Genomic DNA, 106,106 nt, shown 5'->3' on the forward strand with positions numbered 1-106,106 from the left:
CGTCGAGTCCACAGTGGAGGAGGGGGCGCGGGCGCTGGTGCTTTCCGGCGGTGGCAGCACTTTCTGCGCCGGTGCCGACCTGGACGGGGTCTACGGCGAGACCTTCCGCGACGCGCTCTACGCCGCGCTGCAAGCGATCGTGCGGGCGCCGGTGCCGGTGATCGCCGCGGTGAACGGCCCGGCCGTGGGCGCGGGAACCCAGCTCGCGCTCGCGAGCGATCTGCGCGTGGCAGCGCCGGAGGCGTTCTTCTCGGTGCCGACGGCCAAGAACGGTCTCGCGGTGGATCCCTGGACGATCCGGCGGCTCGCGCTGCTGGCCGGTGGCGGACCGGCGCGTTCGATGCTGCTCGGTGCCGACCGGCTCGATGCGGCCACCGCGCACCAGCGCGGGATGGTGGACCGGCTCGGCGACCTCGACACGGCGCTGGCCTGGTCGGACGAGGTCGGCGCGATGGCTCCGCTGAGCCTGCGCTACGCCAAGGCGGTGCTCAACGACGGCCCGGACGCCGAGGCCCTGTACGACGCGTGCTGGTCCAGCGCGGACGCCGCGGAGGCAAGGCGCGCGCGGGAGCAGCGCCGCACTCCCGAATTCCGCGGCGAGTAGCCGCTCACCAGGACAGATAGCCCCCGTCCACCGGCACGTAGGCACCGGTCAGGAACGACGCGCCGGGGGAGAGCACGAACAGCACGGCCTGCGCGATCTCGTCCGGCGTGCCCAGCCGCCCGACGGGATGCGCGGTGGCGATCCGCTCGTAGGCGTCGCCGTTGTGCGCGGACAGCAGGGGAGTGTCGATGAAGCCCGGCCCGATCGCGTTCACCCGCACGCCCTGCTCGGCGTACTCCAGGGCCGCGGACTTGGTCAGCCCCACCACGCCGTGCTTGGCCGCGACGTAGGGCGAAGCGCCGCGCACGGCGACCGAACCGAGCACGCTGGCGATGTTCACGATCGAACCGCCGCGTTCGAGCATCGGCGGGATTTCCGCGCGCATGCTCAGGAAGACGCCGTCGAGGTTGACCGAGGTGACCTGCCGCCAGGCGGCCAGCCCGACTTCGGCGACCGGGGAGTCGTCCGGCACGCCGACGCCTGCGCTGTTGACCGCCAGGTCCAGCCTGCCGAAGTGCTCGACGGCGGCGCGGACCATCGCCTCGGCGCCTTCCTCGGAGCCCACGTCGGCGGCGGTGGCCAGGGCGCGTTCGCCGAGTTCGTCCGCCAGCGCCGCTGCGGCCTCCGCGGACCGATCCGCGATCACCACGCGGGCTCCGGCCGCCGACAGTGCACGGGCGCAGGCCGCGCCGATGCCGGAGGCGCCGCCGGTGACCAGGGCTACCTCGTCGGTGAGTTCCGGCGCCATCGCCGCTCCCTTCGACCCGGGCAATGATTATCATCATTAGTCGGCGATGGGGAGGTGTCAAGGTCGTCCGGCGGGCCGCTCGGCGCCGTGCCGCGAGGGGCTCGTGCATCCCGCGGGAAAATCACGGTGCGTGATCACACGAGTTCAAGATCACCCGTTCAACTGGTCCAGCGTCGAATCGCCGAAGTGGACCACGCGGCAGCCGTGGCCGCGCCTACCGTCGGGTGCATGACGAACTCCGCCCAGGACCGCGTGCCGGAACACGAGCCCCGCCTCAACATCAGGAAACTGGCGCCCGAGGTCTACCGCAGCGTCGCGCAACTGGAAGCCGCGGTCAGCAAGGGCGTCGACCCGACCGTGCTCGAGCTGGTCCGGATCCGCGCATCGCAGCTGAACCACTGCGCGTTCTGCCTGGACATGCACACCAAGGACGCGCTCGCCGCGGGCGAGTCGGTGCAGCGCATCGTGCAGCTGTCCGCGTGGGAGGAGTCCAAGCACTTCTACACGCCCAAGGAGATCGCCGCGATCGAGCTGACCGAGGCGGTCACCGTGCTCACCGAAGGCTTCGTCCCGGACGAGGTCTACGAGCGCGCGGCCGAGCACTACGACGAGACCGAGCTGGCGCACCTGATCGCGGCCATCGCCTCGATCAACGTCTGGAACCGGCTCAGCGTGACGGCGCGCAACGTGCCCGGGCACTACCATTCAGGTGGCAAATGACCGTTACCTGTCGCGGCGTTCGGGTCCGTGCCTTGGTGCCCGAGTTGTACCGCCACACCTCCGGGCGACGCGATCACCGCTGCACCGGCGGCAGTATCGTGCAGCGGAAAGCGCCGGGAACGTGAGGAGAAGGCGATGCTGTGGACCATCCTCGGATGGATCGTGTTCGGCCTGATCGCGGGCTTCATCGCCCGCGCGGTCGTGCCGGGCAAGGACGACATCGGGCTGCTGATGACCATCGTCCTGGGTGTGGTCGGCTCGGTGGTGGGCGGCTTCCTCGCCGGACTGCTCACCGTGGGCCTGCGTGGTTTCGAGCCGACGGGCTGGATCGGGTCGATCATCGGCGCGATCGTCGTGCTGGTGATCTACAACCAGGTGACCGGCCGCAAGCGCCGCGCGCGCGACTGATCATCGGCGGGGCGTGCGCGGGTGCTCCGCGCACGCCCCGCGCAATCGTCGAAGGAGTGTTCCGACATGGGTGAGCTCGCACCCTCGCACTGGCTGGTCGTCCTGGTCGTGGTCGCGCTGCTGTTCGGCTCGGCGAAGCTGCCGGAGATCGCGCGATCCCTGGGCCGTTCCGCCCGCATCCTCAAGGCCGAATCCCGCGGACTGCGCGAGGACGAGAACGCCGCGCAGCAGGACTCACCCGGCGCGCAGCAGACGTCCTGATCAGGACCGGCACCGGGCAGCGGTGCGCGGATCGGTGCGCACCCCGGATTTCCGGAGTGAACGGCCCGCTCGACGCCGGCCGAAAGTCCCGTCATCTCCGAATGAATCGGCGTGTCGGCACCGGGCCAGCCCCGCCGAACTTTCCGAGTGAACGGAACTTTGGTCCCACTAGATCGGGCGAAGAGGCCGTTCGCTCGGAGCCTTCGTCCCCGCCTCGGGTGGCGCTCGGGCGTGTCGGCCGATTCGGGAGCGAGATCTCAGAAATTCGTCGCGAGCGCGCGGATGTCCGCGGGGCTCCAATGCCCGAGAGCGCCGGGACACCCGGCGAGGTAGCCGGCGGCCGTGTCCGCGTCCCAGCCCTGTCCGTCGCGTAGTCCGGCCAGCAGCATCCGCAGGTAAGCCGCCGACGGTGCCACCGGCGTCACCTCGGCGCTGGAGAACGGCGCGGTGAACGTCAGCACCGGATGACCGTCCAGGTCACCGACGCGCAGCAGCGTTTCGTAGCGGCCGGGCCCGAGCCTGCTGACGCCGGTGCGCAGCACTTCCCGCAGGTCGAGGTCGTCGCCCGGCTCGCGGTACATCTCCTGCGCCACCAGGTCGGCGAACTGCTCGCCGCTGACCAGGTACGCCCGCAGCGCGGCCGAGCCGGGCAGGGCTCGGTCGAGAAAAGCACGCCCGCCACCCCAGACCTGCGACTCGGTCGCGAAGTGGATCCCGCCCGGCACCTGATGGCCGGTGGTGCGCCGCGGCGGGCGCGGATCGCGGCAACCGGGGCAGCTGCGCCGTCCGCCGGGCGGCGTGCCGCCTTCGAGGTAGCAGCGCAGGCGTCCCGCGTCCATGTTCGAGCCGTAGCTGGCGTACCAAACCAGCTCGGGCTGCTCGCCGCGCATCGCCTCGGTGGTCCCGTGCATCCCTTGATGATCACAGCCCGGCGTGCCGCGCGGAAACCTCGCCGATCAGCACTGCTGCACCAGGTTCTGCAGCGCGCTGCGGGCGAACGGCATGTACGGCATGATCAAGAACGCCGGCCCGCGCGCGTTGAGCCAGGTCGTCGAGCCCTCTCCGGCCGCTTCCACACCGTGGTCCAGGTGCAACGTCAGCAGCCCGAAGCGCACGCTCCACGACCACTTCCGGTGCTGCTCGTCGACGTCGGTGACGGTGAAGTCCAGGCGGACCCCGCCGGCGGCGAACAGCCTGCCATCGGCGCCGGGCGCGATGCGGACCGCGTCGGTGTGGACCTCGGTGATCTGCGGTGACCAGCCCGGCCAGCGGGCGGGATCGGCGTAGCGCTCCCACACCTCGTCCGGCGTCGCCGGGCCGGACGCTTCCGCGGTGGTCTCCATCGGCCCATCGTCGGCGACGGCGCGGGGCGCGGCTCGGCGGCTTCCGGTGAGCGCTTCCGGCCGGTTCCGCGAAAGACCTGGTCGGAGGTGCCGCGAAGCGCAGTGCGCGTCGTGCGCGGGACAGCCGGTCCGCCTGCGGTTCATCGCCGAGCGTATTGACTCCGCAGCTGACCCGCTCGTACCTTCATGCCGTCACAAGGTGGTCGTGCCGTGAAACGGCACAGAACGGCGGGCGACGATGATGTTGGCGCTGGAGAACCTGACGGTCCTGGACCTCACGCAGGTCATGGCCGGTCCCTACTGCTGCCAGTTGCTCGGCGACCTCGGCGCCGACGTGCTCAAGGTCGAGCCGATCGGCGCGGGCGACGCCACCCGCCAAGCCACCGGGCACCGGCTGCCGAACGGCGAGAGCGCGGCGTTCCTGGCGGTGAACCGGAACAAGCGCAGCATCGCGCTGGACCTCAAGAGCGACGCGGGCAGGCAGGCCTTCCACGATCTGGCCCGCGACGCCGACGTCGTGGTGGAGAGCTTCCGGCCGGGCGTGGCGGCGCGGCTCGGCGTGGACTACGAGACGCTGAGCGGGCTCAACGATCAGCTCGTCTACGCCTCCGTGTCCGGTTTCGGCCAGACCGGCCCGTACGCGCAGCGCGCGGGCTACGACCTGATCGCGCAAGCCATGTCCGGGATCATGAGCGTCACCGGGGATCCGGACGGCCCGCCGGTGAAGGCCGGGGTGCCGGTCGCCGACCTGTCCGCCGGATTGTTTTGCGCGGTCGGCATCCTCAGCGCGTGCCTGTCCCGCGCGACGACCGGCCGCGGCCAAGCGGTGGACACTTCGCTCTACGACGCGGCACTGGCACTGTCCATTTGGGAGACATCGGAGCTTTGGGCCACCGGCGAGCCACCCGGCCGCCTCGGTTCCGCGCACCGCGTGAACGCGCCCTATCAGGCGCTTCCGGCTCGTGACGGCTACTTGACGATCGGCGCGAACAACGAGCGGCTGTGGCAGCGGTTGTGCAAGGTGCTGGGCCGCCTCGACCTGCTCGCCGACGAGCGGTTCACCACCAATACCGATCGCGTGCGCCGCCGCGACGAACTCGCCGGAGAACTCGGCCGCACGCTGCGCGAACGGGACCGGGACGAGTGGGTGCAGCTGCTGCTGGACGCGGGTGTGCCGGTCGGTCCGATTCGCGACTACGCCGAGTCCTGCGCCGATCCGCACACCGCGGCCCGCGAGATGGTCGTCGAGCTGGATCATCCGGCGGAGGGCCGGGTCCGCTCGCTCGGCGTCCCGGTGAAACTCACCGGCACACCGGCGGAAATCCGCCGCGTCGCGCCCGATCTGGGGCAGCACACCGACGAAGTTCTGCGATCGCTCGGCCGCACCGACGCCGAGATCGCCCGGATGCGCGCCGAAGGAGCCGCCGGATGACCGATCAGTTGCGCACCGAGTTCAACGGTGCCGTCGCCACCGCCACGTTCAACCGCCCGGCTGCGCGCAACGCCGTGACGTGGGAGATGTACGACGGGCTCGCCGATTTCTGCGAGCGGGTCAACGCCGACGAGGCGGTCCGGGTGGTCGTTTTCCGCGGCGCGGGCGGGAAAGCGTTCGTGGCGGGCACGGACATCGCCCAGTTCCAGGACTTTCGCGGCGCCGCGGACGGACATGCCTACGAGCAGCGCATCGACGGCGTCCTGGACCGGGTCGAAGGGATCCGGGTGCCCACGATCGCCGCGGTCGACGGTTATGCGACCGGCGGCGGGTTGACCATCGCGGCTTGCTGCGACCTGCGGATCTGCTCGCCCGCGGCGAAGTTCGGGCTGCCGATCGCGCGCACGGTGGGCAACTGCCTGTCCATGCGGAACTACGCGCGGCTGGTGCAGCTGATCGGAGCGGGACGCGCCATGCACCTGATCTGCACCGCCGGGTTCGTCGAGGCCGAGCAGGCCGAACGCATCGGGCTCGCGTCCGAAGTGGTGTCCGAGTCCGAACTAGACGGTCGGATCGATGCGCTGTGCGAGCAGATCGCCGCGCAGGCTCCGCTGACGATGCGGGCGAGCAAGCTGGCGATGCGGCGGCTGCGCGAGCATTCCTTGCCACCGGGCGATGATCTGATCGAGCTCTGCTACGGCAGTGAAGATTTCCGGGAAGGGGTGGGCGCTTTCGTGGAAAAGCGCCGCCCGCAGTGGCGCGGCCGGTGATCGGCGATGAGCGGGTCAGCGAGGTCGCACCGGGCGCCGGTAGCCGAGCGTGGCGCTGACCCGCTGTGTCGCTTCGATGACCAGCGGACCGTAACGATCCCGCGCCTGCTCGGACATCCGGCCCGCCGGTGCGGACACGGACAGGCTCGCCACCGGTTCGCCGCTGGAGTCCAGGATGGCCGCGGCGACCGCGGCGATGTCCGCGCGCCATTCCCCGAAGTTCGAGGCGAAACCGCGCTGGGTCACGCCGTCGAGTTCGGCGAAGAACTCGTCCCAGTCCACAATGGTGCTCCCGGTGTAGCGCTGGAGCCGTTCCCCGATGATCGGCTGCACCTTCTCCCGCGGCATGGCCGCGAGGATCGCCTTGCCGTTCGAGGAGCCGTGCAGCGGGACGGTGCTGCCCAGCGGCAGCACCGCGCGGACCGGGTGGTCGGTCTCGACCCGCTCGATCAGCACGGCGTGCTCGCCTTCGCGGACCATGAGGTGCGCTGTTTCGCCGGTTTCGCGCCGCAGCTCGTGCAGGACCGCTGCTGCGGCGTCGCGCACGCTGATGTCCGAAATGGCGTGCTGGCCGACCTGGAACGCGCGGGTGGTCAGCACCCAGCGGGTCACGTCCGCGCCGTCCGGGCAGATCCAGCCCGCCGTCCACAGTGTCCGGAGAGCGCGTTGCACGGTGCTCTTGGGCAGCCCGAGCCTGCGGGCGAGTTCGCCGACGCCGGCCGGTTGGGTGTGCGCGACCTCTTCCAGCACGCGGAAAGCCGACAGCACGGTGCGCATTCCTTCGCTCACATCCTCAGCTTAGTGGCCGCCGGTGGCCCGGTCCGAAACCGGCGGACCGGGCCGGGCGCACGACCAGCACGGCGTGCCTCACAACCATCCGGGCAGGACGAACAGCGCGCAGGCCACCACCGGGGCGATGACGATCATGCTCATGCCCCAGGTCATCAGCTTCCGGAACACGTTGTCGCGCATCTCGGCCGGGCTGCTGGCGACGACCAGCGCGCCGCTGGTGGAAAACGGCGAGGAGTCCACCACCGACGAGGCCACCGTCAACGCGATGATCATCCCGATCGCGCCGACCTGGCCGGTGTGCAGGAACGGCACCGCCAGCGGGATGAGCGCGCCGAGGATGCCGGTGGTCGAGGCGAAGGCGGACACCGCCGCGCCGATCAGGCAGATTACGAACGCCGCCAGCAGCGGAACGCCGATGCCTGCGACGCCGTCGCCGAGGAACTCGATGGTGCCGATCTCCTCCATCATGCTCACGTAGGTCACCACGCCGCAGATCAGCAGCACGGTCGGCCACGCGACCTCGCCGATGCACGCCTTGGTCGTCTGCGGCGAGATGATGCACAGCACGGTGGCGATGCTCAGCGACAGCAGGCCGACGTCGAATTCCAGCGCGAGGGCGCCGACGGCCAGCAGCACCAGGCCGGTGAGCGTGAGCGCGCGATTCGCGTTGAGCGTGGTGACTTGTGCGAGCGTACTGGTGGCCGGTTCGGCCGCGGTCGCCGTGGTAGTGCCGCCGGATCCTCCGCTGGTCTCGGGTCCAGCCATTTCTCCGGAGTTTTCTGGAGGTTCGGTGTCGACCTTCCGCCGCAGCAGTTCTCGGCCGCCGAACAGGAAGAAGACGAGCACGCTGAGCAACAGGTTGAAAACGAATTGGCTGCCCCACAGCAACGCCGGGTTGCTGGGCAGTCCGCTGCGTTCCACCACGCCGTTCGTGATGCTGCCGAAAATGCTGATCGGCGAGAAGCCGCCCGCGGTGGCGCCGTTGATGATCAGCAGGCCCATCAGCATCGGGTTGATCCGGTAGCGGGCGGCGAAGTTCAGCCCGATCGGCGCCATGATCGCGACCGCGCCCGGCACGACCGCGCCCACCATCGTCAGCAGGCTCGTCACCAGGAACATCACCCACGGGACCAGCGCGATCCGGCCGCGCACGGCGCGGACTCCGACGTGGATGAGCCAGTCGACGGTGCCGTTGCTCTTGGCGATGGCGAACAGCAGCGTGACCCCGACCAGCACGGTGAACAGGTCGCCGGGGAATCCGGCGAACAGGTCGTCGGCGCTTTCCCGCACCACGAAAGTGCCGATGAGGAATGCGCCCAGAAAAGCTACTGCGCCCATGTTCACCGAGCGCAGCGTGGCGATCAGGAAAATGAGTACCAGGCCGATGATGGAGACTACTTGTACGGACATGTGGCTCCTCGGTGCGAGGCAGTCGTCGGCTCGGGGACGGGAGCGGGAACTGAATTCATGAGGCGAAGCCGTGGTCTCGTGCCGAGGAAGTATGACCCCGGCCACATTTGACGTCAAGAGTTGCAGAACTGAATGAGGAGAATCCGATGGCGCAGCCGATCGGCAATCACTTCCTGCAAATTCCAGGCCCGACGAACGTTCCGGAGCGGGTGTTGCGCGCGATGTCCGCGCCCACCATCGATCACCGCGGCCCGGAGTTCGCCGAGCTGACCGGAGAGGTGCTGCAAGCGGTGCGGCCGGTCTTCGGCACCACCGGCCCGGTCGTGATCTACCCTTCGTCGGGGACCGGTGCGTGGGAGGCGGCGCTGGTCAACACGCTCAGCCCCGGAGACCGGGTGCTGGCGTTCGAGACCGGGCACTTCGCGGTGCTGTGGCGGGAGATGGCCGAGAAGTTGGGCCTGCGGGTGGATTTCGTGCCCGGCGATTGGCGGCATGGCGTCGATCCGGCCGTGGTCGCCGAACGGCTCGCCGGGGACTCCGCGCACGAGATCAAGGCGGTCTGCGCGGTGCACAACGAGACCTCCACCGGCGTGACCAGCCGGATCGCCGAGGTGCGGCGGGCGATGGACGAGGCAGCTCACCCGGCGCTGCTGCTGGTGGACACGATCTCCTCGCTCGGCTCGGTCGACTACCGGCACGACGAGTGGGGTGTGGACGTCACGATCTCCTGCTCGCAGAAGGGCCTGATGCTGCCGCCGGGCCTCGGTTTCAACGCGGTGAGCGAGAAGGCGTTGCGGGCCGGCGAGAAGGCCGGTCTGCCGAGGTCCTATTGGGACTGGCAGCCGGTGTTGCAGGCGAATCGGCGGGGTTTCTTCCACAGCACACCGGCGACGAATCTCCTGTTCGGACTGCGGGAGGCGCTGCGGATGCTCGACGACGAGGGCTTGCCGCAGGTCTTCGAGCGCCACCGGCTGCACTCCGCGGCCACGCGCGCCGCCGTGCGCGCGTGGGGTCTGGAGACGTTGTGCTCGGACGAGCGCGAGCATTCACCGGCGCTGACGGCTGTTTTGCTACCCGATGGCCATGATGCGGACAAGGTTCGCGAGCTGATCCTGCACCGGTTCAACATGTCGCTCGGCGCGGGCCTGGGCAAGGTCGCGGGCAAGGTCTTCCGCATCGGGCACTTGGGCCACTTCAACGATGTATCGCTGGCCGGGACGCTCGCGGGTGTCCAGATGGGACTCGAGCTGGCCGGTGTTCCGATCGATCAGGGCGGTGTCGAGGAAGCCCTGCGAGTGCTGAAGGCGGCGTGATGAGCGATCTGGAAAGCAAGCTGCGGCGCGAAATCTCCGGCGAGGTCGCCTTCGACGACTACACCCGGCACCTGTTCTCGCGCGACGCGAGCATGTACACGATCACGCCGCTGGGCGTGGTGTTCCCGCGGGACGCCGACGATGCGGCCGCCGCTGTCGTCGTCGCCCGCGAGCACGAAGTGCCGGTGGTGCCCCGCGGAGCGGGCACGAGCCTCGCCGGGCAGACCGTCGGTCCGGGCCTGGTGCTGGACTTTTCCCGGCACATGAACAAGATCCTGGATCTCGACCCGGATTCGCGGACGGCTCGCGTGCAGATGGGCGTGGTGCAGGACCAGCTCAACCGGGCCGCCGCGCCACACGGGCTGATGTTCGGCCCGGACACTTCGACCAGCAATCGCGCCACGCTGGGCGGGATGATCGGCAACAACTCCGCGGGCAGCGGGTCTGTGCGCTACGGCATGACGATCGACCACGTGCGCGAGCTGAGCGTGGTGCTCGCGGATGCCAGCAGGGCGCGTCTCGGCCCGGTGGACGAAGCCGAGCGGCAACGACGTGCAGCGGCCGGGACGCTGGAAGGCGCGCTGTACCGGGAACTTCCGCGGATCGTCGCGGAGAACAAGGAGGCGATCACCGGCGGCTACCCGGAGTTCTGGCGCCGCTCGGGCGGTTACCGGCTCGACCGGATATCCGCCGAACCGTTCGACCTCGCCGAGTTCGTCGTCGGCTCGGAGGGAACGCTGGTCGTGGCCACCGAGGCACTGGTGGACCTGGTACCGAAACCGAAGCACACGGTGATCGCGGTCGGGCACTTCACCTCCACCCAAGCGGCGATCGAGGCGACCGAGGACGCGCTGAGCTTCGATCCGTCCGGTGTGGAGCTGATGGACCGTACGATCCTGGACCTGTCCCGGGAACGCATCGAGTACGCCTCGCTGGGCACGATCCTGGAAGGTGACCCGGATGCGCTGCTTTTCGTCAGCTTCACCGGTGACGACAAGGACGAGCTGACCGGACGGCTGCAACGGCTGAGTTCGTTGTGGCGCAAGCACGAGCACGGCTACCACACCCTTGAGGCGGTGACTCCGCAGCAGCAGTCGGCGTTGCTGAAGGTGCGCAAGGCCGGTCTCGGATTGCTGATGGCCGCCGGTTCCGGAACCCGCCGCCCGCTGGCGTTCGTGGAGGACACCGCGGTCGATCCCAAGCACCTCGCCGAGTACACCGCCAAGTTCGCGGAGATCTTGGACCGTTACGAGATGCAGGCCGGTTTCTACGGCCACTGCTCGGTGGGATGCCTGCACATCCGCCCGTTCGTCGACCTTGCGGAGCCGGGCGAGACGGAGAAGATGCGCGCCGTGGCCGAAGAGGTGAAATCGCTGGTGACGGCCTACGGCGGGGTGAACTCCAGCGAGCACGGCGACGGCCTGGCGCGCAGCGAGTTCAACCGCGAGATTTTCGGCGACGAGCTGTACGAGGCGATGTGCCGGGTCAAGCACCTCTTCGATCCGGCGGGAACGCTGAATCCCGGCAAGATCGTCGAGGCGCCGTCGATGACCGACAACCTGCGCGACGCGGCACTGCCGGAGCCCGGTCCATTGCGGACCCGACTGTCGTTCGAGGTGGTCGGCGGAATGCGCGGCTCGGCGGATCGGTGCATGAACATCGGGGTGTGCCGGAAGAGCACCAGCGGTGCGATGTGTCCGTCCTACATGGCCACCACGCGCGAAGAAGACTCGACGCGGGGGCGCGCCAACGCCCTGGTCAAGGCGCTGTCGGAGCCCGACCCGAAGGCGGCGTTGGGAGATGAGCGGCTGCACGAGGTGCTGGACCTGTGCCTGATGTGCAAGGCGTGCAAGAGCGAGTGCCCGCTGGGTGTGGACATGGCGAAGCTCAAGAGCGAAACGCTGTCGCACTACCACGACGAGCACGGGGTGCCGTTGCGTTCTCGCGTGTTCGGGTCGATCCGCGCGCTGAACAGGCTGGGATCGGCGACGGCTCCGCTGTCGAACCTGCCCGGCCGGATTCCGTTGCTGCGCAGGGCGATGCAGCGGCTGCTCGGCATCACGGCGAACCGGCCGCTGCCTCGGTTCGAGCGCCGCAACCTCGGCTCCTGGTTCCGCAAACGCGCGCGGCCCGAGTCCGCTCCCCGCGGCCCGATCCTGTTCCTGGCGGACTCGTTCACCACCTACACCGAACCGGACATCGGCAAGGCCGCTGTCGACCTGCTGGAGCGAGCCGGTTACGAGGTCCGGCTGGTCACCGAGGGCTGCTGCGGCAGGTCGAGCCTGTCGAAAGGTCTCGTCGACGATGCGCAGCGCAAGGCGCAAGACCTGGTGTCGCGACTGTCCGATTCGGACGCGCCGCTCGTCGGTTGCGAGCCTTCCTGCGTGCTGACCTTGCGGGACGAAACGCTGTCCATGCTGCCGGACTCCGGCGCGGCACGGGATGTTGCGGGCCGGGTGCGACAGCTCGAAGAAGTGCTGTCCGAAGCCATCGACGCCGGAGACCTGGAGCTGTCGGCGGATTCCTGGCCCGCGGCGAGGAAAGTCGTCTTCCACGGGCACTGCCACCAGAAAGCTGAGGTTGGCACCTTGGCGACCGTCGAACTGCTGCGACGTATCCCCGGGGCCGAGGTGGTGGAGCTAGATGCCGGATGTTGCGGCATGGCGGGCTCTTTCGGTTTCGAGGCGGAGCACTACGAGCTGTCGATGACCGTGGGGTCCGACCGGTTGTTCCCGGCTGTCACGGCCGAACCTGCCACCACGATCGTCGCCGCCACCGGTGTCTCGTGCCGCCAGCAGATCGCGCACGGGACTCCGCGCGAGGCCCATCATCCGATCGAACTGCTGAGGGCCGCGTTGCGGGACTGAGTCCCTGTCGCTGCGTGTGCAGTCCGGCGTGCGGTCTTGCGGACTCGTGCCGCGGCGGGACTGTGCGGTCCCGGCTCGTGGGCGGGCCGGGACCGGCGACCGGAGGCTCAGCGCGTCGCGTCGGTTTCGACTCGGCCCCTTCCGGCGAAGGCGGGTCCGGCGAGGAACCAGATTGCGGTCACGATCCCCAGCACCGACATCATGCTCCAATATGGATGTTGCGAGGCCTCCGCGGCCGACCCGGGCACGATGGAGCCGTCGATCGCCAACATCACCAGCAGCAGCGCGCAGGCGATCGCGGAGGCCAGCAGCACGCGCAGCCATTCCCGCCACAGCGCCAGAACTTCCGCCCGTGACCCCTTCGCGGGCTTGTCCGGCTTCGGGCCGCGGTTGAACCAGTACCGGAACCTGGCGTCGGCCCAGGAAATGGTGGCGTGACCGAAGGCAACGGTGAATCCCAAGTAGACGGCCGCGAGGGCGTGCGCCTGCGTTGGTTCCGCACCGCGGGCCAGGTCGACGGCGACCAGTGCGACCAGCACGACGTCCACCAGCGGGACGCAGCGCAGCAACCAGCTGCTCAGCCGTTCCTGCCGCGCGAGGTAGCGGGCGGCGAGACCGGCCACCAGGAACACCCAGAACGCCGCCTCAGCGGCGAAAATGGCTGCGATCATTGCGATTACTCCCCAGTTGTAGGTGTTCAGCGAGCGGCGCCGAACAGGTAGTGCTCCAGCAACTCGACGGCCTGCTGCCGGGTGAGCAGCGCCGGAGCGGTCAGCAGCTCGAAGGTCAGCCCGTCCACGAAGGCGTTGAGCCCGGCCGCCGCGTGTTCGTAGTCGGCATCGGGCGTGAGCTGGCCGAGTTCTCCCAAACCCCGCACGACGTGCCGCAGGAACTCGCGCACCTCGGCGGCTTGCTCCGCCACGACGGCCGCGAGGGCCGGGTCGAACCGGGCGCGATGCACGAACTCCAGCCAAATGCTCAGCTCCCGGGCGGTGTCGTCGCGCAGCGGCATCAGTTCGCCGAGCATCGCGAGCACCCGTTGCCGCACGTCCGGCTCCTCGGCCGCCTGGCGCACCCGCTCGCTGACCCGGTCCGAGAGCGAGCGCAGCGCGAACTCGTGCAGTTCGGCCTGAGTGCCGAAGAAGTGCCGGACCGATCCGGTGGCCAGCCCCGATTCGGCCGCCACCTTCCGCACCGATGCCTCTTCCAGCCCACCGCGGTCCAACGTCCGCCACACCGCGTCGACGATGACCCGCCGCCGCGCCTCCTGATCGATCGTGCGCACCACCGCACCAAACTAACACACCTGTGTTAGCAACAGTGGCACGCCCAACTTCGCCACAGTCGCGCGGGTCCTGTCCGAGTGAACGGACTGTTGGTCCCAATAGATTGGTCAAACGGTCCGTTCGCTCAAGGTCGGGGGCGGGGCGGCGCCGGTGGGGGAGGGGAGCCGGCGCCGCCCCGGTTCAGGCGGCCGTCCTGGGAGGGGTGGTCGGCCACCGGATCTCGCCCGGTTGGGCCGGGCGTTCGGGGGAGGGTGGTTTCCGCGCCATGTCGGGGGATTCTTCAGCGGCGCGGACGCAGGCTCGGCATCGGGACTCGGTGGCGGGCGGGTTCTCGGCCAGCCGCCGATGCACCGGGCCGGTGACGAAATGCCCGCATGCGCAAGGTGCTCGGAACGTCTCGAACCGCTCCGGGACGAGGTGCCATGCCGACTCCAGCACCGAAGTCATCCACGTCCATCCGCGCGAAGTCATCGGGAATCCGCGCCTTCGTGGAACTTCTCGCACCGCGTGGCGTCTTCCGGCCCGAGGTACACCTGCGAGCAGTGGAAGCAGGTTCGCAATTTCCGTTGCACGAGCGTCCATTCGGCCATGACGTCTTCGGTGGCGCGGCGGTCCGCGAGCTGTTCCGGCACCTGGTATCGCTGCAATTCCTGATCACCCGCTCGGTCGTTTTTCCTTGCTGTGGCGCGATAGTCACGTGGTAGAAGTGAGCGACGTGGTCGCTGCCGTTTCCCTGGCAGCAGTGATCTTCTTGGAAGCCCGAGGCCCGCAACAACGATGTTGCCGTGCGCGCAGCAGGTGAACATCGATGTCGAGCGGTCGCCGACGAACAGCGAGGAGCAACACTTGGCCGCGACCCCCAAAGCCCGCGCGCTCGGCCTGGCGGTGCGCAAGGAACGCAACGACCGCAGCACGAGCCTGCGTGAACTGGCAGGCCGGATCGGCCGCCACTCCGGCGAAATCTCCCGCTGGGAGAACGGAGAGCGCCCGCTGACGCCCGAACGCACCGCGCAGATCCTCAGCGCCCTCGGCGTCAGCGGCGATCGTTTCGACGAGATCATGTCCCTGGCGTACGAGGCGAAGAACCCGCCGTGGGTGGCGACGACGCTGCCGGAGCGGGAGCGGCAGCTATCGGCTCTGATCGACTTCGAGGAGTTGGCGAGCCAAGTTACCGAGGTAGCTCCGCTGCTGGTTCCTGGACTATTGCAGGTACCCAGCTACATCCGCGGGATCATGACCGGCGGTGGCGGCGTTCCTGCCAGCGAGGTTTCGGCGCGGGTGGCACTCCGGCTCGGCCATCAGAAGATCTTGAGCCGCACCGACCCCGTGAGCCTGGTGGTGTACCTCGGCGAAGCCGTCCTGCACCAGACTGTTGGTGATCGGGCGGTCATGGCGGAGCAACTGCGGAACCTGATCGCAACGCGTGAGCGCTCGAACGTCGCCTTGCGGGTAATCCCGTATCGGAGCGGTTGGAACCCTGCCTTGGACGGCGCATTCACGCTGGTCGAATCTGAGACCTCGGATCCCGTTGTTCAGCTGGAGAACCGCCGGTCAACGTTGCTCCTACACGAGGATGAAGATATCGAGGTTTACCGTCACGCTATTGATCAGCTAGACAAGGTGTCGTTTGACACTGACGAGTCCATGCGAGCGATCGCGGAGACCGCTAAGCGATGGGAGCGAACACGGTGAACAACTGCCAACGCTGGGTGAAGTCCAGTCGCAGCCAAGCTGGTTCCAACTGCGTCGAGCTGTCCGACGACCTGCGCTACCTGCGCGACTCGAAGGACCCGGACGGCGCCACCTTGCGAGTCGACGTCGGAGCCTTCGTGGCCGCGGTGAAGCGCGGCCGCTTCGACCGGAAGTAGTCGGTTCGCTGGCGAGCCGGCATCCGGGCGTCAGAGCGTGCTTCGCTGTCATACCTTGCTGACACCCTGCCGCCGACGGAACACCGTCGGCGGCAGGGGGCAACGGTCATGAGCAGCGCGGTTGTCGCCGAACTTCTCGAAGAAGGCGGCGTGGAAGTTTCGGCGATCGACGACCGGGCCGCGATCGTCGAGGCGTTGCAGCGGGCCCACCGGGACCAGCCGAAGCAGGCCTGGGCTTTCTTCGTGAACATCAGCGAGCGGCGCGCGCCGAAGTTGTCGGTCGGGCTCGACGGCGACCGCGGTGTGCTGACGTACTGGGACGGCCGCACTTCGTACCGGCCTGCCAACGGCTCCAACACCGAGCCGGTGGACTACTGGCGCGGCGGTCACCACGCTCAACTCGCCGAGTACAAGGAGATCTCGGCCGACCAGGTGCTGAGCGCCCTCGATGAGTTCCTGGCCAGCCGGCGTCAGCCGACTTGTGTCGAGTGGGTCGCGGATTGACCGACCGATTGAACAGGATCGGAAGCGACCGTATCGGTGTGCGGTACTCGCTGGGCACGGAGCAGCTCTCGAAGTTGCGTTGCAGGTGATCCCATACCGCAGCAGGTGGCATTGCGGGCGCGTCGGCCGGCGGCTGACGGTGTTCCGTAGGCGATTTGCCAGCAGTCTGCTGTTGCCAACGCGCCCATCCGGGGCGGGCGCAACCACGAGCAGCGCGCCGGTGGCGACCGCGGCGCTGGCGCCGTTCGTAGCGTTCGAGTTCCTGCGCGCGTTGAACACGCACTCGATAACCCTGGTCGTACTCGACGTGCTGATCGTCGTGCTCGTGCTGCGCGAGTACTTCACCCTGCGCGCTCAGCGGTGATCGGCGGAGTGAGCGGCGGGGCAGGTCATCGGACCGCCCGCGGATGGTGATATCCATGCGCGGCGGAAATGCCACCGCCGTTCGCCGTGCGGGCCGATGGTGGTGCGCCAGGGAGGTTCTGATGGTTCGGGAGGCGGTCGCACCGGCGGCCGATCCGCGGGATGCGGACGCGGTGCGCAGCAGCTCCGGATGGCACGCCCGGGTACCGCGGGCGGCGGCGGGTGCGCTGCTGCTGATCGCGCTGCTCAGCGTCGCCTCCGCGGTGGGGCTGGCGGTCACCGGCGGCATCCAGCCGGTCCGCCGGATCGTGGACGACTTCGTGTTCCCCGCACCGCCCAACCTCGCGTACGCCGCTTTCCTCGTGGTGCTCGCCGCGGCGCTGGAACGGCGCAAGCACGTCGCCTACCGCCTCCTGCTGCTCATCCTGGTGCTGCAAACGCTGGCCGATGCGCTCGTGGTCTTCCTGTGGAGCACCGATCAGGAATTGCTGGCCGAAGAAGTCGGCCGATATCGGGCGCCGGAGTGGGGCGGGTGGGTCTTCGCGGTCAACCTCGCCATCAGCGTGGCCGTGTTCGCGGTGCTGCTGCTGGCGCGCGACGAGTTCTACGGCCGGACCAAGCGCGGCGGTGTGCGCCAGGGCCTATCGGTGTTCGCCCTGCTCGTCACCACGTCGGTCGGCCTGGGATTCGTGCTGGCGTGGCTGGCGCCCGGATCGCTGGAGAACCCGTGGGAGTGGCTGACCTGGACCGCCGAGCGGGTGCTGGGCGGGGCGGTGACCTTCGACATCGCCCGGGACGGGCACGCTCCCGCATGGGTGAACCTGCTGCTCGGCCTGTTCGGCGCGGCCGCGCTGTTCACGGCGCTGTTGCTGATGCTGCGGGCCCAGCGGGTCGCCTCGGCGCTGAGCGAGGACGACGAGCGGCGGATCCGGACGCTGCTGGCGGAAAGCGGCGAACGCGACTCCCTCGGCTACTTCGCCACCCGCCGCGACAAGGCCGCGTTGTTCTCGCCCAGCGGCAAGGCCGCCATCACCTACCGCGAAGTCGCCGGGGTCTGCCTGGCCAGCGGTGACCCGCTGGGCGAACCGGAAGCGTGGCGCCCGGCCATCGACCGCTGGCTGGCGATGTGCCGCGAATACACCTGGGTACCGGCCGTGCTCGGCGTCAGCGAAGCGGGCGCCGCCGCCTACGCCCGCGCCGGGCTCAAGATCCTCCAGCTCGGCGACGAGGCGATCCTGCACACCGCGGAATTCAACCTCGACGGGCGGGACATGCGACCGGTGCGCCAGGCGGTCAACCGGGTGCGCCGCGCCGGGTACACCGCACGCATCCGCAGGCACTCCGACGTGCCGCAGCGGGAAATGGCCGAGGCGATGCGGCTCGCCCGCGAATGGCGCCACACCGACACCGAACGCGGCTTCTCGATGGCGCTCGGCCGCCTCGGCGACCCGGCCGACGGGGAATGCGTGCTGGTGGAAGCGCTGGACGCGGACCAGCGCCCGGTCGGCCTGTTGTCGCTGACCCCGTGGGGACGGCACGGGTTGTCGCTGGACCTGATGCGCCGCGAAGGCGGTTCGGACAACGGCGTCGTGGAGCTGATGGTCTGTTCGCTGATGCAGCAGGCGTGGTGGTTCGGCGTGGAGCGGGTGTCGCTGAACTTCGCGGTGTTCCGCTCGGCGTTCGACGAAGGCGCCCGGCTCGGCGCGGGACCGGTGTTGCAGGCTTGGCGCGGCCTGCTGCTGTTCTTCTCCCGCTGGTGGCAGCTCGAATCGCTGTACCGCGCGAACGTCAAGTACCAGCCGCGCTGGTCGCCTCGGTTCGTCGGCTTCTGCGAACGCCGCGAGCTGGCGCGGATCGGAGTCGCGTCGGTGATCGCGGAAGGTTTCCTGTCCGTGCCGGGTGCCGCACCCGTCGCCGCGCCCGAGGAGCCGTCCGGCGAGCATCGCCGCGTTCCGGCGCTTTCCGAACCGCGCCCGGATTCCGGGGACGTTCCGGAACAATCCCGGATGCGGCTGGACAAGGCCGACGACCTGCGCGCCCGGGGAATCGACCCGTACCCGGCCGGGATCACCCGAGCGGAATCCTGCCGCAGCCTGCTGGACCGCCACGGTGGCCTGGCCGCCGACAGCACCACCGGCGACCGGACTTCGTTGGCAGGGCGCGTGATGCTGCTGCGCGACCACGGCGGGGTGTGCTTCGCGAGCCTGCGGGACTTTTCCGGCGACGTGCAGGTGATGCTCACGGCCTCGGGCAGCGGCGACGCCTTGCGGACCTGGCGGGAGCAGGTGGACATCGGCGACCAGGTGTCGGTGACCGGTGACGTCGTGGCCTCCGCGCACGGCGAAGTGTCCCTGCTGGCAACGGAATGGACGATGGCCGGGAAGTGCCTGCACCCGCTGCCGAGCAAGCACCGGGGGCTCACCGACCAGGACGCCCGGGTTCGGCAGCGCTACCTCGACCTGGTCATGCGGCCGCAAGCGCGGGAAGCGCTGCACGCGCGCAGCGCCACGCTGCACGCGGTGCGGGGCGCGCTCGTCGGCGATGGCTTTCTCGAAGTGGAGACGCCGGTGCTGCAACCCGTGCACGGCGGCGCGAACGCGCGGCCGTTCAGCACCCGCAGCAATGCCTACGACATGCCGCTGTACCTGCGGATCGCGCCGGAGCTCTACCTCAAACGGCTCTGCGTCGGCGGCGTGGACAAGCTCTTCGAGATCGGCCGCGTGTTCCGCAACGAAGGGGTTTCCTACCGGCACAATCCCGAATTCACGGTGCTGGAAGCTTATGCGGCGTTCGCCGACTACGGGACCGTGCGGGAGCTGTGCCGCCGGCTGGTGCAGGCCGCCGCGGAGGCGGTCAACGGTGCCCAGATCGCTCGCCGCGACGGGGACGTGGACCTCAGCGGGGAATGGCCCGTCATCACCGTCAACGAGGCGATCTCGAAGGCGCTCGGCGAAGAGATCACCACCGGCACACCGCTGGAGGATCTGCACCGGGCTTGTGCGGCGGCCGGTGTTCCCCACGACCCCGAATGGGACCGCGGAACCGTTGTGCACGAGGTTTACGAGCGGCTGGTGGAGCCCAGCACGCAGGAACCCACCTTCTACACGGATTTCCCCGCGGAGGTCGCGCCGCTGGCGCGCCCGCACCGCGCGGATCCGCGGCTGGCCGAGCGGTGGGACCTCGTCGCGTTCGGCGTCGAGCTGGGAACCGGGTATTCGGAGCTGACCGATCCCGTCGAGCAGCGCCGCAGGCTCACCGAGCAGTCCCGGCTCGCCGCGGGCGGGGACGCGGAGGCGATGGAGCTGGACGAGGACTTCCTGACCGCGCTGGAATACGCCATGCCGCCCACCGGTGGACTCGGACTCGGCATCGACCGGTTGATCATGCTGCTGACCGGGCGTTCCATCCGGGACACGCTGGCGTTCCCGCTGGCCAAACCCGTCGGGAGCTGAGCGCAGGCGGACGGGACCGCCGGTGGCCGTCGTTCGCTTCCGCGTGCGACGCCGCGCCGAGGACGTTCGGCTCCGCCGGTTCGTCCGGTCGCCTCGACCGGCCGTCCATTGAGGACTCGGCGGCGCGGTGGCGTGCTTTCTCCTTCAGCCCGGGATGGCTCGCGCTCAAGGCGCCGCAACGGGCAGGAGCCGTGGAAGGGCCGACAAGGGATTCCCCGGTGCTCGTTGCGCTCAGCAGCGCTCGTGCGGCCGAAGCGGGCATGATGCGCGAAATCGATCGAACGAGGAGCCGCGGGGATGGACACACCCGGATTCCCCTCCGGAACGCTGGACGAAGACGGGTACCCGATCTGGTTGTCCGAAATGGCCGAAGAGGAGCCGAACGCGATTCTGCACCTGGTGCGGGACATGAGCCCGGACGAGGTTCTGCGGGGGTTGGAAGCCGATCCTTCCGCGGCGGTGCCGTGCACGTTGCCTGCGGAACGGCCGAAGGGCGTTTCGATGGCCAAGGCCGCTTTCGGCTCGGACTCCCGGGCGATGAGCGTGCTGCTGGCAGGCCGGATCGGCGGCTGGACGTTCGTGTACGACGACGCCGGGGCGACCGTCGCGATCGGCGGGCTGCCGATCCTCCGGCGCATCCTCGGAGCGGCCGCCCCCACGGAGGTGCCGGAGTCGGCCCCCGAAGGCGGCTGGGACGCCACCAGCGATCCCGCCGAGGTGCTCTCGGCCGCAGGCGGTCCGGCGATCACGCTGCACGAGTGCATCAACGGCTTGACCAGCCTCACCTACGCGGTGAACGGGCGGGCGGTGTTCCGCACCAATTCGGACGAAGTGGACGGACCGTTCGAGGACGAGCTGCCCGCAGAAGTCCGAGCGGCCGACGATGCCGCCGGAACCATCGCGGAACTCGCCTTCGAGCCCGGTGAACGCGACCCGAGCGCGGTCGCCCGCTTCGCCTGCGCCCTGGCGGGTGCGAGCTGGACCATGGCCGACCTGCGCGCCGCGCCGCTGCGGGTGGTCGAACTCCACTGAAGCCGCGCGAGGGGTGCCGGATCGGACAGGCTGCTCCGCCGCCCCGGTCAGGCGAGCTGGACGCGGGCTCGGGCGTGCAAGGTGTCCTGGCCGGTGAGCACGGTGAGATCGGCTGCGTTGTCGTCGGGGTGCCCGGTGACCAGCACCGGATCACCGGCGAACACGGGACGTTTCAACCGGTAGTCCACTGAGGACACGCCGTGGCCGGTGCGGCGCCGAGCCATCTCGGTCATCAGCAGCACCAGCAGCGGCCCGTGCACGACCAGCCCGGGATACGACTCGACCTCCCGCGCGTAAGGCGCGTCGTAGTGGATGCGGTGCGAATTCGCCGTCAGCGCGCTGAAGCGGAACAACCGGACGGGGTCGCCGGTGAACGGTTCCTGCCACGGCGCATCGGACTCGGCGGGCGAAACGTGGTGCTCCTGCGGGCTTTTCCCGCCGCTCTCGCCGGAACGGTAGACGTAGTCCTGCTCCTCGACCAGCCGCAGCGCACCGTCCTGCCGATACTCGTTGCGCACGGTCACGAACGCCATCTCGCCGGAGCGCCCCTGCTTCACCGCGACGTTGTCCAAAGAGGATGTTCGTTGCGCGGGGCGGCCGAGCACCAGCGGAGTCGACAGGGTCAGCCGCCCGCCCGCGAACATCCTCCTGCGGTCCGGAATCGGCGGCAGGAAGTGCCCTTCGAGCGGATGCCCGTCCGGGCCGAGTTCGCCGTGCCGCGCCCACTCCAGGAAGTAGATCCAGTGCCACAGCGCGGGAAGCTCGGACTTGTCGCCGAACTCGTCCGGCGTCTCCAGCACGGCCGCGAGCGCCCGCGCGGGTTCCGGCGGCATCGGATCCGATTCCGTCAGCGCCTCCGGGGACCAGCCCGTCAAGTGTTGCTCAAGCACCGATGCTCCTCTCGTCCGGCGCCATCCTGCCCTCGTGCAGCTGTTCCAGCGACGTGCGCTTGGTCTCGACGCCGAACAGCGCCAGCGTCGCCGTCGCCACCAGCCAGCAACCCGAGATGAACACGAAAACCGCCGCATAGCCCAGCGACGGGGTCGTGTAGATCGTGGCGATCACCAGCGGTGCCACCACGTTCCCGATCCGGCCGAGCCCGTTGCCGAGCCCGGCACCGGCCGTGCGCAGGTGGGTGGGAAACACCTCGGGCGTGTAGGAGTACAGCACCGCGATGTAGGTCTGCGTCAACGCGGCGACCAGGACTCCGAACACCACGATCAGCGCGCTGTTGTCCGCGAGTCCGTAGCCCACGCCGAGCGCGGTCACGATCAGGCCGAGCACGGTCGCCATCTTCTTGCGCGAGAAGCGGTCGATGAACGGCCACGCCAGGAACGCGCCGGGCACGGCGCCGACCGTGGTCAACGCCGACATGGTGAGGCTCTTGGCGAAGTCCTGCCCGTGATCGGCCAGCAGCGTCGGGATCCACGACTGGAAACCGTAGAAGCCGACCAGCGCGAACAGCCACACCACCATCAGCGCGATCGTGTTGCGGCGCATCCCCGGGGCGAACAGGTCGGCCATCCTGGCTCGCGGTGGCTCTTCGGCGGGCTGTTGCTCGTTTCCGGTGTGCTCGGGCGCGAATCGGCGCACGATCGCCGCCGCCTCCTCGTAGCGGCCGCGGGTCAGCAGCCAGCGCGGCGATTCGGGCAGCCGCAGCAGCATCGGGATCAGCAGGAAACCCAAGGCGCCGAACAGGAACAGCAGCCGCCACGACTCGGGATGCGTGCCGGTCAGGCCGCGCGCGAGGAACGCGACGACCGGGATGCCGATCAGGCCGGTGCCCAGCGCGATCGACTGGAAACGTCCGCGCTTCTCGGCGGGGGTGACCTCGGAGAGGTAGGTGATCGCCACGGTCGTCAGCGCGCCGAGCCCGATCCCGGTGGCGAACCGCGCCACCGCCATCAGCCCGACGCCGGTGATCAGCGCGTTCATCAGCGAACCCGCGGAGAACAGGACCACCGACCACAACATCCCGGCGCGGCGCCCGAGCAGGTCGGTGAGCCTGCCGCCGAGGATCGCGCCGAGGGCCATTCCGGCGAACCCGACACCGGTCACCCACGCCACGTCGTGCACCGAGAAGTCGTGCGCGCGGCGGATCGCCGGGGCGGCGAACGCGAAGCTGTTCAGGTCGGCCAGATCGAAGAAGAACATCACGCTCACGGTCAGCAGCACCCGCCGGTGCAGCCTGCCGACGCGCGCACCGCTGAGCGCGGCGAGCAGGGGTGAACCGCTCATGGACACAGACCTCCATCAGGGAGCCCGCAAGAGGGGAAGAGCCGGGGCGGACGCCGCGGCGGAACGGCCGGATCGGATTTAGCCGTACAAAACGTTGCGTCAGTTTGTGATCGGGGTCGCCGGGTGTCAACCCATCGGGCCGGTTCGCCCGCTCCGGCGCCATCGACGTCGAGTGAACGGACTGTTGGCCCCAATAGATTGGTCAAACGGTCCGTTCGCTCCTGGAGTGGAGGGGTACGAGCGGTCCGCTCGCCGGGTCGCGGTGCGGCGTCGACCGCGCGGCATTGCACGGGCGGCGTTGACCTGGCGGCGCAATTGGCCGTACAAATGTGCTGTCGGGTTTCCCGGAGGCCGCCGCGGGTGGTCAGGATGGACGGCGAACATGACCAGCACCGCTGCAACCCTCGCCCGCTGGGCCGCGGAGTTCACCCCGGGCCCGGACGACCTCGAACTGGCGCGGCGTTCGCTGCTGGACACCGCCGCGGTCGCCCTCGCCGCCCGCGAGCATCCGCTGACCGGGATCGCGGCCGGCTTGCCGGACGCCGCGCGGTGGGCCGCGATCGGGCACGTGCTCGACTTCGACGACCTGCACATCGAGTCGACCACGCACATCAGCGTCGTCGTGGTGCCGGCCGTGCTGGCCGCGGGCGGGGGAGCGGACGCCTACCTCGCCGGGGCCGGAGTGATGGCGCGGCTCGGCGAACGGCTCGGGTGGCAGCACTACTCGGCCGGATGGCACGCGACCTGCACCGCCGGAGCGCCTGCCGCTGCGGTAGCGGCGGGCAGAGCGATGGGGTTGGACGCCGAGCGGTTGGCCACGGCGATGGCGCTGGCCGTTCCCGCGGCCGGTGGTGTGCAGAAAGCCTTTGGCACGCATGGGAAATCCCTGCAGGTCGGGTTCGCAGCGGAGGCCGGGGTCCGGGCGGCTGGGCTCGCCCGTGCGGGCGCGAGCGCGGACCCGGCTGCGCTGGACGACTGGCTCCGGCTCGTGGGCGGGCAACCCGGTGACCTCGCGTTGAACGGCCCGGCGGTGCCGGGTGGGCTGGCGATCAAGGTGTTCCCGTGCTGCTACGCGATGCAGCGCCCGATCGCCGCGCTGCGCGAGGTGCGCGGCGACATCCGGGGCGAAGTGCGGCGCGTGCGGGTGCGGACTCCGGAAGGGACCGTGCAGCCGCTGATCCACGACCGGCCGGGCACGGGGCTGCAAGGCAAGTTCAGCATGCAGTACGCGGTGGCGACGGCGTTGCTCGACGACTACCCGGATTTCGTGTCGTTCAGCGACGAAGCGGTCGCGCGCCCAGAGGCGCAGAAGTTGTTGCGGCGCGTGGAAACCGCCTACCCGCCGGGTGCGGACGGGTTGCTGGCCGGCGCGGTCGACATCGAGGTCGAGCACGACGGCGAGCCGCTGCGCACCGAGCTGGTACACCCGCCGGGATCGCCGTCCCGGCCGCCGAATTCGGCTGAACTGGCGGAAAAGCTCAGCGCCTGCGGAGCCGCGGGCCTGCTCGACGGCGGGAACTGGAAGTCGGTGCGTGACCTGCTGGACCGGACGTTCCCGCGCCAAGGGGGGATCGACTGATGCGGCCGTTGGACGGCATCACCGTCGTGAGCATCGAGCAGGCGGTGGCCGCGCCGTTCGCCACCCGCCAGCTCGCCGACCTCGGCGCCCGCGTGATCAAGATCGAGCGGCCGGGCGGCGGGGATTTCGCCCGCCGCTACGACGAATCCGTCGACGGGCAGGCCAGCTACTTCGTGTGGCTGAACCGGTCGAAGGAGTCGCTGGCGCTGGACCTCAAGGACCAGCGCGGACGCGCGGTGCTGGACGAACTGCTGGCCGAAGCGGACGTGTTCGTGCAGAACCTCGCTCCCGGCGCGGCCGCGCGGATGGGCCTGGACGCGGAAAGCCTGGACAACGGCAAGCTGATCGTCTGCGACGTCTCCGGGTTCGGCTCCAGCGGGTCCTGGTCGCAGCGCAAGGCCTACGACCTGCTGGTGCAGTGCCAGACCGGTCTGGTGTCGCTGACCGGCGGGGAGGAACCGGCGAAGGTCGGAGTGTCCATTGCGGACATTTCGGCGGGGATGTACGCGTACTCCGGGATTCTGAGCGCGCTGTACCTGCGGGCCACGACGGGCGAGGCCCGCTCGGTCGAGGTGTCGCTGTTCGACTCGCTCGCGGAGTGGGTGAGCCAGCCCGCGCACTTCACCCGGCACACCGGCACCCAGCCCCAGCGCGCCGGGGCCAGCCACCCGACGATCGCGCCGTACGGGCCGTTCACCGCGGCCGACGGCAAGCAGGTGCTGCTGGCGGTGCAGAACGATCGCGAGTGGGCGGCGCTGTGCGGGCGGTTTCTTGGTGACACGGGGTTGACCGGCGACGAACGGTTCGCGACGAACTCCGCGCGGGTCCGGCATCGCGATGAGCTCGACGGCATCATCGCGGACCGGTTCGCCTGCCTCGACTCCGAAGAAGCCGGCAAGCTGCTCGACGAGATCGGCATCGCCAACGCCGGGCTGAACTCGGTCGCAGAGTTCCTGCAGCACCCGGCGCTGACCGAACGCGGCCGCTGGCGCGACATCGGCATCCCCGGCTCGGTCGTGCCCTCGCTGCTGCCACCGGCCATCCTGTCCGGAGTGGACCCGCGCATGGACCCCGTGCCGGACGTCGGTGACCACAGCGGCACGATCCTCGCCGAACTCGGCCGGAACCAAGAAGAGATCGGCGAACTCCGCGCGCAAGGCGTCATCTGAGAGGAAGCACCAAGTGAGCACTGTGGACATCCTGGACCGCGACGAGCAGCTGATCGTCGAAACCGTGCGCGAGTTCGTGGACAGGGACGTCAAGCCGGTCGTGCAAGAGCTGGAGCACGCCAACACCTATCCCGAGGCGCTCATCGAGCGGATGAAGGAACTGGGCATCTTCGGCCTCGCCATCCCGGAGGAACACGGCGGCAACCCGGTGTCCACGCCGTGCTACGTGCTCATCACCGAGGAGCTGGCGCGCGGCTGGATGAGCCTGGCCGGTGCGATGGGCGGGCACACCGTGGTCTCCAAGCTGCTGCTGCACTTCGGCACAGAAGAGCAGAAAGCCGAGTACCTGCCGAAGATGGCCACCGGTGAGACCCGCGCGGCGATGGCGCTGACCGAGCCCGGCGGCGGTTCCGATCTTCAGGCCATGACCACCCATGCCCGCCGCGAAGGCGACGAGTACGTGGTCGACGGCGCCAAGACGTGGATCACGAACTCCCGGCGTTCCGGCCTGATCGCCTTGCTGTGCAAGACCGATCCGGCCGCTGAGCCCGCGCACAGGGGAATCTCCATCCTGCTGGCCGAGCACGGTCCCGGCCTGGAGGTTTCCCGCGACCTGCCCAAGCTCGGCTACAAGGGCGTGGAGAGCTGCGAACTGTCCTTCGTGGACTACCGCGCTCCGGCGGATGCGCTGCTCGGCGGGGTCGAAGGAAAAGGCTTCGGGCAGATGATGAAGGGCTTGGAAACCGGCCGCATCCAGGTCGCGTCGCGGGCGCTCGGCGTCGGCCGGGCCGCGCTCGAGGACGCGCTGCACTACGCGCAGGAACGGGAAAGCTTCGGCAAACCCATCTGGAAGCACCAGTCCGTCGGCAACATGCTGGCCGACATGGCCACCAAACTCACCGCGGCGAGGCAGCTCACGCTGCACGCGGCCCGCGAGTCCGATGCGGACCGCCGGGTCGACATGGAAGCCGGGATGGCCAAGCTCTACGCCTCGGAGGCGGCGATGGAGATCGCCCTGAACGCGGTGCGGGTGCACGGCGGCTACGGCTACTCCACCGAGTTCGACGTGGAGCGCTACTTCCGCGACGCACCGCTGATGATCGTCGGCGAAGGCACCAACGAGATCCAGCGCAACGTGATCGCCTCCCAACTGGTCTCCCGCGGCGGCCTGGACGCCTGAACGCTCGCCGTCCCGGACCCCGCCCGCCGGGCGTCGGCTACGGTCGGGACCTCAGCGGAAATGAGGTGCGGACGTGGGTGAGGCCAAGCAGAGCGCCTACGCGAAGCTCGCGCGAGAGCTTCGCGCGGCGATCCTGCGCCACGACTACCCGGACGGCGTGCGGCTGCCCACCGAGGCCGAGCTCGCCGAGAACCACCGGGTCAGCAGGCAGACCGTGCGCCGCGCCTTCCAGGACCTGGTCTCGGAAGGGATGGTGTACCGGGTTCCGGGGCGGGGCACCTTCGCCGCTCCGCGCGAAGAGCAGTACCTGCGCCAGTTCGGGTCGGTCGACGACCTCATGGGACTGTCGATCGACACCACGATGGAACTCGTCGCACCGCTGCGCAAAGAAGTCGCGCTGGACGCAGCGGGCAGGCTCCAGCTGCACACCGACCGGGTGCACACCCTCGCGTTCCTGCGGCTGCACGAGAACATCCCGTTCTGCCTGTCCACCGTCTACCTGCCGCCTGCGGTGGGCAGGCTGCTGGCGGACGTGCCGGAGCTGACCGAGGTGGGCGCGCGCAGCCGGTTCACCATCATCGGGCTGCTGGACGAGCGGATGAGCGATCCCATCGCGGAGGCCGAGCAGAGCATCACCGTCGGGCAGGCGTCCGCGGGCGCGGCGGAGCACCTCGGCTGCGAACCGGACCGCTCGCTGCTGCGCATCGACCGGATCTACCAGTCCACCGCAGGCCAGCCGGTGGAGCTGGCGGTGAGCTACTTCCTGCCGGAGCACTACTCGTACCGGGTGCGGTTGCGTCGCACGCTGCGCTGAACCGGGCGTTACCCTGGCGCCCATGGCTGATCACGTGCAGGTCGTGACGACGACGGACTCCGAGCAGGCCGCTGCCGAGCTGGCCCGCAGCATCGTGGACGCCCGCGTGGGGGCGTGCGTGCAGGTCGCGCAGATCCGCAGCTTCTACCGCTGGGACGACGCGGTGCAGGACGACCCGGAGTGGCAGCTGCAGGTCAAGACCTCCGCGGAACGGCTGGAGGCGCTGATCGAGCACATCCGGGCGAACCACTCCTACGACGTGCCGGAGGTCATCGCCACGCCGATCATCGGCGGCAACCGCGGTTACCTGACCTGGGTGGAGTCGGAAACCATGCAGTGAGCCGGAAATCGGCGAGGTCCTGCGGGCGCCTCGGCGCGGGGTGACATCATGGCGCGGTGAGCAGCCATGCAGAGCAGCCCGGCACCGAGCTCGACTCCGCCGCCTCGCCGACACCGCTGACGCTGTACCTGGTCAAACGCCTGGAGCTGGTGATCCGGGCACTGATGGACGATGTGCTGCGCCCGCTCGGGCTCACCACGTTGCAGTACACGGCGCTGACCGTGCTGGAGTCCAAGGGCGCGTTGTCGTCGGCGCAACTGGCCCGCCGTTCTTTCCTGCGGCCGCAGACGATGCACGAAATGGTGCTGGCGCTGGAGAAGCGCGGGCTGATCGCGCGCAGGCCGGACGAGAACAACCGGCGCGTGCTGCTGGCCACGCTCACCGACGACGGGCGCGAGCTGCTGACTCGCTGCGCGCCCGCCGTGCTGGAGCTGGAGAACGAACTGCTGGCCGGATTGGACCAGCGCCAGCGCGACGAGTTCCGCGAGACGCTGCGGCACGGCGTGGACACGCTCGGCGCGCTGTCCGAGGCCCGCCGCTGAGCCGCGCTCAACTGCTCGGAAGTTTCGAGTGAACGGCCTGTTGGTCCGACTAGATTGGGCGAACGGTCCGTTCACTCTGGGAGAAACGGCTCGGGCGTGCCGCGGAGATTGGCGCCCGACAGGCGCGTGAATCGCCGGATCGGCGCAACGCGACCGATGAGGGCGCTGCGGGGTCAGTCGCCGAAGCGGTCGCGCACCTCGGACTTGCTGATCTTGCCGGAGCCGGTGCGGGGCAACGCCTCGGCGAACCGCACCGACTTCGGCACCTTGTAGCCGGCCAGCCGCCCGCGCAGGTGCGCCAGCAGCGCCGTGGCGTCGAAGTCCGCGCCCGGTGCGCGAACCACCACGGCGCGCACGGCTTCGCCCCACTTCTCGTCCGGAACACCGATCACCGCGCAGGATTCCACGCCGGGAAAATCGTGGACCTCGTTCTCCACCTCGGCCGGGTAGATGTTCTCCCCGCCGGAAATGATCAGGTCTTTGATGCGGTCGACGATGTAGACGTAACCGTCCTCGTCGACCTCGGCGACATCGCCGGAGTGGAATTCGCCGTCGCGCAACGCGATCGCGGTCTCTTCCGGCCGGTTCCAGTAGCCGCGCATCACGTTCGGCCCGCTGACCACCACTTCACCGCGCTCACCGGGCGCCACGTCGCGTCCGGCGGCGTCGACGACGCGGACGCCGGTGAAGAACGACGGCACCCCGGCTGATCCGATCTTGCTGGTGGTGTGCTCGCGGTCCAGGAACAGCGCGCCCGGCGCCGCCTCGGTCATGCCGTAGCCCTGCGAGAAGCTCAAACCCCTTGCGAGGTAACGCTGAATCGTCGCGGTCGGCACCGGCGCACCGCCGCACAGTAGATGCCGCAGACTCGACAGGTCGGTCCCGGCCCATTCCTCGTGCGCCGCAAGGGCGTCGTACATCGCGGGCACGCCGAACATCAGCGTCACGCGGTCCCGCTCGATCGCCTCGAGCACCGCACCGGCGTCGAACGACGGGTGCAGCAGCACTTCGCCGCCTTTGAGCAGCGTCGGGAGGCAGACCATGCCCAGCGCGGCCGCGTGGAACAGCGGCGCGACGATCAGCGTGCGCTCGTCGGCGGTCAGGTCGTTCTCGACCAGCACGTTGTAGCTGTTCCAGGTCAGGTTTCCGTGCGTGAGCACCACACCCTTGGGGCGGCCGGTGCTGCCCGAGGTGTACATGATCAAACAGGGATCGTCGAGCGTGACCGGAAGGTCCGGCGGCTCGGCCGCGTCCGCGGACGGCGTCGGCTCGTCGACCGGCATCGTGCGCAGCCGCTCGATGCCGAGCTGGGCCGCGGTTTCGGCTCGATCGGCGGTGTGGATCAGCGCCGAACAACCGGAATCCCGCACCACGTGGTCCACTTCGGACGCCGTGAAGCGGGAATTCACCGGCACGAACACCGCGCCGAGCCGTCCGCAAGCGAACAACGTCGTCAGGAAGGCCGGATGGTTCGGGCCGAGGAAGGCCACCCGATCGCCGCTGCGCACACCTTGTTCGTGCAACCCGCGCGCGAGGTCGGCCACGCGTGCAGCGAACTCGGCATAGGTCAGGCGGAGATCACCGTAGCGGACGGCGATCCGGTGCGGAGTCATCCGAGCCCGCCGCGCGGGCCAGGAGCCGAGCCCTTGGTTGCGCAACCGCCTCACCTTCCGCCGAGTATCCTGAGTGGACGGTGGCCCCGCGGGTCCGGGCGCGCAGGGCGCCGCCGAGTCACTGCTGCGGGTCGAAAGAACTCAGACCCGGACGGTAGCTCTTGTCGTCCAGGAACTGCGACATGCCTTTGGCGCGGGCGCCTGCGCCGTCGGCGAACTGCGACTGGTCCAGTTTGGCGTAGAGGTAGTCCTCCGCCTGCTCCCACGGCATTTCGGCGCCGACCTTGAACCCGACCTTCGCCGCGTGCAGCACCACCTGGTTCATCCCGGCGAGCTTCAGCGCCAGCTCGCGGGTGCGCTCGCGCAGCCGCCCGGCCGGGACCGCCTCGTTGACCAGGCGCATCCGGGACGCCTCGCGTCCGTCGAAGGTTTCGCCGGTCATGATGTGGTACAGCGCGTCCCGCTGGCTGACGGTGGCGGCCAGCGCGCGGCTGACCACTCCGCCCGGCGGGATTCCCCAGTTCACCTCGGAAAGCCCGAACGTCGCGGCCTCGTCGGCGATCGCGAGGTCGCAGGCCACCAGCGGGGTGAACGCGCCGCCGAAGCACCAGCCGTTGACCATCGCGATGGTCGGTTTCGCCCAGTGCGCCAGGCGTTTCCACTGCCATTCCGCGCTGGCCCTGCGCACCCGCGCCTGCACCGCGACGCTGCCGGTCTCGTCGACCTCGCGGAAGTACTCCTTGAGGTCCATGCCCGCGGAGAACGACTCGCCGGCGCCGGTCAGCACGAGCACCTTGCAGCGCTCGTCGCCTTCCAGGGCGTCGAGCACGCGGATCATCTCGTCGTTGAGCGCCGGGTTCATCGCGTTGCGCTTGTCCGGGCGGTTCAGCGAGACCCAGGCGATCCCCTCGTCGAACTCGACCAGGACCGACTCGCCCCACGGCTGTTGCTCGTCCACCGGTGCCGCCACCTCAATTCGATCAGGGTTCCTGATGGCAGAGTGCCAAGGTGGGGGCGCACGGTCAACCCGGGGGAGGTTCAGATGTAGCGCTCGTCGCTGGCGCGCGGGCGGTTGCGGTAGCGGATCCACCGGCCGAGCACGGCGAGGACCAGGGCGATCGCGAGCAGCACCATCGCCACTATGAACAGGACGCCCATCGGTCCCGAACTCGCGCCGAGCGGTGCGGCCTGGGTGAGCGGCTGCGCGGTCTCGAGCGGAAGGTGCCACGGCATGATGTCGATCATGCACTAGGAGCTGTTCAGGGCTCGGTTCGGGTGGCTGAGTCCCCGGGCGCCCGCAAGCAAGCAGAACCCAGCCCTCCGGGGCGGGCCGCTTGCCGGTTCGGATCCGGTGGGCAGCGCGGCGCGGATCCGCTCCGGGTAGTAGTCGCTGCGGCGTTCGCAGGAATTTCCGCGGCGAACGGCTGGATCCAGGTGTGCAAGGCGTCCGGTCCGTTGACGGTCCCGCTGTTATCGCTAACACTGCACTGCTACGCGACGAGGGGAGTCGATGTGGTGCAGCGATCCGGAGGTCCCGCCCGCCGGTCCGGCCACCAGCCGGTGCTGCACGACGTCGCCGAACTCGCCGGCGTCTCGCAGATGACGGTTTCGCGCGTGCTCAACGACACCGGCCCGGTCAAGCCCGATACCCGCAAGCGGGTGCTGGAAAGCGTGCAGCAGCTCGGGTATCGCCCGAACGCGCTCGCGCGGGGACTGGCCACCGGCCGCTCCCGCACGTTGGGGGTGGTGGCCCTGGACTCCGTGTTGCACGGACCGGCCAGCACGCTGCTGGGTGTGGAGAACGCCGCGCGCGAGGCCGGTTACGGGGTTTCGATCTCCAGCGTCAGCGATCCGGAGGACTCCGGCCGGGCCATCGATGTCCTTCGTGGACAGTGCGTGGCGGGGATCGTGGTGATCGCCCCGCACGTGCGGACCGCTCAGGCGCTGGCGGATGTTCCCGGTGATGTTCCGGTGGTCGCGGTCGCCGACACCGACCAGGCGCCGGTCCCGGTGGTCGCGGTGGATCAGCGCAGCGGAGCGCGGCTCGCGACCGAGCACCTCCTCGCGCTGGGACACCGCCCGGTCTGGCACGTCGCGGGCCCGGAAGGGTGGCTGGAAACCGAGGCTCGCGAGCAGTCCTGGCGTGACGCGCTGCGCGTGCGTGGAGTGCCGGAACCGCCGGTGCTGCGCGGAGACTGGAGCCCGCGCTCCGGTTACGAAGCTGGGCGGGAACTGGTCGCGCACGGCGGGGTCGACGCGGTGTTCGTCGCCAACGACCAGATGGCTCTGGGAGTTCTGCGCGCGATGGCCGAGGCGGGGCTTTCGGTTCCGCACGACGTGCGGGTGGTCGGGTTCGACGACGTTCCGGAAGCGGCCTACTTCTGCCCGCCGTTGACCACGGTGCGGCAGGATTTCCTCGCACTCGGGCGGAAAACCTTCGAGCAGATGTTGCTGCGGATGGAAGGCGGCCGGCCGGTGCGGCGTTCGATCGTGCCCGCCGAGCTGATCGTGCGCGACAGCACCGGACCCGGGAGGTGTTGAGCGGCACCGGATCCGCCAGGGGACAGACTTCGTCAACGACGCCGAGGGAAAACCGATGCACTTGCCCGAACCACCTACCATGGAAGTGTCCACGATGGCCGCCGACAGCCTGCGGCTGTCCATGAACTGGCTCGACAACCTCATCCTGGTCAGCTATTTCGCCGTGGTGCTGGGAATCGCCCTGGCCGCGCGGCGAAGTGTCCGCAACAGCCTGGACTTCTTCCTGTCCGGCCGGTCACTGCCCGCGTGGGTGACCGGCCTGGCTTTCGTGTCGGCGAACCTCGGGGCGACCGAAATCCTCGGGATGGCCGCGAACGGCGCGCAGTACGGCGCTTACACGATCCACTGGTACCTGATCGGCGCGATCCCGGCGATGGTCTTCCTCGGCCTGGTGATGATGCCGTTCTACTACAACACGAAAGTCCGCAGCGTCCCGGAATTCCTGCTGCGCCGGTTCAGCTCGTCCTCGCACCTGCTGAGCGCGTCGCTGTTCGCCGTGGCGTCGGTGCTGATCGCCGGGGTGAACCTCTACGCGCTGGCGATCGTGCTGCGTGCGCTGCTCGGCTGGCCGCTGACGGTGTCCATTTTCACCGCGGGCCTGTTCGTGCTCGCCTACATCGTCATCGGCGGGCTGTCCTCGGCGATCTACAACGAGGTGCTGCAGTTCTTCGTCATCGTCGCCGCGCTGGTGCCGCTGACCGTGCTGGGCTTGGTGCGCATCGGCGGGGTCGGTGGACTGATCGAACGCGTCCAATCCGGTCCTGGGCCGGAATTCCTGACCGCGTGGGGCGGAACCGGATTCGGACAGGACAACCCGCTGGGCGCGAACTGGCTGACGATCACGATCGGGCTCGGCTTCGCGGTCTCGTTCGGCTACTGGACGACGAACTTCGCCGAGGTGCAGCGGTCGCTGTCGGCGCGCAACCTCTCGGCGGCGCGGCGGACTCCGCTGATCGCGGCGTTCCCGAAGATGTTCATCCCGCTGATCGTCGTGCTGCCCGGCATCATCGCGCTGCTGATCCACCCGCAGATCGGGCAGACCGGCGGGCACGACTACAACGACGCGATCCCGTTGCTGATGCGGGATTTGCTGCCGAATGGTGTGCTCGGACTCGCGGTCACCGGGCTGATGGCCTCGTTCATGGCAGGCATGGCCGCGAACGTTTCGAGCTTCAACACCGTGTTCACCACCGACATCTGGCGGCCCTACCTGAAACCCGGGATGCCGGACGCGCACTACCTGCGGGTCGGTCGCGTGATCACCGCGGTCGGCGTGCTGGCCGGGATGGGCACTGCGTTCATCGCCGCGTCGTTCAGCAACATCATGAACTACCTGCAAACCCTGTTCTCGTTCTTCAACGTTCCGTTGTTCGCGACGTTCATCCTGGCGCTGTTCTGGAAGCGGATGACCGCCAAAGCGGGGTTCTGGGGCTTGCTCGCCGGAACCGTCGCACCGATCGCGTTCTACGTCGCGTACAAGACCGGTTTCGTGGCGATCAGCACCGACCAGGGCGCGAACATGATCTCTTCGATCATCGCCTTCGCCGTGGACGTCGCGGTGAGCGTGCCGGTCGCGCTGGCCACCCGCCCGAAGCCGGCGTCCGAATTGGAGGGGCTGGTCTACACCCGCGAGGCCGCGCGCGACACCGGCGTCGCCGCACCCGGTGACGCCGCCTGGTACCGCCGTCCGGCGCTGCTGGGCTGGGGCGCGATCGTGCTCGCCGCGGCTTGTTACATCCCGTTCTCCTTGTGACCCGAGGGAAAGGCGGAACTCATGCAGGACCAGGACGATCCCGTCGAGGACGTCGCGGAACTGGAGCGGCGCTCCGGCACGGCCTCCCGGTTGTTCGACGTGCGCATGGTGATCGGCGGGCTTTTCGTGTTCTACGGTGCGCTGATCGGCGGCGCCGGGTTGTTCGCCGACGGTGCCGACATCAGCAAGGCGCAAGGCATCAACATCAACCTCTGGACCGGTGCGGCGATGCTGGCGTGCGGGCTGTTGTTCCTGCTGTGGCTGCGGTTGCGCCCCTTGCGGCTCGACGGCTGACCGGCGAGGACGACATGCGGAACACTTCGGACACCGTCCCCGAGGGGGCCTCGTGAGCGGCCGGGCGGTCGTCATCGACCGGCCGGGCGCGCTCCGCGTCGGTCGTGCCGAGCGGGTCGAGCCGGGGCCGGCAGAGGCCCTGATCCAGGTCGCCTACAGCGGAATCTGCGGTTCCGACCGCGAACTGTTCACCGGCGGAAGGCCGGACGGCCTGGTCCGGTACCCGGTGATTCCCGGCCACGAGTGGTCCGGCACCGTGCTGGCGGCCGGGTCCGAAGTGGACCCGAGCTATGTCGATCGGCGGGTGGTGGGCGAGGGGTTCCGCGGCTGCGGCGTGTGCGACGCCTGCCGTCGCGGCGAGAACAACCTCTGCGGCGACGGCTACGACGAGACGGGCTTCACGCGCCCCGGCGGGTGGGCGGACCAGCTGGTGCTGCCCGCGCGGCTGCTGCACCTGCTGCCTGCGGACGCTGACCTGCGCGCGGCGGCGGTGCTGGAGCCCTCGGCTTGTGCAGCGGAAGCGTGCCTCCGGCTGGGCGCGGCCACGGGGGAGCGGGTGGCGGTGGTGGGCGGCGGCAGCCTCGGGCTACTGGCGACGCAGTTGCTGTCGTGCTCGGGACCTGCCGAACTCGTTGTGGTTGAGCCGAAATCGTCTCGCGCCGAACTCGCGGTCGAGTGCGGTGCCACGAGCGTCATCACTCCGCGAGACGCACTGCAACGCGTCGGCCGCTTCGACGCCGTGCTGGAGGCCGCCGATGGCGCAGGAGCAGCGGACCTCGCCACTCGTCTCGCCCGGCGCGGTGGCCGCGTTGCGCTGACCGGTGTTCCGTCCGCCGACGACTCGGTATCCTCGGCTCATCTGGTGACCTCGCAGATCACCGTCCACACGGTTTTCGGAGCTCCTTCGCGCGCGTGGACGCACGCGGTGCGCATGTTCTCCTGTGGACGCCTGGATCCGGGGTTGATCGTCAGCCACGAGTTCCCGCTCAACGAGGCCGCGACCGCACTGTCGGCGCTTCGCAACCCGCACTCCGATGTCGTGAAAGTACTGCTGAAACCCTGAAGTCCGCGTCGTAGGGGGCTGCGAGATGACACGCGTCGAGCAGGTGACCGAACCGTGCGCGCAACACGGCGAAGGCCCGGTGTGGCACCCCGCATGGCGCGGTCTGCGGTGGGTGGACATGCTCGCAGGCGACGTGCTCACGCTGCGCCGCGACGGTTCCGTGCAACGCGCGCACGTCGGTTCCGTCGTCGCAGCGCTCCGGCCGAGGCGCAGCGGAGGCGCGGTTTTGGCGCTGGAACGGGGTTTCGCGCTGGCCGATGACTCGCTCACCGCGGTCGTGCCCATGGAAGACCTCTGGAGCGACACCGGTGTGCGGATGAACGACGGCGGCTGCGACCCGCAGGGCCGCTTCTACTGCGGCTCCATGGCCTACGACGAAGCCACCGGCCGCGGCCGACTGTACAGATTGGACACGTCCCGGAACGTGACGGTCGTGCTCTCCGGCGTCACCATCTCCAACGGACTCGCCTGGAGCCCGGACGGCAGAACCGCGTACTACGTGGACACTCCCACCCAACGCATCGACGCGATCGAGCACACCGCAGGGGATTTCTCCCGCCGCCGGACCTTGACCCACATCGACCCCGCGCTCGGCGCCCCGGACGGCCTCACGGTCGACGCGGGCGGCGACGTGTGGGTCGCCCTCTGGGGCGGCGGCGCCGTGCACCGCTACTCACCCCGCGGCGAACTCCTCGACGTCCTCAACATCCCGGCACCCCGCGTCACTTCCTGCACCTTCGGCGGCCCGTCCTGCACGGACCTCTACGTCACCACGTCCAGGCAGGCGACGGACCTCACCGCCCACCCGGAATCCGGCGCCCTTTTCGTCGCCCGCGGTGCCGGGCGGGGTTTGCCCGCACTGACCTTCGACGGGTAACACGCCTGCACTGCAGTGCGCGTTGGAAGCGCAAGAGCCGGTAACACCAGCGTGTGGCCGTACTGCGAAGCGACCGGCGATCAGACGCCGCAATGGGGACCGGCTCGAAGAGCCGGTGACAGCCTTGGTGGTGGGCGACGGGTCGACGGGCAGGGCCTACGCCGCAATGGGGACCGGCTCGAAGAGCCGGTGACCAGACGCGATCTCGTCCCACTTGTGCACGATCTTCCACAGGCCGCAATGGGGACCGGCTCGAAGAGCCGGTGACAGTGTTCGCGTGTGACCCGGAAGGTGCTGGGCTGGTCGCCGCAATGGGGACCGGCTCGACGAGCCGGTGACAGCTGGACGGGATCGAGTCGATCCCTGGCGTCAGCGCCGTGGCCGTAATGGGGACCGGCTCGAAGAGCCGGTGACAGCCTGCAAGCTGGCGTACCCGCCTGCTCGGCTGGGGCCGGTGGCCGCAATGGGGACCGGCTCGAAGAGCCGGTGACAGTGGAAAGGCGCCCTCGGCGCCGTCTTCCTCGAGCTGCCGCAATGGGGACCGGCTCGAAGAGCCGGTGACAGGCCGGCTACACGCTCGGACAAGCCGACAGCCTGCGAGCCGCAATGGGGACCGGCTCGAAGAGCCGGTGACAGAGGTCAGAAGTGAGGATCGATCTGGACTGGTTGCAAGCCGCAATGGGGACCGGCTCGAAGAGCCGGTGACAGAAGCAGCTTCGCGGCGCGCTGGAGGAGCTGGATGCCAAGGTCGCCGCAATGAGGACCGGCTCGAAGAGCCGGTGACAGCCGAGCAGGTGCCCCGCAGCGTGACGGTGCGGCTGGTCGCGCCGCAATGAGGACCGGCTCGAAGAGCCGGTGACAGCTGGTTGCCAAAGTCAGCCCGGAGGAGCACCGGCCGGTGGCCGCAATGAGGACCGGCTCGAAGAGCCGGTGACAGGCGGCACCCCTGGCACAAGCAACTCGCCCAACGGCGGCAAGCCGCAATGAGGACCGGCTCGAAGAGCCGGTGACAGGTTGCCGAACATGTCGACCATCAAGAACCCGTTTCCCGCCGGCCGCAATGAGGACCGGCTCGAAGAGCCGGTGACAGACGTCGCGCCTTCGCGGTGCTTGGCCAGGATCAGATCGGCGCCGCAATGAGGACCGGCTCGAAGAGCCGGTGACAGGACTCGGGGCGGATGCCGGCGAAGCAGAAGGCCCGGCCGCAATGAGGACCGGCTCGAAGAGCCGGTGACAGTCGTTTTTCGCGATGTGGTGATTCTGCGCTGTCGCGCGGGCCGCAATGAGGACCGGCTCGAAGAGCCGGTGACAGCCGACACCTACTGGTCGACCAACACCTACACCGCACAGCCGCAATGAGGACCGGCTCGAAGAGCCGGTGACAGGCGATGCGCTGGATGCGCGCCAGCTCCGACGTCGAGGCCGCAATGAGGACCGGCTCGAAGAGCCGGTGACAGGGCAGCCGGAATTTGGGGCCGTTGCGCTGGGTTTTCAAAGATCATCGCGAGCGGGTCGCGTTGGAGATCGCATCGGAACGTTTCATTCGATCAGTTGATCGGGCGTATGGCGTTGACCTGCAAAGACGCAGCGCGAGCGGCTCGGCGTGCGGAGGTCGGAGCCGGACCGCTCGCAGGCGCTCAGCTGCGGGTCGCCGTCGTGGCGGTTTCGCCGATGAAGATCGCCGTGGTTTGTCGCAGTGGCACCAGCTGGAGCATGTCGTCGCGTCCGCGCACGCCCGGCGCTCCTTGGTACTGCCGCACCTCCCGTTCGTTTTCGCCCCAGTTGCAGAACTCCGTAATGGTCGGCGGGTCGATCGGCTCAGGGTTTTCCCACAGCTGCGCGGAATTCCCCTCGGTAAGCAGCGCCGCCCACCAGTGGTCGTGATCGATGCGCACCCGCAACCACCATCGGTCAGCCCACGCCCACAAGTGCGTCGTCGCGGGCAGTTCGGCAGACAACCCCTCCTGATGGAATCCGAGGTGGTCGGCCCAGGACGCGGTGCACGCGCCGGCGTGCTCCCGCAACTCGGCCCACTGCTGGCGGGTTTTTCTTCCGGAACCGTGCAGGTACCAGGTCTCGCTCATGCGCTGCTCCCTGACAGGTTCGCGGCCAGGTCGGTCAATGCGAACTCGGACGGTTTCGCGCCGGAGTCCGCCCGAACGGTTCCGTAGCCGGCGGTGGTCCGTGCGCCGATACCCAGGTATCCCTCGTGCAAGTCGTCCAGCACTGCGTGCAGCAGTCGTCGTTCGGCCGGTGTCACGTCGTTGAGTTCCCACAACCGCAACGTGAAGGTCCCGGAAGCGACGACTTCGTCGTTGTAGAGCGCCTCATTGCGTGCGCCGCCGGTGAACCGGTCGATCGCCACGTGCGGGCGCCAACTCGTCATCGGATCACTGATCGGCGCGTCATCCACGGCGATCTTCCCGCGCTTGGCGCTCTTGTCGCCCGCGAAGCCGAAAAGTCCACATGGGACACAAGTGCCGCAACGTTGCTCGGCGCAAGCCTCGGCACCGACGACCCGGCAGATGTATTCGGCGCGGGAACGCAGCACACCCTTCAACGAAGATCCGGGAATCGTGGGAACGTCGTCGATCTTGTGCGTCGGGATCTCGTTGTCCGCCAAGCCCCGCTCGACTCGCTGCGATGGGTCGGCGCCGCAGTGCACGGCATCCACGATGGACATGTCCACTTCAAGCAGCGGATCGCCCGAGTCATCCGAAGCCGGTTCCTTCAACGGTTCCGGATACGAGGCGATCCCGGTGTCGCGAATCCAGGACAGCAATCCGAGCTCGGTGTTCAAGTCGTAGTCGGCCACGTCCCAGCCGACCAGCCGGCAGCGCCCGGCGCCGCGCGTGACGCCGCGCCCCAGTCGTGGCCGCCATCGCTGCAATGCGCGCAGGAACCGTTCGCGCAAGTTCTGATCGGCTTCGTCCCACCGCAGCACGACATCGAACTCGGCGCCCGGACGCAGCATCTGGATCCGGTGGAAGTGATGCGTGCGGGCGGCCCCGCGCGCTCGATCCGCGGAGTTTCGGGTGTGGTGCACCAGCTTGTCGTTGGTGCGCGGAACGGTCCCGAGGACCTGGATCGTCGAAGGGTTCGCCTTGGACTGGTCTTGCTCGTGTTTGCGTTTGAGTTCCTCCGGCGCATCGCCGAACAACGCCTCGAGTTCGGAGTCGAAGGCGTAGTGCGCGCGGAGATTCCCGGCGACCGTAGTTCCGGGCAGCTGAGCCCTTCCCGCCGCGTCCGTGCGCAACCGGAGCACGTAGCCGCTGTCTTCGCGCGTTTCGGTCGCGGTGACGCCACCGGCCGTTTCGAAGCGCAGCCGGGCGGTGATGAGCGTGACGATCATGTGCGTGACTCCATCAAAGTACATCCAGCGCGTCCGAGAACAACTGCGGATCGACCACCCGAAGAAGTGCCCGCAGGCCGGTCGAATACCGATCGTCGACCGCGAGGCGCTCGGCAAACCGGCTGTCGTCGACCAGCCCGTGCCGCATGTCGTCGACCCGTTGGCGCAGCAGCGGGCGATCTTCGGCCAACCGCGAATCCCCGCGCATCGCGGCGGCGCGGTTGGCGACGCGATACGCCGTGACCGGGGCCTGCCCAACGGAGTACAACGCCCCGAAACCTTCGCGGCGGCGCAACCCGATCCCGCGCGCCATTAGTCGGCGCCGAGCGTCCTCATCGGCCGGTTCGGCCAGTTTGATCCGGTAGGTCGACCCGGCCTGCACGGCGCGTTCAGTCGGTTTCGGCAGGCCACTGGCTACGTGCCAGCCGCCGATCTCGCACCAGCGCGTCCACGGCCGCTTGATGCTTCGCGCTTCAACACCGAGCACTTCGGACAGTTCATCCAGATCCGGCTCGCTCGACGGGAATCCGAATCGGTCGACAAACACACCCGGCCCGAGCAACCGAAGAACCAGCTCGTTGCCGTGTTGTTCCACAGGATCGGGAACCGACTGGTCGTCGAGTTCGATCTTCGCGGTGCCCTGCAACTTCGTGCGCCCGCCCAGGAAAACCTCGTCGATCGGTTGCTCGGCGAGCCGCAATGCACGCAACGCCGGACCGTGCAGCCAGCCCGCGAACCGAGTTCCGCGTGCGACGCTGTTCTGCGTGAACAACTGGCTTTCCGCGGCGACGCCCTGCGTTGTCAGCGCGGTGCGGGTGCGCCGCTGGCGGGGCACGGTGCCGGTGGCCGCGCCTTTGCTGAATTCCAGCGGATCCCCGCACGCGGTGCAGTGCTGCTGCTCGTCGCCGGTAGCGGCGTCCCACCAGAGTGTCGTGCACGTTGGGCCAGGGCCGTACTTGTGCACCTTGACGCTCAACGGGGCGGGAACGCTCGCCTCGGAATGCAGCGGTGCGAATGACCCGGAACCCTCGAAAACTTCCAGGAAATCCCGACTTTTCGTCACCTCCACGCCGTGCTCGGCGATCCACCTCGCCGCCAGCGCGCCCCGCAACACCGTTCCGGGCACGTGATCGTAGGTGTCCTGCACGAAATCGGTGCGCAGCCGTTTGCCTGCCGCGACCGGTTCGGTAAGGGTGACGATGATCCGGGCGGTGTCGCTCATCGCTTCAACTCCAGGAACCTCCGCACGGTCTGCTCATCGGGTTCGTCGGTGCATCGGATGCCGACCCAGCCGAGACCGCGCCGCCGCCACGCGCCGAGCGAACGGGTCGCCTGCGCGGCGACGATCAGCACTGCCTTGTGGGTGTCGACCCGTTCGGCGGGGACATGGCGGAACCGCCGGACGCTGAACGTGGCGGCTTCGGCGCCGGTTTGCTCGGCCAGCACGAGCATGTCTTCTTGTGCCGCACCGGTTGCCTCGTCGATCCGGACACGCGCGGCCGGGTTCGCGTGGTGCCATGCGCCGCATGGCCGTGCCGGTGTCCACCGCCACGGCGAAGGCTGCGCGGACGAGCCGAAAACCTCGTCCAATACCGGATTTTTCTCGCCCAACAGGCTCGCTGCGGTGGCACGCACGACACCCGCCAAACTGGACGCCGGCAGCCGGTCCGCCTCCACAGTGTCGTGTGCACCCTCGCCGCCCTGCCCGCTGGCCACGCGGAACGGCGAGTGGAACGTAATCTCGAAATCAAGCCGGGTCATGCCACCACCAGGTCATCCCGAGCGCGTCGGCCAGTGTGAGTTGCTCGCCGAACGGTTCCAGCACCTCCGTGGAGCCAACTCGCGCCGCGTGTGCGGCCACCTCTGCGGAATTCCCGCCGTGCGTGCGGGTCAGGTCGGCGAGCCGCTGACGCGCGGACTGTTTCAGCGCTGCCAAGTCGCTCAGCGCTGTCCGGTAAGTCTGGAAGGTCTGCAGCGTGATCGCGTCACGATCGATTGGTTCGCGTCCATCGCGGGTCGTGTCGTGCCACGCGAGCGACGCGGCTTTGCCGGAGGTTCGGACTTTGGCCCGTCGCAGCAACGATTTCGCGAGCTCGTTGACCTGGAACAGCGGGACCGCGTAGTGGTGGAAAACGATCCCGGCTGACAAGGTCGGAAGGCCCTGGATGCCGGTGGCGCCGGTGTTGACCCCGAGCCGGTCGTGGAACTCGCCGAGCAGCGCTTCAGCGAACTGCCACGCACGGTGCGCGGGCACGCTGACCAGCACGTCGTCGCCGCCGACTAGGTGCGGGACGATCGGCAGCGAAGTGTCGCCGTCACGGCGGATCATGCGGACCGCGGAGGTCAGCGCGTGCCAGGTGGAGTCGTCGATCGCCGCGGGGTAGTCGGTCTTGTCCTTGCGGCGCTTGAGTTTTTGACGCTCGGTAATGAACCTTCCGATCGCGTTTCCGTCCGCATAGACCAGCGCCAGATGGGTCTCGCTACCGTCCAGTCCGGCCAGTTTCGGGAACTCGTCCGGTACTGCGGCGCCAGGATGACCGAGCCGTGCCAACAGTTCCGCCTCGGCGAACGGAACTCGCTCCTTGCGCTCGGCACGCCCGGCCGCCTCATCGCGAGCCGCGCATTCCACGCACAACGCAGCGTCGTGATCCCGTCTTCCCGATGTGGCGGGCAATGTGCTGCACCATCCGCACGGACGAGCCGCAGGCCAATCAGCGGCGGGCGCGGGCCATTCCTCGTCGTGCACGGGATCTTGTGCGCGCGCCCGCGTGTAGGTATCGCCGCGGAAACCTTTCACCGACAGCGACGCGGCCGGCATCCAGTCCCGCAGGTGCTGAACGACGCGCTGTTCCACCGGTTCTCGATTCCCGTGCAATATCAGGGAAACCACGCCGTCGATCCGTCCGGCGGACTCGTTGATCTCGGCGGCGCCGTCCAGTCCGTCGAGGACTTTGCGGACCTCATCAGGCGCGGTAGCTTGGCTGATCAGCGTCGATCCGCCACGGCGGCCGCGCAGCTTCGGAGTGCGGGTGAGCCACGACTGGATCTGCACCACGCCGATGTCCAGGTAGTCCGTCACGAGCGGTCCTCGCCCTTCTTGACGATGGGTATCGACTGGTCGGCTTCCTCGGCGAACGGCAGAGTCCGCAGTGGACGGCCGTTGCGTTGTTTACCGGCGTCGCGGTCGCGATCGGGCGTGGTCTCGGCGCCGGAGGTCTGCTGCCAGAACTCGAATCCGTCGTCGAAGTCCTTGGTTCCGCGCTGGGACCAATCCGCTCCCGGCGGATACCAGACCTGTTCGGGGTCGTCCTGCGGGCGCAGGACCCGTGCCAGGGCGTTCCAGACATCCCGCACCGCGGGCTCGACGGACTCGCGGAAAGTTTTGAGCAGTAACGACTTTTCCTCGATGATATCCCGTTCCGGTGCGGAAAGTCCGTAGCGCGCACCGGAAAAGTGCACTTCGCTGGCCTTCGGGTCGATCGCCACGCGGCAGGCACCGTAGCCGAGGGGTTTGCCGCCGCCGAGGTGAGTGCGCAGCTGCTCATCTTCGAGTAGGGCGGAAGGTTCCAGCGCAGCGATCAGCCCACCGAGCTGCTGCTCATCGATGTCGACGAAAGTGATCGTCGCGGATAATTCCGTGTCCGCGGGAAACGCCTCCGCGGACGAAATGAGTTTCTCGTTCGTCTGGTGCTGGCGTGCGGCTTCCCGGCCGTTGAGGCGGTCGGTGTGCCAATAGTGCTTGCGGCCACGCAGCTTCCGTGGTGTCGGTTCGTCCGGGCTGGCTCCCCACTCGCGCAGCGGGGTGTCTTCATACCTGCCGATGTTGGCCGGGTCATTGGTCAGATAGAACTGTCCCGCGCCCGGACTCGGTGCTCCCATCGGTGGTAAGGAAAGAGATTTCGGCACGACGTCGTGCTTGGCCACGGCATCACCGAACCGCACATGCCCGCGGTAGGCGCGTTGCGCCGCCCGCTCGTCCTCCTCGGTGCCGGTCGGGTCGATCGAGCCGAACAAGCGGCAACTCGGGCACAGCTGGTCCGGCCGGTCGCAGGGCAGAAAGCCTGCGGCGCGCTCGCCGGCGGAGTGTCCGCCGAGGTTGCGCCAGTTCATCGCCAGCCCTACGTGCTCGATCCGGCCGCGATCGTCCAGGTCGACCCAAACCGGCTGGCCCTGCTGGAGATCTGGCCTCGCCAGGTGCCGTTCGCCGACGGCGTACTGTCGTCCCGGCTCGTTCTTGTCCGGTTTGTGGGTGTACACGATTGGTTCGGTGCGCTGCCCGTCGGTCTTGTTGAGCTGCGCGGTCCGTTGGTCGTCCGTGTCCTGGACGACCCGCAGGAACTCCGACCACACGTGCTCCGGAACATCGCGCTTTTGATCCCGGGCCAGTTTCCGGACATGTGCCCGGTACGGGTGCCGGGGGTCGCGGGCACCCGGATCGCTGAGGAACACGACCCATTCCCCGTCGTCGTCCCGTGTCGCCTGGTCCGGGCGACCGCTTTTGCTGTTCCAGCGCGGGATCTGGAGCCGTTGTCCGGAACGCAGCCCACCGGCGAGGTGGAGATGCTCGAGCAGTTCCTGGTCCAGCCGGAACTTCTGCGGATCGCCCGGCTCGCACAGACACACCGCGGGTGGTGCGTCGCCCGCGGGCGGCTGGGCGACGACGGCCATGCGGCGGTGTCTGCGCGACGCGACCACATCTCGGTAGCTCGGCAGGAAGTCGGCGTCGAAAACCCGAAGGCAACTGCCGGTCAGCGTCTCGTGCAGCGACCGGACCGCGCCCTTCAGCGACGAGCCGGGCACGAACGCGGTGCCGTCCGGGCGCCGTGGCAGCTCGTTGCTCGGCTCGCCATCGGCGTTCTTCGTGCCGTATCCCCTGATCAGCAGCGGCGTCCCGGCAGTGATCGTGATGGTTAGTTTTCCGCTCAACAATCGCGGATTTCCCAGGTGCCCGTGCGGCTCTGCCCGCATCGGCGGCTTCTCCGGAAACGGTACGAACGTGTAGGGATTGATGAAACGGTCGGTCAAGCAATGCCTCCTGGGTTCCCCTGCCCGCGACGTGAGGTGAGCGCTCGATCGTGCGGTAGACTACACGCCGGTTTGAAGCGATCACGGAGAGTCATGCGTAAGGCATTATCGTCGCTGGTCACGGCGCCGAAAAGGGTGGCACTCGCGGATTCTGCCACTGCGATTGCGGTGGCGTTGGTGACGGCTTCGCTCGCATTGCTGGTGGAAGACCTACTCCCGAAGCCGGGGGAGCGGTACGAGCCGTCCTGGCCACGGGTGTCCTTCTTCGCGGTCGTGCTGGTGCTCGTTGTCGTCGGTCGGTACGTCCGTCGTAAGGCGCGTGAGGCGGCTGGAACTTTGGTGAGCATCCAGGTTCTCGACGAAGGCATGGCTGATCGGACCCGGGGCGAGAACTCTCGGACGGCCGCCCAGAAACGCACCATGTCCATCCGCACGGTCCATCGGTGGCCCGATCTGGCCGCGAGTACCGTGGACGGGGTGATCGACGTTGCCGCATTATGCGCGGAAGTGGGCAGGACTGCCGAGTTGCTCATCAACACCGCGCAAGACAACGAGCGGATCGCGGTAGCGCCGAATCTGCTGTGGCCGATGGCGCTCGGCGTCGGCGGCTACCTCCCACTTGCGGAGTTCGACACCTGTTTCGTCGAACTGTCCACTCAGGACCGACGTGAATCCGAGGAGTTCGTCCCAGGCCGCAGCACCCTTGAAGGCCTCTCCGATATCGACCTGGCGCCCAGTGAACTGGCGGAGCCGACGGGCAACCGAATCGGCGTCGCGGTGACCTTGACTCAGGACGTGCACGCCGGAACGAGCGAAGCCAGACTTCGAGATTTCGGCGTCCGCACGGTCCATCACATCGTCCGCCCGGCCGGGGTCGGAACCGCGGAGATGGTCAACGGTCGCCCGCAAATCCACTTCTCCGGAGCGGAGCTGCACGTTCTCGCCAGTGTTGTGGCCGCGGGACTTGCGAAGATCAAACAATCATGTGGTGAGCGGGAACTGGTCGTTACCGCGCAGATGCCGAAGACGGTCGCGCTCGCAGCCGGTTGGTACTTGGCGCAACTGGGCCTGAACTTCTACCGGGGGACTTACCTGTTGCACTACACACCGCAGGACGACGTGAGTAGCCCGATGCGTGTCAAGGAGTCGCACGACCCGCGCCCGTTGAACTCCGAGTCGTCGTGAGGTCTTGTGTCCGACATCGCGGGCTCCGGCTGCCGACTGCTGACGTTGGCGCTGCCCGAAGGAATCAGGATCGCGCCACGCCGCGCGGGCATGGTGGCTGCTCTGCTGCGTAAGGCCGTGATGAGCCGGGTTGGCGACCCGCTGCCGCCGGAGATTTCCGGGCATGGAGCGCAGGATTCGCCGCACGTGGCCTACTTGCCGATGCTGGACGCGGGGCGCGCGGGCGCGAGCGGACAGGTCACCGGAGTCGGAGTGCTGAGCCCGCCCGGTCGTGCTGACATCGCGGAGTCGATTCGCGATGCGCTGCTGATCGACCAACCGTTCACATTGGACTTTCGCGGCACGCGGCTGCGATTCCGTTTCCCAGCACCGGCCGAGATTTCTCTCGAATCGTCTACTTGGTGCGCATCCGCCCGAGTCTGGACGACCGTGACGCCCATCGTGTTGAACCGTTTCCCCGGGCGAGGCAAGGTAGCCGCCGAGCTGGCACGCACGTGTGTCCGCATGGGACTCGGCGAACCAGCCGCGATCACGGTCGATCGCGACCCACTAACGGAAGGCGGAGTCGCCCTCGGCCCGGCGGACCTGCCCCGGCGCGAGCGCACTCCGCGCCCCTTCTCCCACGCGACCATCGAATTCCCGGACCCCATCGAGGGCCCACTAATCCTCGGAGCACAACGCTACCTCGGCATGGGCCTATGCCTTCCGGTCAAGCAGTGACGCGGCACTGCTGAACCGAAGCCGAACGCTTGAGATGGGCTGGTCAGGTTCGGCATGTGGCGCCATTCGCGAACGACCGACTCGAGGAGCCGGTGACAGGCGCTGACAGTCGCTAAAGAAGATCCATCAGAGCTGCCGCAGTGAGGGCCGGCTCGAAGAGCCGGTGACAGGCCGTCGCGTACGCCATGGGCAAGCTCGACGCGCGGCCGCAATGAGGACCGGCTCGAAGAGCCGGTGACAGCGGGCTCAACCGCATCCGCTGACCACATCAGCCACCAAGCAGCCGCAATGAGGACCGGCTCGAAGAGCCGGTGACAGACTCCTGGATGACTACGACCTGGTGTTGGTGGATACGCCGCAATGAGGACCGGCTCGAAGAGCCGGTGACAGCGGCGAGACGACGTTGAAGAACGCCGGTCGGGACGTGAGCCGCAATGAGGACCGGCTCGAAGAGCCGGTGACAGCCGGTGGTGTGCGAGATCGAAACGGAAGCCCTGCTCGCCGCAATGAGGACCGGCTCGAAGAGCCGGTGACAGGGCCGGGGCGCCACTCACGTCGCGGGAGGATTCCGCGCCGCAATGAGGACCGGCTCGAAGAGCCGGTGACAGCGGCCGCGAGCGGAATGCCCGCGTTGAGCAGGAACACCGAGCCGCAATGAGGACCGGCTCGAAGAGCCGGTGACAGCAGGCCGAAGAACCTCCGGGGCTGACGCTTCCGCAGTGGAAGCCGCAATGAGGACCGGCTCGAAGAGCCGGTGACAGCCGTCGTGCAGCTTCGGCTGGTCGGTATCCACGGACTGGCCGCAATGAGGACCGGCTCGAAGAGCCGGTGACAGGGCAGCCCGGAAAAGGGGCCCATGACCTGCGTTTTCAAAGATCATCGCGAGCGGCGGCCGATGGAGATCGCGCCGCCCGGCAGCATCGATCTTACCTCACGCCAACACCCGCCCCGACCTGCGCAAACGGTCCGCGAGCGGCTACGCCTGAAAGTCTCGGAACCGGACCGCTCGCACGAACCGGGTGCGATCCCGAAGAGGGGCGCACCCGATTCGTGGTCGGCGTCAGCTCAAGCCGCTCTTGGCGGGTAGTGCCGATAGCCGACCGCCACGCGAGGCGCATACGCCACGGGCAGGTGCACCCGTTCGCAGAGTCCGCTCACGGCAGCCAGCTCTTCGGCGTCCACTTTGTACTGGTCTTCTTCTAGTGGAGTGACCGAGTTCAGCCATGGAGGTCCGAGTCCGAGGAACTCGAAGCGCGGAGTTCGCGGCATCCCTGCGGCCGGCTCCGGTCCGGTCGGCAGTTCGCCGTCATCCTCGTCCGCGGCCGGGGCTGCGTCGGCCAGCGCTTGCCGGAATGCTTCCTGCAACGCCGGATGGTCCGGCACGAGGATTGCGGCGGGCAGCACGGTGGCACGTGCACGTTCAGTTCCGGTGATCCGCATCGCGCGGGCGGTGACCTGCGAGATGAACAGGGGAGCGGTCACGTTCGCCGCATAAGCGATCGTGGAGACGTGCGCGCAATCGAACCCTTCGGTGACCATCCGGACCGCGACGATCCCGCATGAGTTCGGTTCCGCCGCGGCAGACCGGAGTGTTCGCAAGGCTTCTGGTTCGTCGGAGGTGACCAGCCGAGCGAAGTTCCGTCCGGTGACGCGGTTCAGTGCGAGCGCGGCACGCCGTGCGACCTGTTGCGTCGGAGCGACGAACAGCAGCTTCAGTGGTTCCGCGTACTCGATCGCGGCCAACTGGTTCTCCAGCAGCCGGACCGCTTCGGCGACGAAACCGCGCAGCCACTCGTCCGAGGTGCACGCCTGTAGCAGCACCATGTTGCTTTGCGGATCGTCCAGATCTGCGATCTGGGCCCGAGTTTCCCGCTGGTGGTTGACGTCGACGAACCGCGCCCATCCTGTGTAGGCGAAGAGATCGACCGGACGCAGCAACTTCTTGTCGATCAGGTCGCGCGAGGAGACCGAGCAGTCGGCCACTGCCTGCAACTTCGGCCTACCGTCGACGAGCACCCGTTCGTAGCGCACGGTGGAGATGCGACGCTTGGGGCTGGAGCGGAACAACGTCCCGGTCATGTTCAGCACAGCGGCAGCGTGGATGTCCTTGTCCACCACGTTGCCGATCATGGTTTGCACTGCGGATCCCCAGGACGCATCGGTCGCGACATGATGTACCTCGTCCAGCACCACCAGCGTCCGCTTGCGCCGCAAGCGCACCGAGTGGGCTCCGGCCGAGTTCTGCACCGACTGGTAGGTCACGATGATTCCGGGCCGGGAGCGTGTCTCGATGATCCCTCCCGCAGGGTTGCTGTCCAGATCAATCCTCAGTTCGGCCAGGGCGCGGCGCCATTGCTCGACGAGCGCGGTGTTCGGCACGATCACGACCATCCGCTCGGCATATCCGGCCTCGCGGAGCGACTTGAACACGGATGCCGCGAACACCGTCTTCCCGGCGGCTCCGGCGGCTTGCAACGTGGCAGAGCCTTCGTAGAAGATCCGCTCCAAAATCACGGGAAGGGCCTGGGCTTGCCACTCCCGCAAGCGTAGCCCGTCGAACGGTTCGGCATCGCGTCCACCGAGCCGGAGGTTGCAGCGGGCGCACCACGCTTGCATGTTCTCAAGTTCGGTTGGTCCGCCGTTGCACGTGGCGACCAAGTGTGCGGCGTGCCAGTCGGGTCCGAGGTCGGCGCCGCAGCGCTGGCACCGCCCGTCCGCCCGTTCGTACAGAAGTCGACGTTCGCGCAGAGACACGCGCCGTTGCGGTGGCTTGTCGCCATGTTCGTCCATGGCCTTTCTTCTTTCGCTGCGAGCGGGTCCCCCGTCGTCACGGAGGACCCTGGGTGTTACTGATCTTCGGAGCCCTCATCGGGTCCGGAAGCTTCTTCGTCTGCGTGCTTCGCCTGGTAGTCACGCAGCGCGTCGCTGATGCCGAAGACGAAGGCTCTGTCCTCATCGGACATGTGGAGGAAGTCCGCTTCCAGGGTCACGGCGATGCGCCCGACACCCGATGCAAGCTTGACCTCCAGCACCGATTTGTTCTCCGCGCTCTGCGATTTCGCGCGAGTGGCGGACTTGGCGGCAGGGCGGCTGCGCCGGCGCTGCCTGGGCGCGGCAGCAGCTGGGGTGGGCATCCCTTTGGTCCATTCGGGACTGAGCGGGATACCTGCCAGCTCCGCTGCTTGCAAGAAGAAGTTGATCGCTCGGTTGCGGGTGTCCCCTTCTTGCCCGTAGATTTCACGCCAGGTGCTGTTCAGCTGCCCTGTGGTGGCGTGCATCTTCCCCATTTCCACGATGGGCTCATAGTGCTCGTGCAGCTGTTCTCCGATGATCCGTGGCCGGGAGTCCGGGTCGTAGACGAGTTCGCGCAGTCGTCCGGTAGGTCGGTCTTGATCATCGACGAGATCGAACTGCCGCAGCATTCCCAAGAAGCTCGTCTGCGTGGTGCCGGACATCCACTTCAGGTAGCTGCGATCGATCACCGCTGGCAGTGTGTCCTGGCTGGCCATGTGCTCCCAAGCACCGGTAAAGCTGCGCCAGGACAAGTATGGAGGGATGAACGATTCCGCCTTGGTCATGGCAGTACCTCCTGTTCCAGAGTTGTCGACGTGTTTCGCTCTGCGGCGCGATCGATGGAGACGGCCGTAAGAGCTGGACGTGGTAGTCGAAGAGCAGCGGATGCTCGCTCGCCCGACCGTCCGTTGGCGCCTGGGGAGGAGTCGTCAACGTAGCCACGTCTCGTGGTGCGGCCCAGACGAGGCAGCGTCCGGGACGCGGTCAGTCGCCGGCGCGGAGGCGTGTCACGAGAGAACGGTGCCATCGGGATATCTCCGCCTCAAACGACGTGCGGCCCGGACCGCGGCCACGGACGTTGCTGGCCGAGGATGTTGATCGGCACCGTGCTTTCCGGTCGCCCGAGGTCGACGAACAGCACTCGATCCTGACCGGTATCGATGACCTGCTGCAGCTCTACCCGCAAATCTGCTAGGTCCGCTTTGGACAGTTCGCAGCAGAACACCGAGAACTGGATTCGATCGCCATACCGCTCCACGATCTTCGCGACGCGCGGTAGCCGGTGTTCGTCGCGGATGTCGTAGGCCACCAGGTAACGATGCCGTGGCATTCGGAATCACCGGCTGGTGAAGGGTGTGTACTGCGGAATCTCGCCGAGCAGGTACGCGGCGAACAAGCGTGCCTGCACCTCCAGCGCTCGCCGATAGGTGATCCGGTAGCCGAAGATCGGATGCCGCACCTGCGTGGCGAGCCGTCGCTCGTAAGCACCGATGACCTTGCGTCGTCCCGGTTTGGTCAGTGCCACGGCGGTCGGCGTCACCTCGAAAACCGTCGCATCGGCCTGCCGGTTGTTGATCAAAGTTAGCGCGGTCGAATCCCCGATCAATGGCCGGAATTCTTCAGCCAGGTCGAGTGCCAGGGCAGGACGCCCATAACGGGGCCGGTGGTAGAGACCGAAATACGGGTCGAGCCCGAGGGCGTAACAAGCCACGGTCAAGTCTTTGATCAGCAGGGTGTACAAGTACGACAGCAGGCAGCTCACCGGGTCGCGGGGCGGCCGCCGAGTACGGCCCGTCTGATCGAATGACGGGCCAGGCAGGCGGTGATCACAACGGAATGCGGTGGGGAGCGCCCCGAAATAGGTCTGCCCGGCGGCGCCCTCGATGCCGAGCAGCGTGTCGATGCCGTCCGCCTTGCCTGCTTGACGAACCGCCTCGCCCAGCCGCGCCCGAGCATTCTCCGCAGGCGGGGCGTTGCGGCGCAGCATGGTTCGGCAGTTGCGGATCTTGCCCAGCACAACGTTTCGTGCGCACGACAAAGCCTGGTCCGGCGAGGCCGTGTACTGGCGCCGCCGAACCTCCACATGCTTGCCGGCGCCCGGCACGCCGACGGCTTTCAGCCATCCACCGGTCGAGGTCCACACCACGGGGCTGCTTTGCTCGGCCAGCGCATGGATCGCCTGGGTCGTGACTTGGACCGGTCCGGACGCCACCAGATGGAGCACATCGCGCAGGCGCATCGACAACAGCTCGGTACTGTCATGGGTCACCACGAGGTGACCATTACGGATCCCGACAGAGCTTCCCGGTTCGGTGGCATACAGCGGAAAACGGTCCGGATCGCGCGCCAGTAGACGTCGTGGCGCAGTATTGTCGCGCGCGGAGAGTTCGTTGATCTCGTCCGGCATGCAGACCTGCAGCAGTGCGCAGCGCGGGCAGCGGTCGCTGTGTCGCAGCGGTGGCGGCGGTTCGGATTGATCGGCAACTGTCTGCGCGGCTCGCAAAGCAGCTCGGAGCTCATGTTCGGCCGCAGAAGTCCATTGCACCCGTTTACGACGACGCGCCCGGTCGTACCAGATCCAGCCGTGATCGCAGTTGTATCCATGCCGGCGTAGCAACGAAATCTGCAGCAGAACCTGGGTCCGGTCGGTCGCCCACGGGTTGCCGTCAGGGGCCGGTGCGCCCAGCCGGAACTCCACCGGGCAGGTCTCGGATGCGCCGTGCTCCACGACATCGCACACGGCGGTCACCCCGAGATCTGCCGACGAGAGCCGAACCGAACGGGCGCGCCAATCTGTCGATCGAATGGTGTCCGCGGTGGGCATGGCCGATCCGGGACGGTCGACGACGCGGTGCACGTGACGGCCGAGGCGGGTGTCGTCGGAATCTTGCCAGTGGCCTTGAACCTGCTCGAGATGGAACAGCCTGGGGCAGTACACGAACTTGCTCAACGCGCGAGCTGGAATGAAAGACTCGGGTTCCATGGTGCTTTCCCCGACGTGATTGCTCTTGTGCCCTCCCAGCATCGCGCGGACGGCATGCCCCTGGGGTTCGCACTTTCGGGTGGATCGGACCGCTGCGCTTGCGTGACGCGGATTCCTGCGTCTTGCGTGGCGGGTGAGCTGGAAGTGGTCCCGCGAGCGGTCCGGTTCCGATGTCCGCAGGCGTAACCGCTCGCATAAAGTCTGTGCAGGTCAACCGGTCAGCGGGATAAGCTAAGATCGACACGGTCGGCTGGAGCGATCTCCATCGGCCGCCGCTCGCGATGATCTTTGAAAACCCAGGTCAGAGGCCTCGTCTTCGGGATGCCCTGTCACCGGCTCCTCGAGCCGGTCCCCATTGCGGCCGCGATCGCTCCAACAACCTCGGCATCGTCGCGATCCTGTCACCGGCTCCTCGAGCCGGTCCCCATTGCGGCCAGCCGCGCTCGCAGGTGTGCCGGACCGCGGCCGCGGCTGTCACCGGCTCCTCGAGCCGGTCCCCATTGCGGCACTGCGGCGCGGGACACCGTCTGCTCAGCGCCGTCGACTGTCACCGGCTCCTCGAGCCGGTCCCCATTGCGGCGGGCGCGGGTCGTCGCCGGGGTTGAGCTGGTCTCGGTAGCGGCTGTCACCGGCTCCTCGATCCGGTCCCCATTGCGGCTGCACGATGTTGACCACACCGACCAGCCCGGCCACTGTCACCGGCTCCTCGAGTCGGTCCTCATTTCGGCACGGCGACACTGGCCACGAACAGCACGGTGGACAGCGGCCGGCCGGTTCTCCGGGCGGGTGGCTGTTCGTATCCGACGATGTCTCCATCGTCGGATACCGGGCGGTGGAAAGCTGTTGCGCGGCAAGCGTTCAAGCGCGTGCGGGCACCGTGGTCCGCACCTCAACCCCGCACTTCTCCGCCGCCCGAAGTTCCTTGCGCGACACCGCGTCATCGGTGATCAGGGTCTGATATCCGCTCAGATCCCCATGCGCGTACGTAGCCGTGCGGCCGAACTTGCCGCCGTCGACGGCCAGGATCGAGCGGCCGGCGGCGGCCACGAAGCCTTCCTTGTTCTCCGCGTACTCCCGCACCGGGTGGGACAACCCGCCATTGTGGACACACGTGGCGGTCAGGAATGCGACGTCCACGCGGAAGCGGTCGAGCTGGCGCAGTACCTCGGGTCCCGCGCAGGACTCGAATTCCGGGTGGACGCGGTCGCCGAGCAGCGTGACGGTCGCGGACTCGGACAGCAGGTAGCTCACCCGCAGCGAGTTCGTGACGACCTGCAGCTGCTCCACTTCGGACAGTGCCCGGACGAACGGGAAAAGCGTGCTGCCGCAGTCGATGAGCACGGTGTCGCCGGGTGCGACGAGGTCGAGCAGCGGCTCGGCGATGGCCGCCTTGAACTCCGCGTTGACGTGTTCGCGCAGGCGCAGCGAACTCTCCCGCTGCACGGTGCTGAACGCCGCCGCCACCCCGCGCCGCTTCTGCAGCAGGTTGCGGGACTGGAGGTCGTCGAGGTCGCGGTGCGCCGTCATCACGCTGACCCCGAGGCGGTGCGCGAGTTGGTCGATGCGGACCTCCCCGGCGCCGGTGACCAGGCGCAACGCCTCCTGTCGACGCTGCTCGACCTCGGCGGCCGACTTCCGGACCGGCATCGCGACCTCCCGACTGTGGAAACCACCAGAGTATCCCACAATTTGTGTGAAGATCTTGCTCAGATCTCGGGTCTTGTTGCAGGTTGTCCGTCACGAACCGGCCGCCGCCGGCGCGGGAACTCGCCGTCGCCGTGGTGACCAGCGGAAACCTGCTACGACCCGGGCGCCGCTGCCCGTCAGGAGGTCCACGAACGTGGTGTCAACCGGCCACGAGCCGCCCGCGAACTTCTTCGACCGGATAGGCATCCCGCGCACCCTGCTGTGGGGCTACGTCGGGATGTTGCTGTTCATGATCGGTGACGGGGTGGAGACCAGCTACCTCTCCACCTACTTCAAAACCGAGTTCGGCTTCACCGAAGCCAGCGTGGGCGTCATCTTCACCACCTACGGCATCGCCGCCGCCGTGGGCGCGTTCCTGTCCGGCGGGCTCTCCGACCGGTGGGGGCCGCGCAAGGTCATGATGGCCGGCACCGCGATCTGGGCCGTCTGCCACGCGGTGCTGCTGGCGGTGGCCGTGCCGACCGGGAGCTACGCGCTGATCCTGATCACCTACGGGATCCGCGGCCTCGGCTACCCGCTGTTCGCCTACGGCTTCCTGGTGTGGGTCATGGCGGGAGCGCCGAAGCAGCAGATCAGCAAGGCGCTCGGCTGGTACTGGTTCTCGTTCACCATGGGATATCCGGTGCTGGGTTCCGGCGCGGTCTCGGTGCTGAAGCCGACCATCGGCTACTACCCGACGCTGTGGGTGTCGCTGCTGCTGATCCTGGTGGGCTCGGCGATCGTGTTCACGATGCTCAAGGAGCGTTCCGGCTACGGAGGACTCAGCCAAGGCGCCGAACGCGCGAGCGTCGTGCAGACCCTCGTCGGCTGCGTCACGATCATGTTCGAGAAGCCGAAGGTCGGCATGGGCGCGCTGATGCGCCTGATCAACACCACTTCGCAGTTCGGCGTGTGGGTGTTCGTGCCGCTGTACCTGATCCAGGAAGTCGGGTTCGGCTCCGAGGAGTGGTCCACGCTCCTGATGATCATGATGGGCTCGAACCTGGTCGGCGTGGTCGTGCTCGGCGCGGTCGGCGACCGGTGGAGCGGGAGCCAGACCATCGTCTGGTTCGGCGGTGTGCTCGCCGCGGTCGCCTGCCTCGGGCTGTACTACGTGCCGGCCACGTTCGGCCACAACTACGCGCTGGTCGCGGTCGCGTGCGCGATCTTCGGGGTCGGCATGGCCGGGTACGTCCCGCTGCCGCCGCTGATGACCATGCACGCGCCGAACCGCACCGGACAGGTCATGTCCACCTACACGCTCGGCGCGGGCGCCAGCCAGGCGCTCGGGCCGGCCATCGGCACGGCGTTCATCGGCATCCTCGGCATCCAGGGCGTGCTGTGGATCTACGCGGTGCTGCACCTGATCAGCGCCGGACTGGCGCTGGTCATCCGCACTTCCAGCGCCACTGAAGAGGAAATCGCCGCGGCGCCCAAGGACGCGGTCCCGGCGCACTGACGCCCGCGGGGGCCTGCCGCGCGCAGACCCCCGTCAAGCCTTCTTCGCGGACACGCGCATCGAGATGTCGGCGGTGACGACGGCGTCGCCCGCGGCGTCCAGAATCCGCACCGGCACGACCCACTCCGCGGGCTCGTCGGAGAGTTCCGGGAGCTCCAGCTCGGCGACGCCGCGCAGGTCCGTTTTCGCTTTCGCGAGGTAGCGGACGGTCATTCCCGTGGGAATCCAGCGGTGCGAGCCGGGCAGGCTCGCCTCCATCAGCATCCCGGCCGCGACCTCGGCGAGATTGCACGCGGCGATCGCGTGGAACGTTCCGAGGTGGTTGTGCACCCGGCGGCGGTTGGTCGCGCGCACCTCGCAACGGCCCGGACGCATCTCGGTGATGTGCGGGCGGATCGTGCGGAAGTACGGCGCCCGCAGGCACACCGCCCAGGAGAACAACCGGGTTCCCAGCGGCTTCGGCTCCAGCTTCCGCCACATCTGCATGGTCGAGGACATCACGGACTCCTTGGGACACCGGTCATTACCGGCGGGTAACTTATTCTGCAAGGTGGCCGCCGGTCAACCGGTCGCCGTCCGGAGCGGGCCGATCGCTCTGGGCGGGCGCGAGCAACGTCACCATGTCCGTTCGGTGGTATGTCCGGTTAGGGTGCTCGGCGAGCCAGTCGTGCCCACGTGGCCAGGGAATCCGGTCGGAAGCCGGAACTGACGCGCAGCGGTGGGGGTGATGGGCGGGGCGATGCCACTGGATCCGTTCCGGGAAGGCGGCCCCGTCCGGTGCGAACCCGAGTCCGAAGACCTGCTGGCTCCCCGGGCCGCAGGCGGTGCCGGGTCGTGGCCGACCGGGCTTCGCGCATGGGCCCGGGGTGAGGATCGCAAAGCAGTGTTCGCTGTTCGCGCCCGCGCGTTGCGCGCCGGGCTGGTGGTGCTGGCCGCCGTTGTGCTCGCTTCCTGTTCCGCACCCGCTCCGAAAGAGGACGCCGGAGGCGGGAAAACGCTGCGCAACTGCGGAACCGACGTCACTGTGGACGGTCCGCCGCAGCGCGCGGTGAGCCTGAACCAGTCCACCACCGAGATCATGCTCTCGCTCGGGCTGGCCGATCGGATGGTGGGCACGGCGACCTGGACCGATCCGGTGGATCCGGCGTTGGCGCAGGCCAACGCGACGGTGCCGCGGCTCGCCGAGAACAATCCGTCGTACGAGGCGGTGCTGGGCACCGAGCCGGACATCGTGCTCGGGGCCTATCAAGCCGTGTTCACCGACGAAGGCGTCGCCGATCGCGAGCGGTTCGGCGAACTCGGCGTGCCCACATATCTGTCGCCGAGCAACTGCTTCCCGGAGGCCGCGCCGCTGGCCGAACCGGTCGAGCTCGACGACATCTACCGGGAAGTGCAGGAGATCGCCGACATCTTCGGCGTTCCGGAACGCGGGCGCGCGCTCACCGCGCAGCTGCGCGAACGGGTGGCCGCCGCGCGGCAGCGGGTCGACCGGTTGGAGTCCACCAAGGACACATCGGTGCTGTTCTGGTTCGCCCGCACGGAATCGCCCTACGTGGCGGGATCCACCGGTGCACCGGCGATCATGGCCAGGGAGCTGGGCGTGCGCAACGCCTACGACGACGCGCGGTCGATGTGGCCGCAAGTGTCCTGGGAGGACATCCTCGCCCGCGATCCCGACCTGCTCGTGCTCGGCGACCTGACTCGCGACGGAGAAGGCGACGGCCTTGCCGCGAAACGGGATTTCCTGCGCGCCGACCCGGCGGTGTCCCGGCTGGCCGCGGTGCGCGACGAGCGGTCGATGGGCATGACCGGCACCGAGCTCAACGTCAGCATCCGCACTGTGCAAGGGATCGAGCGGCTCGCGGACAAACTCGTCGAACTGGACCGGCGTTGACGGCGAACCGGGCACCGGCGGCGGCCATCGTCCTCGCCGGAGTGCCGATCCTGTTGCTGTCGGCCGCGATCGCGGTGACGCTCGGGCCCGCGCAGCTCACCGTCGCGGACGTCGCCGGTGTGGTCGGCAGCAAGCTCGGGCTCGCCGAGACCGGCGTTTCCCGCATCGGGCAGGGCATCGTGTGGCAGCTGCGGTTGCCGCGCGCGGTGCTGGCCGCGATCTGCGGAGCCGGGCTCGGAGTCTGCGGGGCGGTACTGCAGTCGCTGCTGCGCAACCCATTGGCCGACCCGTTCCTGTTAGGAGTGTCGGCCGGAGCCTCGACCGGGGCGGTCTCGGTGGTCGTGCTCGGTCTCGGGGCCGGGGCGGTCGGTCTCACCGCCGGGGCGTTCGCCGGGGCGCTGGTCGCGTTCGCGCTGGTGATGTTGCTGGCGTCGGCCGCAGGCGGCGCGGCCGGGCACATGGTGCTGGCCGGAGTCGCCGGGACGCAGCTGTTCTCCGCGCTGACCTCGTACATCGTGATCACCTCCGCGGACGCCGACCAGACCCGCGGCGTGCTCTTCTGGCTGCTGGGCTCGCTTTCCGGTGCGCGCTGGGATGATGTGCTGCTGGCGGGCGTGGTGTGCGCGGTGTGCCTCGTGCTGTGCTTGGCGAAAGCGGGCTCGCTGGACGCCTTCGCGTTCGGCCAGGACGCCGCCGCCACTCTCGGAGTCCACGTTGGACGGCTGCGGGCGCTGCTGCTGGTGGTGACCGCGCTGCTGGCCGCGACCTTGGTCGCAGCGGCGGGAGCGATCGGCTTCGTCGGGCTGGTGCTGCCGCAGGCGGCCCGGCTGCTGGTCGGACCGCGGCACCGCGCGCTGCTGCCGGTGACCGCGGTGCTCGGCGCGATCCTGCTGGTGTGGGTGGACGTGCTGGCCACCACGATCGCCGCGCCGCAGGAGGTTCCGGTCGGCGTGGTCACCGCATTGGTCGGGGTGCCTGCCTTCGCGGTCCTGCTGGTCCGGCGGGGGAGGGTGTCGTGAGCCCGACCGCGCGCGAGGTGTCGTGGACAGCCGGGGGCGCGCTCATCCTGGACGGGGTGAGCCTGCGCGCCGAACCGGGCAGCACGCTCGGGCTGCTCGGCCCGAACGGCTCCGGGAAATCCTCGCTGCTGCGGCTGCTGGCAGGGCTGCGCAGGCCCTCCGCCGGTGCGATCGACATCGACGGGCAAGCTATGGCGGCTTGGTCACGACGCGAGTTGGCGCGGCGGATCGCCGTGGTGGAACAGCAGGTGTCCACCGAGGTCGATCTGACCGTCGCCGAAGTCGTCGCGCTCGGCCGCACGCCGCATCGTGGCGGCTGGGGCGGCAGCGGGCCGGAGGACGCCGAGATCATCGCGCGCGCCCTGGCGCGCACCGGGTTGGACGGACTCGGACACCGCCGTTGGCACGGCCTTTCCGGCGGTGAGCGGCAGCGCGCCCAGATCGCGCGGGCGCTCGCGCAGGAACCGGTCGAGCTGCTGCTGGACGAGCCGACGAACCACCTCGACGTCGCCCACCAGCTCGAATTGCTCGCGCTGGTCCGGGAATTGCCGGTGACGGCGGTGATCGCGCTGCACGACCTCAACCTCGCGGGAATGTTCTGCGATGAACTGGTGGTGCTCGCAGGCGGCCGCGTGGTGGCGGCTGGGGCGCCGCGGGACGTGCTCACCGCCGACCTCGTCGGCGAGGTCTACGGCGTCCGATGCGAAGTGTCCGCTGTGGACGGGATACCGCATGTGCGGTTCATGCCGCCGGATCGGGGCGACGTGCGACCGTAGGGAGGCCGCGAGCTGACGGGCCCGGCGCTGGAGCCGGCGATTTCCGCGACGGTGCCCCACGGCGGATCGTGGTACAGCGGCGTGCGACGCATCAACGATCGAGCCGAGGAAACGAGCATCCGCCGCTGTGCCGGACCCGGGCGCGCCTCACTGCGTGCCGTGGATCAGCCCTTCCTGCGCCACCGAAGCCATCAGCGCCCCGGAGCGGGTGTAGAGCCGCCCCTGCGCGAGGCCGCGCAGCGGGCCGACCGCGGGGGAGTTCTTGGCGTACAGCAACCAATCGTCGAATCGAGCCGGTTCGTGGAACCACATCACGTGGTCCAGCGAAGTCATTCCCGCCACATCGGTGCGTCCGGTCGGCCCGAGCACCGCGGCGGCCAGCGTGAGATCGCTCAGGTAGGTCAGCACCGCGGTCGCCGGTCGCCCTTCGCCCTCGGTGGCGCGCAGCCGGAACCACAGATCTCCGGAGAACCGGTCCACGAGGTCCCCTGTGGACTGACCAGGAGCCGGTGCCCGGCGGAACTCGAACGGCTGCCAGGCGTTGAACCCGTTGGCGGTGTCCGGCCACTCCAGCGCCGGGCACTCCTCCGGCGCCAGCCGCTGCGGCATCGGCTCCTGGTACTCCAGCGCGGTCCGGTCGGTGGTGAACGAGCAGTCCAGCGACAGGATCGGTTTGCCGTGCTGCACCGCGGTCACCCGGCGGCGCCGGAACGTCGAGCCGTCGTGCAGCCGCTCGTTGCGGAACACCACCGGCACTCCGGTGATGCCGGGCCGCAGGAAGTACGAATGCAGCGAGTGCACCCGCGACGAATCGTCCACTGTGTTCGTCGCGGCGACCAGGGCTTGCGCCGCGACCTGCCCGCCGAACAGGCGCGGCGCCCCGGGCGGGGCGCAGGTGCTGCGGAACAGGTCGTCGTCGATCGTCTCCAGGCTGAGCACGTCGAGCAGCGTCTGGACCGTGAAGTCCTGCGTCGTCTCGGTCATCCGGGCCTCTCCGTGGCGTGCGGGTCCGCCGACCACCCTAAGCGGCGCACCGCGTCGCGCCGGGGCCAGGGCTTGAGGTTGACGCCGCGTGAAGCCTTAACGTGCAGGTCATCAGAGCACGGGAGGTGCGTGGTGGGGGAATGGGCGATTCAGGAGCTCGCCCGCGCGGCGGGCACGACCAGTCGCACGCTGCGCTACTACGGGGAGATCGGCCTGCTGCCCGCGACGCGCGTCGGCGCCAACGGGTACCGCTACTACGACGAGCAGGCCTTGGTGCGGCTGCAGCGAATTCTGCTGTTGCGTGAGTTGGGCATGGGGCTTTCGGCGATCGGTGAGGTGCTCGACGGCCAAGAACCCGTACCGGCGCTGCACGATCACCTGCAACTGCTCCAGCAGGAGCGGGATCGGATCGAGCGGCAGATCGCCTCCGTGCGCTGCACCGTGCGCAAGCTCGAACGAGGGGAAGAACTCATGGCACAGGAAACGCTCGACGGCTTCGACCACACCCGCTACGAGGACGAGGTGGTGCGCCGCTGGGGCCGCCCGGCGTACGCGAGCGCCGACCGCTGGTGGCGTTCGCTCAGCGACGCCGAGAAGCGGGAATTCCAGCAGCAGGGCCGGGACATCGCCGGCGGCTTCCAGGAAGCGTTCGCCGCCGGCGAAGCCGCCGACGGCGCGCAGGCGCAGGAACTCGCGCACCGCCAGTACGAATGGGTCAGCACCGGCTGGGGCGGCAGGAGGCCGTCCCGCGAGGCGTTCGCCGGGCTGGGACAGCTGTACGTGGACGACCCGCGCTACGGCATGGGAAACCACGAGTGCGCGGCATTCATCCGCGCGGCGATGAGCCGCTACGCGGAGCGGAACCTGTAGCGGCTCAGGCCGGTTCCTCGGCCACGACGACGTCGACACCGCGGCTCAGGAACGGTGCGGTGGCCGCGGCGTCGGCGGCGGCGTCGGTGACCAGCGTCCAGCGTTCCGGCAGCCGCGCCCAGGCGTGGAACGGGTGGTGGCCGAGCTTCGCCGAGTGCACCAGCACGTACACCGCGTCGGCGCGCTCGGCCATCAGCTCCTTGAGCCGGGTCTGCTGCAGATCGGCTTCGCAGATGCCCTGCTCCGCGGTGACCCCGTCGGCGCCGAGGAAGACCCGGTCGAAGGTCAACCGGCTCAGCGCGGCCTCGGTGAGCGGGCCGACGAAGCCCTGGCTCAGGTGCCGCAGCGTGCCGCCGAGGCATTCCACGTGCACCTCGTCGGCGCTGACCAGCTCCTGCAGCACGGTCAGGCCGGTGGTCACGACGGTGACGTCGCGGGCGTCGCGCAACTCGCGCGCCAAGGCGCCGGTGGTGGTGCCGGAATCCAGCAGCACCGTCTCACCGGGGAGGATCTGCCCGGCCGCCCACCTGGCGATGGCCTGCTTGGCCGCGAACGCCTCGCTGCTGCGCTGGCGCAGCGAGCTCTCCTGGTGCCCGGCGACCGCGATCGCGCCCCCGTAGGTGCGCGCGAGCCGCCCGGCGGATTCCAGCTGCGCCAGGTCGCGGCGGATCGTCGACGCGGTGACCCCGAACGTCGCGGACAGCTCGTCGACGCTGGTCAGCCCGGACGTGGTGGCCAGCCGCACGATGGCGGCGCGGCGATCCTGCGATCCGCGGGGCATCGTCGGTCCTCCTCGGGTCGATGTCGTCCTGCCAAGGATGGCGCAGGCGGCCGATCCGCCGCGGCTCGGGATCGGCGCGTCGTGCGGATGCGGTCGGCTGCCGCTGCGCAGATCGGCTTTGCGAAGGGGCGCCAGCCGTTCGCGGTGCGTGCGGCTCACCAGACCGGCCAAGCGCTAAGCCGCGGCAGAGAGTTCGGCCGCCTGCCGCAGCGCTTCGGCCATGCTGCGCGGATCCGCCTTGCCGGTGCCCGCGATGTCGAAGGCCGTGCCGTGGTCCACCGACGTGCGGATCACCGGCAACCCGACGGTGATGTTGACCCCGGCTTCGATCCCGAGCACCTTCACCGGCCCGTGTCCCTGGTCGTGGTACATCGCCACGATCAGGTCGTAGTCCCCGCGACCGGCCAGGAAGAACGCGGTGTCGGCGGACAGCGGGCCGCGGGCGTCGATGCCGTCGGCGCGGAGCCGCTCCAGCGCGGGAACGATCTTGGTCTCTTCCTCGCCGTGGCCGAACAGGCCGTTCTCCCCGGCGTGCGGGTTGATCCCGCACACTCCGATGCGCGGGTGCGCGATCCCCGACCCGGTGATCGCCCGGTTCCCGCGCCGCACGGTCCGCTCGACCAGCCCGGGCTCGATCTTCGCGACCGCGTCGATCAGGCCGACGTGCGTGGTCACGTGCACGACCTTGACCGATGGCGTGGACAGCATCATGGACACCTCTTCGGTGCCGGTCAGGTGCGCGAGCAGTTCGGTGTGGCCGGGGAAGAGGTGCCCGGCGGCGTGCAGCGCCTCCTTGTTCAGCGGAGCGGTGCAGATCCCCTGCACCGCGTGGCGCGCGGCCAGCTCGGCGGCGACCCGGATGTACTGGTACGCGGCCTCGCCCGCGGCCGGTGACACCTCGCCCCACGCCAGGTCGGCGGGCAGCGGCCCGAGGTCGAGCACGTTGATCCGCCCCGGCTCGAAGACCGCGTCGTCGACCGAGTCCACCGCCACGACCCGTGCCTCGCGCCCGATGATCCGCGCGGCGGTGCGCAGCCGCTCGGCGTCGCCGACGACGATCGGGCGAGCGCGCGCCGAGGTCGCGTCGTCGAGCAGCGCACCGGCGATGACCTCGGGGCCGACGCCGGCGCCGTCGCCCATGGTGACGGCGATCAGGGGAGGGGTCATGTTCAGCCTTCCGTTGCGGGACGCAGGTGTTCGGCGATGCGCACGAGGCTGTCCGCATCGCCGAAGCTGCCGGGCCGGGTCACCACGGACGTGCCGCCGCGGGTGCGGCTGCGCACGGCGCCGTGGTGGATCTGGGTGAGTGGCACGAGCTCGTCCATGCCGAGCGCGTCGAGCACGCGGCGCGCGGTTTCGCCGCCGGTGAGCACGAGATCGACCGGGCGATCGGCGGATCTGACGGCGCGGGCGGCGGTTTCGGCCAGCCGCCGGACGATTTCGCGTGAGTGCGCGGGGTTCACGCCGTGCGGAGATTGCAAGGTCACCGCCACCGGGGAATGTCGCAACGCTCGCGCGATCCGGTCGGACTCGTCGTGTTGTGCGAGCAGGACGGGCACGTCGAGCGGGATCTGCTGCACGCCGCGTGTGGCCAGCCTGCGCACCTGCTCGGCGGAGGCGGCCTCGGCCGTGCCGATGACGAACAGCAGCCCGTGCGCGGAATCGGGTGCTTCGATGCCATAGCCGTCCACTTCGGGCATTGCGCGGCCGAGTGCGGACGCGAGGCCGCCGGAGCCCGCGAGCCGGACTCCCGGCAGGTCTGCGCAGGCCGCGACGACGGCGTCCAGGTCGGCGTCGGTCTCCCCGTCGCACAACGGGATTTCGCCCGCTTCGAGGCAGTCGCGCACCGTTTCGCGCAATCGGCCGGAGCGCACGACATCGAGCGTGATGACGCGGCAGCGCTGCGGGGCGAGCGCTTCGGCGATCGTGGCAGCCGGAGCGGCGGACTCGGCGGACCACTGACCGCTCCGGTGCAGCGGTCGTCCGCTGACGTGCAGCACTCCGTTGTGGACGGTGCGGCCTGCGGGCGGCAGCGCGGGAGCGAGCACCGCGGGGCGTGCCGCGGCGAGCATGGACCGCACGTTGCCGCGCAGCAGCGAGTCGATCTTCAGGAAAGCCTTCGCGGCCGGGCGCGCGGCGAGCGTTGCGTGAACCGAGCGTTCGGCTTCGGCGCCTGGCGCATTCCTGCAGTCCAGGTCTGCCACGGCGAGAGCCGGGCGTCCATCATGTTGCGTGTTGTGCGCAGCAAGCGTCTCGGTGCTCGTGGGTAGTTCGATCCGCGCGGAGCGACATCCCGGTAGCAGGGCCGCTGCGGCCTCGGCGGCACCGGAGAGGTCGTCGGCGATCGCGAGCACGTCCGCTCGCAAGACTGCTGCGGCGTCCGCCGGTTCAGTGTTTTCCGGCGAATATCGGGAAAAATTGTTGATCAGGGGAATTTCGGTATGAGCGTTGTCGCCCATGTGCTTCCCCTTTCGGCTCTGTTGCGCGAGCAGTGGCCGGTGGTGTCTCCGGCGGCTCGGTCCGACCTCCGGGCCGCGCGCTGTTTGCGCGAATCACGCTACGACAGTTGCGCACAACGCGCAATCATGCCAGAGTGCCTCGCGAAGCTCAGATATCCCGCAAAGCTCAGCGAGCACTGCGCGAAGTGCAGAGCACTGTGCGACCAAGAAGTGCCAGAGCACTGCGTAGCTCGAAGCACTGCGTAGCTCGAAGTGCAGAGCACTGCGCGACCGAAGTGCTCTGCGTAGCACCGGCGATCGCCGAAGGCGTTGCCGGTGCCGTGTGCGGAAAGGTCAATGATGACCCGCTCTATGACGACGTGGTCCGGTGCGCAGGCGGTCTCCCGCCGCGGCCTGCTGCGCGCCGGTGCCGCCGCGGGCGGTCTCGGCGCGTTGGGGGCGCTCGGGGCCTGCGCGGGACCGACCGGCAGCCCGGGCGGGGACACGCTCGTGCTGGCGCTGAACCGTTCGCTGGTCTCGCTGGACAACAAGCTCAACCAGTTCGAGGCGGCGGTGACCGTGCAGCGCGCGGTGCGCCAAGCCCTCACCCGCATCGGCCCCGATCTGACCCCGCGGCCGGTGCTGGCCGAGCGGTTCGAACTCACCGCCCCGACCGAGTGGACGGTTCGGCTGCGCGCGGGAGTGCGCTATTCGGACGGAACTCCGGTCACCGTCGCCGATGTGGCCACGGCGCTGGAGATGTACCGGAGCGTCAACGGTTCGTTCCTCGCGACGTTCTTCCAGGAGTGGCCGGAGGTCGTCCCGCTCGATGCGCGGACTTTCCTGCTGCGCAGCAGGAACCCGCTGCCCACTCTGGACTACCTGATGGCGAACATCCTCATCACCCCGGCCGCGGCCAACCGGCCGGAGGAGTTGCAGGACGGCGTCGGCAGCGGCCCGTACGTGGTCACCGCCGCCAACCGCGGGACGGGGGATTACTCACTGGCCGCGAATCCGCGGTATTGGGGCACACCACCACGAACCCGCCGGGTCGAAGTCCGCTTCCTGCCGGAGGAATCGAACCGGGTGGTATCGCTGCGCAGCGGTGAGGTCGATGTGATCGACACGCTCTCGCCGGATTCGGCCGACCAGCTGCGCGGCTTATCGCAGGTGCGGATGCAGACCACCGGCGGAACCCGGATCAACCAGCTCTTCTACAACTTCCGGAAACCGGCGGGGCATCCGCTGTCGGACCCGCGGGTGCGGCGCGCGCTGACCTTCGCCATCGACGGGCGCCAGCTGGTCGACGACGTCTTCACCGGGTCGGTGGCGCAAGCGACCGGACCGGTGCCGGACACGCTGGCCGGAGCGGTGCGCACCGGCGAGTACGTCCACGACCCGCGGCGCGCCCGGGAAGAACTCGCCGCCGCCGGGGTGCGCGACGGTGAGCTGAAGCTGCGGATCATCTGGGAGACCGGGGAATTCCCCAACGACACCATGGTGATGGAAGCCGTGCTGCAGATGTTGCGGGATGTCGGCGTTCGCGCGGAGTTGCAGCAGTTCGAGCCGGGCGGCGACATTTCGCAGTGGCGCCAGGGTCGCGGCGGGGACTGGGACGTCATCGGGAACGGCTTCAGCACCCCCACCGCGCTGGCGGCCTCTGCGCTGCAGGGCATGTTCGGCAGCACACCGGAAGACGAACGCAGCCGGGACACCTACCAGGGATACGTGTTCCCGCACATCGCGGAACTCGTCCGCCGTGCAACGTCCGAAGTGGATCCACGGATGCGGCATGAGCTGGTGTCCCGTGCACAGCGCGAAGTGTGGAACACCTGGCCGTGCCTGTGGGCGTTCGTTCCGCGCGTCGTGCTGGCCCAGCGGGCGCGCGTGCAGGACCTGAGCCTGGAGCCGACGAACTCCTACGAACTCGCGGCGGCCGGGGTGAGCACACCGTGACCGGCTACTTGTTGCGCCGCATCGGACAGAGCGCGTTGACGGTGCTGCTGATGGTTTCCGTCGTGTTCGTGCTGATCCGGCTCGCGCCCGGAGACCCAGCCGCGGCCTACGCGGGACCGACCGCGAGCCCGGCGGAACTGGCGCAGGTGCGCGAGCAGTTCGGCCTCGACGATCCGATTCTTCAGCAGTATTGGGGATTCCTGCGTGGACTCGCGACCGGTGATCTCGGCACCTCCTACTCGTTCCAGGCACCGGCTTTCGACGTCGTGCTCTCCCGCGTTCCCTACACGACGACGCTGGCGTTCTCCGCGATCGCGGTGACGATGCTCGTCGCGGTGCCGCTGGGCGTGTGGATGGCCCGCCGTGCCGACAGCGGCCGCGAAGTGGGCGCGAACGTGCTGACCATCGCTGGGCAGTCGATGCCGGAGTTCTGGAGCGGCATCATGTTGTTGACGGTTTTCGCCGTGCTGCTGCCGGTGCTGCCCGCATCCGGGTTCACCACTTGGTCCGGCCTGGTGCTACCGACCCTGACCGCCGCGGTGCTGCAGATCGCGCTGATCTCGCGGCTGGTGCGCCGCGAAATGGCGGGCAACCTCACCGCGCCCTACCTGGTGGCGGCGCGCTCGCGCGGCATCGGCGAGCGCGGGCTGGTGTGGCGCTACGCCATCGCCAACTCGGCGATCCCGGTGCTGACGGCGCTGGGCACGAGGTTCGCCGCGATGCTCAACGGCGTCGTGGTCGTGGAGGTCGTGTTCGCCTGGCCCGGAGTCGGCTCGCTGGTGGTGCGGGCGTTGGAAACCCGCGACTACCCGCTGATCCAGGCGGCTGTGCTGGTCACCTCCGCGTTGGCGATCCTGGTGCAGCTGCTCGTCGACCTGGCCTACCCGCTGCTGGACCCGCGGGTGCGCCTGGGCAAGGCGGTGGCGGCATGAGCGAGTCCACATTGGAACGTCCGAGCCGGGTCACCGCGCGGCAGCTGTCGCGGTCGTCGACCGCGCGGCGGGCCCGCGCGGCCGGAGCGAAGCTGTGGATCGGAGTGGTCTGCACGCTCCTGGTGGTACTGCCGGTGGCGCTGGCGAACGTGCTGCCGATTCCCGGGCCCAACGAGCAACACCTCGCAGAGCGCCGGTTGCCGCCGCTGGCGGGCGGCCACCTGTTCGGCACCGACCAGCTCGGCCGCGACCTGCTGGCGCGGGTGCTGCACGGCGGTCAGGTTTCGCTGCTGATCGGAGTGCTGGCCGTGGTGGTCTCCGGGCTGATCGGGATCGCGCTGGGCTCGCTGGCCGGGTTTTTCGGCGGCTGGATCGACGCGCTGGTCTCCCGCGCACTGGAAGCGCAGATGGCGTTGCCGCTGCTGATGATGCTGCTGCTGGTGATCGCGCTGTTCGGCCCGTCGGTGCCGGTGATCACTGCGGTGATCGCCGTGGCGCAATGGCCGGAAGTCGCGCGGCTCGCCCGCTCGCTGGTCGTGGTGGAGCGGGAGAAACCCTACGTGCAGGCGGCGCGGATGCTCGGCCTGCACCGGATTTCCGTGCTGCTGCGGCACGTTCTGCCGAACATCGTGCAGCAGGTGACGCTGGTCGTGCTGTTGCTGCTGGCGCAGGCGGTGCTGCTGGAGAGCTCGTTGAGCTACCTCGGCGCCGGTCCGCAGCGGCCGTTCGCCACCTGGGGCCGCATCATCTCCGATGGCCAGGACTACATCACCACCTCGTGGTGGATGGTCACGCTGCCCGGCCTGGTGATCGTGTTGCTGGTGGTCGGGGTGAACCTGCTCGGCGACGGCTTGCGCGACCGGGAACCGAAGGCACCGCGCGGAACGGGGTCGGATGATGCCTGAACTGCTCGAAGTGGACGATCTGCAAGTCGAGCTGATCACCGGGCGCGGCGTGGTCCGCGCGGTGGACGGCGTCTCGTTCGGCCTGTCCGCGGGCGAGACGGTGACGCTCATCGGCGAGTCCGGTTCGGGCAAGTCCACCACCGCGCTCGGCCTGCTGCGGCTGTTGCCCCCGGGTCTGGCAGTGCTTTCCGGACGGGCGTTGCTGCGGGGCCGGGACGTGGTTTCGGAACCGGATGCTGCTGCGTCGCTGCGCGGACGCGGAGTGTCGCTGATCCCGCAGGATCCGATGACCGCGCTGAGCCCGGTGCACACCGTCGGCAGCCAGCTCGCCGAAGCCGTCCGGCTGCGCGGCGCGTCCCGCTCGCAGGCCAAGCGGCGTGCGCGGGACCTGCTCGAGCAGGTGCGCATTCCGGAACCCGGCAGCCAGTTGCGGAAGTACCCGCACCAGCTTTCGGGCGGGATGCTGCAGCGGGTGCTGATCGCCATCGCGCTGGCCGGGGAACCCCGGCTGCTGGTGGCCGACGAGCCGACCAGCGCGCTGGACGTGACCGTGCAGGCCGGGGTGCTCGACCTGCTCATGGAGGTTCAGCAGGACACCGGTGCGGGCATCCTGATGATCACTCACGACCTCGGGGTGGCGCGGCTGGTATCCGATCGCATCCACGTGATGCGTCACGGCCGGTTCGTGGAAAGCGGCGAAGTGGAGCGGATCGTCGAGGACCCGGCCGAGGATTACACGCGCGCGCTGCTGGACGCGGTGCCGCGGTTGGGATCGTGGGACGGAGAGCGCCGATGACCGCAGCATTGCTCGAAGTGCAGGACCTCGTGGTCGAATTTCGCGCGCCCGGCGGGGTTTTCCGCGCGGTGGACGAGGTGGGCTTCGCGGTTCGGAAAGGCCGGACGCTGGGCATCGTCGGCGAGTCCGGTTCCGGCAAGTCCACCATCGCGCGCTCGCTGGTGCGGCTGAACACGCCGACTTCCGGGCGGATCCTGTTGGACGGCACGGACATCGCGGGTCTCGGGGAACGCAGGCTGCGGCCCCTGCGGCATCGCGTGCAGATGGTCTTCCAGGACCCGTACGGATCGCTCGATCCGCACTTGAGCGCGGCGGAAATCGTCGGCGAACCGCTCAGGATCCGCGGCGTGCGCGGCAGGGCCGAGCGCGATCGCCGGGCCGCGGAGTTGCTCGACCAGGTCGGATTGCCCAGCAGCGCACTGCACCGGCGACCGCACGAGTTCTCCGGCGGCCAGCGCCAGCGCGTCGGGATCGCGCGCGCTTTGGCGAGCCATCCCGAGGTGCTGGTGTGCGACGAGGCCACCAGCGCGCTGGACGTGTCCGTGCAGGCGCAGGTGCTCGCGCTGCTGCGGGAGTTGCAGCGCGAGCACGGCCTTACATACCTGGTGATCTCGCACAACCTCGGCGTGGTCCGGGAAATCACCGACGAAGTGCTGGTGCTGCGCCGGGGACGCGTCGTCGAGCACGGGCCGACCGAGCACGTCCTCAACAGCCCGCAACACCCCTACACCCGGGACTTGCGCAGTGCCGCGCTGGACCCGACCGCGATGCGCGGGCGCAAACCGCGCGATCTGCTCACGACCGAACGGAGAGTGCACGCATGACTTCCGAGAACCGCCTGGTGCTGGGCACCATGACGTTCGGGGACACAGTGGACGAATCCGGTGCGGCACGGATGCTGGACGCGGCGCTGGAAGCGGGAATCACCAGTGTGGACACCGCGAACGGCTACGCGGGCGGGAAGACCGAGGAGATCCTGCGGGAGCTGCTGCCTGCGCGGCGGGAACGCATCGCGCTGGCGACCAAGGCCGGGATGCCGCATCCGGACGCCGGGGAGCACGCACCGCTGTCGGCGAAGGGGCTGCGCGCGAGCGTCGAAGGCAGCCTGCGCCGGTTGGGCGTGTCCCACGTGGACCTGTTCTACCTGCACCAACCGGACCGTTCGACCGCTCCGGAGGAGACGCTGGGCGCGGTCGCCGAACTCGTCGCCGAAGGCAAGATCGGCGAGCTGGGCGTGTCCAACTTCGCCGCCTGGCAGATCGCCGAAATCAACCACGCCGCCGACCGCACCGGCGCGCCGCGGCCGGTCGTCGCGCAGCAGCTCTACAACCTGCTGGCCCGGCGGATCGAAGCCGAATACGCCGAGTTCGCGGCGACGACCGGGCTGCGCACCATGGTCTACAACCCGCTGGGCGGCGGGCTGCTGACCGGGCGGCACCGCTTCGACCAGGCCCCGGCCGGTGGCCGGTTCGATGATTCGCGGCTGGCCGAGATGTACAAGAAGCGCTATTGGGACGCGTCGCTGTTCGAGGCGGTGGACCGGCTCTCGGCGATCGCCGGGGACGCGGGGCTGGAGCTGACCGAGCTTTCGCTGCGGTGGCTGCTGGACCGTCCCGCGACGGGATCGCTGCTGCTCGGCGGGTCCAAAGTGGAGCACCTGCGGGCCAACATCGCGGCCGTGCAAGCCGGGCCGCTGCCCGCGGACGTGGTGCGTGCCTGCGACGAGGTCGGTGCCTGGCTCAACGGCCCGATGCCCGCGTACAACCGCTGAGCCGCTCAGCGCCGAACTCCGAGACCTCGACTCGATCCACAGCGTCCGATACGGACACAACGAACCGAAGGAGCAACATGATCGCCGCCGAGTTCGCCGCCAAGCTGCGCGGCCGGGAGAGAACCGTCGGCTACTGGGCGGTGCTGGACGCACCGGTCGCCACCGAGCGCATCGCGCGCCTCGGGTACGACTACGTGGCCATCGACGGCCAGCACGGCCTGGTCGGCTACTCGGGCATCCGCGACGGGATGATGGCCATCGACGCCGGCGGCCGCTCGGCCGGGCTGGTGCGGGTGGAAGCCAACGACCTCACCGCGATCGGCCGGTCGCTGGACGCCGGTGCCGCCGGAGTGATCGTGCCGCTGATCGACACGGCCGAGGACGCCGCGGCTGCCGTGCACGCCACCCGCTACCCGCCGCGCGGCGGGCGCTCCTACGGTCCGATGCGCTCGGGTCTGCGGATCGGGCCGAAACCAGCTGATGCCGATGCGGCGACCGTCGTGCTCGCGATGATCGAGACGCCGAAGGGCTTGGCGAACGTCGAGGAGATCTGCGCGACGCCGGGCTTGGACGGTGTCTACGTTGGACCGTCGGACTTGTGCCTGGCCGTGGGCGGAGCGTTCCCCGGAGATCCGGCGGTCTCCGAGGCCTTCGAGGACGCGGTCGCCACCGTGCGCAAAGCCGCCGAAAAGGCCGGTGTCGCCGCGGGAATCCACACCGCAGGCGGCGAACTCGCCGCGCGACGGCTCGCGGAGGGCTACACCTTCGCCAGCGTCGCCTCCGACCTGGTGCACCTGGAACAAGTCGCCGCCGAACACCTGAAGGTGGCGGGCGAATGAGCGGGGATCGGCAGGAGGCGTTCCTGCCAGCACCGGACGTGCAGTCGCACGCGGCCAACCTGATGCCGCTGCCGGGCGGGGACCTCGGCTGCGCGTGGTTCTCCGGGACGCAGGAAGGCATGTCCGACATCGACGTGTGGTTTTCGCGCTACAGCGCGGGAAAATGGGCCGACCCCGTGCGGGTTTCCGACGACCCGGAGCGTTCCGAGCAGAACCCGGTGCTGTTCAACGCTCCCGGCGGCGAACTGTGGCTGCTCCACACCGCCCAGCACGCCGGAGACCAATACACCGCCGAAGTCCGCGTGCGCACGTCCGGTGACGACGGCCGCACTTGGGGACCGGCCCGCACGCTGGTGCCTGCGTCGGCCGGTGGCGGGGTCTTCGTGCGCCAGCCCGTCGTCGTGCTGAATTCCGGACGCTGGCTGCTGCCGGTGTTCCGCTGCCCGCGACCGGCCACCGGCCGCTGGGTCGGCGACGACGACAGCAGCGCGGTGCTCGTCTCCGACGACGCCGGCCGGACCTGGACTGCGCATGAAGTCCCGGGCAGCACCGGCTGCGTGCACATGAACATCGTCGAACTGGCCGACCGGAGCCTGCTCGCGCTGTTCCGCCGCAGGCAGGCCGATCGCATCCACCTGAGCCGATCCGCGGACGGAGCCTGCTGGAGCGAGCCCGAACCGACCGAGTTGCCGAACAACAACTCCTCCATCCAGGCCGCCGGACTGCACGACGGTTCCGTGGCGCTGGTGTTCAACAACAGCAGCGCCGCCGACGCGACCGACCGCCGCACCTCGCTCTACGACGAGATCGACGGCGAGAGCGACGGCCAACCGCACCCGGGACCGGCGTTCTGGGGAGCGCCGCGCGCCCCGCTGACCCTGGCGATCTCCACCGACGGCGGGAGGAGCTGGCCGGTGCGCCGCGACATCGAGACCGGCGACGGTCACTGCATGACCAACGACTCCCGCGACGGGCGCAACCGGGAGCTGTCCTACCCGTCGATCGCGCAGACCGCGGACGGGCAGCTGCACATCGCGTTCACCCACTTCCGCCGGGCGATCAAGCACGTGCGCTTGCACACCGGCTGGGCCTCGGAGGCGGCATGACGATCTTGATCACCACTCCCACCTTCGGCCGGTTCTCCACCGAGCCGTGGCGGATCCTCGAAGCGGCCGGCGAAGTGTCCCGCCCGCATCCGGACAAGATCATGCCGCCGGAAGAGCTGCGCGAGCGCATCCCGCACGCCGAGGCGCTGATCGTCGGCATGGACGACATCGGCGCGGAACTTCTCGACGCAGCACCGAAACTGCGCGTCGTGGCCAAGCACGGCGTCGGCGTGGACACCATCGATGTCGCCGCTGCGCGGAAGCGCGGTATCCGCGTGGTGTGCGCGCCAGGCAGCAACTCGCGGGCCGTGGCGGAGCTGGCGTTCGGGCTCATGCTCGCCGCCGCGCGCGGCATCGGCGGTTCGCACGCGGCGGTGCGCGAGGGCGGCTGGCCGAAGCTGTTCGGGCCGGAGTTGCACGGCCGCACGCTCGGCGTGCTCGGGTTCGGCCGCATCGGGCGGCTGCTGGCCGGGTACGCGAGCGCGTTCGGCATGGATCTCGTCGCGCACGATCCCTACTTGGACGCGGAATCCTTTGCAGCGCAGGGTGTTCGCGGCGTCTCCTTCCAGGAATGCGTGTCCGAAGTGGACTTCTTGAGCCTGCACCTGCCGGGCTCCCAGGACGGTCCGCTGCTGGACCGGGAGGCGCTGGCATCGATGCGCCAGGGCGCGGTGCTGGTCAACACCGCCCGCGGCGGACTCGTCGACGAGTCCGCGCTGGCCGAACTGCTGACCGGTGGCCACCTCGGCGCCGCCGGGATCGACGCGTTCTCCGTCGAACCACCGGCAGGCAACCCGCTGTTGACCGCCCCGAACGTCGTTCTCACATCGCACTTGGGCGCGTGCAGCCACCAGGCCAACCACAACATGGGCGCGCTGGTCGCCGAAGACGTGGCCCGCGTCCTCCACGGCGAGCCGCCCCTCCGCGAAGCCTGACCTGAGCCGAGTGAACGGACTGCCGGTCCCAATAGATCGGTCGAACGGTCCGTTCACTCGGAAAGCCGCCGGGGGAGAGAAAGGACCGACATGGCAACGACGACCGACCCGGACGCCGCGCCGGCGGATCCGTACGTGCTGCGGCCGGAAGACGCGCGGGAGGCGCCGACGACGTTCGGTGGACGGCTGCGGCACCTCGGTCCCGGCCTGGTGCTCTCCGCCGCGGTGGTCGGCTCCGGCGAGCTGATCGTGACCACCTCGCTCGGCGCCCGCGCGGGTTTCGCGCTGCTGTGGCTGGTGATCATCAGCGCCGCGGTGAAGGTCTGGGTGCAGATGGAACTGGCCCGCTGGACCATCCTCACCGGCAAGACCGCGCTGCAGGGCTACCGCCAGGTCGGGCCGCGGATCGGGCCGGTGAGCTGGATCAACTGGTTGTGGATCGGCATGGACTTCAGCAAGATGCTGCAACGCGGCGGCATCATCGGCGGAGTCGCGGCCGCCTGCTCGATCCTGTGGCCGATCCACGGCGCGGCGCTGAGCTTCCCGTCGCTGCTGATCTGGACGGTGCTGGTCACCGCGGGACTGGTGCTGCTGCTGCGCAGCGGCCGCTACAGCGTCGTCGAGCGCAGCGCGGTCGCGGCGGTCGTCGTGTTCACCATCGCGACCGTTTCGCTGGCGCTGGCCCTGCCGCTGACGCCGTTCGCGTACGGCCTCGCCGAGCTCGGCGAGGGACTGAGCCTGCAGGTACCCGCCGGAACGATCGGCATCGCCGTGTCGATGTTCGGCCTGACCGGAGTCGGCGCCGACGAGATGACCACCTACACCTACTGGTGCCTGGAGAAGGGCTACGCGCGCTGGACCGGGCCGGACGACGGCACCGAGCAGCGCGCCCGCCGCGCCGAAGGCTGGCTGCGCGTGATGCGGCTGGACGTGCTGGTCTCGTGGCTGGTGTGCACGCTGTGCACGCTCTCGTTCTACGTGATCGGCGCGTCGGTGCTGAATCCGCAGGGCTTGGTGCCCGAAGGCAACGACATGATCACCACGCTGTCCCGGATCTACACCGACACCTTGGGTTCGTGGGCGCAGTACCTGTTCCTGTTCGGCGCGATCGCCGTGCTCGGCTCGACCGCGATCGGATCGTCGGCGAGCGTGCCCCGGCTGTGGACCAACGCGCTCGGCCTGCTCGGCGTCATCGACTGGCACGACACCCGTGTCCGCCAGCGCACGGTCCGGCTGCTGACCACGGTGTTCCCGCCGTTGTGGGCGCTGTGCTACCTGTTCGTGCAGGAGCCGGTGCTGATGGTGCAGATCGGCGGGATCGGCAGCGGGGTGTTCCTGCTCGCCGTGGTGGTCGCGGTGTGGCGGCTGCGCAGCACCGAAGTGGACCGGCGGTTCCGCGCCAATCCCTGGCTGACGGCGGCGCTTGTGGTCAGCAGCGCGGCGATCACGGTGCTCGGGAGCTACACGGTGCTCGAGGTCTTCGGCATCAGCATCGGCGGCTGAGGCGGCGGTCGAATTCGTGAGCGGGACGCGACCTTGGACGCGGCGCAGGCCTGTGGTGTTCACTGTCGATGACCCGTTCGGCGGAAGGACCAGGTTGTTCACCACCAGACCGACCCTGCAAGGCACCCACGGCATGGCGGCCTCGACGCACTGGCTCGCCTCGGCCACCGCGATGGCGGTGCTGGAGGACGACGGCAACGCGTTCGACGCGGCGGTGGCCGCCGGTTTCGTGCTGCACGTGGTGGAACCGCACCTGAACGGTCCCGCGGGCGAGGTGCCGATCATCTTCGCGCCCGCAGGTGGCGAGCCGGTCGTGCTGTGCGGGCAAGGACCCGCCCCGGCGGGAGCGACGATCGAGCACTACCGGGGCCTCGGGCTCGATCTGGTGCCCGGCACCGGACCGCTGGCATCGGCGGTGCCCGGCGCGTTCGACGCCTGGCTGCTGCTGTTGCGCGACCACGGCACCAAAGAGCTCGCCGAACTGCTGAAGTACGCCATCGGCTACGCGGCCGGCGGCTACCCGGCGGTGGCGCGGATCGGGCAGACCATCGAGGTCGTGCAGGAGCTGTTCGAGACCGAATGGCACTCGTCGGCGCAGCTGTACCTGCCGGACGGCAAGCCACCCGCGCCCGGTGCGCTGCTGCGCAACCCGGCGCTGGCCGAAACGTGGCGCCGAGTCCTCGCCGAAGCCACCGGCCCCTCCCGCGAAGCCCGCATCGACGCCGCCCGGCGCGTGTGGCGCGAAGGATTCATCGCCGAAGAACTCGCCGGCGCCGCCGCGCAGTCCACCATGGACAGTTCAGGCGAGCGGCACGCCGGAACGCTCACCGGCGAGGACATCGCCGCGTTCACCGCTTCCTACGAGCAGCCGGTGAGCTACCAGCGGGACGGCTGGACGGTGTGCAAAGCCGGTCTGTGGAGCCAGGGCCCGGTGCTGTTGCAGCAGCTCGCGCTGCTGCCGGACGAACTCGACCCGGCGAGCCCGGAGTACCTGCACACGCTGATCGAAGGCACCAAGCTCGCGATGGCCGACCGCGAAGCCTGGTACGGCGACCGCACCGAGGTCACCATCGCCGAACTGCTCGACCCCGGCTACAACGCGAAGCGGCGCGCCCTGATCGGCGAAGAAGCCTCCCGCGAGCTGCGCCCCGGGCACCCCGGCGGCCGCGCCCCGCAGCTGAGCGAGCACGCGCACCGGGTCCGCTCCGGCCCGCTGGAGCTGACCGCCCCGGCCGGATCCGGTGAGCCCACCGTCGCGCGCACCGGCGAGACCCGCGGCGACACCTGCCACGTGGACGTCGTCGACCGCTGGGGCAACATGATCGCCGCGACGCCCAGCGGCGGCTGGCTGCACTCCAACCCGGTGATCCCCGCGCTGGGCTTCCCGCTCGGGACCCGGCTGCAGATGGCCTGGCTGGATCCGGGCCTGCCGAACTCGCTGAGTCCCGGAAAGCGGCCGCGCACGACGCTGTCCCCGTCGCTGGCGCTGCGCGGCGGCGAGCCGGTGCTGGCGTTCGGCACGCCCGGCGGCGACCAGCAGGACCAGTGGAGCACGCACTTCTTCCTCGCGGTCACCCAGCGCGATCGGGTGCGCGGCGGCTACGACCTGCAGGGCGCCATCGATGCGCCGAACTGGCACACCGAGAGCTTCCCCGGCTCGTTCTACCCGCGTGCGATGAAAGCGGGCGCGGTCACCGTCGAGTCCCGCATCGGCTCCTCGACGATCGACGAGCTGCGCCGCCGCGGGCACGACGTGACGGTGGGGGAGCCCTGGTCGGAAGGCAGGCTCAGCGCCGTGGCCCGCGATCCGGAGACCGGGTTGCTCTCCGCCGCGGCGAACCCGCGCGGGATGCAGGGGTACGCCGCCGGGCGGTGACGGGCGGTGCACGGCGGCGGCGGCATTGATCCGATCCGCCGAACCGGAACCGCAGGATGTCCGGATTTATATTCCGGAATTGCTCGCCGAGCGTGGCCGATCAATCGCGGAATCGCGCTGTGGCAAACCGTCGCGTTGACGACCGTTGTAACCGATGTCACAGTGGGAAAATCGTCTTCCGCGCGTGAGGTGAGGCCAATGCAGGCAGCATCCGCCCCCAGCAGCGTCCGCTTGTTGAAAACCGGTGTCATGGAGTGCGACCACACCTGGTTGCTGCTCAAGCCCGGCGAAACGATCACGAACCGCTCGAACACCGCCAAGCCCGCGCCGTGGGGCACCTGCCCGACGCACGCGGTGCTGGTCGAACACCCCGAGGGCCGGGTCCTGTGGGACACCGGCGTGCCGCAGGACTGGGAGTCCCGGTGGGCGCCCACCGGGCTGCAGGAATTCTTCCCGGTGCAGGCCGGAACCACTTATCTCACCGATTCGCTGGCCGCGTTGGAACTGACTCCCGAAGACATCGACGTGCTGGTGCTCTCGCACCTGCACTTCGATCACGCGGCGAATGCGAAATTGTTCGACAACGGCCGCACGAAAATCGTGGTGAACCGCAAGGAGCACGAAGGCGCGTTCGGATTCGACGGACCGTTCAAAGGCGCGCACCTGAAAGTCGATTACGCCGACATCGACTACACGCTGGTCGACGGCGACAGCGAGATCCTGCCCGGCGTCAACGTCATCGACACCCCCGGGCACACCTGGGGCACCATGTCGCTGCAGGTGGACCTGCCCGAGTCCGGCACCAAGCTGTTCACCTCCGACGCGGTGTACCTCTCGGAGAGCTGGGGCCCGCCGCCGATCGGCGCCGCCATCGTCTGGGACAGCGTGCGCTGGCTGGAATCGGTGGAGAAGCTGCGCGGCATCGCCGAGCGGACCGGCGCCGAAGTCATCTTCGGCCACGACGCCGCACAGGCCGAGAAATTGACGTTCGCGCCCGACGGCGAATACCGCTAGGAGCCGGAATGACCGAGTACCTGCACGAATCGGTGTTCACCTGGGGCGCGACCCCGCTGAAGTTCGGCGCGGGCGCGGCCGACGAGATCGGCTGGGACCTCGCGCAGCTCGGCGCGGAACGGGTGCTGGTGGTCACCGATCCGGCGATCGCCGCGTCCGGGGTGGCGCAGCGGGTGGTCGACGCGGCCAAGTCCGCGGGCCTGGTGGTCGACCTCTACGACCAGGTGCACGTGGAGCCGACCGATCGCAGCGTGCGCGCGGCCGTCGAGTACGCCTCGCAGTCCACATGGGACGCTTTCGTCGGGGTCGGGGGCGGCTCGTCGATCGACACCGCGAAAGCGATCAACCTGCTCACGACCTACCCGGCTGATCTCTACGACTACGTCAACGCCCCGATCGGCGGTGGCAAGGCACCGGACGGGCCGCTGAAGCCGCTGCTGGCGGTGCCGACCTCGGCGGGCACCGGCTCGGAAACGACGCCGGTGTGCATCATGGATCTGCTCGAGCACAAGGTGAAGTCGGGCATCAGCCATCCCCGGCTGCGCCCGACCACCGCGGTGATCGACCCGCTGCTGACGCTGTCGATGCCGCCGGAGGTCACCGCGGCCAGCGGGATGGACGTGCTCTGCCACGCGCTGGAGTCCTACACCGCGAAGCCGTTCCACAGCTTCCCGCGGCACAGCGCGGATACGCGGGTGGCCTACTGCGGCTCGAACCCGATCTCCGATGCCTGGGCCGAGCACGCGATGCGGCTGCTCGCGCGCTCGTTCCGGAAAGCCGTGCTCAACGGCGGCGACCTGGAAGCGCGCACGGACATGATGCTGGCCGCCACGTTCGCGGGGATGGGATTCGGCAACGCGGGCGTGCACATCCCGCACGCCTGCGCTTACCCGATCGCCGGGCAGGTGCAGGAGTACCGGCCTGCCAACTACCCGCAGGACGAAGCGCTGGTGCCGCACGGCGAGTCGGTGTCGCTGACCGCGCCCGCGGCGTTGCGCTACACCTTCCCGGCCGATCCGCAGCGGCACCTGCACGCCGCGGAAATGCTCGCACCGGCCGAGATTCCGGACGTTCCGCCGCGCGATCGACTGCCCGCGGTGCTGTCCGAGCTGATGCGCGACATCGGCACGCCGAACGGGATCGGCGCGGTCGGGTTCGGCGAATCCGACATCCCCGAGCTGGTCGCGGGCACGGTCAAGCAGCAGCGGCTGCTGGCCACCGCGCCGCGCGGTGTCGGCGAGGACGATCTCGCGGCGATCTTCCGCGACTCGATCCGGAACTGGTGAGCCCGATGCCGATCTACGACTACGCCTGCGAGTGCGGGCACCGGTTCGAGGCCCTGGTGCACGGGTCCGAACCGCGCTGCGATCGCTGCGGCTCGCAGCCGGATCGGCGCCCGTCCGCGGTCCGGCTCGGCGGCGTCGCCGACCCCGGTCCGAGCCGGGACGACGCGCCGAAGAGCTGGCGGTCCACCGGCCAGGGCGACCGGGACACCGTCCGGCACTGGCACGAACGGATGACCAGGCGCGAAGCCCTGGAGGAGAAGTACCCCGAACTGGCCGGGGATCGGCGCCCGGTGCTGGCGCACGAAGGCCGGTTCGCGAACGCGCCGCTGCGCGCGGGCGACCCGCTGCCGCCCCGCGGCGGAGAACACGACACCTGACCGCGCCGGTGTCGGGCAGCTTGCGCTGCGGCACGCATTGCTATGCAGACGACTTCGAGGGCTTCGCGACGGAGCCCCGAGCAGTTCCGAACGGTCCGGCGATCGCCGAGCCGGGCCGCGCGCCGAGTCAAAGGAGACAGCGTGAAGACCAAAGCCGCCGTGCTGACCGAACCCAGCAGGCCCTTCGAGGTCCTGGAACTCGACCTGGACGGTCCGGGGCCGGGCGAAGTGCTGATCAAGTACACCGCCGCCGGGCTGTGCCACTCCGACCTGCACCTGACCGACGGGGACCTGCCACCGCGGTTCCCGATCGTCGGTGGCCACGAAGGCGCCGGGATCATCGAGGAGGTCGGCCCCGGAGTCACCAAGGTCGCCCCCGGTGACCACGTGGTGTGCAGCTTCATCCCGAACTGCGGCACCTGCCGCTACTGCTCGACCGGCAGGCAGAGCATCTGCGACATGGGCGCCACGATCCTGCAGGGTTCCATGCCCGACGGCTCGTTCCGGTTCCACGGGCGGGACGGGGATTACGGCGCGATGTGCATGCTCGGCACGTTCTCCGAGCGGGCGACGATCTCGCAGCACTCGGTGGTCAAAGTGGACGATTGGCTGCCGCTGGAGACCGCGGTGCTGGTCGGCTGCGGCGTTCCCTCCGGGTGGGGAACCGCGGTCTACGCCGGAGGGGTGCAGGCGGGCGACACCGTGGTCGTCTACGGCATCGGCGGGCTCGGCGTGAACGCCGTGCAGGGCGCGGTGCAGGCCGGGGCGAAGTACATCGTCGTGGTCGACCCCGTGGAGTTCAAGCGGCAGACGGCGATGAAGTTCGGCGCCACCCACGCGTTCGCCGACGCCGACGAAGCCAAGGAGAAGGTCAACGAGCTCACCTGGGGCCAGGGCGCGGACCAGGCGCTGATCCTGGTGGGCACAGTGGACGAAACGGTGGTCCAGCAGGCCACGTCGACCATCGGCAAGGGCGGCACGGTCGTGATCACCGGCCTCGCCGATCCGCAGAAGCTCACGGTGCAGCTGTCCGGCACGGAGCTGACGTTGCAGCAGAAAACCATCAAGGGCACGCTGTTCGGCTCCGCGAACCCGCAGTACGACATCGTGAAGATGCTGCGGCTCTACGACGCCGGGCAGCTCAAGCTCGACGAGCTGATCACGACTCGGTACACCCTCGACCAGGTCAACGAGGGCTATCAAGACCTGCGCGACGGCAAGAACATCCGCGGCGTGGTCGTCATGGACTAGGAGCGTTTAGGAAATGGTTTGCGTAGCGGGTCGGGTAGCGGAACCTCAGACGCCTTCTGGCTCCGGGATCTCATCCTGAAGTAGCTTCCCTACTCGGCGTCTGAGCTGTCCTTGCCAGAAGACGTCTGAGAACCCGCCGGTGGTCCGGCTGACTCCTCGGGCGGCGCAAGCGGCTGCCACCGCTTTTCAAACAGAACCTGGCCGTCCCGGCCGCTGTTCGGCCCGGTTCGTCCGTTGTGGACGGACCGGGCCGTTGCGTGCCGGTAACGCCGGGCAGTGTTCAGGCGTCCTGCGTGGACTCGCCGGCGAGCGGGCCGTCCCGGTGGGCGGAATCGCGCGTCCACATCGGACCGTCAGGGCAGTCCCGACTCGCGCAGCGTGATGTTCAGGCGTCCGCCCGCCATGCCGATTTCCGGTCCGGTTCCCGGGAAGGTCTTCGGCACGCCGTGGTAGGCGAGTCGGGAGCTGCCGCCGAACACGAACAGGTCGCCGGAGCGCAGATCGACGTCCGTCCAGGGCTTGCCGCGGCCCTCGGTGTTGCCGAAGCGGAACGTGCAGGCGTCGCCGAGGCTCAGCGACACCACCGGCGCAAGGGTTCGTTCGTCGCGGTCCTGGTGCATGCCCATCCGCGCCTGGGCGTCGTAGAAGTTGACCAGCGCCACGTCCGGGTCGTAATCCGCGCCGACCCCGTAGGCGTCGGCGACCGCCTCCCGGCCGAGTGCTCCCAGCCAGCCCGGGAACGGCGTGACCGGCGAGCCGTCGCCGTCGTCCACGGTGCGCGAGTACCGGTACGGATACCAGTGCCACCCGAGGCAGACCGTGCGCACCGACATCACGCCCCCGCTCGGCAGCCGCGGTGAGCGCAGGCCCGCGCTCGCGGCCCATTCCCGGCACGCGCGGACGAGATCCCTCTGGGCATCGAGGCCCAGCCAGCCGGGCACGTGCACCGCGCCCGGTGCGACTTCGGCCCGTTCCCGGGGCATCAACGGCTCCACGCACCCAGTCCAGCACGCTCCACCGGGGCCGGGCGACGCCCGGGGTAACGGCACGGCAAGAATCTGCGGAACACTCTTGATTCATTCCAGAAAATGGCTCAAACTGCTGCGCGTGCCAGCGACGACTGGAGACTTCGAGGGGATGTTGCGCGCGGCCGAGCTGCGCGTGACCCGGCCGCGGGTCGCGGTGCTGTGCGCGGTGCACGACCACCCGCACGCCGACACCGAATCCATCATCGGCGTCGTGCGCGGCGAGCTGCCCAAGGTTTCGCACCAAGCCGTTTACGACGTGCTGCGTGCGCTGACGACGGTAGGGCTGCTGCGCCGGATCCAGCCGATGGGTTCGGTGGCCCGCTACGAGGCGCGGGTCGGCGACAACCACCACCACGTCGTGTGCCGGTCGTGCGGCTCGATCGCCGACGTCGATTGCGCCGTGGGCGCGGCGCCCTGCCTGACCGAGTCCGATGCCCACGGCTTCACCATCGACGAGGCCGAGGTCATCTACTGGGGGCGCTGCCCGGCCTGCGCGGCCCGCTCGCTTGGCGAACAACCCAATGATCCCGAAAGGATTCCCGGTGACTGACAGCCCAGACGCCACCACCGGCGGTTGCCCGGTCGCGCAAGGCGATCGCCTTCCGCACCCGACCAGCGGTGACGGCAACAACTTCTGGTGGCCGAACCGGCTCAACCTGAAGATCCTGGCCAAGAACCCGGCCGTGACCGATCCGATGGGCGAGGACTTCGACTACGCCGCCGAGTTCAAGACGCTGGACCTGCCCGCCGTGAAGCGGGACATCGAGCAGGTGCTGACCACCTCGCAGGACTGGTGGCCGGCCGACCACGGGCACTACGGCCCGCTGATGATCCGGATGGCCTGGCACAGCGCGGGCACCTACCGGACCAGCGACGGCCGCGGCGGCGCCGACGGCGGTCAGCAGCGGTTCGCACCGCTGAACAGCTGGCCGGACAACGTCAGCCTGGACAAGGCGCGCAGGCTGCTGTGGCCGGTCAAGCAGAAGTACGGGCGCAAGATCTCCTGGGCCGACCTGCTGGTGCTGACCGGCAACGTGGCCCTGGAGTCGATGGGGCTGAAGACCTTCGGCTTCGCCGGTGGCCGGGTGGACTCGTTCGAGCCGGACGAGGACGTCTACTGGGGCTCCGAGACCACCTGGCTCGGCAGCGACCAGCGCATCTCCGGCGGCGAGCGGCGCGACCTGGAAAAGCCGCTGGGCGCGACGCACATGGGCCTGATCTACGTCAACCCGGAAGGCCCGGAGGGGCAGCCGGACCCGGTCGCGGCGGCCCGCGACATCCGCGAAACGTTCGGCCGGATGGCGATGAACGACGAGGAGACCGTTGCGCTGATCGCCGGCGGGCACACCTTCGGCAAGACCCACGGCGCCGCACCGGACTCGAACCTCGGCCCGAACACCGAGGCCGCCCCGCTGGAGGCGCAGGGCCTCGGCTGGAGCAACGGCTACGGCACCGGCAAGGGCGCCGACACGATCACCAGCGGCCTCGAGGTCACCTGGACCTCCACGCCGACCACCTGGAGCAACGGCTTCTGGGAGAACCTCTTCGGCTACGAGTGGGAGGTCTACCAGGGCCCGGGTGGCGCCTGGCAGTGGCGCCCGGCAGGCGGCGCGGGCGAGGGCACCGTCCCGCACGCGCACGACGCGTCGAAGAAGATCGCGCCGAACATGCTCACCACGGACGTGTCGCTGAAGGTCGACCCGATCTACGAGCCGATCTCGCGGCGCTTCTGGCAGAACCCGGACGAGTTCGCGGACGCCTTCGCGCGCGCCTGGTTCAAGCTGACCCACCGCGACATGGGGCCCGCCGACCGCTACCTCGGCGACGAGGTCCCGTCCGAGGTGATGATCTGGCAGGACCCGGTGCCCAAGCCCGAGCGCACGATCGGCACCGCGGAGATCGCCGAGCTCAAGCGCGCGATCGCCGAGTCCGGGCTGACCGTGCAGCAGCTGGTCTCCACCGCGTGGGCCGCCGCCTCGACCTATCGCGACAGCGACAAGCGCGGCGGCGCCAACGGCGGGCGCATCCGGCTGGAGCCGCAGCGCAGCTGGGAGGTCAACGAGCCGGAGCGGCTCGCGACCGTGATCAGCACTCTGGAGCAGATCCAGCGCTCGTCCGGCACCGCCGTCTCGTTCGCGGACCTGGTCGTGCTCGGCGGCTGCGTCGGTGTCGAGCAGGCCGCCAAGGCCGCCGGGTTCGACGTCGAGGTTCCGTTCACCCCTGGCCGCGGCGACGCGACCGCGGAGCAGACCGACGTGGAGTCGTTCTCCCACCTCGAGCCTGCCGCCGACGGGTTCCGCAACTACCTCGGCAAGGGCGCCGCGCTGCCCGCGGAATACCTGCTGATCGACCGGGCGAACCTGCTCGCGCTGAGCGCGCCGGAGATGACCGTCCTGCTCGGCGGGCTGCGCGTGCTCGGTGCGAACCACGGGCAGTCGGCGCTGGGCGTGCTGACCGACAAGCCGGGCACGTTGAGCAACGACTTCTTCGTCAACCTGCTCGACATGGGCACGACGTGGCGGGCGGCCGACGAGTCCTCGGAGACCTTCGAGGCGATCGATGACGCGGGCCGGGTGAAGTGGACCGGTAGCCGGGTCGACCTGGTCTTCGGCTCGAACTCCGAGCTGCGGGCGGTCGCCGAGGTCTACGCGGCCGACGACGCGGCGGCGAAATTCGTCCGCGACTTCGTCGCGGCATGGGACAAGGTCATGAACTCGGACAGGTTCGACCTGGCCTGATTCCTTGTTGAAAGCCCATTTTTGAGGTTTGCGTAGCGGGTCAGGTGGCGGAACCTCAGCGGCTTCCTCGCTGCCCCTTGCCGATGTGACCGCGATTTCTGACGTAGGCCCCTACGCGGCGAAATCGCTGTCCTCGCGAGGAAGCCGCTGAGAACCCGCGGCGGTGCCGGTTGCTTGCATGGTCGCTGCTCAGCGGCTGCGCCGCTGACAAGATGAAGATCAAAAAACAAGATCAAAAAGGGGCCGCGCACCGGACTCCGCCCGCTTGGGCGGGGTCCGGTTGTGTTACCGGTGTGCGTGTGCGCAGAGCCGCCGGGCGCTGCGCAGTGCGGCGCGGCTGGAGTGCGGTGTCGGGGGGTCCCAGTAGATTCTGCGGCGGAGACCGAGTTCGTCAGGCACATGTGGAGGTCCGATGAGCACCGCCGAGAAGCCGTCGGACCAGTCGTCGGCCCGATCGTCGGCCCGGTCGCCGGTCCAGCACGTCGCCGACAGCCACGATCTGATCCGCGTGCACGGCGCGCGCGAGAACAACCTCGCCGACGTCAGCATCGAGCTGCCCAAGCGCAGGCTGACGGTGTTCACCGGGGTCTCCGGATCGGGCAAGAGCTCGCTGGTGTTCAGCACCATCGCCGCCGAGTCGCAGCGGATGATCAACGAGACCTACAGCGCCTTCCTGCAGGGCTTCATGCCCGCGTTGGCGCGGCCCGATGTCGACGTGCTCGACGGGCTCACCACCGCGATCATCGTCGACCAGCAGCGGATGGGCGCCGATCCGCGTTCCACGGTCGGCACCGCCACCGACACCGGCGCGCTGCTGCGGGTGCTGTTCAGCAGGCTCGGGCAGCCGCACATCGGCTCGCCGCAGGCGTTCTCGTTCAACGTCGCCTCGATGAGCGGGGCGGGCGCGATCACGCGGGAACGCGGCGGCAGGACCGTCAAGGAGCGGCAGAGCTTCAGCATCACCGGCGGCATGTGCCCGCGGTGCGAAGGCAGGGGAGCGGTCTCGGACATCGACCTCACCCAGCTCTACGACGACTCGAAGTCGCTGTCCGAGGGCGCGTTCACCATCCCCGGGTGGAAGTCGGACAACTTCTGGAACGTGCGGGTCTACGCCGAGTCGGGCCTGGTCGATCCGGACAAGCCGATCCGCGAGTACACCGCGCAAGAGCTGCACGACTTCCTGCACAAGGAGCCGATCAAGGTCAAGGTGGACGGGGTCAACCTGACCTACGAGGGCCTGCTCCCGAAGGTCCAGAAGTCGTTCCTGTCCAAGGACCCCGAGGCGATGCAGCCGCACATCCGGGCCTTCGTGCAGCGGGCGGTCACCTTCACCAGCTGTCCCGAGTGCGGCGGCACGCGGCTCAGCGAGGCCGCCCGCTCGTCCGAGATCGCCGGGATCAGCATCGCCGACGCCTGCGCCATGCAGATCAGCGACTTGGCGGACTGGGTCCGCGGTCTGGACGAGCCGTCGGTGGCGCCGCTGCTCACCGCGTTGCGGGAAACCCTCGACGCGTTCGTGGAGATCGGGCTGGGTTACCTCTCGCTGGACCGCTCCTCTGGCACGTTGTCCGGTGGCGAGGCGCAGCGCACCAAGATGATCCGCCACCTCGGTTCGGCGCTGACCGACGTCACCTACGTCTTCGACGAACCGACCATCGGCCTGCACCCGCACGACATCCGGCGGATGAACGATCTGCTGCTGCGCCTGCGGGACAAGGGCAACACGGTGCTGGTCGTCGAGCACGAGCCCGAGACGATCGCGATCGCCGACCACGTCGTCGACCTCGGCCCCGGCGCGGGTTCGGCGGGCGGCACCGTCTGCTTCGAGGGCACCGTTGCGGAATTGCGCGGCCGCGACACCGTCACCGGCCGCCACCTCGACGATCGGGCCCCGCTCAAGGAGCAGGTGCGCGAATCCACCGAAGCGGTGCAGATCCGCGGCGCGGCGCAGCACAACCTGCGCAACGTCGACGTCGACATCCCGCTCGGGGTGCTGTGCGTGGTCACCGGCGTTGCGGGCTCCGGGAAGAGTTCGCTGCTGCACGGGTCCATCCCGGCTTCGGCGGGCGTGATCTCGGTCGACCAGGCCCCGATCCGCGGATCGCGGCGCAGCAACCCCGCGACCTACACCGGCCTGCTCGAACCGATCCGCAAGGCGTTCGCGAAGGCCAACGGCGTGAAACCGGCGCTGTTCAGCGCCAACTCCGACGGCGCCTGCCCGGGCTGCAACGGCGCCGGAGTCGTCTACACCGACCTGGCGATGATGGCCGGGCTCGCCACCACCTGCGAGGAGTGCGAGGGCAAGCGGTTCCAGCCGTCGGTGCTGGAATACCGCTTCGGCGGGAAGGACATCAGCGAGGTGCTCGCGATGCAGGTGGCCGAGGCCGCGGAATTCTTCGGCGCCGGCGAGGCGCGCATCCCGGCCGCGCACCAGATCCTGCAGCGGATGGCCGACACCGGACTCGGCTACCTCGGTCTCGGCCAGCCGCTGACCACGTTGTCCGGCGGCGAGCGGCAACGGCTCAAGCTGGCTACCCACCTGGCCGACAACGGCGGGGTGTACGTGCTCGACGAGCCGACCGCCGGGCTGCACCTCGCCGACGTCGAGCAGCTGCTCGGCCTGCTCGACCGGCTCGTCGACGCGGGCAAGTCGGTCATCGTCGTGGAGCACCACCAGGCGGTCATGGCGCACGCCGACTGGATCATCGACATCGGGCCGGGCGCGGGCCACGAGGGCGGCCGGGTCGTCTTCGAGGGCACCCCGGCCGAACTCGTCGCCGACCGCTCCACGCGCACCGGCGAACACCTCGCGGCCTACGTCGGCTGCTGAGCCGAACTCCTCCCGGACGTCCCCGCGGCCGTTGTTGATCCGCTGCCCCTCGCGTCCAGCGCATCCTCAACTTGCTCGAAGCCCGACGAATCGCCTCCGATGTGGACGAAGAAGGTGCCGGGATGTCCGGTGGTCTTCAGTAGACCGTGATCGCTCCGGTGAGCACGGCGAATGCAATGTAGGCCAGCGAGGCGAGCAGCACCCACAGCAGGGCGAAGCGCTGGAAGTCGCCGAGTTCGCGCTTGATGAGCCCGAGCAGGACCCACAGCGGCGCGGAGGCCGGGCCGATGGAGTGCATCATCTGGCCGATCGCTCCGGCCCGGGCGATCTCGATCGGGGCGATGCCGTAGTGGCCGGCCGATTCGGCCAGCACCGGCAGGACGCCGAAGAAGTAGGCGTCGTTGGACATGAAGAAGCTCAGCGGCAGGCTGATCACGGCGGTGAACAGCGGGATCAGGTTGCCGAGCGAGTCGGGCACGATCGACAGCAGCGCGTCGGCCATGGCTTCGGTCATGCCGGTGTCGGTCATGATGCCGGTGAAGATCCCGGCGCCGAGCACGAGCATGACCACCGGCACGGCGTTGCCCGCGTGCTTCTTGATGACCTCGCCCTGGTCGGCCAGGCGCGGGTGGTTGACCAGCAGAGCGATGACGAACGCGACCATGAACAGGTTGACCAGCTCGGCGACCCCGGCGATCAGCAGCACCAGCAGCAGCACGGTCAGAGTGGCGTTGAACCAGGTTCGCCAGTCGCGATTGTTCTCGTTGCGCTGCTGGGCGATTTCGGCGGCGAACTCGTCGATCACGGCCCGGTCGATGCGGTCGCGCTGGCCGCGGCCGAGCACCCAGGCGATGCCGATGATGGCTAGCGAGGTCAGCACCATCGGCGCGATCATGTGCGTGAAGTAGTCGGTGGAGTCCAGGTGCAGCACGCTGATTCCGCGGGTGGCTGCGCCGCCCCACGGGGTGGTGCCGGAGATGGTGCCCAGCGCCATCGTGGCAATGGTGGCGATCACCAGCGGGTTGATCCCCAGCCGCCGGTAGAGCGGTAAGAACGCGGAGCAGACGATCATGTAGCTGGTGGTGCCGTCGCCGTCGAGGGCGACCAGCAGCGCGAGGATCGCGGTGCCGACGCAGATGCGCACCGGGTCGCCCTTGGAGATCCGGATGATCGCCGTCGAGATCGGATCGAACAGCCGGGCATCCATCATCACGCCGAAGTAGAGCACCGCGAACAGGAGCAGGATCGCCGTCGGCGCGACGATCTCCAGGCCGTTGAGCATCATCTCGTCGAGATCGCCGCCGAATCCGGCGGCCACGGCGAAGACGATGGGGGTGACCATGATGGCGACGAAAGCGGTCAGGTATCTGCGCATCACCAGCGCCATGAAGACGCCGAGCGTTGCGAATCCCAGGACGGCGAGCATCGTTGCTCCTTTGCTGCGCGAAACGGCCGCGGTGCGGGCCGGGGCTCGCGCGCGCTGATCGGATCGGTGGGCGCCGGTGGCAGCGCGGGCTCAGGAGCCCGGCGCCGCGAGCTCCCCGGCCTGCTCCGGTGTGAGCGGCCGGGAACGCATTCCCCGCAGCAGCAGGAAAATCCGGGCAGTCTCTTCGAGTTCTTCGACGGCGTCGGCCGCCGCGGGGAGGTCCCGGCCTGCCACGACCGGGCCGTGGTTGGCCAGCAGCAACGCGTGGTGCCGCGCGGCGGTTCCTTCGACCAGCGGGCCGAGCCCGTCGTCACCGGGCGCGTGATAAGGAAGCAGCGGCAGGTGGCCCACCCGCATGGCGTAGTAGGCGGTCAGCGGTGGCAGCACGTCGTGCGGATCGACGTCGGCCAAGCAGGAAACCGCGACGGAGTGGGTGCTGTGCAGGTGGATCACCGCTGCGGCGGAGGGTCGTGCCCGGTACATCGCCGCGTGCAGGAAAGCCTCCTTGGACGGGCGCGGGCCGCTCAGGTGCGCGCCATCGAGGTCCAGTTCGGACAGTCCGGCCGGATCGAGGGCGCCCAGCGAAGCGCCGGTCGGAGTGAGCAGGATCCGGCCGTGGTGGCGAACGCTGATGTTGCCGGTACGCCCGAAGGTCAACCCGCGCTCGAAGAACGACGCTCCCAGCGCGGCGACGGCTGCCGCGGTGTCGCTCATGATCGCCCCTGTGCCGCACGCGTCAGCAGATCGGGGCGGCCGAAGTTGCCGGATTTCAGCAACAGCGCCACCGGCGGGTCACCGTCGTGCACGCACCACGGCACGCCCCGGTCGGCTTCACCGGTGACCGCGACCGCGGTCACGCCGAGGGCGTTGACCACGGCGCCCGAGGTTTCGCCGCCAGCGACGACGAGCCGTCGATACCCTAGCTGCACCGCGCTTCGCGCCAGTGCCGCCAGAATCCGTTCGTAGCTCGCGGAGTCCGATGTCCGTTCTTCCGGCCGCGCGGAGGAGTAGACCAGCAGCGGACCGCCGTCGCCGTGCTCGCGCAGCCAGTCGTCGGCCAGCTCGTGCAGGCGCTCGGGATCGGGGACGGCGCGCAGATCCAAGCGGTGCGCAGGCAGGTGTTCCCGCGCCCGGTCGACCTGCTCGAGCGTGGTGCGCGAGCAGCTGCCCGCGAGCACGAGCGCCGGTCCGGCCGGGATTTCCGGGGTATCGCGCGCTTTCGCCGACGCCTCCGCGCCGAGTGTCCCGGCCAACGCGTGCGCGAGCCCGGCCGCGCCGGTGAGCGTGGTCAGACCGGTGGCGGCGCGGGCGACGGTGCGCAGGTCCTCCTCGGTGAGTGCATCGGTCACCGCGTACCGCACGCCGCGATGGCGCATCGCCGCCAGCTCGCTGCGGACCGCATCGGCACCTCGGCGGACCACGGGCAACCCGACGAGCCCGACGCGGTGCGGGGTCTGCGCCCCCAGGACGCGCACGAGGTCGGAGTCGGTCATCGGGGTCAGCGGATGATCCCGCATCGGCGACTCCGACAACGGCACGTCACCGACGAACAGGTGTCCGTTGTGGACGGTTCGACCTTGGTCCGGAGTGGACGGGCACACCACGGTGAGCCGACTGCCGTCCGCGTCGAGCAACCCGTCCGCGACCACGCCGATGTTGCCCTGCGGCGTGGAGTCGAACGTGGAGCAGTACTTGAAGTAGACCCGATCCGCTCCGCGCCCGGCCATCCACGAGCGGACCTGAAGCGTTTCCGCGATCGCGGTGGTGGCGGGCGCGGTCCGCGTTTTCAGCGCGACCACGACGGCATCGCAGTCGGTCAGGTCCACGGCCGTCTCCGGGCGCCCGAACAACAGCGCGGTGCGCAGGCCACCGCGGCGCAGCGCTGCGGCGACATCGGCACCACCGGTGTAGTCGTCGGCTATGCATCCGAGCAGGCTCATGATCCAGCCCCCGCCGAGTCGCCCAGCAGGTGCGCCCGCAGCTCGCGAAGCCCGGGCGATGGCGTGCTGAGCACCTCCGCGTTCAACGTCGCGGCGAGTTCCCGCGCGTGCGGGCTCAGCGAATACTGGCCCAGCAGCACGAGATCCGCCGCTTGCAGGTGCGGTTTCGCCGCCCGCGCCAGGGAATCCACCGAGCCGGGCCGTGCGCGCTCGGCCACGATCTCCGTCCCGGTCGCCACCTCCGCGAGTCGCCGCGCGGAATCGGCCAGCGCGGATTCCAGCGGCGCGAGCAGGACCACCCGGCCACATCCGCGGCGGGCGACCTCGGCGAACGCGGCATCGTCGGAACCCCGCACCGGCACCGGCCAGAGCTGCCGGGCGAGCGCGGCGACCGGCCCGTACATCGAGCAGCTCAGCTGCACGGCTTCGGCGCCCCCGTCCACGGCGTGCCGGATCAGCGACAGCATCCGCAGCCGCAGCGCCCGGGTGAGGCCGCCCGCTTCGTCGGCTTCGCGGATCAGCCGGTCGTCCAGCAGGTGCCAGCTGTCGGCTTCCGGGAACTCCGCGCGCAACGCCGCGTCCGCCGGCTCGATCGAAGCGGGCGTGGCGTGCACGAACGCCACCAGCGGGCCGATCACGCCGCGGCTCCGCTGCGGATCGCGTCGGCGACCGACTCGGCGAACGCGGTGGTCCCGGCCGCCCCGCCCATGTCCGAGGTGCAGGTCCCGGCCGCGACCGTGCGCGCGACCCCGGACTCCAGCGCCGCGGCCGCCCGGCGCAGGCCTGCGTCGTCGTGGCGGTCGGCCAGCCAGTCCAGCAGCATCGCGCTGGAGAGCATCATCGCGATCGGGTTGGCGACGTCCCGGCCCGCGATGTCCGGAGCCGAGCCGTGCGCGGCCTGGGCCATGCCGTGCCGGTCGGAGACGTTGATCGACGGCGCGATGCCGAGCGACCCGGCCAGCTCGCCGGTGAGGTCGGAGAGGATGTCGCCGAACATGTTCTCGGTGACGAGCACGTCGAATTCCGGGGCGCGGCGCAGCAGGTGCACGGTCATCGCGTCGATGTGGAAGTCGTCGACGGCGACCTCGGGGTATTGCGCCGAGATCTCGCGGCAAACGTCCCGGAACAGCCCGGTGGTCAGCCGCAGCACGTTGGCCTTGTGCACGATGGTGAGCCGGTTGCGCCGGTTGCGCGCCAGCCGGAACGCGGCGTGCGCGATCCGCTCGACCGCTGCGCGGGTGATGATGCCGTGGGCGATGGCGACGTCCGGGGTCGGCATGAGCTCGCCGGTGCCCGCGTGGGTGTTGCGGTCGGCGTAGAAGCCTTCGGTGTTCTCCCGCACGATGACCAGGTCGGTGCCGGGCACCATCGCCTTCGCGCCCTCGAACGCCTTGGCCGGGCGGATGTTGGCGTAGAGCCCGAAGCGGGTGCGGATGGTGCCGCTCGGGTTGAGCCGGGACCGGTGCGGCTCGGGGTAGGCGGCGCTGTCGTGCGGGCCCAGCAGCCACGCGTCCAGCCCGTCGAGCGCTTCCAGCGTCGAGTCCGGCAGCGGCGTGCCGTGCTCGTCGATCGCGGCCCTGCCGAGCGGCAGCGGTACCCATTGCACGCCCGGAATTCCGGCGGAGGTCATCGCCGCGTCGACCGCGCGCGTCGCCGCGGGCACGATCTCGGGGCCGATCCCGTCGCCTTCCAGCAGACCGAGCCGGTACGGACGGGCAGTCGGGGGTGCGCTCATCAACTCTCCTCGTGTGGCGGCGGATGGCGGACATCCTGGAGGTTATAACCTAGCTCGGTCAAGGGTTCGGTGATACGGCGATCGAACGCGATGAGCTGGAAAAGTGCTCGGGTTAGCGTCTTATAACGACGCGTCGAAGCAAGTTTCGCCTGCTGACCGGCAGCGCGCGGCGGCGCGGTAGCTTATAGCCGGGAGGTGCGGCATGAGCGAACCGGCGTCGCCACTGATGACCAAGAGCGAGCTGGCTTACAACAGCGTCCGGGACAAGATCCTCTCGGGTGAGTTCGCGCCCGGATCGGTGCTCAACCAGGCCACGCTGGCGCGCACCATCGGCATCAGCACCACGCCGCTGCGCGAGGCGCTGCGCAGGCTCAAGGCCGAGCGGCTGGTGGAACTGGACGCGCACCGCGACGCCCGGGTCACCGAGCTCGATGCCGAAGAGGCCCGCGACCTGCTGGAGATCCGGCGTTCGCTGGACCCGCTGGCGGTGTCGCTGGCCGCGCAGCGGCGGACCAAGGCCGACGTCGCCGAGATCCGCGAGGCCGCGGTAGGGCTGCGCGCATTGCCCACCGACTCCGGCCACCAGCCGATGCTGCACCACCGCCGGTTCCACGCCGCGATCTACCGCGCCTCGCACAACGACCTGCTGATCGAGACGCTGGACGGGTTGTGGGACAAGGCCGACCGGTACCGGCGGCTCGCCTTGGAGATCGATCGCGGTCCGCAAGCCCGCGCGAAGAAGGACGATGAGCACCGAGCGCTCGTCGAATGCGTCGTGGCCGGTGAGTCCGACGCCGCGGCCGAGGTGATGCGCGAGCACATCGACACCAGCCTGGGCGCCCAGGCCGCGCGCAGGCTGATGCGATCCGAGCAGTGACGCCGGTGCGCTAGCAGCGGAGTGGAACGGTTCGTCAGCCGCGAGGGCAGGCAGCGTTTCCCGCCCGTGCGGGATGGCTCACCGGTCGGTCGGTGCAGCGCTCCGGAACGAGTCGACCAATGTCCGGACCACCTCGCTGAGCTGCGCGCGCACTTGCTGATCAGCGATGCTTCCGTCGTCGCCGATCATCTCGCGGTGCACGGGAACCTTCGCGCACGCCGTGTCCACGATGTCCGCGCCCGCGTATTCGAGCACCGCGCGCAGCGTCGCCTCCGCGCCATGCCCGCGTCCGGGCGCGGCCGAGTTGATCCAGGCCATGGGTTTGCCGCCGGTCTCGGTGCCGCCGATCGTCCAGTCCAGCAAGTTCTTGAACGAGCCCGGCAGCGTTCCCGCGTACTCCGGGGTGCAGATCAGCACCGCAGCGGCCGCACCGATCGCCGCTCGCAGTTCGGCCACCGGAGCGGGCAGCGGATCGGCGTCGTCGTCGGGGTTGAAGTGCGGAAGCGCCGCCAGCCCCTCGTACCGCACGGTGCGCACCTGCGCTGGGGCCACTTCGTGGGCGGTGCGCAGCACGGCTTCGTTGCTGGAACCGCTTCTGGTGCTTCCGGACAGCAGCAGGATCACTGGCGACGTAGTCATGCGTTCAAATTACTGCGCCCCGGCCGCGGAACACACCCGCCGAACGCGGATTCCCGTCCGGGATCGTCCAACTAGGACACCAACGCGGCCCGGTTTCGCAGCAGGTCCCGATGATGTCCCGGCAAGCACCGGCTGACCAGTGCGGAAGACCGCGCGCGGTGATACGGGCCACCTGGACCCGTCACCACCAGGTCGCCAACAGATACAATCCTGATATGTCAAGCGTTAGCACCTGCGGAAGCGGCCGTCCATCGGCGGACCCGTGCCTCCTTCCCACGCCGGGGCTGGAATGAACACTGCTGCAGGCGAACCGGAACAGGGCTCGATGGCGGACCGGGCCTACGCGGCGATCCGCGATCGGCTGATCATGCTCGACATCCCGCCGATGACGGCGATCGACGACGTGGCGCTGGCCGGCTCGCTCGACATCGGCCGCACCCCGGTCCGCGAAGCGCTGAAGCGGCTCGAGATCGATCGGCTCGTGGTGTCCTACCCGCGGCGCGGCACGTTCGCCACGGCCGTCGACATCACCGACCTTGCCTACATCTCCGAGCTGCGGGCGCAGCTGGAGCCGTTGGCGGCCCGCCGCGCCGCCGAATCCGCCGACGCCGCGCTGCTGGAGGAGTTCGTCGAGCTGGCCGACACGCTCGACGAGGTCGACGTGCGCTCGCTCAGCCGGGACGAACTGATGCGCTGGGACCTGCACGTGCACCGCGCCATCTACCACGCGTCGGGGAACCCGCACCTCGAGGACACGCTGGTGCGCTACGACAACCTGGCGACGCGGATCTTCTGCCTGTTCCTGGACCGGATGACGCATTTCGACCGCCACGTCGGGGAGCACTCCGGCTTGCTGCGGGCGATCGGCGAGCGGTCCGCGGATGAAGCCGAGCAGCTCGCTCGCGATCACGTGCTCGGCTTCGAGGAGGCCATCCGCGCGGTGGTCTGACGCGCGCCGGGCGACTCAGCCGCGAACTGCCAGTTTGCGGCGCCATCGGCCGAACGAGCGGGCGCGGTCGATGCCGAGCACGCCGACCGGAGAACCGGAGCCGTCGAGGTAGAGCGCGAGGAATTCGCCGGAGTCCAGGTCGCCTTCTTCGACCTGGACCGAGCAGTCCGCGGTGCGGTGCCCGGCGAACTGGATCTTGTGCCCGTACTGGTCGGACCAGAAGTAGGGGACCGCGTGATGCGCCGGGGGCGCGTGCTCGCGCCCGAGCAGTGCCGCGGCGGCGGCCGCCGGTTGCTGCAGCGCGTTCGTCCAGTGCTCCAGCCGCAGGGATTCCGCGGTATAGCTGCGGAACGAGTTGGCGCAGTCCCCGACGGCGGCGACTTCCGCAACATTGGTGCGGCCGCTCTCGTCGGTGCGGACGCCGGCTGCCAGCGAGACACCCGATCCCGCGAGCCACTCGACGTTCGGCTCAGCGCCGATGCCGACCACCACCACGTCGGCGGGAAGTTCGCGGCCGTCCGCCAGGCGCACGGCCGTGACGCGGGATTCTCCCGCCAACTCGGCAAGTCCGGCTCCCAGGTGCATCCGCACGCCGTTGCGGGCGTGCAGCCGACCGCACACCGCGCCCATCTCGTCTCCCAGCGCTCGCTGCATGGGCACCGGGGCCGCTTCGACGATGTCCACTTCGCACCCGAGCCCGGCTGCCGTGGAGGCGATCTCCGCCCCGATGAACCCGGCGCCGATGATCACCAGCCGTGCTCCGGCGGTGAGTTCTTCGCGCAGTGCCCGCGCATCGTCGAGGTTTCGCAGCGTTCGCACGCCCGCAGGGACCGAATCCGGCAGGGTCCGCGCTCGTGCCCCGGTGGCCACCACGACGGCATCGGTGGTGATGCGTTCCCCGTCGTCGAGCACGACCGCGCGTTCGGAGGTGTGCAGGGCTCGTGCGGTTCGGCCCAGCAGCCACTCGGCTTCGAGGTCGGAGTCGTCCGGCTCGATCAGCCGGATGTCGTCCTCGGAAGCGGTCCCCGCCAGGAACTCCTTCGACAGCGGTGGCCGGTCGTACGGCTCGTGCTGCTCGTCGCCGATGACGGCGATCCGTCCCTCGAATCCTTGCGCGCGCAGCGCACGGGTTGTCGCCAGGCCCGCGAGGGACGCCCCGACGACGGTGATGTGCTGCATCAACCCACCTCCTGCACAGCCGCGTCGGCCTTGGCGGGCTCGGAGACGTAGATCGAGCCGTCCTCTACGGCGACCTCGTGGGTCCGGACGGGTTTCTTCGCGGGCGGGCCGCTGGGCCGGCCGGTGCGCAGGTCGAAACAGGCGGCGTGCAGCGGACATTCGACCGCGCAGCCCTCGAGCCACCCGTCGGAGAGCGAGGCGTCCTGGTGCGTGCAGGTGTCGTCGATCGCGAACAGCTCACCGTCCACATTGAACACCGCGATCGGGACGTCGCCCGGAACGCGGACCGACTCCCCCGGCGGGAGGTCGGACAGCTCGCCCACGAAGATCATCGTACCTCCTGTTGCAGATGGCGGAACCCGTACTGCATTACGCAACCGACAGAATGCGGCTCGCTCCCGCGGTCGTCAACGGTGGAATATCGGCGCCGATCCGGCGGATGCCGTTGCTGTGGCGAACGATTCGACGATCGCCTGCGGATGCCGGGCACGACTCGGCGCCGAGCGGCGCCCGGTGGCGAGGGGTCCGGCGACGGCTGCGCCGCTTCGCCGGCGGGGCGAGGTTCGCACCTGCCGGAGCGTTGACCTCGCTGTGCGGACTGACTTATCGTCCAGAGATATATCAACCGTCGAACCCGGCATCAAGGGTGATGAGGCTGCTGCGATCCCGGCGCGGTGCCGGGTGCTGCGGTTCGCATCCGGGGAGCCCGCATGAGCAACCAGCCCGGACGCCGTCGGCGTGGCGGAACCCCGCCCGTCGTGCAGCAGGAACGCACCGTGCACCGGGCGGTTGCGGCGGCATCGGTGGGGAACGTCGCCGAGTGGTACGACTTCGGGATCTACTCCTACCTGGCCGCCGTGGTGCTGGACCGGGTGTTCTTCCCGGACGTCGGGCAGTGGGCCACCGTGTACACGCTCGGCGCGTTCGCCGCCGCGTTCCTGATGCGCCCGCTCGGCGGGTTCGTGTTCGGCCGCCTCGGCGACAAATTCGGTCGCACGAAGGTGCTTTCCGCGACCGTGCTGCTGATGGCGGTCGCGACCGTGCTGCTCGGGCTGGTGCCGAGCTACGGTGCGGTCGGCATCGCGGCTCCGCTGCTGGTGCTGTTCGTGCGGATGCTGCAGGGCTTCTCGGCGGGTGGTGAGTACACCGGGGCGCTGACCCTGGTCGCCGAGTACGCCCCGGACCGGCGGCGGGGATTCTTCGGCAGCTGGCTCGAATTCTGCACGCTGACCGGGTATGCGCTCGGCGCGTCGGTGTGCGGCGTGGTGATCGCGGTGCTGCCGGAGAACGACCTGCTGGCGTGGGGTTGGCGGCTTCCGTTCATGCTCGCCCTGCCACTGGGCATCACCGGCCTCTACCTGCGGATGCGGCTCGAGGACACTCCCGCGTTCCGGCAGTTGATGCAGCGTTCGCCCGCGCTCTCGACGATGTCGGCTCGGCGGGCCGTGCACATCCTGGTGGTCCGTTACCGATCCGCCGCGCTGGTCGCGGCCGGGGTGATCGTCGCGTGGAACGTGACGAACTACGTGTTCACCAACTACATCCCCACGTACCTGGCCGGGACGCTCCCGCGCCACGGCGAGAGCGGCACCAGCGAGGCGCTGGCGACCGCGCTGCAAGTGGCCGTCATGGTGCTGATGCTCTGCGCGATCGTGTCGGTCGGGCGGCTCAGCGACCGCATCGGGCGAAAACCCTTGCTGATGACGGGAAGCATGGCCTTGATCTTCCTCGGGCTGCCCGCCGTGTGGTTGCTGCGGGAGGGGCTGGTGGGCCAGATCGTCGGCTTGCTGCTGATCGGGATGCCGCTGATGTGCTTCGCGGCGGTGTCGCCGTCGACGCTGCCCGCGCTGTTTCCCACGATGATCCGCTACAGCAGCCTGGCGGTCATCTTCAACGTTTCGGTGTCGCTGTTCGCGGGCACCGCACCGACGATCATCGAGGCCGCGGCGACGACGACCGGCAACCTCGACTGGCCGGGGTACTACCTCGTCGGCGCAGGTGTCGTCGGGCTGGTCAGCACCCATTTCCTGACCGAGCACGCCGGGCGTCCGCTGGCGGGTGCCGCTCCGCTGACCTCCAGTTCGGAGTTGCCGCCACCGCCGTTGTCCGACGACGGTGTTCCGCTGGAACAACCGCGCCAGTAGTGCTTCGCGCGGCCCCGCGCGGACGGAGAAGGTCCGCACGGGGCCGCGCTTCCCGGCTCAACCGACCCGCTGGCGCACCCAGTCGTGGAACTCACCGATGTGGTGCTCGCTGGGAACCAGCACGCCGCCCCGCTCGTAGGAGCGGGAGTCCATCGACAGCTGGCACCGTTCGCACGCGTCGAAGTCCTGCTGGTTGACCCGGTGGAACAGCTCCACCGAACGATCGATGTCGGTGCCCGAGTCGACGACCTCCGGCAGGTACAGCCAGTCGCACCGGATGATCGTGCGGTCGACCGCGACCGGGAACATGCGGTGGAAAACCACGTGATCGGGAACCAGGTTGATGAACACCTGGGGCCGCACGGTGATCGCGTAGTAGCGCCGGTCCTGCTCCTCGTCCACGCCCGGGATCCGGTCGAGCCCTGCCGATCCGTCGACGGTGAATCCCTCGATGTTCTCGCCGAATTCCGCGCCGTGGCCCACGAAGTACTGCGCGGCCAGGCCGTCGGCGAACTCCGGCAGCACTTCGGTCAGCTCCGGGTGGATCGTCGCGCAGTGGTAGCACTCCATGAAGTTCTCCACGACCTGCTTCCAGTTCGCCCGCACGTCGTACTCGATCCGCCTGCCGAGCTTGAGCTCCGCGACCTGGTAGCCGACGATCGCATCCGGTGTGCCCAGCCGGTTCGCGACGTCGCCGATGACGGTGTCCGCGAACGACGGCGGCTCATCGGCCAGGCACAACCAGACGTAACCGAGCCATTCGCGCACGTGCACCCGGTGCAGGCCGAACTCGCCGCGGTCGATGTCCGGCATCGAGGTCAGGTTCGGGGCGGAGACGAGCTTGCCGTCGAGCCCGTAGGTCCAGGCGTGGTAGGGACATTGGAAGGATCGGCGCACCTCGCCCTGCTGCTCGGTGCACAGCCGCGCGCCGCGATGCCTGCACACGTTGAGGAAGGCGTTGATGGAGCCGTCCCTGGCCCGCGTGACGAGCACGCTTTCCCGTCCGATTTGGACGGTTTCGTACTGGCCGGGCCTGGCGAGGTCGGCGCCGAGCACGGCGCAGAACCAGCCCGCCTCGAAGATGGATTCCTGCTCGGCGCGGAAGATCGAAGGATCGGTGTAGTAGTGGCCCGCGAGCGTTTCCCGCAGGCTTTCCGGAAGGCTCGTGTCCTCGGCGGAGGCGGACAGCTCACCGGTCGTCATGGCAGTGCTCCTCGTTTCGGGAGAGGGGTCGCTCGGGAGAGGTGTCGCTCGGGTCAGATGTCGCTCGGAACGATGGGATCTCGCCGCGATGGCGCGACGCGTTGCTCCCGGCGCAGCCGTGCAGCGGCCGGCGTGCGGCGAACGTTGCGGTGCTCGCGGGAGCGGAACGACGAATCCGCGCTGTTGCTCGTCGTGCAACCCTTTGCGCTATGCGCTACAGAATATCGCGATCGGGGCAGGTAGGTCGAGCGTCTGACGGGCCGGAATCCGTTGCGATCACTGGAAAACGACGGTGCTGTGGCCGTTGAGCAACAGGCGCCGCTCGCAATGCCAGCGGACCGCGCGCGAGAGCGCGAGCGCCTCGGCATCGCGGCCTACCGTCTGCAGCGCGCGCGGATCGTGGGTGTGATCGATGCGGATCACCTCCTGCTCGATGATCGGCCCTTCGTCGAGATCCGGGGTCACGTAGTGCGCGGTCGCGCCGACGAGCTTGACCCCGCGGGAGTACGCCTGGTGGTAAGGCTTGGCGCCCTTGAATCCCGGGAGGAACGAGTGGTGGATGTTGATGGCGCGCCCGTGCAGCGCTTTGCAGGTCTGATCGGACAGCACCTGCATGTAGCGGGCGAGCACCACCAGTTCGGCGTCGTACTCGTCGACCACCCGCAACAACCTGGCCTCGGCCGCCGGCTTGTCGGCGGCGGTGACCGGGATGTGGATGAACGGCAGTCCCGCGGATTCGACCATCGGGCGCAGATCGTCGTGATTGGACACCACCGCGACGATGTCCGCGCTGAGGCTGCCCGCGCGCCAGCGGTAGATCAGGTCGTTGAGGCAGTGGCCCAGTTTGGACACCATGACCAGGATCCGGGCGTTGCGGTTCGAGCTGAAGGCGAAGCTCATCTCGAAATCGGCGGCGACGGGTTCGAAACCGCGCGAGATCTCGTCGAGGTCGACCTCTTGTGCGGCGGTCACCTGGGTGCGCAGGAACAGCCGGCCGCGAACCGGGTCGTCGAACTGCCGGTACTCGCCGATGTCGCAGTCCCGCCCGTACAGGTAGGAACTGACCGCGCGGACGATGCCGGTGCGGTTCGGGCAGCTCAGCGTCAGGGTGAACGAGCGTGTCACGGGATCCCCCCAGAATTCCACGATTCAGCATTCCACGATGTTGAGCGCCAGCCCGCCGCGGGCGGTCTCCTTGTACTTGTCCTTCATGTCCGCTCCCGTCTCGCGCATCGTCTTGATCGCCTTGTCCAGCGAGACGTGGTGGCTGCCGTCGCCGCGCACCGCCATCCGGGCCGCGGTGATCGCCTTGACCGAGGCGACCGCGTTGCGCTCGATGCACGGGATCTGCACCAGACCGCCGACGGGATCGCAGGTCAGCCCGAGGTTGTGCTCGATGCCGATTTCGGCGGCGTTCTCCACCTGCTCCGGTGTGCCGCCGATGACCTCGGCGAGTCCGGCCGCAGCCATCGAGCAGGCCGACCCGACCTCGCCCTGGCAGCCGACCTCGGCTCCGGATATCGACGCGTTCTCCTTGAACAGGACGCCGATCGCGCCCGCGGTGAGCAGGAACCGCACGGCCGCGTCGTCGGAGAACGACGGCAGGAACCGCTGGCCGTAGTGCAGCACGGCGGGCACGATTCCGGCGGCACCGTTGGTCGGTGCGGTCACCACGCGTCCGCCCGCGGCGTTCTCCTCGTTCACCGCCAGTGCGTAGAGGGTGACCCATTCCATCGCGTGCAGGGCATCGCTCTCGTCCGTTGCGGACTCCAAGCGCTTGTGCAATTCGCCCGCCCTGCGGCGGACTTTGAGCCCGCCGGGCAGCACCCCGCCGGCCCGGGTGCCGTGGTCGACGCAGTCCTGCATCACCGACCAGATGTGCAGCAGACCGTCCCGGGTTTCCCGCTCGGTGCGCCAGGAAAGCTCGTTGGCCAGCATGATGTCGCTGATCCGCAGATCGGCGCGGGAGGCATGGCCGAGAAGTTCCTGTCCGGTGCGGAACGGGTAGCGCACCGGGGTGTCGTCCTCGGCCAGCACGGCTTGACCGGTTTCGTCCGCACCCAGCACGAAACCTCCGCCGACCGAGTAGTACTCGCGGCGGTCGAGTTCGCAGCCGTTGTCGTCGCGGGCGTGGAAGACCATCCCGTTGCTGTGGAACTCGAGCCGCTTGTTCCGGTGCAGCACGACGTCCTCGTCGATGGAGAACGGAATCTTGTGCGCACCGCCGAGGCTGATGCGAGCGTCCTCGCGCACTGCTTGCACCTCGGATTCGGCGGCGACCGGATCGACCAGGTGCGGCTGCTCCCCGGACAACCCGAGCACGACGGCCTTGACGCTGCCGTGGCCGTGCCCGGTCGCCCCGAGCGAGCCGAACAGCTCGCAGTGCACGGTGGCGACGCGGGGCAGGACTCCGGACTCGCGCAGCCGGTTCACGAACAGGTAGGCGGCCCGCATCGGACCGACAGTGTGCGAGCTGGACGGTCCGATGCCCACTTTGAACAGATCGAATACCGAGAGGCTCATGGGTGCTCCAGGTTCGCCGGCGGCGCGGATCACCGCCGGATGCGGTGCATTTCCGGGTCGACCAGCGGTTCGGCGGCGACGGTCGCGCGCACCCGGCGGTCGAAGTACTGGATGTGCACTCGGGTGCCGACCGTGGCCGCAGCGGGTAGCCAGGCGTAGGCGATCGGGGTGCCGAGCGTGTGCGAGAACGCCGCGGAGGTGACGTAGCCGGCCGGTTCACCGTCGAGGAAAACCGGCTCGGAGCCGAGCACGACGCTGCGTCCGTCATCGATCGTCAGGCACGACAACCGGCGGGTGACCGCGTGCTTGTCCAGCCGCGCGATCGCCTCGCGCCCTACGAAATCGCCCTTCTGCGGTCGCACGGCGAATCCGACCCCGGCTTCGTAGGGATTGTGCTCGGTGGTCATGTCCGCTCCCCACGCGCGATAGCCCTTCTCCAGCCGCAGGCTGTTGAACGCGGCCCGGCCTGCGGCCACGACACCGAGGTCGCGCCCGGCCGCGAACAGCACGTCCCAGAGCCGCTGGCCGTACTCGGCGCTGGTGTAGATCTCCCAGCCCAGCTCGCCGACGTAGGACACGCGCATCGCGGTGACCGGAATACCCGCGATGTGCGCGGACTTGCAGCGGAAGAACTTCAAGGCCTCGTGCGAGAAGTCGTCTCGGCTCAACGGCTGGACCAGATCGCGCGCCAGCGGCCCCCACACACCGATGCAGCAGGTGCCGCCGGTGATGTCGCGAACCCGCACGCCGTCCTCGGCCGGTAGCTGGCGCCGCAAGTAGTCGAGGTCGAGGTTCCCGTTGGCACCGACCTGGAAAAGCTGCTCGCCGAGCCGTGCGACGGTCAGGTCGCTGCGCACCCCGCCCGCCTCGTCGAGCAGCAAGGTGTAGGTGACCGCGCCGACCGACTTGTCCATCTTGCCGGTGGTGAGCTCGTCCAGAAAGGACAGTGCGCCCGGCCCGCTGACCTCCAGCCGCTTGAGTGAGGTCATGTCGTACAGCGCCACGGCGGTGCGGGTCTTCCACGCCTCGACCGCGGCGATCGGGGAGTGGTACATCGCCGACCAGGCGTCCCGCGACGGCGGCTGCCACTCCATCGGCAGGTCCTTGACCAGCCCGGCGTTCGCCTCGTACCAGTGCGGCCGCTCCCACCCGTGCGATTCCAGGAAGAACGCGCCCAACTGCTGCTGACGCGCGTGGAACGGGCTCACCCGCAGGTCCCGCGGGGACAGCTTCGGCTGCAACGGGTGCTTCACGTCGTAGATCTCGACGAAGTTCCGCTGCGCCGTCTCTTCGACGTAGTCCGCAGCGGTCTCGATCTCGTCGAACCGGGCCGCGTCGCAGCCGTGCAGCTCGACCTGGCTGCGACCGTCGACCAGGAGCTGCGCAACGGACCGGGCCACGCCGCAGGAGTGCGTGACCCACACGGCCTCGGCGATCCAGAATCCCGCCACGTCCGGAGATTCGCCGACCAGCGGCCCGCCGTCGGGGGTGAACGAGAAGATCCCGTTGAACCCGGTCTCGATCTTCGCGGTCTCCAGCGCGGGCAACAGCCGCCGGCTGTGCTCCCAGGAATCGGCGAAGTCGTCTTCGGTGAACGGCAACATCGACGGCATGGAGGCTTCGGTGGGGGAGTCCTCCTCCGGCAGGTCGCTCAGCCGCGCGGGCATCGGGCGATGCGCGTAGGAACCGATCCCGAGGCGGTCGTTGTGCTCGCGGTAGTAGAGGTCGTGGTCCTGGTGGCGCAGGATCGGCAGCTGCGCCTCGGACCGCTCGTCGTTGCGGCCGACGAGTTCGGGCAGCTGATCGGTGCGCACGTACTGGTGCGCCATCGGCAGCAGCGGGACGTTCATGCCCGCCATCTCGCCGATGGCCTGCCCCCAGAAACCGGCGCAGGACACGACGATGTCCGCGGGCACCTCGCCGTGGTCGGTTTTCACACCGGTGACGCGCCCGCCGTGCTGGCTGATGCCGAGCACGCGGGTCGATCCGCGGAACTCCGCGCCGCGTGATTCGGCCCGGCGGGCGAGCGCGACGACCGCCCGGGTCGACTTCGCCAGCCCGTCGTCAGGGGTGTGGAAGCCGCCGAGGATGCGATCCGGCTCCAGCAGCGGGTGCAGCTTGGCGCACTCCTCTGGCCCGATGACCGCACCGGAGACTCCCCACGAGGTGGCCCAGCCCTGCTTGCGGTGCAGATCGTCGAGCCGTTCCGGCGTGGTCGCGATCTCCAGGCCGCCGACCCGGTTGAAGCACCAGCCGCCGTCGACGTCGAGGCCGGCCAGCTTGTCGACGGTGTAGCCGGCGAACTCGGTCATCGTCTTCGATCCGCTGGTCTGGTAGACGAGACCGGGCGCGTGCGAGGTCGAGCCGCCGGTCAGCGGCAGCGGCCCCTGGTCGAGAACGGTGAGGCGGTGCCATCCGCGTTCGGTCAGCTCGTCGGCCAGGTTCGTACCGACGATCCCGGCTCCGATGATGACGACACGAGGCGTCGTGCTCATGCTGGTCTCCTAACGGGCGGCCGGTGCGGGCCGCTGCGAGGACGGTGCGTTCGGGCAGAGCCGCCGAGGCTCTTGGGCGGGGCGGAGAAATGCGCTCGATGCGCGATGCCGGTGCTGATTGCTGCGAGCAGCCGCCGATTCGGGCGGCGAGAACGGAACCGGTTCGGCGCGGTGAAGTCGTCGCCGTCCGGTAGTTCCTGTCGGTCCGCGCTGCGGACGGTTGCAGGAACCGGAACTCAGACCGAGAACTGATATATCAACTGAGCAGCAAGGTAAGCAGTGGTCGCGCCGCGGTCAACACCCGCGGGGAAAACTGCTTCGATCCGCTGAGCGCCGGCGGGACGCCCGGCCCCAGTGCGCGCAGGTTCGTGCTCGCGACGGACCTGCGGGGCGCGCCAAGTCGGCGTTTTCCAGCCCCTTGACCACGCGGTTCGCGCTGCTAGGCTAAAAGTCCTCTGATATTTCAGTTGAATCTCACTCGTGCGGCGGTCTCGCGCCGCACGTTCGCTCTCCGCTGCCCGCTGCCGCTTTCCGGCACGGAAGGAGTCCTATGAGTCTGTCCAGTAACGACGGTTCCGCAGGCGGCACCGGCGATTCGCTGTCGGCGGTGGATCCGGAGGTGGCGGCCGCGGTCGGCGCTGAGTTGTCGCGGCAGCAGAACACGCTGGAGATGATCGCGTCGGAGAACTTCGCGTCGCAGGCGGTGTTGCAG

At 69.2% G+C, this 106,106-nt stretch carries 95 protein-coding genes, 1 pseudogene, 3 CRISPR repeat arrays and 1 riboswitch (1 of these 100 running past the window's edge); of the genes and pseudogenes, 54 read left to right on the top strand and 42 right to left on the bottom strand.

The features are described from left to right. A protein-coding gene (locus tag INP57_RS22515) for an enoyl-CoA hydratase (RefSeq protein WP_200072299.1) crosses the window boundary here: on the top strand, window positions 1-604 show its 3' portion. Its footprint begins 104 nt before the window's first position; the window shows 604 of its 708 coding nt (coding positions 105-708); its start codon lies off the left edge, out of view; it ends in the stop codon at window positions 602-604. Window positions 605-608: 4 nt separating this feature from the next. Here INP57_RS22515 and INP57_RS22520 read toward each other — a convergent pair whose 3' ends face one another. Beyond that, window positions 609-1,352, bottom strand: a complete 744-nt coding sequence (locus INP57_RS22520) for an SDR family NAD(P)-dependent oxidoreductase (RefSeq protein ID WP_200072300.1) — start codon at window positions 1,350-1,352, stop codon at window positions 609-611. A gap of 228 nt (window positions 1,353-1,580) precedes the next feature. Here INP57_RS22520 and INP57_RS22525 point away from each other — a divergent pair, with 228 nt between their 5' ends. From INP57_RS22525 to tatA, 3 genes are all read left to right on the top strand, one after another. Next, window positions 1,581-2,072 carry a carboxymuconolactone decarboxylase family protein gene (locus tag INP57_RS22525; protein WP_200072301.1) on the top strand — a complete coding sequence of 164 codons (492 nt, stop codon included), beginning with the start codon at window positions 1,581-1,583 and terminating at the stop codon, window positions 2,070-2,072. A 135-nt stretch (window positions 2,073-2,207) separates the two neighbouring features. Next, window positions 2,208-2,480 (top strand): GlsB/YeaQ/YmgE family stress response membrane protein, encoded by a 273-nt coding sequence (locus tag INP57_RS22530; protein ID WP_200072302.1) that lies wholly within the window; start codon window positions 2,208-2,210, stop codon window positions 2,478-2,480. A 66-nt stretch (window positions 2,481-2,546) separates the two neighbouring features. Beyond that, window positions 2,547-2,741: a Sec-independent protein translocase subunit TatA gene (gene tatA / locus INP57_RS22535; protein WP_200072303.1), complete on the top strand. Its 195-nt coding sequence runs from the start codon at window positions 2,547-2,549 to the stop codon at window positions 2,739-2,741. A gap of 257 nt (window positions 2,742-2,998) precedes the next feature. Here tatA and INP57_RS22540 read toward each other — a convergent pair whose 3' ends face one another. Further along, window positions 2,999-3,652, bottom strand: a complete 654-nt coding sequence (locus INP57_RS22540) for a histone deacetylase (protein WP_233628067.1) — start codon at window positions 3,650-3,652, stop codon at window positions 2,999-3,001. A gap of 45 nt (window positions 3,653-3,697) precedes the next feature. After that, entirely contained in the window at window positions 3,698-4,084 is a 387-nt protein-coding gene (locus INP57_RS22545; RefSeq protein ID WP_200072304.1) for an SRPBCC family protein, read from the bottom strand. A gap of 238 nt (window positions 4,085-4,322) precedes the next feature. Between INP57_RS22545 and INP57_RS22550 the strand changes: the two genes are divergently transcribed. Next, a complete protein-coding gene (locus INP57_RS22550) occupies window positions 4,323-5,516 on the top strand; it encodes a CaiB/BaiF CoA transferase family protein (RefSeq protein WP_200072305.1) in 1,194 nt (397 codons plus the stop codon). Then, entirely contained in the window at window positions 5,513-6,286 is a 774-nt protein-coding gene (locus INP57_RS22555; RefSeq protein WP_200072306.1) for an enoyl-CoA hydratase/isomerase family protein, read from the top strand. The genes INP57_RS22550 and INP57_RS22555 overlap by 4 nt, the downstream gene beginning before the upstream one ends. 15 nt (window positions 6,287-6,301) lie before the next feature. On the opposite strand, the gene INP57_RS22560 is transcribed toward INP57_RS22555, so the two are convergent. Beyond that, the gene (locus tag INP57_RS22560) at window positions 6,302-7,075 is read right to left on the bottom strand and encodes an IclR family transcriptional regulator (protein WP_200072307.1); all 774 of its coding nucleotides are present in this window, start codon (window positions 7,073-7,075) and stop codon (window positions 6,302-6,304) included. Window positions 7,076-7,153: 78 nt separating this feature from the next. Then, entirely contained in the window at window positions 7,154-8,488 is a 1,335-nt protein-coding gene (locus INP57_RS22565; RefSeq protein WP_200072308.1) for an SLC13 family permease, read from the bottom strand. A 146-nt stretch (window positions 8,489-8,634) separates the two neighbouring features. Between INP57_RS22565 and INP57_RS22570 the strand changes: the two genes are divergently transcribed. Beyond that, window positions 8,635-9,801, top strand: a complete 1,167-nt coding sequence (locus INP57_RS22570) for a pyridoxal-phosphate-dependent aminotransferase family protein (protein ID WP_200072309.1) — start codon at window positions 8,635-8,637, stop codon at window positions 9,799-9,801. Beyond that, window positions 9,801-12,668: an FAD-binding and (Fe-S)-binding domain-containing protein gene (locus INP57_RS22575; protein WP_200072310.1), complete on the top strand. Its 2,868-nt coding sequence runs from the start codon at window positions 9,801-9,803 to the stop codon at window positions 12,666-12,668. The genes INP57_RS22570 and INP57_RS22575 overlap by 1 nt, the downstream gene beginning before the upstream one ends. A gap of 107 nt (window positions 12,669-12,775) precedes the next feature. Here INP57_RS22575 and INP57_RS22580 read toward each other — a convergent pair whose 3' ends face one another. The 3 genes from INP57_RS22580 to INP57_RS22590 all read right to left on the bottom strand — a co-directional run bounded on the left by INP57_RS22580 (window position 12,776) and on the right by INP57_RS22590 (window position 14,601). Further along, window positions 12,776-13,339 (bottom strand): hypothetical protein, encoded by a 564-nt coding sequence (locus INP57_RS22580; protein ID WP_200072311.1) that lies wholly within the window; start codon window positions 13,337-13,339, stop codon window positions 12,776-12,778. Between the two features lie 26 nt (window positions 13,340-13,365). Further along, window positions 13,366-13,956 carry a TetR/AcrR family transcriptional regulator gene (locus tag INP57_RS22585; RefSeq protein ID WP_200072312.1) on the bottom strand — a complete coding sequence of 197 codons (591 nt, stop codon included), beginning with the start codon at window positions 13,954-13,956 and terminating at the stop codon, window positions 13,366-13,368. A 465-nt stretch (window positions 13,957-14,421) separates the two neighbouring features. After that, entirely contained in the window at window positions 14,422-14,601 is a 180-nt protein-coding gene (locus INP57_RS22590; RefSeq protein WP_200072313.1) for a hypothetical protein, read from the bottom strand. A 151-nt stretch (window positions 14,602-14,752) separates the two neighbouring features. On the opposite strand from INP57_RS22590, the gene INP57_RS22595 reads away from it, so the two are divergent. The 6 genes from INP57_RS22595 (at window position 14,753) to INP57_RS22620 (ending at window position 21,173) form a co-directional block, all read left to right on the top strand. Next, the gene (locus tag INP57_RS22595; protein WP_200072314.1) at window positions 14,753-15,646 is read left to right on the top strand and encodes a helix-turn-helix domain-containing protein; all 894 of its coding nucleotides are present in this window, start codon (window positions 14,753-14,755) and stop codon (window positions 15,644-15,646) included. Next, window positions 15,628-15,822, top strand: a complete 195-nt coding sequence (locus tag INP57_RS22600) for a DUF397 domain-containing protein (RefSeq protein WP_200072315.1) — start codon at window positions 15,628-15,630, stop codon at window positions 15,820-15,822. The genes INP57_RS22595 and INP57_RS22600 overlap by 19 nt, the downstream gene beginning before the upstream one ends. Before the next feature lie 108 nt (window positions 15,823-15,930). Further along, window positions 15,931-16,326, top strand: a complete 396-nt coding sequence (locus tag INP57_RS22605) for an Imm1 family immunity protein (protein WP_200072316.1) — start codon at window positions 15,931-15,933, stop codon at window positions 16,324-16,326. Window positions 16,327-16,546: 220 nt separating this feature from the next. Beyond that, on the top strand, window positions 16,547-16,690 hold the full coding sequence (locus INP57_RS22610) for a hypothetical protein (RefSeq protein ID WP_200072317.1): 144 nt from the start codon (window positions 16,547-16,549) through the stop codon (window positions 16,688-16,690). Window positions 16,691-16,811: 121 nt separating this feature from the next. Beyond that, entirely contained in the window at window positions 16,812-20,141 is a 3,330-nt protein-coding gene (gene lysX / locus INP57_RS22615; RefSeq protein ID WP_200072318.1) for a bifunctional lysylphosphatidylglycerol synthetase/lysine--tRNA ligase LysX, read from the top strand. Window positions 20,142-20,438: 297 nt separating this feature from the next. Continuing rightward, window positions 20,439-21,173 (top strand): hypothetical protein, encoded by a 735-nt coding sequence (locus tag INP57_RS22620; protein WP_200072319.1) that lies wholly within the window; start codon window positions 20,439-20,441, stop codon window positions 21,171-21,173. A 47-nt stretch (window positions 21,174-21,220) separates the two neighbouring features. Here INP57_RS22620 and INP57_RS22625 read toward each other — a convergent pair whose 3' ends face one another. Further along, window positions 21,221-22,063, bottom strand: coding sequence for an HTD2 family dehydratase (locus INP57_RS22625; RefSeq protein ID WP_307850220.1), 843 nt, complete (start codon window positions 22,061-22,063; stop codon window positions 21,221-21,223). Beyond that, on the bottom strand, window positions 22,056-23,411 hold the full coding sequence (locus INP57_RS22630; RefSeq protein WP_200072320.1) for an MFS transporter: 1,356 nt from the start codon (window positions 23,409-23,411) through the stop codon (window positions 22,056-22,058). Before INP57_RS22630 ends, INP57_RS22625 begins: the two co-directional genes overlap by 8 nt. A gap of 382 nt (window positions 23,412-23,793) precedes the next feature. Here INP57_RS22630 and INP57_RS22635 point away from each other — a divergent pair, with 382 nt between their 5' ends. From INP57_RS22635 to INP57_RS22660, 6 genes are all read left to right on the top strand, one after another. Continuing rightward, on the top strand, window positions 23,794-24,990 hold the full coding sequence (locus INP57_RS22635; protein WP_200072321.1) for an MmgE/PrpD family protein: 1,197 nt from the start codon (window positions 23,794-23,796) through the stop codon (window positions 24,988-24,990). After that, entirely contained in the window at window positions 24,990-26,159 is a 1,170-nt protein-coding gene (locus tag INP57_RS22640) for a CaiB/BaiF CoA transferase family protein (RefSeq protein WP_200072322.1), read from the top strand. The genes INP57_RS22635 and INP57_RS22640 overlap by 1 nt, the downstream gene beginning before the upstream one ends. Window positions 26,160-26,172: 13 nt before the next feature. Beyond that, window positions 26,173-27,339, top strand: a complete 1,167-nt coding sequence (locus tag INP57_RS22645; protein WP_374220963.1) for an acyl-CoA dehydrogenase family protein — start codon at window positions 26,173-26,175, stop codon at window positions 27,337-27,339. Between the two features lie 73 nt (window positions 27,340-27,412). Further along, entirely contained in the window at window positions 27,413-28,153 is a 741-nt protein-coding gene (locus INP57_RS30415; protein ID WP_200072323.1) for a GntR family transcriptional regulator, read from the top strand. Between the two features lie 22 nt (window positions 28,154-28,175). After that, a complete protein-coding gene (gene cutA / locus INP57_RS22655; RefSeq protein ID WP_200072324.1) occupies window positions 28,176-28,493 on the top strand; it encodes a divalent-cation tolerance protein CutA in 318 nt (105 codons plus the stop codon). A 56-nt stretch (window positions 28,494-28,549) separates the two neighbouring features. After that, window positions 28,550-29,035 (top strand): MarR family winged helix-turn-helix transcriptional regulator, encoded by a 486-nt coding sequence (locus INP57_RS22660; protein ID WP_295141210.1) that lies wholly within the window; start codon window positions 28,550-28,552, stop codon window positions 29,033-29,035. Window positions 29,036-29,208: 173 nt separating this feature from the next. Here INP57_RS22660 and INP57_RS22665 read toward each other — a convergent pair whose 3' ends face one another. From INP57_RS22665 to INP57_RS22675, 3 genes are all read right to left on the bottom strand, one after another. Next, window positions 29,209-30,693: an acyl-CoA synthetase gene (locus tag INP57_RS22665; protein ID WP_200072325.1), complete on the bottom strand. Its 1,485-nt coding sequence runs from the start codon at window positions 30,691-30,693 to the stop codon at window positions 29,209-29,211. 73 nt (window positions 30,694-30,766) lie between these two features. After that, a complete protein-coding gene (locus tag INP57_RS22670) occupies window positions 30,767-31,606 on the bottom strand; it encodes a p-hydroxycinnamoyl CoA hydratase/lyase (protein ID WP_295141204.1) in 840 nt (279 codons plus the stop codon). Between the two features lie 80 nt (window positions 31,607-31,686). After that, a complete protein-coding gene (locus tag INP57_RS22675) occupies window positions 31,687-31,881 on the bottom strand; it encodes a hypothetical protein (protein WP_200072327.1) in 195 nt (64 codons plus the stop codon). 279 nt (window positions 31,882-32,160) lie between these two features. Here INP57_RS22675 and INP57_RS22680 point away from each other — a divergent pair, with 279 nt between their 5' ends. The 5 genes from INP57_RS22680 to INP57_RS22700 all read left to right on the top strand — a co-directional run bounded on the left by INP57_RS22680 (window position 32,161) and on the right by INP57_RS22700 (window position 37,176). Further along, entirely contained in the window at window positions 32,161-33,189 is a 1,029-nt protein-coding gene (locus tag INP57_RS22680) for a LacI family DNA-binding transcriptional regulator (RefSeq protein ID WP_200072328.1), read from the top strand. A gap of 79 nt (window positions 33,190-33,268) precedes the next feature. Further along, window positions 33,269-34,942: a sodium:solute symporter family protein gene (locus INP57_RS22685; RefSeq protein ID WP_200072397.1), complete on the top strand. Its 1,674-nt coding sequence runs from the start codon at window positions 33,269-33,271 to the stop codon at window positions 34,940-34,942. Window positions 34,943-34,963: 21 nt separating this feature from the next. Beyond that, the gene (locus INP57_RS22690; protein ID WP_200072329.1) at window positions 34,964-35,236 is read left to right on the top strand and encodes a hypothetical protein; all 273 of its coding nucleotides are present in this window, start codon (window positions 34,964-34,966) and stop codon (window positions 35,234-35,236) included. Window positions 35,237-35,288: 52 nt separating this feature from the next. Then, window positions 35,289-36,299 (top strand): zinc-dependent alcohol dehydrogenase, encoded by a 1,011-nt coding sequence (locus INP57_RS22695; RefSeq protein WP_307850221.1) that lies wholly within the window; start codon window positions 35,289-35,291, stop codon window positions 36,297-36,299. Between the two features lie 25 nt (window positions 36,300-36,324). Beyond that, complete coding sequence (locus INP57_RS22700) at window positions 36,325-37,176, top strand: SMP-30/gluconolactonase/LRE family protein (RefSeq protein WP_200072330.1); 852 nt, start codon at window positions 36,325-36,327, stop codon at window positions 37,174-37,176. A gap of 86 nt (window positions 37,177-37,262) precedes the next feature. Beyond that, window positions 37,263-38,633: a CRISPR direct-repeat array (repeat unit 36 nt; unit sequence GCCGCAATGAGGACCGGCTCGAAGAGCCGGTGACAG). A gap of 180 nt (window positions 38,634-38,813) precedes the next feature. Here the strand turns inward: INP57_RS22700 and INP57_RS22705 are convergent. The 6 genes from INP57_RS22705 to INP57_RS22730 are packed head-to-tail and all read right to left on the bottom strand — an operon-like array spanning window position 38,814 to window position 45,496. Further along, on the bottom strand, window positions 38,814-39,260 hold the full coding sequence (locus tag INP57_RS22705; protein WP_200072331.1) for a hypothetical protein: 447 nt from the start codon (window positions 39,258-39,260) through the stop codon (window positions 38,814-38,816). Continuing rightward, complete coding sequence (locus INP57_RS22710; protein ID WP_200072332.1) at window positions 39,257-40,528, bottom strand: RAMP superfamily CRISPR-associated protein; 1,272 nt, start codon at window positions 40,526-40,528, stop codon at window positions 39,257-39,259. Before INP57_RS22710 ends, INP57_RS22705 begins: the two co-directional genes overlap by 4 nt. Before the next feature lie 13 nt (window positions 40,529-40,541). Next, a complete protein-coding gene (locus tag INP57_RS22715; RefSeq protein ID WP_200072333.1) occupies window positions 40,542-41,750 on the bottom strand; it encodes a type III-B CRISPR module-associated Cmr3 family protein in 1,209 nt (402 codons plus the stop codon). Continuing rightward, window positions 41,747-42,289 (bottom strand): RAMP superfamily CRISPR-associated protein, encoded by a 543-nt coding sequence (locus INP57_RS22720; RefSeq protein ID WP_233628069.1) that lies wholly within the window; start codon window positions 42,287-42,289, stop codon window positions 41,747-41,749. The genes INP57_RS22715 and INP57_RS22720 overlap by 4 nt, the downstream gene beginning before the upstream one ends. Next, complete coding sequence (locus INP57_RS22725) at window positions 42,276-43,607, bottom strand: Cas10/Cmr2 second palm domain-containing protein (RefSeq protein ID WP_200072334.1); 1,332 nt, start codon at window positions 43,605-43,607, stop codon at window positions 42,276-42,278. The genes INP57_RS22720 and INP57_RS22725 overlap by 14 nt, the downstream gene beginning before the upstream one ends. Next, a complete protein-coding gene (locus INP57_RS22730) occupies window positions 43,604-45,496 on the bottom strand; it encodes a TIGR03986 family type III CRISPR-associated RAMP protein (protein ID WP_233628128.1) in 1,893 nt (630 codons plus the stop codon). The genes INP57_RS22725 and INP57_RS22730 overlap by 4 nt, the downstream gene beginning before the upstream one ends. Before the next feature lie 150 nt (window positions 45,497-45,646). Here INP57_RS22730 and INP57_RS22735 point away from each other — a divergent pair, with 150 nt between their 5' ends. Both INP57_RS22735 and csb2 read left to right on the top strand, forming a co-directional pair. After that, window positions 45,647-46,738, top strand: coding sequence for a hypothetical protein (locus INP57_RS22735; protein WP_200072336.1), 1,092 nt, complete (start codon window positions 45,647-45,649; stop codon window positions 46,736-46,738). Window positions 46,739-46,744: 6 nt separating this feature from the next. After that, window positions 46,745-47,458, top strand: a complete 714-nt coding sequence (gene csb2, locus INP57_RS22740; protein WP_200072337.1) for a type I-G CRISPR-associated protein Csb2 — start codon at window positions 46,745-46,747, stop codon at window positions 47,456-47,458. Between the two features lie 134 nt (window positions 47,459-47,592). Beyond that, window positions 47,593-48,293: direct repeats of the CRISPR family, unit length 36 nt; unit sequence GCCGCAATGAGGACCGGCTCGAAGAGCCGGTGACAG. A gap of 230 nt (window positions 48,294-48,523) precedes the next feature. Here csb2 and INP57_RS22745 read toward each other — a convergent pair. The 5 genes from INP57_RS22745 to INP57_RS22765 form a co-directional block, all read right to left on the bottom strand. Then, on the bottom strand, window positions 48,524-50,248 hold the full coding sequence (locus INP57_RS22745) for a DEAD/DEAH box helicase family protein (protein WP_200072338.1): 1,725 nt from the start codon (window positions 50,246-50,248) through the stop codon (window positions 48,524-48,526). Window positions 50,249-50,304: 56 nt separating this feature from the next. Next, window positions 50,305-51,036, bottom strand: a complete 732-nt coding sequence (locus INP57_RS22750; RefSeq protein ID WP_200072339.1) for a DUF5343 domain-containing protein — start codon at window positions 51,034-51,036, stop codon at window positions 50,305-50,307. A 257-nt stretch (window positions 51,037-51,293) separates the two neighbouring features. Beyond that, the gene (gene cas2 / locus INP57_RS22755) at window positions 51,294-51,581 is read right to left on the bottom strand and encodes a CRISPR-associated endonuclease Cas2 (protein WP_200072340.1); all 288 of its coding nucleotides are present in this window, start codon (window positions 51,579-51,581) and stop codon (window positions 51,294-51,296) included. A gap of 6 nt (window positions 51,582-51,587) precedes the next feature. After that, entirely contained in the window at window positions 51,588-53,276 is a 1,689-nt protein-coding gene (cas4g/cas1g, locus tag INP57_RS22760; protein WP_445326517.1) for a CRISPR-associated endonuclease Cas4g/Cas1g, read from the bottom strand. A gap of 284 nt (window positions 53,277-53,560) precedes the next feature. Then, window positions 53,561-53,962: direct repeats of the CRISPR family, unit length 36 nt; unit sequence CTGTCACCGGCTCCTCGAGCCGGTCCCCATTGCGGC. A 130-nt stretch (window positions 53,963-54,092) separates the two neighbouring features. Next, window positions 54,093-54,881, bottom strand: coding sequence for a DeoR/GlpR family DNA-binding transcription regulator (locus INP57_RS22765; protein WP_200072342.1), 789 nt, complete (start codon window positions 54,879-54,881; stop codon window positions 54,093-54,095). 193 nt (window positions 54,882-55,074) lie between these two features. Between INP57_RS22765 and INP57_RS22770 the strand changes: the two genes are divergently transcribed. Continuing rightward, window positions 55,075-56,379 (top strand): MFS transporter, encoded by a 1,305-nt coding sequence (locus INP57_RS22770; RefSeq protein ID WP_200072343.1) that lies wholly within the window; start codon window positions 55,075-55,077, stop codon window positions 56,377-56,379. A gap of 33 nt (window positions 56,380-56,412) precedes the next feature. Here the strand turns inward: INP57_RS22770 and INP57_RS22775 are convergent, their stop codons facing one another. Next, entirely contained in the window at window positions 56,413-56,877 is a 465-nt protein-coding gene (locus INP57_RS22775) for a hotdog fold domain-containing protein (protein WP_200072344.1), read from the bottom strand. Between the two features lie 147 nt (window positions 56,878-57,024). Continuing rightward, window positions 57,025-57,200, top strand: a riboswitch (cobalamin riboswitch). 62 nt (window positions 57,201-57,262) lie between these two features. Here INP57_RS22775 and INP57_RS22780 point away from each other — a divergent pair. From INP57_RS22780 to INP57_RS22790, 3 genes are read left to right on the top strand one after another with little or no spacing between them, the layout of a single operon-like run. Continuing rightward, window positions 57,263-58,273, top strand: coding sequence for an ABC transporter substrate-binding protein (locus INP57_RS22780; RefSeq protein WP_307850222.1), 1,011 nt, complete (start codon window positions 57,263-57,265; stop codon window positions 58,271-58,273). Then, on the top strand, window positions 58,270-59,292 hold the full coding sequence (locus INP57_RS22785) for a FecCD family ABC transporter permease (RefSeq protein ID WP_233628071.1): 1,023 nt from the start codon (window positions 58,270-58,272) through the stop codon (window positions 59,290-59,292). Before INP57_RS22780 ends, INP57_RS22785 begins: the two co-directional genes overlap by 4 nt. After that, on the top strand, window positions 59,289-60,068 hold the full coding sequence (locus tag INP57_RS22790) for an ABC transporter ATP-binding protein (protein WP_200072345.1): 780 nt from the start codon (window positions 59,289-59,291) through the stop codon (window positions 60,066-60,068). Before INP57_RS22785 ends, INP57_RS22790 begins: the two co-directional genes overlap by 4 nt. Before the next feature lie 147 nt (window positions 60,069-60,215). Here INP57_RS22790 and INP57_RS29770 read toward each other — a convergent pair whose 3' ends face one another. After that, window positions 60,216-61,052, bottom strand: a complete 837-nt coding sequence (locus tag INP57_RS29770) for an acyl-CoA thioesterase (protein ID WP_233628072.1) — start codon at window positions 61,050-61,052, stop codon at window positions 60,216-60,218. Between the two features lie 132 nt (window positions 61,053-61,184). Here INP57_RS29770 and INP57_RS29775 point away from each other — a divergent pair, with 132 nt between their 5' ends. Next, complete coding sequence (locus INP57_RS29775; protein ID WP_295146838.1) at window positions 61,185-61,922, top strand: MerR family transcriptional regulator; 738 nt, start codon at window positions 61,185-61,187, stop codon at window positions 61,920-61,922. Between the two features lie 4 nt (window positions 61,923-61,926). Here the strand turns inward: INP57_RS29775 and INP57_RS22800 are convergent, their stop codons facing one another. From INP57_RS22800 to INP57_RS22810, 3 genes are all read right to left on the bottom strand, one after another. Further along, entirely contained in the window at window positions 61,927-62,703 is a 777-nt protein-coding gene (locus INP57_RS22800) for a DeoR/GlpR family DNA-binding transcription regulator (protein WP_200072347.1), read from the bottom strand. 174 nt (window positions 62,704-62,877) lie between these two features. Continuing rightward, a complete protein-coding gene (pdxA, locus tag INP57_RS22805) occupies window positions 62,878-63,870 on the bottom strand; it encodes a 4-hydroxythreonine-4-phosphate dehydrogenase PdxA (protein WP_233628073.1) in 993 nt (330 codons plus the stop codon). Window positions 63,871-63,872: 2 nt separating this feature from the next. Further along, the gene (locus INP57_RS22810) at window positions 63,873-65,057 is read right to left on the bottom strand and encodes a four-carbon acid sugar kinase family protein (protein WP_307850224.1); all 1,185 of its coding nucleotides are present in this window, start codon (window positions 65,055-65,057) and stop codon (window positions 63,873-63,875) included. 444 nt (window positions 65,058-65,501) lie between these two features. Between INP57_RS22810 and INP57_RS22815 the strand changes: the two genes are divergently transcribed. From INP57_RS22815 to INP57_RS22880, 15 genes are all read left to right on the top strand, one after another. Continuing rightward, the gene (locus tag INP57_RS22815; protein ID WP_233628074.1) at window positions 65,502-67,097 is read left to right on the top strand and encodes an ABC transporter substrate-binding protein; all 1,596 of its coding nucleotides are present in this window, start codon (window positions 65,502-65,504) and stop codon (window positions 67,095-67,097) included. Further along, window positions 67,094-68,029: an ABC transporter permease gene (locus tag INP57_RS22820; protein WP_200072349.1), complete on the top strand. Its 936-nt coding sequence runs from the start codon at window positions 67,094-67,096 to the stop codon at window positions 68,027-68,029. Before INP57_RS22815 ends, INP57_RS22820 begins: the two co-directional genes overlap by 4 nt. After that, window positions 68,026-68,934 carry an ABC transporter permease gene (locus INP57_RS22825; RefSeq protein ID WP_200072350.1) on the top strand — a complete coding sequence of 303 codons (909 nt, stop codon included), beginning with the start codon at window positions 68,026-68,028 and terminating at the stop codon, window positions 68,932-68,934. The genes INP57_RS22820 and INP57_RS22825 overlap by 4 nt, the downstream gene beginning before the upstream one ends. Next, window positions 68,927-69,730: an ABC transporter ATP-binding protein gene (locus INP57_RS29780; RefSeq protein WP_233628075.1), complete on the top strand. Its 804-nt coding sequence runs from the start codon at window positions 68,927-68,929 to the stop codon at window positions 69,728-69,730. The genes INP57_RS22825 and INP57_RS29780 overlap by 8 nt, the downstream gene beginning before the upstream one ends. Then, window positions 69,727-70,554, top strand: a complete 828-nt coding sequence (locus INP57_RS29785) for an ATP-binding cassette domain-containing protein (RefSeq protein WP_233628076.1) — start codon at window positions 69,727-69,729, stop codon at window positions 70,552-70,554. The genes INP57_RS29780 and INP57_RS29785 overlap by 4 nt, the downstream gene beginning before the upstream one ends. Then, window positions 70,551-71,501: an aldo/keto reductase gene (locus INP57_RS22835; RefSeq protein ID WP_200072351.1), complete on the top strand. Its 951-nt coding sequence runs from the start codon at window positions 70,551-70,553 to the stop codon at window positions 71,499-71,501. The genes INP57_RS29785 and INP57_RS22835 overlap by 4 nt, the downstream gene beginning before the upstream one ends. A 77-nt stretch (window positions 71,502-71,578) precedes the next feature. After that, window positions 71,579-72,340: an HpcH/HpaI aldolase family protein gene (locus tag INP57_RS22840; protein WP_200072352.1), complete on the top strand. Its 762-nt coding sequence runs from the start codon at window positions 71,579-71,581 to the stop codon at window positions 72,338-72,340. Then, window positions 72,337-73,446 (top strand): sialidase family protein, encoded by a 1,110-nt coding sequence (locus INP57_RS22845; RefSeq protein WP_200072353.1) that lies wholly within the window; start codon window positions 72,337-72,339, stop codon window positions 73,444-73,446. Before INP57_RS22840 ends, INP57_RS22845 begins: the two co-directional genes overlap by 4 nt. Then, window positions 73,443-74,381, top strand: a complete 939-nt coding sequence (locus tag INP57_RS22850) for a phosphoglycerate dehydrogenase (RefSeq protein WP_200072354.1) — start codon at window positions 73,443-73,445, stop codon at window positions 74,379-74,381. The genes INP57_RS22845 and INP57_RS22850 overlap by 4 nt, the downstream gene beginning before the upstream one ends. Before the next feature lie 90 nt (window positions 74,382-74,471). Beyond that, window positions 74,472-75,884 (top strand): Nramp family divalent metal transporter, encoded by a 1,413-nt coding sequence (locus INP57_RS22855; RefSeq protein ID WP_200072355.1) that lies wholly within the window; start codon window positions 74,472-74,474, stop codon window positions 75,882-75,884. Window positions 75,885-75,978: 94 nt separating this feature from the next. Then, window positions 75,979-77,760: a gamma-glutamyltransferase family protein gene (locus INP57_RS22860; RefSeq protein ID WP_200072404.1), complete on the top strand. Its 1,782-nt coding sequence runs from the start codon at window positions 75,979-75,981 to the stop codon at window positions 77,758-77,760. 198 nt (window positions 77,761-77,958) lie between these two features. Further along, complete coding sequence (locus INP57_RS22865) at window positions 77,959-78,774, top strand: N-acyl homoserine lactonase family protein (protein ID WP_200072356.1); 816 nt, start codon at window positions 77,959-77,961, stop codon at window positions 78,772-78,774. Window positions 78,775-78,782: 8 nt separating this feature from the next. Next, window positions 78,783-80,060 (top strand): hydroxyacid-oxoacid transhydrogenase, encoded by a 1,278-nt coding sequence (locus INP57_RS22870; protein ID WP_200072357.1) that lies wholly within the window; start codon window positions 78,783-78,785, stop codon window positions 80,058-80,060. A 5-nt stretch (window positions 80,061-80,065) separates the two neighbouring features. Next, window positions 80,066-80,437: an FmdB family zinc ribbon protein gene (locus tag INP57_RS22875; RefSeq protein ID WP_200072358.1), complete on the top strand. Its 372-nt coding sequence runs from the start codon at window positions 80,066-80,068 to the stop codon at window positions 80,435-80,437. 141 nt (window positions 80,438-80,578) lie between these two features. After that, the gene (locus INP57_RS22880; RefSeq protein WP_200072359.1) at window positions 80,579-81,688 is read left to right on the top strand and encodes an NDMA-dependent alcohol dehydrogenase; all 1,110 of its coding nucleotides are present in this window, start codon (window positions 80,579-80,581) and stop codon (window positions 81,686-81,688) included. 353 nt (window positions 81,689-82,041) lie between these two features. On the opposite strand, the gene INP57_RS22885 is transcribed toward INP57_RS22880, so the two are convergent. Next, window positions 82,042-82,683 (bottom strand): alpha-ketoglutarate-dependent dioxygenase AlkB family protein, encoded by a 642-nt coding sequence (locus INP57_RS22885; protein ID WP_200072360.1) that lies wholly within the window; start codon window positions 82,681-82,683, stop codon window positions 82,042-82,044. Between the two features lie 142 nt (window positions 82,684-82,825). Between INP57_RS22885 and INP57_RS22890 the strand changes: the two genes are divergently transcribed. The 3 genes from INP57_RS22890 to INP57_RS22900 all read left to right on the top strand — a co-directional run bounded on the left by INP57_RS22890 (window position 82,826) and on the right by INP57_RS22900 (window position 88,284). Further along, window positions 82,826-83,266: a Fur family transcriptional regulator gene (locus INP57_RS22890; RefSeq protein ID WP_200072405.1), complete on the top strand. Its 441-nt coding sequence runs from the start codon at window positions 82,826-82,828 to the stop codon at window positions 83,264-83,266. Further along, window positions 83,259-85,454: a catalase/peroxidase HPI gene (gene katG / locus INP57_RS22895; protein ID WP_200072361.1), complete on the top strand. Its 2,196-nt coding sequence runs from the start codon at window positions 83,259-83,261 to the stop codon at window positions 85,452-85,454. Before INP57_RS22890 ends, katG begins: the two co-directional genes overlap by 8 nt. A gap of 412 nt (window positions 85,455-85,866) precedes the next feature. Next, the gene (locus INP57_RS22900; RefSeq protein ID WP_200072362.1) at window positions 85,867-88,284 is read left to right on the top strand and encodes an ATP-binding cassette domain-containing protein; all 2,418 of its coding nucleotides are present in this window, start codon (window positions 85,867-85,869) and stop codon (window positions 88,282-88,284) included. Window positions 88,285-88,420: 136 nt separating this feature from the next. Here INP57_RS22900 and INP57_RS22905 read toward each other — a convergent pair whose 3' ends face one another. From INP57_RS22905 to INP57_RS22925, 5 genes are all read right to left on the bottom strand, one after another. Continuing rightward, window positions 88,421-89,710 carry a CitMHS family transporter gene (locus INP57_RS22905; protein ID WP_200072363.1) on the bottom strand — a complete coding sequence of 430 codons (1,290 nt, stop codon included), beginning with the start codon at window positions 89,708-89,710 and terminating at the stop codon, window positions 88,421-88,423. A 90-nt stretch (window positions 89,711-89,800) separates the two neighbouring features. Then, complete coding sequence (gene otnC / locus INP57_RS22910; RefSeq protein ID WP_200072364.1) at window positions 89,801-90,424, bottom strand: 3-oxo-tetronate 4-phosphate decarboxylase; 624 nt, start codon at window positions 90,422-90,424, stop codon at window positions 89,801-89,803. After that, the gene (gene otnK / locus INP57_RS22915) at window positions 90,421-91,650 is read right to left on the bottom strand and encodes a 3-oxo-tetronate kinase (protein ID WP_233628079.1); all 1,230 of its coding nucleotides are present in this window, start codon (window positions 91,648-91,650) and stop codon (window positions 90,421-90,423) included. Before otnK ends, otnC begins: the two co-directional genes overlap by 4 nt. Then, a complete protein-coding gene (locus INP57_RS22920) occupies window positions 91,647-92,288 on the bottom strand; it encodes an aspartate/glutamate racemase family protein (RefSeq protein ID WP_200072365.1) in 642 nt (213 codons plus the stop codon). The genes otnK and INP57_RS22920 overlap by 4 nt, the downstream gene beginning before the upstream one ends. After that, complete coding sequence (locus INP57_RS22925) at window positions 92,285-93,385, bottom strand: isocitrate/isopropylmalate dehydrogenase family protein (protein ID WP_200072366.1); 1,101 nt, start codon at window positions 93,383-93,385, stop codon at window positions 92,285-92,287. Before INP57_RS22925 ends, INP57_RS22920 begins: the two co-directional genes overlap by 4 nt. A 202-nt stretch (window positions 93,386-93,587) precedes the next feature. On the opposite strand from INP57_RS22925, the gene INP57_RS22930 reads away from it, so the two are divergent. After that, window positions 93,588-94,262, top strand: coding sequence for a GntR family transcriptional regulator (locus tag INP57_RS22930; protein WP_200072367.1), 675 nt, complete (start codon window positions 93,588-93,590; stop codon window positions 94,260-94,262). Between the two features lie 78 nt (window positions 94,263-94,340). Here INP57_RS22930 and INP57_RS22935 read toward each other — a convergent pair whose 3' ends face one another. Next, the gene (locus tag INP57_RS22935; RefSeq protein ID WP_200072368.1) at window positions 94,341-94,901 is read right to left on the bottom strand and encodes an NADPH-dependent FMN reductase; all 561 of its coding nucleotides are present in this window, start codon (window positions 94,899-94,901) and stop codon (window positions 94,341-94,343) included. Window positions 94,902-95,190: 289 nt separating this feature from the next. Between INP57_RS22935 and INP57_RS22940 the strand changes: the two genes are divergently transcribed. Beyond that, window positions 95,191-95,850: a GntR family transcriptional regulator gene (locus INP57_RS22940; protein WP_200072369.1), complete on the top strand. Its 660-nt coding sequence runs from the start codon at window positions 95,191-95,193 to the stop codon at window positions 95,848-95,850. Between the two features lie 15 nt (window positions 95,851-95,865). Here the strand turns inward: INP57_RS22940 and INP57_RS22945 are convergent, their stop codons facing one another. Both INP57_RS22945 and INP57_RS22950 read right to left on the bottom strand, forming a co-directional pair. Continuing rightward, entirely contained in the window at window positions 95,866-97,029 is a 1,164-nt protein-coding gene (locus INP57_RS22945; RefSeq protein WP_200072370.1) for an NAD(P)/FAD-dependent oxidoreductase, read from the bottom strand. Beyond that, window positions 97,029-97,361 carry a bifunctional 3-phenylpropionate/cinnamic acid dioxygenase ferredoxin subunit gene (locus INP57_RS22950; RefSeq protein ID WP_200072371.1) on the bottom strand — a complete coding sequence of 111 codons (333 nt, stop codon included), beginning with the start codon at window positions 97,359-97,361 and terminating at the stop codon, window positions 97,029-97,031. Before INP57_RS22950 ends, INP57_RS22945 begins: the two co-directional genes overlap by 1 nt. 378 nt (window positions 97,362-97,739) lie before the next feature. Here INP57_RS22950 and INP57_RS22955 point away from each other — a divergent pair, with 378 nt between their 5' ends. Beyond that, window positions 97,740-99,173 carry an MFS transporter gene (locus INP57_RS22955; protein ID WP_200072372.1) on the top strand — a complete coding sequence of 478 codons (1,434 nt, stop codon included), beginning with the start codon at window positions 97,740-97,742 and terminating at the stop codon, window positions 99,171-99,173. 57 nt (window positions 99,174-99,230) lie between these two features. Here the strand turns inward: INP57_RS22955 and INP57_RS22960 are convergent, their stop codons facing one another. The 4 genes from INP57_RS22960 to INP57_RS22975 all read right to left on the bottom strand — a co-directional run bounded on the left by INP57_RS22960 (window position 99,231) and on the right by INP57_RS22975 (window position 105,394). After that, the gene (locus INP57_RS22960) at window positions 99,231-100,376 is read right to left on the bottom strand and encodes an aromatic ring-hydroxylating oxygenase subunit alpha (RefSeq protein ID WP_200072373.1); all 1,146 of its coding nucleotides are present in this window, start codon (window positions 100,374-100,376) and stop codon (window positions 99,231-99,233) included. A 276-nt stretch (window positions 100,377-100,652) separates the two neighbouring features. Next, window positions 100,653-101,501 carry a formyltetrahydrofolate deformylase gene (purU, locus tag INP57_RS22965; protein ID WP_200072374.1) on the bottom strand — a complete coding sequence of 283 codons (849 nt, stop codon included), beginning with the start codon at window positions 101,499-101,501 and terminating at the stop codon, window positions 100,653-100,655. A 24-nt stretch (window positions 101,502-101,525) separates the two neighbouring features. Next, window positions 101,526-102,899 (bottom strand): L-serine ammonia-lyase, encoded by a 1,374-nt coding sequence (locus INP57_RS22970; protein WP_200072375.1) that lies wholly within the window; start codon window positions 102,897-102,899, stop codon window positions 101,526-101,528. A 29-nt stretch (window positions 102,900-102,928) separates the two neighbouring features. Further along, window positions 102,929-105,394: a GcvT family protein gene (locus INP57_RS22975; RefSeq protein ID WP_200072376.1), complete on the bottom strand. Its 2,466-nt coding sequence runs from the start codon at window positions 105,392-105,394 to the stop codon at window positions 102,929-102,931. Between the two features lie 550 nt (window positions 105,395-105,944). Here INP57_RS22975 and INP57_RS22980 point away from each other — a divergent pair. Beyond that, window positions 105,945-106,106 (top strand): annotated as a pseudogene (locus tag INP57_RS22980) (serine hydroxymethyltransferase); the annotation flags it as partial.

This window comes from Saccharopolyspora galaxeae (assembly GCF_016526145.1).
GTDB lineage: Bacteria > Actinomycetota > Actinomycetes > Mycobacteriales > Pseudonocardiaceae > Saccharopolyspora_C > Saccharopolyspora_C galaxeae.

Bases quoted from the DNA above. Each gene is read 5' to 3' on its own strand.
- INP57_RS22730 (WP_233628128.1), bottom strand. From the start codon at position 45,496: ATGCGGGCAGAGCCGCACGGGCACCTGGGAAATCCGCGATTGTTGAGC.
- INP57_RS22550 (WP_200072305.1), top strand. From the start codon at position 4,323: ATGATGTTGGCGCTGGAGAACCTGACGGTCCTGGACCTCACGCAGGTC.
- INP57_RS22605 (WP_200072316.1), top strand. From the start codon at position 15,931: ATGAGCAGCGCGGTTGTCGCCGAACTTCTCGAAGAAGGCGGCGTGGAA.
- INP57_RS22905 (WP_200072363.1), bottom strand. From the start codon at position 89,710: ATGCTCGCCGTCCTGGGATTCGCAACGCTCGGCGTCTTCATGGCGCTG.
- INP57_RS22940 (WP_200072369.1), top strand. From the start codon at position 95,191: ATGAACACTGCTGCAGGCGAACCGGAACAGGGCTCGATGGCGGACCGG.
- INP57_RS22960 (WP_200072373.1), bottom strand. From the start codon at position 100,376: ATGACGACCGGTGAGCTGTCCGCCTCCGCCGAGGACACGAGCCTTCCG.
- INP57_RS22640 (WP_200072322.1), top strand. From the start codon at position 24,990: ATGCGGCCGTTGGACGGCATCACCGTCGTGAGCATCGAGCAGGCGGTG.
- INP57_RS22685 (WP_200072397.1), top strand. From the start codon at position 33,269: ATGGAAGTGTCCACGATGGCCGCCGACAGCCTGCGGCTGTCCATGAAC.
- INP57_RS22775 (WP_200072344.1), bottom strand. From the start codon at position 56,877: ATGTCCTCGACCATGCAGATGTGGCGGAAGCTGGAGCCGAAGCCGCTG.
- INP57_RS22890 (WP_200072405.1), top strand. From the start codon at position 82,826: ATGTTGCGCGCGGCCGAGCTGCGCGTGACCCGGCCGCGGGTCGCGGTG.
- INP57_RS22570 (WP_200072309.1), top strand. From the start codon at position 8,635: ATGGCGCAGCCGATCGGCAATCACTTCCTGCAAATTCCAGGCCCGACG.
- INP57_RS22630 (WP_200072320.1), bottom strand. From the start codon at position 23,411: ATGAGCGGTTCACCCCTGCTCGCCGCGCTCAGCGGTGCGCGCGTCGGC.
- otnC (WP_200072364.1), bottom strand. From the start codon at position 90,424: ATGAGCGACACCGCGGCAGCCGTCGCCGCGCTGGGAGCGTCGTTCTTC.
- INP57_RS22565 (WP_200072308.1), bottom strand. From the start codon at position 8,488: ATGTCCGTACAAGTAGTCTCCATCATCGGCCTGGTACTCATTTTCCTG.
- INP57_RS22835 (WP_200072351.1), top strand. From the start codon at position 70,551: ATGACTTCCGAGAACCGCCTGGTGCTGGGCACCATGACGTTCGGGGAC.
- INP57_RS22735 (WP_200072336.1), top strand. From the start codon at position 45,647: ATGCGTAAGGCATTATCGTCGCTGGTCACGGCGCCGAAAAGGGTGGCA.
- INP57_RS22950 (WP_200072371.1), bottom strand. From the start codon at position 97,361: ATGATCTTCGTGGGCGAGCTGTCCGACCTCCCGCCGGGGGAGTCGGTC.
- lysX (WP_200072318.1), top strand. From the start codon at position 16,812: ATGGTTCGGGAGGCGGTCGCACCGGCGGCCGATCCGCGGGATGCGGAC.
- INP57_RS22710 (WP_200072332.1), bottom strand. From the start codon at position 40,528: ATGATCGTCACGCTCATCACCGCCCGGCTGCGCTTCGAAACGGCCGGT.
- INP57_RS22850 (WP_200072354.1), top strand. From the start codon at position 73,443: ATGACGATCTTGATCACCACTCCCACCTTCGGCCGGTTCTCCACCGAG.
- INP57_RS22545 (WP_200072304.1), bottom strand. From the start codon at position 4,084: ATGGAGACCACCGCGGAAGCGTCCGGCCCGGCGACGCCGGACGAGGTG.
- INP57_RS22855 (WP_200072355.1), top strand. From the start codon at position 74,472: ATGGCAACGACGACCGACCCGGACGCCGCGCCGGCGGATCCGTACGTG.
- INP57_RS22720 (WP_233628069.1), bottom strand. From the start codon at position 42,289: ATGACCCGGCTTGATTTCGAGATTACGTTCCACTCGCCGTTCCGCGTG.
- INP57_RS22955 (WP_200072372.1), top strand. From the start codon at position 97,740: ATGAGCAACCAGCCCGGACGCCGTCGGCGTGGCGGAACCCCGCCCGTC.
- INP57_RS22900 (WP_200072362.1), top strand. From the start codon at position 85,867: ATGAGCACCGCCGAGAAGCCGTCGGACCAGTCGTCGGCCCGATCGTCG.
- pdxA (WP_233628073.1), bottom strand. From the start codon at position 63,870: ATGACCCCTCCCCTGATCGCCGTCACCATGGGCGACGGCGCCGGCGTC.
- INP57_RS22970 (WP_200072375.1), bottom strand. From the start codon at position 102,899: ATGAGCCTCTCGGTATTCGATCTGTTCAAAGTGGGCATCGGACCGTCC.
- INP57_RS22800 (WP_200072347.1), bottom strand. From the start codon at position 62,703: ATGCCCCGCGGATCGCAGGATCGCCGCGCCGCCATCGTGCGGCTGGCC.
- INP57_RS22825 (WP_200072350.1), top strand. From the start codon at position 68,026: ATGAGCGAGTCCACATTGGAACGTCCGAGCCGGGTCACCGCGCGGCAG.
- INP57_RS22750 (WP_200072339.1), bottom strand. From the start codon at position 51,036: ATGACCAAGGCGGAATCGTTCATCCCTCCATACTTGTCCTGGCGCAGC.
- INP57_RS22555 (WP_200072306.1), top strand. From the start codon at position 5,513: ATGACCGATCAGTTGCGCACCGAGTTCAACGGTGCCGTCGCCACCGCC.
- INP57_RS22765 (WP_200072342.1), bottom strand. From the start codon at position 54,881: ATGCCGGTCCGGAAGTCGGCCGCCGAGGTCGAGCAGCGTCGACAGGAG.
- INP57_RS22840 (WP_200072352.1), top strand. From the start codon at position 71,579: ATGATCGCCGCCGAGTTCGCCGCCAAGCTGCGCGGCCGGGAGAGAACC.
- INP57_RS22745 (WP_200072338.1), bottom strand. From the start codon at position 50,248: ATGGACGAACATGGCGACAAGCCACCGCAACGGCGCGTGTCTCTGCGC.
- INP57_RS22530 (WP_200072302.1), top strand. From the start codon at position 2,208: ATGCTGTGGACCATCCTCGGATGGATCGTGTTCGGCCTGATCGCGGGC.
- cutA (WP_200072324.1), top strand. From the start codon at position 28,176: ATGGCTGATCACGTGCAGGTCGTGACGACGACGGACTCCGAGCAGGCC.
- otnK (WP_233628079.1), bottom strand. From the start codon at position 91,650: ATGAGCCTGCTCGGATGCATAGCCGACGACTACACCGGTGGTGCCGAT.
- cas4g/cas1g (WP_445326517.1), bottom strand. From the start codon at position 53,276: ATGCTGGGAGGGCACAAGAGCAATCACGTCGGGGAAAGCACCATGGAA.
- INP57_RS22675 (WP_200072327.1), bottom strand. From the start codon at position 31,881: ATGCCGTGGCACCTTCCGCTCGAGACCGCGCAGCCGCTCACCCAGGCC.
- INP57_RS22945 (WP_200072370.1), bottom strand. From the start codon at position 97,029: ATGCAGCACATCACCGTCGTCGGGGCGTCCCTCGCGGGCCTGGCGACA.
- INP57_RS22700 (WP_200072330.1), top strand. From the start codon at position 36,325: ATGACACGCGTCGAGCAGGTGACCGAACCGTGCGCGCAACACGGCGAA.
- INP57_RS22845 (WP_200072353.1), top strand. From the start codon at position 72,337: ATGAGCGGGGATCGGCAGGAGGCGTTCCTGCCAGCACCGGACGTGCAG.
- INP57_RS22870 (WP_200072357.1), top strand. From the start codon at position 78,783: ATGACCGAGTACCTGCACGAATCGGTGTTCACCTGGGGCGCGACCCCG.
- INP57_RS22930 (WP_200072367.1), top strand. From the start codon at position 93,588: ATGAGCGAACCGGCGTCGCCACTGATGACCAAGAGCGAGCTGGCTTAC.
- INP57_RS22935 (WP_200072368.1), bottom strand. From the start codon at position 94,901: ATGACTACGTCGCCAGTGATCCTGCTGCTGTCCGGAAGCACCAGAAGC.
- INP57_RS22600 (WP_200072315.1), top strand. From the start codon at position 15,628: ATGGGAGCGAACACGGTGAACAACTGCCAACGCTGGGTGAAGTCCAGT.
- INP57_RS29780 (WP_233628075.1), top strand. From the start codon at position 68,927: ATGCCTGAACTGCTCGAAGTGGACGATCTGCAAGTCGAGCTGATCACC.
- INP57_RS22865 (WP_200072356.1), top strand. From the start codon at position 77,959: ATGCAGGCAGCATCCGCCCCCAGCAGCGTCCGCTTGTTGAAAACCGGT.
- INP57_RS22975 (WP_200072376.1), bottom strand. From the start codon at position 105,394: ATGAGCACGACGCCTCGTGTCGTCATCATCGGAGCCGGGATCGTCGGT.
- INP57_RS22580 (WP_200072311.1), bottom strand. From the start codon at position 13,339: ATGATCGCAGCCATTTTCGCCGCTGAGGCGGCGTTCTGGGTGTTCCTG.
- tatA (WP_200072303.1), top strand. From the start codon at position 2,547: ATGGGTGAGCTCGCACCCTCGCACTGGCTGGTCGTCCTGGTCGTGGTC.
- INP57_RS22815 (WP_233628074.1), top strand. From the start codon at position 65,502: ATGACCCGCTCTATGACGACGTGGTCCGGTGCGCAGGCGGTCTCCCGC.
- INP57_RS22620 (WP_200072319.1), top strand. From the start codon at position 20,439: ATGGACACACCCGGATTCCCCTCCGGAACGCTGGACGAAGACGGGTAC.
- INP57_RS22705 (WP_200072331.1), bottom strand. From the start codon at position 39,260: ATGAGCGAGACCTGGTACCTGCACGGTTCCGGAAGAAAAACCCGCCAG.
- INP57_RS22715 (WP_200072333.1), bottom strand. From the start codon at position 41,750: ATGAGCGACACCGCCCGGATCATCGTCACCCTTACCGAACCGGTCGCG.
- INP57_RS22540 (WP_233628067.1), bottom strand. From the start codon at position 3,652: ATGCACGGGACCACCGAGGCGATGCGCGGCGAGCAGCCCGAGCTGGTT.
- INP57_RS29785 (WP_233628076.1), top strand. From the start codon at position 69,727: ATGACCGCAGCATTGCTCGAAGTGCAGGACCTCGTGGTCGAATTTCGC.
- INP57_RS22875 (WP_200072358.1), top strand. From the start codon at position 80,066: ATGCCGATCTACGACTACGCCTGCGAGTGCGGGCACCGGTTCGAGGCC.
- INP57_RS22525 (WP_200072301.1), top strand. From the start codon at position 1,581: ATGACGAACTCCGCCCAGGACCGCGTGCCGGAACACGAGCCCCGCCTC.
- INP57_RS22520 (WP_200072300.1), bottom strand. From the start codon at position 1,352: ATGGCGCCGGAACTCACCGACGAGGTAGCCCTGGTCACCGGCGGCGCC.
- INP57_RS22925 (WP_200072366.1), bottom strand. From the start codon at position 93,385: ATGAGCGCACCCCCGACTGCCCGTCCGTACCGGCTCGGTCTGCTGGAA.
- INP57_RS22635 (WP_200072321.1), top strand. From the start codon at position 23,794: ATGACCAGCACCGCTGCAACCCTCGCCCGCTGGGCCGCGGAGTTCACC.
- cas2 (WP_200072340.1), bottom strand. From the start codon at position 51,581: ATGCCACGGCATCGTTACCTGGTGGCCTACGACATCCGCGACGAACAC.
- INP57_RS22575 (WP_200072310.1), top strand. From the start codon at position 9,801: ATGAGCGATCTGGAAAGCAAGCTGCGGCGCGAAATCTCCGGCGAGGTC.
- INP57_RS22690 (WP_200072329.1), top strand. From the start codon at position 34,964: ATGCAGGACCAGGACGATCCCGTCGAGGACGTCGCGGAACTGGAGCGG.
- INP57_RS29770 (WP_233628072.1), bottom strand. From the start codon at position 61,052: ATGACCGAGACGACGCAGGACTTCACGGTCCAGACGCTGCTCGACGTG.